General features: G+C 30.2%; 107 protein-coding genes, 4 tRNA genes and 1 other RNA gene (2 of these 112 only partly in view). 19 read left to right on the top strand and 93 right to left on the bottom strand.

Going from position 1 to position 115343, the window contains the following annotated elements; genetic code table 4:
- Positions 1-46, bottom strand: the 5' end (the start) of a protein-coding gene (locus SALLE_RS03370; protein WP_115558217.1) for a glucose-6-phosphate isomerase. The gene continues 1232 nt to the left of window position 1, outside the view; the window shows 46 of its 1278 coding nt (coding positions 1-46); its start codon is at positions 44-46; the stop codon falls past the left edge of the window.
- Positions 47-73: 27 nt separating this feature from the next.
- Positions 74-418 carry a S1 RNA-binding domain-containing protein gene (locus SALLE_RS03375; RefSeq protein ID WP_115558218.1) on the bottom strand — a complete coding sequence of 115 codons (345 nt, stop codon included), beginning with the start codon at positions 416-418 and terminating at the stop codon, positions 74-76.
- Between the two features lie 98 nt (positions 419-516).
- On the opposite strand from SALLE_RS03375, the gene SALLE_RS03380 reads away from it, so the two are divergent.
- The gene (locus SALLE_RS03380) at positions 517-750 is read left to right on the top strand and encodes a NifU family protein (protein ID WP_115558219.1); all 234 of its coding nucleotides are present in this window, start codon (positions 517-519) and stop codon (positions 748-750) included.
- On the opposite strand, the gene SALLE_RS03385 is transcribed toward SALLE_RS03380, so the two are convergent.
- From SALLE_RS03385 to sufC, 6 genes are read right to left on the bottom strand one after another with little or no spacing between them, the layout of a single operon-like run.
- Entirely contained in the window at positions 740-1300 is a 561-nt protein-coding gene (locus SALLE_RS03385) for a 5-formyltetrahydrofolate cyclo-ligase (RefSeq protein WP_115558220.1), read from the bottom strand. The two genes, SALLE_RS03380 and SALLE_RS03385, sit on opposite strands and share 11 nt — an antisense overlap.
- Positions 1300-2712, bottom strand: a complete 1413-nt coding sequence (sufB, locus tag SALLE_RS03390) for a Fe-S cluster assembly protein SufB (protein WP_115558221.1) — start codon at positions 2710-2712, stop codon at positions 1300-1302. Before sufB ends, SALLE_RS03385 begins: the two co-directional genes overlap by 1 nt.
- Positions 2690-3154 (bottom strand): iron-sulfur cluster assembly scaffold protein, encoded by a 465-nt coding sequence (locus SALLE_RS03395; protein ID WP_115558222.1) that lies wholly within the window; start codon positions 3152-3154, stop codon positions 2690-2692. The genes sufB and SALLE_RS03395 overlap by 23 nt, the downstream gene beginning before the upstream one ends.
- 14 nt (positions 3155-3168) lie before the next feature.
- Positions 3169-4392 (bottom strand): aminotransferase class V-fold PLP-dependent enzyme, encoded by a 1224-nt coding sequence (locus SALLE_RS03400; RefSeq protein ID WP_115558223.1) that lies wholly within the window; start codon positions 4390-4392, stop codon positions 3169-3171.
- Complete coding sequence (locus SALLE_RS03405) at positions 4392-5195, bottom strand: SufB/SufD family protein (RefSeq protein ID WP_115558224.1); 804 nt, start codon at positions 5193-5195, stop codon at positions 4392-4394. Before SALLE_RS03405 ends, SALLE_RS03400 begins: the two co-directional genes overlap by 1 nt.
- Entirely contained in the window at positions 5168-5917 is a 750-nt protein-coding gene (sufC, locus tag SALLE_RS03410; protein WP_115558225.1) for a Fe-S cluster assembly ATPase SufC, read from the bottom strand. Before sufC ends, SALLE_RS03405 begins: the two co-directional genes overlap by 28 nt.
- 152 nt (positions 5918-6069) lie before the next feature.
- On the opposite strand from sufC, the gene SALLE_RS03415 reads away from it, so the two are divergent.
- From SALLE_RS03415 to SALLE_RS03425, 3 genes are all read left to right on the top strand, one after another.
- The gene (locus SALLE_RS03415) at positions 6070-8253 is read left to right on the top strand and encodes a hypothetical protein (protein ID WP_115558226.1); all 2184 of its coding nucleotides are present in this window, start codon (positions 6070-6072) and stop codon (positions 8251-8253) included.
- Positions 8253-9878, top strand: a complete 1626-nt coding sequence (locus SALLE_RS03420; RefSeq protein WP_115558227.1) for a lipoprotein — start codon at positions 8253-8255, stop codon at positions 9876-9878. The genes SALLE_RS03415 and SALLE_RS03420 overlap by 1 nt, the downstream gene beginning before the upstream one ends.
- A 95-nt stretch (positions 9879-9973) precedes the next feature.
- Complete coding sequence (locus SALLE_RS03425) at positions 9974-10381, top strand: HIT family protein (protein ID WP_115558228.1); 408 nt, start codon at positions 9974-9976, stop codon at positions 10379-10381.
- A 31-nt stretch (positions 10382-10412) separates the two neighbouring features.
- Here SALLE_RS03425 and SALLE_RS03430 read toward each other — a convergent pair whose 3' ends face one another.
- The 19 genes from SALLE_RS03430 to SALLE_RS03520 all read right to left on the bottom strand — a co-directional run bounded on the left by SALLE_RS03430 (position 10413) and on the right by SALLE_RS03520 (position 33323).
- Positions 10413-11405, bottom strand: coding sequence for a 3'-5' exoribonuclease YhaM family protein (locus SALLE_RS03430; protein ID WP_245886010.1), 993 nt, complete (start codon positions 11403-11405; stop codon positions 10413-10415).
- A 14-nt stretch (positions 11406-11419) separates the two neighbouring features.
- The gene (locus tag SALLE_RS03435; protein WP_115558229.1) at positions 11420-13402 is read right to left on the bottom strand and encodes a 2-oxo acid dehydrogenase subunit E2; all 1983 of its coding nucleotides are present in this window, start codon (positions 13400-13402) and stop codon (positions 11420-11422) included.
- 113 nt (positions 13403-13515) lie between these two features.
- The gene (gene trmFO / locus SALLE_RS03440; protein WP_218936923.1) at positions 13516-14820 is read right to left on the bottom strand and encodes a methylenetetrahydrofolate--tRNA-(uracil(54)-C(5))-methyltransferase (FADH(2)-oxidizing) TrmFO; all 1305 of its coding nucleotides are present in this window, start codon (positions 14818-14820) and stop codon (positions 13516-13518) included.
- 2 nt (positions 14821-14822) lie between these two features.
- Positions 14823-15491: a copper homeostasis protein CutC gene (locus SALLE_RS03445; protein ID WP_115558231.1), complete on the bottom strand. Its 669-nt coding sequence runs from the start codon at positions 15489-15491 to the stop codon at positions 14823-14825.
- 10 nt (positions 15492-15501) lie between these two features.
- Positions 15502-16647 (bottom strand): methionine adenosyltransferase, encoded by a 1146-nt coding sequence (gene metK, locus SALLE_RS03450; protein WP_115558232.1) that lies wholly within the window; start codon positions 16645-16647, stop codon positions 15502-15504.
- A 61-nt stretch (positions 16648-16708) separates the two neighbouring features.
- Entirely contained in the window at positions 16709-18094 is a 1386-nt protein-coding gene (locus SALLE_RS03455) for a hypothetical protein (protein ID WP_115558233.1), read from the bottom strand.
- A 13-nt stretch (positions 18095-18107) separates the two neighbouring features.
- Positions 18108-19040 carry a serine aminopeptidase domain-containing protein gene (locus tag SALLE_RS03460; RefSeq protein WP_115558234.1) on the bottom strand — a complete coding sequence of 311 codons (933 nt, stop codon included), beginning with the start codon at positions 19038-19040 and terminating at the stop codon, positions 18108-18110.
- A gap of 147 nt (positions 19041-19187) precedes the next feature.
- Positions 19188-19958 carry a TIGR00282 family metallophosphoesterase gene (locus tag SALLE_RS03465; protein WP_115558235.1) on the bottom strand — a complete coding sequence of 257 codons (771 nt, stop codon included), beginning with the start codon at positions 19956-19958 and terminating at the stop codon, positions 19188-19190.
- 1 nt (position 19959) lies between these two features.
- Positions 19960-20283 carry a YlxM family DNA-binding protein gene (ylxM, locus tag SALLE_RS03470; RefSeq protein WP_115558236.1) on the bottom strand — a complete coding sequence of 108 codons (324 nt, stop codon included), beginning with the start codon at positions 20281-20283 and terminating at the stop codon, positions 19960-19962.
- Positions 20276-21259 carry a signal recognition particle-docking protein FtsY gene (gene ftsY, locus SALLE_RS03475; protein WP_162807946.1) on the bottom strand — a complete coding sequence of 328 codons (984 nt, stop codon included), beginning with the start codon at positions 21257-21259 and terminating at the stop codon, positions 20276-20278. Before ftsY ends, ylxM begins: the two co-directional genes overlap by 8 nt.
- An 87-nt stretch (positions 21260-21346) precedes the next feature.
- Positions 21347-22030 carry a phosphate signaling complex protein PhoU gene (gene phoU / locus SALLE_RS03480; protein ID WP_162807947.1) on the bottom strand — a complete coding sequence of 228 codons (684 nt, stop codon included), beginning with the start codon at positions 22028-22030 and terminating at the stop codon, positions 21347-21349.
- Between the two features lie 7 nt (positions 22031-22037).
- Positions 22038-22754, bottom strand: a complete 717-nt coding sequence (gene pstB / locus SALLE_RS03485; protein WP_245886028.1) for a phosphate ABC transporter ATP-binding protein PstB — start codon at positions 22752-22754, stop codon at positions 22038-22040.
- A 262-nt stretch (positions 22755-23016) separates the two neighbouring features.
- A complete protein-coding gene (gene pstA / locus SALLE_RS03490; RefSeq protein ID WP_115558240.1) occupies positions 23017-25173 on the bottom strand; it encodes a phosphate ABC transporter permease PstA in 2157 nt (718 codons plus the stop codon).
- Positions 25174-25213: 40 nt separating this feature from the next.
- Positions 25214-26344 (bottom strand): phosphate ABC transporter substrate-binding protein, encoded by a 1131-nt coding sequence (ptsS, locus tag SALLE_RS03495; RefSeq protein WP_115558241.1) that lies wholly within the window; start codon positions 26342-26344, stop codon positions 25214-25216.
- Positions 26345-26375: 31 nt separating this feature from the next.
- Entirely contained in the window at positions 26376-29330 is a 2955-nt protein-coding gene (locus SALLE_RS03500; RefSeq protein ID WP_162807948.1) for an AAA family ATPase, read from the bottom strand.
- A gap of 154 nt (positions 29331-29484) precedes the next feature.
- On the bottom strand, positions 29485-30168 hold the full coding sequence (rnc, locus tag SALLE_RS03505; RefSeq protein ID WP_115558243.1) for a ribonuclease III: 684 nt from the start codon (positions 30166-30168) through the stop codon (positions 29485-29487).
- Between the two features lie 3 nt (positions 30169-30171).
- Complete coding sequence (gene plsX / locus SALLE_RS03510; protein ID WP_115558244.1) at positions 30172-31191, bottom strand: phosphate acyltransferase PlsX; 1020 nt, start codon at positions 31189-31191, stop codon at positions 30172-30174.
- A gap of 108 nt (positions 31192-31299) precedes the next feature.
- A complete protein-coding gene (locus tag SALLE_RS03515; RefSeq protein ID WP_115558245.1) occupies positions 31300-32940 on the bottom strand; it encodes a DAK2 domain-containing protein in 1641 nt (546 codons plus the stop codon).
- Between the two features lie 65 nt (positions 32941-33005).
- On the bottom strand, positions 33006-33323 hold the full coding sequence (locus SALLE_RS03520) for an Asp23/Gls24 family envelope stress response protein (RefSeq protein WP_115558246.1): 318 nt from the start codon (positions 33321-33323) through the stop codon (positions 33006-33008).
- Between the two features lie 161 nt (positions 33324-33484).
- Between SALLE_RS03520 and rpmB the strand changes: the two genes are divergently transcribed.
- A complete protein-coding gene (gene rpmB / locus SALLE_RS03525) occupies positions 33485-33682 on the top strand; it encodes a 50S ribosomal protein L28 (protein ID WP_115558247.1) in 198 nt (65 codons plus the stop codon).
- Positions 33683-33755: 73 nt separating this feature from the next.
- A tRNA-Leu gene (locus tag SALLE_RS03530) sits at positions 33756-33840 on the top strand.
- Between the two features lie 37 nt (positions 33841-33877).
- Here SALLE_RS03530 and SALLE_RS03535 read toward each other — a convergent pair.
- From SALLE_RS03535 to rsmD, 11 genes are all read right to left on the bottom strand, one after another.
- Entirely contained in the window at positions 33878-34495 is a 618-nt protein-coding gene (locus tag SALLE_RS03535) for a thiamine diphosphokinase (RefSeq protein WP_115558248.1), read from the bottom strand.
- Entirely contained in the window at positions 34488-35162 is a 675-nt protein-coding gene (rpe, locus tag SALLE_RS03540; RefSeq protein ID WP_115558249.1) for a ribulose-phosphate 3-epimerase, read from the bottom strand. The genes SALLE_RS03535 and rpe overlap by 8 nt, the downstream gene beginning before the upstream one ends.
- Positions 35162-36058, bottom strand: coding sequence for a ribosome small subunit-dependent GTPase A (gene rsgA, locus SALLE_RS03545; RefSeq protein ID WP_115558250.1), 897 nt, complete (start codon positions 36056-36058; stop codon positions 35162-35164). Before rsgA ends, rpe begins: the two co-directional genes overlap by 1 nt.
- Positions 36059-36139: 81 nt before the next feature.
- A complete protein-coding gene (locus SALLE_RS03550; RefSeq protein ID WP_115558251.1) occupies positions 36140-37165 on the bottom strand; it encodes a serine/threonine-protein kinase in 1026 nt (341 codons plus the stop codon).
- Between the two features lie 35 nt (positions 37166-37200).
- Entirely contained in the window at positions 37201-37959 is a 759-nt protein-coding gene (locus SALLE_RS03555; protein ID WP_115558252.1) for a PP2C family protein-serine/threonine phosphatase, read from the bottom strand.
- Positions 37959-39014 (bottom strand): dual-specificity RNA methyltransferase RlmN, encoded by a 1056-nt coding sequence (gene rlmN, locus SALLE_RS03560; RefSeq protein ID WP_115558253.1) that lies wholly within the window; start codon positions 39012-39014, stop codon positions 37959-37961. The genes SALLE_RS03555 and rlmN overlap by 1 nt, the downstream gene beginning before the upstream one ends.
- 104 nt (positions 39015-39118) lie before the next feature.
- On the bottom strand, positions 39119-40795 hold the full coding sequence (locus SALLE_RS03565; RefSeq protein WP_115558254.1) for a hypothetical protein: 1677 nt from the start codon (positions 40793-40795) through the stop codon (positions 39119-39121).
- Between the two features lie 76 nt (positions 40796-40871).
- A complete protein-coding gene (locus tag SALLE_RS03570; protein WP_115558255.1) occupies positions 40872-42818 on the bottom strand; it encodes a hypothetical protein in 1947 nt (648 codons plus the stop codon).
- Between the two features lie 61 nt (positions 42819-42879).
- Positions 42880-44148 carry a 16S rRNA (cytosine(967)-C(5))-methyltransferase RsmB gene (gene rsmB / locus SALLE_RS03575; RefSeq protein ID WP_115558256.1) on the bottom strand — a complete coding sequence of 423 codons (1269 nt, stop codon included), beginning with the start codon at positions 44146-44148 and terminating at the stop codon, positions 42880-42882.
- Between the two features lie 9 nt (positions 44149-44157).
- The gene (gene gmk / locus SALLE_RS03580) at positions 44158-45051 is read right to left on the bottom strand and encodes a guanylate kinase (RefSeq protein WP_115558257.1); all 894 of its coding nucleotides are present in this window, start codon (positions 45049-45051) and stop codon (positions 44158-44160) included.
- Entirely contained in the window at positions 45052-45612 is a 561-nt protein-coding gene (rsmD, locus tag SALLE_RS03585; protein ID WP_115558258.1) for a 16S rRNA (guanine(966)-N(2))-methyltransferase RsmD, read from the bottom strand.
- Positions 45613-45720: 108 nt separating this feature from the next.
- Between rsmD and SALLE_RS03590 the strand changes: the two genes are divergently transcribed.
- On the top strand, positions 45721-46323 hold the full coding sequence (locus SALLE_RS03590) for a peptide deformylase (RefSeq protein WP_115558259.1): 603 nt from the start codon (positions 45721-45723) through the stop codon (positions 46321-46323).
- On the opposite strand, the gene SALLE_RS03595 is transcribed toward SALLE_RS03590, so the two are convergent.
- A complete protein-coding gene (locus tag SALLE_RS03595) occupies positions 46318-46854 on the bottom strand; it encodes a hypothetical protein (protein ID WP_115558260.1) in 537 nt (178 codons plus the stop codon). The two genes, SALLE_RS03590 and SALLE_RS03595, sit on opposite strands and share 6 nt — an antisense overlap.
- Positions 46855-46860: 6 nt before the next feature.
- A complete protein-coding gene (locus tag SALLE_RS03600; protein ID WP_115558261.1) occupies positions 46861-47199 on the bottom strand; it encodes a hypothetical protein in 339 nt (112 codons plus the stop codon).
- Between the two features lie 193 nt (positions 47200-47392).
- Here SALLE_RS03600 and SALLE_RS03605 point away from each other — a divergent pair, with 193 nt between their 5' ends.
- From SALLE_RS03605 to SALLE_RS03615, 3 genes are all read left to right on the top strand, one after another.
- Positions 47393-49162 carry a ribonuclease J gene (locus tag SALLE_RS03605; protein ID WP_115558262.1) on the top strand — a complete coding sequence of 590 codons (1770 nt, stop codon included), beginning with the start codon at positions 47393-47395 and terminating at the stop codon, positions 49160-49162.
- 73 nt (positions 49163-49235) lie between these two features.
- Positions 49236-50900 (top strand): APC family permease, encoded by a 1665-nt coding sequence (locus SALLE_RS03610; RefSeq protein ID WP_115558263.1) that lies wholly within the window; start codon positions 49236-49238, stop codon positions 50898-50900.
- A gap of 200 nt (positions 50901-51100) precedes the next feature.
- A complete protein-coding gene (locus SALLE_RS03615) occupies positions 51101-52015 on the top strand; it encodes a hypothetical protein (RefSeq protein WP_115558264.1) in 915 nt (304 codons plus the stop codon).
- Positions 52016-52065: 50 nt separating this feature from the next.
- On the opposite strand, the gene SALLE_RS03620 is transcribed toward SALLE_RS03615, so the two are convergent.
- The 5 genes from SALLE_RS03620 to SALLE_RS03640 all read right to left on the bottom strand — a co-directional run bounded on the left by SALLE_RS03620 (position 52066) and on the right by SALLE_RS03640 (position 57585).
- Complete coding sequence (locus SALLE_RS03620) at positions 52066-52779, bottom strand: hypothetical protein (protein ID WP_115558265.1); 714 nt, start codon at positions 52777-52779, stop codon at positions 52066-52068.
- Positions 52780-52799: 20 nt separating this feature from the next.
- The gene (locus SALLE_RS03625) at positions 52800-53675 is read right to left on the bottom strand and encodes a hypothetical protein (RefSeq protein WP_115558266.1); all 876 of its coding nucleotides are present in this window, start codon (positions 53673-53675) and stop codon (positions 52800-52802) included.
- Positions 53676-53801: 126 nt separating this feature from the next.
- Entirely contained in the window at positions 53802-55934 is a 2133-nt protein-coding gene (locus SALLE_RS03630) for a PTS fructose transporter subunit IIABC (protein ID WP_115558267.1), read from the bottom strand.
- Between the two features lie 13 nt (positions 55935-55947).
- The gene (pfkB, locus tag SALLE_RS03635; protein ID WP_115558268.1) at positions 55948-56880 is read right to left on the bottom strand and encodes a 1-phosphofructokinase; all 933 of its coding nucleotides are present in this window, start codon (positions 56878-56880) and stop codon (positions 55948-55950) included.
- 3 nt (positions 56881-56883) lie between these two features.
- Entirely contained in the window at positions 56884-57585 is a 702-nt protein-coding gene (locus tag SALLE_RS03640) for a DeoR/GlpR family DNA-binding transcription regulator (protein WP_162807949.1), read from the bottom strand.
- Positions 57586-58458: 873 nt separating this feature from the next.
- On the opposite strand from SALLE_RS03640, the gene SALLE_RS03650 reads away from it, so the two are divergent.
- Entirely contained in the window at positions 58459-59118 is a 660-nt protein-coding gene (locus tag SALLE_RS03650) for a hypothetical protein (protein WP_115558271.1), read from the top strand.
- A 47-nt stretch (positions 59119-59165) separates the two neighbouring features.
- Here the strand turns inward: SALLE_RS03650 and SALLE_RS03655 are convergent, their stop codons facing one another.
- Positions 59166-60518, bottom strand: coding sequence for a Sapep family Mn(2+)-dependent dipeptidase (locus tag SALLE_RS03655; protein ID WP_115558272.1), 1353 nt, complete (start codon positions 60516-60518; stop codon positions 59166-59168).
- A gap of 106 nt (positions 60519-60624) precedes the next feature.
- On the opposite strand from SALLE_RS03655, the gene SALLE_RS03660 reads away from it, so the two are divergent.
- The 3 genes from SALLE_RS03660 (at position 60625) to SALLE_RS03670 (ending at position 63142) form a co-directional block, all read left to right on the top strand.
- Positions 60625-61563, top strand: a complete 939-nt coding sequence (locus tag SALLE_RS03660; RefSeq protein ID WP_115558273.1) for an SPE_1075/MLC_0560 family membrane protein — start codon at positions 60625-60627, stop codon at positions 61561-61563.
- A gap of 93 nt (positions 61564-61656) precedes the next feature.
- Entirely contained in the window at positions 61657-62343 is a 687-nt protein-coding gene (gene pgsA / locus SALLE_RS03665) for a CDP-diacylglycerol--glycerol-3-phosphate 3-phosphatidyltransferase (protein ID WP_115558274.1), read from the top strand.
- On the top strand, positions 62330-63142 hold the full coding sequence (locus tag SALLE_RS03670; RefSeq protein WP_115558275.1) for an SDR family NAD(P)-dependent oxidoreductase: 813 nt from the start codon (positions 62330-62332) through the stop codon (positions 63140-63142). The genes pgsA and SALLE_RS03670 overlap by 14 nt, the downstream gene beginning before the upstream one ends.
- Positions 63143-63180: 38 nt before the next feature.
- On the opposite strand, the gene SALLE_RS03675 is transcribed toward SALLE_RS03670, so the two are convergent.
- From SALLE_RS03675 to SALLE_RS03720, 10 genes are all read right to left on the bottom strand, one after another.
- Entirely contained in the window at positions 63181-64380 is a 1200-nt protein-coding gene (locus SALLE_RS03675; protein WP_115558276.1) for a phosphoglycerate kinase, read from the bottom strand.
- A gap of 189 nt (positions 64381-64569) precedes the next feature.
- Complete coding sequence (gap, locus tag SALLE_RS03680; RefSeq protein ID WP_115558277.1) at positions 64570-65586, bottom strand: type I glyceraldehyde-3-phosphate dehydrogenase; 1017 nt, start codon at positions 65584-65586, stop codon at positions 64570-64572.
- Positions 65587-65710: 124 nt separating this feature from the next.
- Positions 65711-66610, bottom strand: coding sequence for a DnaA ATPase domain-containing protein (locus tag SALLE_RS03685; protein WP_115558278.1), 900 nt, complete (start codon positions 66608-66610; stop codon positions 65711-65713).
- Between the two features lie 11 nt (positions 66611-66621).
- Positions 66622-67839 carry a DnaD domain protein gene (locus SALLE_RS03690; protein ID WP_115558279.1) on the bottom strand — a complete coding sequence of 406 codons (1218 nt, stop codon included), beginning with the start codon at positions 67837-67839 and terminating at the stop codon, positions 66622-66624.
- A gap of 153 nt (positions 67840-67992) precedes the next feature.
- A complete protein-coding gene (gene mutM / locus SALLE_RS03695) occupies positions 67993-68826 on the bottom strand; it encodes a DNA-formamidopyrimidine glycosylase (protein ID WP_115558280.1) in 834 nt (277 codons plus the stop codon).
- A gap of 9 nt (positions 68827-68835) precedes the next feature.
- On the bottom strand, positions 68836-71550 hold the full coding sequence (gene polA / locus SALLE_RS03700; RefSeq protein WP_115558726.1) for a DNA polymerase I: 2715 nt from the start codon (positions 71548-71550) through the stop codon (positions 68836-68838).
- A gap of 56 nt (positions 71551-71606) precedes the next feature.
- The gene (locus tag SALLE_RS03705) at positions 71607-74639 is read right to left on the bottom strand and encodes a DNA polymerase III subunit alpha (protein ID WP_115558281.1); all 3033 of its coding nucleotides are present in this window, start codon (positions 74637-74639) and stop codon (positions 71607-71609) included.
- Between the two features lie 18 nt (positions 74640-74657).
- On the bottom strand, positions 74658-74963 hold the full coding sequence (locus SALLE_RS03710; RefSeq protein ID WP_115558282.1) for a hypothetical protein: 306 nt from the start codon (positions 74961-74963) through the stop codon (positions 74658-74660).
- On the bottom strand, positions 74929-76161 hold the full coding sequence (gene thiI, locus SALLE_RS03715) for a tRNA uracil 4-sulfurtransferase ThiI (RefSeq protein ID WP_115558283.1): 1233 nt from the start codon (positions 76159-76161) through the stop codon (positions 74929-74931). The genes SALLE_RS03710 and thiI overlap by 35 nt, the downstream gene beginning before the upstream one ends.
- Before the next feature lie 15 nt (positions 76162-76176).
- On the bottom strand, positions 76177-77931 hold the full coding sequence (locus SALLE_RS03720) for a septation ring formation regulator EzrA (RefSeq protein ID WP_115558284.1): 1755 nt from the start codon (positions 77929-77931) through the stop codon (positions 76177-76179).
- A 286-nt stretch (positions 77932-78217) separates the two neighbouring features.
- Between SALLE_RS03720 and rpsD the strand changes: the two genes are divergently transcribed.
- Entirely contained in the window at positions 78218-78835 is a 618-nt protein-coding gene (gene rpsD, locus SALLE_RS03725) for a 30S ribosomal protein S4 (protein ID WP_115558285.1), read from the top strand.
- Positions 78836-78892: 57 nt separating this feature from the next.
- On the opposite strand, the gene SALLE_RS03730 is transcribed toward rpsD, so the two are convergent.
- From SALLE_RS03730 to ytpR, 7 genes are all read right to left on the bottom strand, one after another.
- The gene (locus tag SALLE_RS03730) at positions 78893-79630 is read right to left on the bottom strand and encodes a hypothetical protein (RefSeq protein WP_115558286.1); all 738 of its coding nucleotides are present in this window, start codon (positions 79628-79630) and stop codon (positions 78893-78895) included.
- Between the two features lie 17 nt (positions 79631-79647).
- Entirely contained in the window at positions 79648-80895 is a 1248-nt protein-coding gene (gene tyrS, locus SALLE_RS03735; protein ID WP_115558287.1) for a tyrosine--tRNA ligase, read from the bottom strand.
- Between the two features lie 12 nt (positions 80896-80907).
- Positions 80908-81453, bottom strand: coding sequence for a hypothetical protein (locus tag SALLE_RS03740; protein ID WP_115558288.1), 546 nt, complete (start codon positions 81451-81453; stop codon positions 80908-80910).
- A gap of 16 nt (positions 81454-81469) precedes the next feature.
- On the bottom strand, positions 81470-81820 hold the full coding sequence (locus SALLE_RS03745) for a hypothetical protein (protein ID WP_115558289.1): 351 nt from the start codon (positions 81818-81820) through the stop codon (positions 81470-81472).
- Positions 81821-81907: 87 nt separating this feature from the next.
- Positions 81908-83692, bottom strand: a complete 1785-nt coding sequence (locus tag SALLE_RS03750) for a coiled-coil domain-containing protein (protein WP_115558290.1) — start codon at positions 83690-83692, stop codon at positions 81908-81910.
- Between the two features lie 52 nt (positions 83693-83744).
- On the bottom strand, positions 83745-84803 hold the full coding sequence (locus SALLE_RS03755) for a nicotinate phosphoribosyltransferase (RefSeq protein ID WP_115558291.1): 1059 nt from the start codon (positions 84801-84803) through the stop codon (positions 83745-83747).
- Positions 84787-85410, bottom strand: coding sequence for a YtpR family tRNA-binding protein (ytpR, locus tag SALLE_RS03760; protein WP_115558292.1), 624 nt, complete (start codon positions 85408-85410; stop codon positions 84787-84789). Before ytpR ends, SALLE_RS03755 begins: the two co-directional genes overlap by 17 nt.
- 92 nt (positions 85411-85502) lie before the next feature.
- Between ytpR and SALLE_RS03765 the strand changes: the two genes are divergently transcribed.
- Together SALLE_RS03765 and SALLE_RS03770 are read left to right on the top strand one after the other, a co-directional pair.
- Positions 85503-86333, top strand: coding sequence for a DegV family protein (locus SALLE_RS03765; RefSeq protein WP_115558293.1), 831 nt, complete (start codon positions 85503-85505; stop codon positions 86331-86333).
- Positions 86334-86348: 15 nt separating this feature from the next.
- A complete protein-coding gene (locus SALLE_RS03770; RefSeq protein WP_115558294.1) occupies positions 86349-87206 on the top strand; it encodes a DegV family protein in 858 nt (285 codons plus the stop codon).
- Positions 87207-87370: 164 nt separating this feature from the next.
- On the opposite strand, the gene SALLE_RS03775 is transcribed toward SALLE_RS03770, so the two are convergent.
- The 16 genes from SALLE_RS03775 to coaD form a co-directional block, all read right to left on the bottom strand.
- A tRNA-Trp gene (locus SALLE_RS03775) sits at positions 87371-87446 on the bottom strand.
- Positions 87447-87483: 37 nt separating this feature from the next.
- Positions 87484-87559: transfer RNA gene (locus SALLE_RS03780), tRNA-Trp, on the bottom strand.
- Between the two features lie 120 nt (positions 87560-87679).
- On the bottom strand, positions 87680-88165 hold the full coding sequence (locus tag SALLE_RS03785; RefSeq protein WP_115558295.1) for a Fur family transcriptional regulator: 486 nt from the start codon (positions 88163-88165) through the stop codon (positions 87680-87682).
- 12 nt (positions 88166-88177) lie between these two features.
- Positions 88178-88402 (bottom strand): acyl carrier protein, encoded by a 225-nt coding sequence (locus SALLE_RS03790; RefSeq protein ID WP_115558296.1) that lies wholly within the window; start codon positions 88400-88402, stop codon positions 88178-88180.
- A 17-nt stretch (positions 88403-88419) separates the two neighbouring features.
- A complete protein-coding gene (locus SALLE_RS03795) occupies positions 88420-88896 on the bottom strand; it encodes a hypothetical protein (RefSeq protein WP_115558297.1) in 477 nt (158 codons plus the stop codon).
- Positions 88889-90262 (bottom strand): hypothetical protein, encoded by a 1374-nt coding sequence (locus SALLE_RS03800; protein WP_115558298.1) that lies wholly within the window; start codon positions 90260-90262, stop codon positions 88889-88891. The genes SALLE_RS03795 and SALLE_RS03800 overlap by 8 nt, the downstream gene beginning before the upstream one ends.
- Positions 90263-90345: 83 nt before the next feature.
- A tRNA-His gene (locus tag SALLE_RS03805) sits at positions 90346-90421 on the bottom strand.
- A gap of 69 nt (positions 90422-90490) precedes the next feature.
- A complete protein-coding gene (locus SALLE_RS03810) occupies positions 90491-91294 on the bottom strand; it encodes a MurR/RpiR family transcriptional regulator (protein WP_115558299.1) in 804 nt (267 codons plus the stop codon).
- A gap of 19 nt (positions 91295-91313) precedes the next feature.
- Entirely contained in the window at positions 91314-94271 is a 2958-nt protein-coding gene (locus tag SALLE_RS03815) for a 2-oxo acid dehydrogenase subunit E2 (RefSeq protein ID WP_162807950.1), read from the bottom strand.
- 394 nt (positions 94272-94665) lie between these two features.
- The gene (locus tag SALLE_RS05960) at positions 94666-95298 is read right to left on the bottom strand and encodes a hypothetical protein (protein ID WP_162807907.1); all 633 of its coding nucleotides are present in this window, start codon (positions 95296-95298) and stop codon (positions 94666-94668) included.
- A gap of 62 nt (positions 95299-95360) precedes the next feature.
- Positions 95361-95726, bottom strand: coding sequence for a hypothetical protein (locus SALLE_RS03820; protein WP_115558301.1), 366 nt, complete (start codon positions 95724-95726; stop codon positions 95361-95363).
- A gap of 18 nt (positions 95727-95744) precedes the next feature.
- Positions 95745-96650 carry an ATP-binding cassette domain-containing protein gene (locus tag SALLE_RS03825; protein ID WP_115558302.1) on the bottom strand — a complete coding sequence of 302 codons (906 nt, stop codon included), beginning with the start codon at positions 96648-96650 and terminating at the stop codon, positions 95745-95747.
- A 14-nt stretch (positions 96651-96664) separates the two neighbouring features.
- Entirely contained in the window at positions 96665-98632 is a 1968-nt protein-coding gene (locus tag SALLE_RS03830; protein ID WP_115558303.1) for an ABC transporter permease, read from the bottom strand.
- 157 nt (positions 98633-98789) lie between these two features.
- Positions 98790-99986: an acetate kinase gene (locus SALLE_RS03835; protein WP_115558304.1), complete on the bottom strand. Its 1197-nt coding sequence runs from the start codon at positions 99984-99986 to the stop codon at positions 98790-98792.
- Between the two features lie 13 nt (positions 99987-99999).
- Positions 100000-100965 carry a phosphate acetyltransferase gene (pta, locus tag SALLE_RS03840; RefSeq protein ID WP_115558305.1) on the bottom strand — a complete coding sequence of 322 codons (966 nt, stop codon included), beginning with the start codon at positions 100963-100965 and terminating at the stop codon, positions 100000-100002.
- Positions 100966-100977: 12 nt separating this feature from the next.
- Positions 100978-101403: a pantetheine-phosphate adenylyltransferase gene (coaD, locus tag SALLE_RS03845; protein ID WP_218936926.1), complete on the bottom strand. Its 426-nt coding sequence runs from the start codon at positions 101401-101403 to the stop codon at positions 100978-100980.
- Between the two features lie 118 nt (positions 101404-101521).
- Here coaD and SALLE_RS03850 point away from each other — a divergent pair, with 118 nt between their 5' ends.
- Complete coding sequence (locus tag SALLE_RS03850) at positions 101522-102280, top strand: type III pantothenate kinase (protein ID WP_115558307.1); 759 nt, start codon at positions 101522-101524, stop codon at positions 102278-102280.
- 32 nt (positions 102281-102312) lie between these two features.
- Here the strand turns inward: SALLE_RS03850 and SALLE_RS03855 are convergent, their stop codons facing one another.
- The 8 genes from SALLE_RS03855 to SALLE_RS03890 all read right to left on the bottom strand — a co-directional run bounded on the left by SALLE_RS03855 (position 102313) and on the right by SALLE_RS03890 (position 110324).
- Positions 102313-104190, bottom strand: coding sequence for an ABC transporter permease (locus SALLE_RS03855; protein ID WP_115558308.1), 1878 nt, complete (start codon positions 104188-104190; stop codon positions 102313-102315).
- A gap of 49 nt (positions 104191-104239) precedes the next feature.
- A complete protein-coding gene (gene ffh, locus SALLE_RS03860; protein ID WP_115558309.1) occupies positions 104240-105604 on the bottom strand; it encodes a signal recognition particle protein in 1365 nt (454 codons plus the stop codon).
- Between the two features lie 72 nt (positions 105605-105676).
- On the bottom strand, positions 105677-107197 hold the full coding sequence (gene rny, locus SALLE_RS03865; protein WP_115558310.1) for a ribonuclease Y: 1521 nt from the start codon (positions 107195-107197) through the stop codon (positions 105677-105679).
- A gap of 129 nt (positions 107198-107326) precedes the next feature.
- On the bottom strand, positions 107327-107977 hold the full coding sequence (locus SALLE_RS03870) for a nitroreductase family protein (RefSeq protein ID WP_115558311.1): 651 nt from the start codon (positions 107975-107977) through the stop codon (positions 107327-107329).
- 12 nt (positions 107978-107989) lie between these two features.
- Positions 107990-109009: a recombinase RecA gene (gene recA, locus SALLE_RS03875; protein ID WP_115558727.1), complete on the bottom strand. Its 1020-nt coding sequence runs from the start codon at positions 109007-109009 to the stop codon at positions 107990-107992.
- Between the two features lie 56 nt (positions 109010-109065).
- The gene (locus SALLE_RS03880) at positions 109066-109551 is read right to left on the bottom strand and encodes a CinA family protein (RefSeq protein ID WP_115558312.1); all 486 of its coding nucleotides are present in this window, start codon (positions 109549-109551) and stop codon (positions 109066-109068) included.
- Positions 109552-109628: 77 nt separating this feature from the next.
- An RNA gene (gene rnpB, locus SALLE_RS03885) (RNase P RNA component class B) lies at positions 109629-109972 on the bottom strand.
- 22 nt (positions 109973-109994) lie between these two features.
- On the bottom strand, positions 109995-110324 hold the full coding sequence (locus SALLE_RS03890) for a DivIVA domain-containing protein (RefSeq protein WP_115558313.1): 330 nt from the start codon (positions 110322-110324) through the stop codon (positions 109995-109997).
- A 91-nt stretch (positions 110325-110415) separates the two neighbouring features.
- On the opposite strand from SALLE_RS03890, the gene SALLE_RS03895 reads away from it, so the two are divergent.
- A complete protein-coding gene (locus SALLE_RS03895) occupies positions 110416-110919 on the top strand; it encodes a Holliday junction resolvase RecU (RefSeq protein WP_162807952.1) in 504 nt (167 codons plus the stop codon).
- On the opposite strand, the gene SALLE_RS03900 is transcribed toward SALLE_RS03895, so the two are convergent.
- The 6 genes from SALLE_RS03900 to SALLE_RS03925 form a co-directional block, all read right to left on the bottom strand.
- On the bottom strand, positions 110894-111451 hold the full coding sequence (locus SALLE_RS03900; protein WP_115558315.1) for a DnaD family protein: 558 nt from the start codon (positions 111449-111451) through the stop codon (positions 110894-110896). The two genes, SALLE_RS03895 and SALLE_RS03900, sit on opposite strands and share 26 nt — an antisense overlap.
- Before the next feature lie 63 nt (positions 111452-111514).
- Positions 111515-111793, bottom strand: coding sequence for an HU family DNA-binding protein (locus SALLE_RS03905; RefSeq protein ID WP_115558316.1), 279 nt, complete (start codon positions 111791-111793; stop codon positions 111515-111517).
- A gap of 19 nt (positions 111794-111812) precedes the next feature.
- A complete protein-coding gene (locus tag SALLE_RS03910; protein ID WP_115558317.1) occupies positions 111813-112811 on the bottom strand; it encodes an NAD(P)H-dependent glycerol-3-phosphate dehydrogenase in 999 nt (332 codons plus the stop codon).
- Positions 112812-112818: 7 nt separating this feature from the next.
- Positions 112819-114132 (bottom strand): ribosome biogenesis GTPase Der, encoded by a 1314-nt coding sequence (gene der / locus SALLE_RS03915; RefSeq protein ID WP_115558318.1) that lies wholly within the window; start codon positions 114130-114132, stop codon positions 112819-112821.
- Between the two features lie 17 nt (positions 114133-114149).
- Positions 114150-114812 (bottom strand): (d)CMP kinase, encoded by a 663-nt coding sequence (gene cmk, locus SALLE_RS03920; RefSeq protein ID WP_162807953.1) that lies wholly within the window; start codon positions 114810-114812, stop codon positions 114150-114152.
- Between the two features lie 11 nt (positions 114813-114823).
- Positions 114824-115343: the 3' portion of a hypothetical protein gene (locus SALLE_RS03925; RefSeq protein ID WP_115558320.1), read on the bottom strand. It continues 173 nt past the right edge of the window; the window shows 520 of its 693 coding nt (coding positions 174-693); its start codon lies off the right edge, out of view — the gene reads right to left on this strand; it ends in the stop codon at positions 114824-114826.

A 115343-nucleotide genomic window follows, 5' to 3' on the forward strand; every position in this document is an offset into this window, starting at 1 on the left:
TTTCAATATTTTCTAATTTTGAATTATCTAAATTTACTTTTATCATTTTATTTCTCCAAAAATTGCCAATCGATTAATCGTTGTTCATTGAATCGTCAATACTGTCTTCTAGTTTTGAAAAACCATTTCCAGTTTCTTGAATTTTGTTTTCAGAACTTTTTAATAGTTCTGGGTGTAATGCTTTATAACTTAATTTTACTTGCTTTTTAGCTCCATCGTATTCAAGTACTTGTACTTCAATAACATCACCAATTGCAAAAAAACTATTTATATCTCTTACGAAAAAATCCGAAAGTTCACTAATGTGAATTAATCCTTTTGCGATTAATTCACCATCTTCTGAATGAACTTCTGAAAAAACTCCATAGTTTACAATACTAGTAACTTTAGCATTAATAATTTGTCCTTTGTTTAACATATTAATTTCCTCCATTTCTATTATAAACCTAATTACCGAAAAAACTCTAATTTTCGGTAAAATAAATTATAATTATTTATATAAATGGAGATTTAAAAATGAATGAAATTGCTAAGAAAATAGAAGATAAAATCAACGAACTAAAATTTTTTGTTCAACAAGATGGCGGTGATATGGAGTTTGTAGCCTATAAAAACCGAATTGTTTACCTGAGGTTAATGGGTAATTGTGTCGGTTGTGGTCTGGTTGATGTCACTTTTCGCGAAGGAATTGAGATGATTATGCTTGAAGAATTTCCAAATGACGTTGATGGAATTGACATTATAATGTAAATTTACCAGTAACAATAAAATCTAACGGAACATCATTTTCTTCAATTGGTAGAACTTCTTGATGTTTTTGACAGCTAAATGCCAAACCAATTTTAATAGTATTGCTCAACTTAACTAAAGTTCGATCATAATATCCCTTACCGCGACCCAGGCGGTTTTTTTTATCATCAAAACCAAGTATAGGCACTATTATAATTTGTAAATCATTTAAATCTACTTTACTGGTTAATTCTTTTGGCTCTTTAATATTATAAGGATTGTTTTGTTCCCAATTACTATTTTCAAAAATTTGATAAAATTCTAAAGAATAATATGGACACATTTTTGGAACAAAAACTTCAATTGCATTATTTAAGCAAAAATCCACTATTTTAATAGTGGAAACCTCATTTGGCATGGAATTATAAATTCCAATTTTTGTTAAATTATTTTTTTTAAGGTAATTAATCACTCAATCAGTAATAACTTGATTTTCATTATTTTTTTGTGATTCACTAAACTCTGATACTAAAACTTTAAATTTTTGTCTTAATTTAGCTTTTAAACTCATTACCCCACCGAGCCTTCCATGTCCATTCTAATTAATTGATTTAATTCAACTGCATATTCTAGTGGCAATTCTTTGGTAAAGGGCTCAATAAATCCCATGACAATTATTTCTAAAGCCTCTAGTTCAGTTAAACCACGACTCATTAGATAAAATAATTGTTCTTCACTGACTTTTGAAACTGTTGCTTCGTGTTCAATTTGACTACGATTATTTTCAACTTTATTTTTAGGGATTGTATCTGAATGAGATTGATTATCTAAAATCAACGTATCACATTCAACTCTTGCCTTAGAATCAACAGCATTTGGACCAATGTAAACCAAACCCCGATAGTTAGCAGTTCCTCCTTGGAAAGTAATGGATTTAGAGATAATTTTTGATTTAGTTTCTTTTCCTAAATGAATCATCTTTCCTCCGGCATCTTGATAAACTCCGGTTTTAGCAACTGCTATTGAAATCGTATCTCCTTGGGCACGATCACCTTTTAAAATACATGAAGGATATTTCATATTTACTTTTGAACCGATATTACCATCAACTCATTCCATACGACCATCTTCTTCGACTAAACTTCTTTTGGTAACTAAATTTAAAACATTATCACTTCAATTTTGTACTGTGGTATATCTTAAATTACTTCTCTTACCAACAAATAACTCCACATTAGCTGCATGTAAATTATTTTTTGAATAGATTGGTGCTGTACAACCCTCAATATAGTGCAAACTGGCATCATCATCAACAATAATTAATGTACGTTCAAATTGACCAGCAGCTTGATAATTTATTCGAAAATAAGCTTGTAAAGGTCGCTCGAGTTTAACCCCTTTTGGAATATAGATAAAAGTTCCTGCTGATCAAACCGCTCCATTTAAAGCTGCATATTTATTATCATTATTTGGAATAAGGGTTCCAAAGTATTTCTTGAACAATTCTGGATGTTCTCTTAGGGCTGTATCACAATCTGTAAAAATAACACCTTGATCTTTAACTTCATCCAACATTTTAGAATAAATTGGAGTTGCATCTCATTGAGCGTTAATTCCCATTAAAAAATCCTTTTCAGCCTTTGGTATTCCTAAACGATCAAAGGTATTTTTGATATTATCAGGAATTTCATCTCAACTGGTTGCTGTTTTTTCAGTTGCTTGATTAAAATAACAATACTCTTGAAAGTCAATAAAATTTAAGTCCGGTCCAAAACCAGGTTGAGGCATTTTGGCAAAATTACGATAACTTTCTAAGCGATAGTCCAACATTCATTGAGGTTCATTTTTATGCTTAGAAATTTGCGTGACAATTTCTTCGTTTATCCCCATTTTAGTTTGATAGACTGAGCTTTCACCTTCGTTAAAACCGTACTTATATTTACTAATTTCATTAATAGTTTTAGTTTGTTTTAGTGGTTTCATTATTTTCCTCCATTTTCTTAACTATCATATTTTTAAAACCATTGGCTCCCAGAAGCGCACAAGGAATTCGATTACCTTGTTGAGCAACATTTATAAAGGCAATTAGTTCACCTAATTGTTCTTCATCATATTTTTCGTTTTTAATTAAGTTATGAAAATTTGTTAAGATTTCTAAACCTTCTTGATAGGTTTTATTTTCTAGTTGATCTGCTAATATATCGGTTGAAGCTGAAGAAATTGCACAACTAGAACCATCTCATTTGGCAAATTTGATTCTGTCATTTTCAAAATACATCTCAATAGTAATCTCATCACTACAACTTTGACTTTTTTGTAGCTCTCTAATTGAATTAAGGTTATCTGATAAACCCTTGTTATTTGCTTCCACAAAATGTTGCATAATAATTTGTCTCAACATGAATTTATCATTTTTATCTAGCATAAATTTACTCCTTTTTATAAAATTGCTTCAAGGAAATTATCACTATTTTTAATAGCCTCAAATAATTTATCAATTTCTTCTTTTGTATTAAAAAAAGAAAAACTTGCTCTGACTGTAATTGGGGGAATGTTTTGATTTTTAACAATTCTGGCACAGTGACTTCCTGAACGAACTTGAATTCCATATTTTACTCAAAAAAATGTGGCAATATCTTGAGGATTATAATCTCTGATATTGAAAGTTAAGATCGGACTATTGTTATCTAAATTATAGAAAGTTGCCAAATCGTGAGGTATTTGCTTAGCTTTTTGGATTGCATATTCTTTTAATTCGTTTTCTTTAGCAACAATGTTTTCAAAACCAATCGCTTCAATAAAATCTAAAGCCTTTGAAAAACCATAGATACCACTAATATTTGGAGTTCCCCCTTCCAGACGAGCTGGTAATTCTTGTAATTCAAAACTTGATAAGTCGCCCTCTACTTGGCCACTCATTCCTCCACCATAAAATATTGGTACTAATTTTTCTAGAATTTTGGTTTTGCCTCATAAAACTCCGACTCCAAATGGACCAAAAACTTTATGAGCTGAGAATGCCACTAAATCAGCATCTCATTTTTTTAAATCAGTTACTTCATGAGCAATCGATTGGGCTGCATCAATAACTACAATTATCTCTGGGTTAACTTTTCTAATGGCTTTAACTATTTTTTCAACGTCGTTAAACCCACCTAAAACATTAGTTGAACTAGCAAATGCAACTAATTTAGTTTTTTTTGTAATCTGGTTTGCGATTTCATCCATTTGAATCCTACCATCATTTTGTAATGGCAACAGTTTTATTAAAGCTTTATTTCTTCGCGAAACTTCTAAAAAAGGCAACAAAGTTGAGGAATGTTCTAATGTTGTTGTCAGAATTTCATCCCCAGGTTCAATCATATTTTGTAATCCAAAAGCTACTTGATTTAAGCTATGAGTAGTTCCAGAAGTAAAAATAACCTGACTATTATCAGGGGATTTCAAAAACTGTAAAGCTTTATTTCTAGTAATATCTAAGACTTCTCATGCCCTGAAAGCATTTCCATAATCTAGAGTATGAGGATTTGCGGCAATTTTTTCTAAGTACTCTTTTTCTGCATCAATAACAATTTGTGGTTTTAAGCTTGTGGCTGCATTATCAAAGTAAACCACATTAGGATTCTCCCTTAAATAGGGAAATGAACTTGTAAATTCTTTCATTATTTAATCTTCTCCTTTAGTAATTCAATTAAATATTCCATTAACGGCTCATTGTGCTGAGCAATTGTTTCAAGAACCGGTTTAAAGTAACCCAAAATTAGTACTTCTTGAGCCTGAGAATTATTTAAACCTCGAGAATTTAAATAAAATATTTGTTCTTGATCTAACATTCCAATTGCATTTGCATGGCTAGCAACAATATCGTTTTCATCAATTAATAAAATCGGATCGGAATGAGCTCGCGCTGTTGTATCCAAAATTAGTAATCTTAACTCTTGATGTGCCTCTGAGCTAGTTGATCCGTTACGTATATCACTTGCACACTTCACAAAACCTAAAGCCGAGTCTTTTATAACCGTATAGCTACAAATTTCACTAGCAGTATTTCTTGCTAAGTGAATTGGATTTATAAATGAACGTTTTTCCAGATTTTCAAACGCCATTGTGGCGCTATAGTAATCCGCCTTAGCTCCTGGTTCTTTTAAATTAATAATTATTTCTTCGTTAATGCTTTGGTTTGAAAGATTTGCCAACTTAATATTTAGTGAGCTGTTTTCGCTTAAATTAAAAGTTACTTTCAAATCAATGCCTTTTTTCATGACATCTTCACAGTAATTAAGCATTATAAGTTCTAATTCTGTGTTTGGTTGGACATTAATTGTTAAGTCTGTTGATTTTGCTCCAATAATAATAAAACTAGTTTGTGACTTTGAGTAAGATATTTCTTTTAATGGATTATTTGTTAAATCATATTGATTTAACAAATTTAAATCTTTTAAGAATTTTGTTTTGTTTTGGCTCATGAGTATCCCTCTTTATTAATTCTTTCAACAATTTTAGAATCCCCAGAAACAACTATTTTACCATCAATAATCACGTGAGCATGAGTTGGAGGAACTTTATTAAAAAAGCGATCGTAGTGAGAGACAATAATCATTCCCAATTCTGCTTTATTATAAGAATTTAGGTTTTGTGACACAATTTCTAAAGCATCAACATCTAATCCAGAATCAATTTCATCAATCAAAGCAAACTTTGGTTTTAAAAGCTTCATTTGCAAAATTTCGTTTTTCTTTTTCTCTCCCCCAGAAAATCCGTCATTAACTGAGCGTTTCAACATATTAACGTCAAAATTCAATTCCTTAGCAGCTTCTTTAATATCTGCAAAAATCTTTGGTAATTTTTGCTTAGTTTCACTATGCGCATTAACAATATATTTTAGAAATTCTAAATTACTTACTCCAGGAATAGTTTGAGGATTTTGTAAGGCTAAAAAAATTCCCATACGACTTCTCTCGTCAACTGGACTTTCTAAAATTGATTTTCCATCAAATAAAATATCACCTTTAGTAATTTCATACTTTGGATGTCCCATAATAGCCATTAATAAAGTTGATTTCCCGTTTCCATTTGGACCCATTAAGGCATGAGTTTCTCCTGTCTTAACTATTAAATCAATTCCTTTCAAAATTTCTTTATCTTCAATCGCAACATGAAGGTTTTTAATTTCTAATTTATGACTCATTATCTTTCCCCTTTTCTTATTATTTTTTTCGTTATCTATTTAATAATTATGTACTAAATTTCGCATTTTTTTGTGAAAAAAAGATATTTAAAAGCAATTTTTAATTTATAATTAACCTTATATAGTTATTTTTAGAGAAAGAAGGAGAAAAAATGAAGAGATTATTAAGCATTCTAAGTTCAGTAGCTTTATTGAGTGGGGCCGCTGGAACAGTGGTTGCTTGTACTAGCAAATTTGACAAAAAGAAGGATGGTAACTCGATTTTAGCGTACTTAACAATTGATGGAAATAAGGTCTCAATTGATTCAAGTAACGTTTTACTAGAAATGATTAACGAATCAGGTCCAAGTAATCGAAATAAATTTATTTTGGATATTTTAAAAATCCTAAATACATCGTTTTTTGTAAACGCTGATGCATTTGGAGAAGAAGTAGAGAAAGCCGGTAATTCAACTGAATACCAAAATCACGACTTAGTTAACCAATTAAAAGAATCTTATAAAGATATTCAATCAGAGGCAGAACGCCAAATTGCTGAGGAAAGAAAAAAATATAAAGATGATTACGGGAAAAAGGCAACTCAAAAATGATATGAAATGTTGGAATCAAAATTTAAAGGGATTAAAGATCGCGATGAATTAGATGCTAAATACTTACAAAGCATTATAATTGGTGGTAACAAAAATACTACTTCTGAGATGTTAAACATTTTGCTAAATAACAACCAATTATCATATACATTCAAAAACCGTATCGATATTATTAATCAAGAATTATTGGACTTAAGAGTTTACACAAAGGACAATAAAACTGTGGAAGACTACTACAAAGATACTGCAAAAAAAGATAAAGTTTTAATTCTTTGAAATGCTAGTGGTCAAACAAAAGATAAGTTTGCTTCAAGTCTAGCTGATTTTAGTGCCGAAGACTTTGCTTCTCATTTTGATTTAAAAAAATCAGATAGTGAATTAGTAAAACAGAATGCTCCAATAAGCACTACTAGTTATGCTAAAAACACTACAGCGCGTGGGATGATTTCCAATTCACAAAGATTTTTCCTTGATAAATACTTTAATTACCAAAAACCAGTTGCTTTAACTGAGATTTCTTTCCCTTTCGAAACTAATCAAAAAATGGATGACGGGATTACCGCCGCTGATTTTGGATTAGAAACTGGTAAGGAAACCGAGTTAGGTCGTAATATTGAAACTTTTATTACAAAAGATACTAATGCCAGCTTAAAATACTGAGATGATGCCTTAGATGCTCAAATCCCAAGTGGAACAGCTAAAAGATTTGAAAGTCTTTTAACTCTTGATGGAGATACAACCACCTTCTCAAATACTTTAAGAAGTTCAGTTTATGATTATCTACAAACTGCTTCTACTGGTAATGCTCCTGCTTCAGGTAGTGCGTTAGTTGATTCAATCAACCGTACTACAAATGGTAAAGTTTACTCAGTTGTTGGTGATGGAGTAATTGCTTTTGTTGAATCAGATGGACTTCACTTTGTTAGAATTGAAGGTTTTAAAGAATTTAAGGCTGCAAACGGATCATGAAGTTCAACTGATGGAGATAAAGGACCCGGAACTAGTGATAAAGAATTAGCTCTATTTGATGACTTTTGAAATAATAAAAATGATAGTGAAAGAATTGCTGCAATGCAAAATACTGAAAGCGAAACTTATAAGGGTTTAAACTCAAAAATTAACAATCAATATTTAAAATACTTAATTAACACTTCTCTAACAAAAGGAATTACAGGTTCAAAAACAGCTTATGACTTTATGTCTCAAGTTAAAAACTTTATTAAAGTTGAAGAACCTTCATCTGGGGAAGGAACTTATGTATGATGAACTGCTATTTTAGAATACTATGAATACATGCTTGGTGCCCCTTCAACTAACTCACCAGAAGAATACAATGAAAAATTCTTAAGTAAATTTATTACTTTTGGAGAAGAAGGATCAGAAACAGCTCAAAATGAGATTGCCTTAAAAATGCAAAGCTGATTTATTAGTCATATTGGTTCAGCTAAGTCAACTGCTGCTGGTACCCCTCTTACAACTCATGCTGAAAATCACAAAGCTTGAGTTAAATCAATTAAAGCTGGAAAAGCTTCAAACACTGGTTATCCTGAAGGATATATCGAAGAAAATATTCAAAAAATAATTGATATCAAACAATTTGGATTACCTTCAAATATGACAGGTTCAAATGTAGTTGATTCAAGTACGAAAACTATGAGTGCCGCTGAAGGTTTCTCAAAAGCAAAAGATTTTGATATCTTTTATAACAATAATAGTTATGCAGTAGTATTAGGAGGTAAGAGATAATGAAGAAATTATTAGGAATACTTGGTTCTGTAAGTCTCTTAGTTTCAACTAGTGCAACTGTAGTTGCCTGTGATACTAATAAAAGAATTACAGAAGCGACTCTAAACGATGAAATCCTAAGATCACTTTTAGCTTCAGTGTTTGGAGACAGACATGCTGCAGCAATGGATTTTGGAGATATCTTCAATAGTGGTGACATTCAAACATCATTGATTAATATTATTAACCGAATGATTGCTCAAAATAACTACTTTAGAGCGACAAATAACTTATATGATAGTTTAGGTTTAGGTAAGAACAGCGAAGAAGTTGCTTTTAAAAAATACCAAGATTTAAACAACTCAATTGCAACTGATAAATTATATACTGATTACACAAAAAGTATTTCAGGAGCAGCCACTACTCAAGCTTTAGATTATAGTATTCGTCGTCAAAGTTATTCACTTAACGCCCAAGATTTAAAATTAGAGGTTGATGGTAAAGAAGAAACTTTCCAAAACGTTGGGGTAAAACTTCCTGATGGGAAACTATGATCAATTCGTAATGAATTATCAACAACTGATTATAGCGAATCAATCCCCACTGCTAAAGTTTTAAGTGGTAGCGGATTTTCACTAGTAGATATTTCAGCTGGAACATCTTCACCAAAAGCGATTGCTGGTTATGATAACCTAACTGGAAAAGAAGCTTTAAAATATCGTTTCAAAGACTGATTTGAAAACGAAATTCAAAGTAAAATTATTGAAAACTTATTATCAATTTCACGTCAAATACCTGAAGCCTTCCGTGTTGCTGCAGGAGCAGATAATAAAAAAACTGCTTACTTTAATAGATATTCAGCAATTGGTAAGTATTCACAAACTTGAAACAACTCAAGTACTCCTTGAACAAGTAATATTAAAATGGTTTGAGAATTCACTTACAAAAACACAAACTTTGGAACAGTTAAAACTGCTTTAGATAAATTAAAAGTAGACCAAAATTCAGGAGTATTAGCCCCTGGAGAAAGTATTGCCAAAGAAATTGCAGCCTTCCATTCTGGAGAATTAGAAAGTGCTAATTTATCTGAGGACGGAAATGATCCCTACTTTAGCCAACCTGGTTTCAAAGGATTTATCAGTATTAAAGATGGTGAAATTTATGGAACAAATAACTTAGCAACAGACTTTACTTATAAAACAAGTTTAGTTAATGCTAGTGAACCTGGAGTATTAAGTGAGAATGGTCACCTTTACTTCCAAGGTACTAAAAGTGATGAAATTTCAGTAGTATTCGTTTTACCTGTATACTTAATTCAATTATTAGAGGATTATGAAATTAAACGCGAAGATGATGGAGAAGCAGTTAAATTAAATCTTGGTCCAAGTATCGCAGATCCAAATCAATACGAAGACGTTTGAAATCAAGAACAAAACTTGAAAAAACATAGTAAAGATATTGAAGATTTAAATGAAAGTTTAAAACAAGATATGATTAATCAATTTCACTACATTGTTTCTCAAAACGAAGATGTATTGAAAGAATCAAAAACCTCACTTTATTCAATTTACTTAGATGCTGATGATATCCTTTATTCAGGACTTTGAGAATCAATTAGTAAATACATCAAAGATGAAGAAGATTAGAAAATTTTAAAACACCATTGGTGTTTTTTTTATTTATCACTAAATTTTTAAAAGCAATTATTTGCTATAATTATTTAAGAAACCGAGGAGAAAATATGGAAAATTGCCTTTTTTGTCAAATTATTGACGGGAAAATCCCTAGTAGAAAAGTTTTTGAAAATAACGATGTTTATGCCTTTTTAGACATTATGCCCAATTCTGATGGTCATACCCTGATAATACCAAAGAAACATTCAAATGACCTTCAGAGCACCGATTTGGAGGTTTTAAGGGCTATTGGTAGCGCACGTAAGGAAGTTGTTGATTTACTGACTGCTAAATTAACTAAACCAATCGTTGGTTTTAACTATGTTTCCAATCAGGGTGCTGAAGCATTTCAAATGGTGTTTCATTACCACGAACATGTTATTCCAAAGTATAAAAAAGATGAAGGTTTTCTTATTAAGAAAAATGTTCAAAATCTAAGTGATTTGGACGAGGTTCATCAACTTATAATAAAATAAAAAATAGACTTTAAATTTTATAATTTAAAGTCTATTTTTTTGTTGTTTTGGAATTGTAGTGATTTAAGAACATTTTTCCGTCCTCACTTAAAATTCGACCACTTCATTCGTTATGTCCAACCTTATTTATCTCATCATTTATTTTATAAATTCTGGCATCTAAGCTATCAAAGGTTGATAAAATAACCGCTTCTAATAATACCGGCTCCACTGGAGATCCAAACTCATTTTTACCATGACTTGCTAGAACCATATGTTGTAACTTTGTTACCTCACCATTGATTTGCCCATCTTCATTAGTTAATAAGTTCAGTTCGATTGCAACATTATTTATAAAGGCATTCCCTATTGAAATGTGTCCTAATAGTTTTCCTTCTAAACTGTAATCTGTTCCTGTAATATCCGCAATTTCCACAACTTTACCAATATCGTGTAAAATTGATCCACATATTACTAAGTCTCAATCAATATTGGCATAGCCATAATTACCCATAATAGCTTTTGCATTACGAACCAAGGTATAACTATGTCAAAACAAACCACCAACCACATTATGATGAATCGACATAGCTGCAGGATAGCTAAGAAAATCCTCTTTAAGACGACTTAAGATAGTTTCAGTAATCTTTTTATAAATTGGATTTTTTACTTCTCCCAATATCTTTGTAAAGGTATTTCAATTTTCTTCGATATTTATTGGGGCACTCATATTAAAATCTTGTAAATTTACTCCCAATTTATCAAAATCGGATGGTTGAATAATTTTATAGCTATTTATTTTTAGTTGAATTTGATTACGATATAAGTTTGCAACTCCCTCCACACTAATTATTTGATTTAATGCAATGCTTTCTTTATCCTCATTTGTGGAATTTCATAAACGAGCCTCAACTCTTCCGGTTTTATCAACTAAGTGAATTATTAAATAATTCATTCCGTTGCTACCTGTAGAAGAAATGATTTTTTCAATTCTGGCAATAATATTAATATTTTTATCAGAACTTTTTATGTCAAAAATTTTCAATGTGACCCTCCTTCTTAAATTAATAATCCTGGGTTAATTATTAGTTTTGCAAACTCTTGCAATATTTGATTTGCCTCTACTAAATTTATAGTTTTATTATTAAAAGTCATTGTAATATTAACCATATTTTTAACAAAGATTGAATTGTTTTCTGAAATCGGTTTTTGGATTATGTTACCCACTCCAATTGCGAATAGTTCACCAGGCTTTAACTGTCAATTTCCTCGATTTAAATTTAAACTTCCAAAATCAATAATTGAAATTTGGCAATTACGATTTTCTGGATAGTCATTTCCAAATTGAAATTCTTGTTTCTGTTCAGTTAACATTTTGGCAATTTCATTAATTTCCTCATTTAAACTTACATTTATTGTTGGAAGAACCATTTCTTTTTTACTAAAGAGCGAGTATTTAATAACTTTTTCTTCTTCTTTTAAATGCAAACCATTTTTTTGTAAAACTTTATTTCAAGCTTTCATAACCGCTTTTATAAAAAAGGTCATTAAAGACAACTCTAATCCCTTTTCCATAAAAGGATGAGACATTAAGTCGTATAAATTACTCAAAGAAGTTAAATCAACCTCTAAATCAATTGTAGAATTTGACAAGTAATTTTGTTGACCAAATGAGGTGTTTGCCTTTGTTTTTTTAATAGGATAACCTTTTTTTGAAGCATTTGCTGGCACCACTTTTTTAGGAGAATCTTTTGTTAAGAAATTGAATTCTCTAATAGTTAGGTCAATGTTTGATTTTAAATCTTTTTCCTCTTGTTTTATCTCAACATTTGGAGTTTCGGTTTCAGCTAATTCTTTTGCTAATTCTTTTTTTATCTCAGAAATATTTTTAATTTTTTTTGGATTTAATTCAAGGTTTGATGAAGTATCTTCTTGCAATAATTCAATTTCTTTTTGATTTTCTGGTTCAATAAAATCTAGTTCTTCTGTTAGAGTCTTGTTCAAACTTTCTTCTAATAAGTTTTCCTTAAGTTCATCCCATGTTAGAAAATTAATTCCATCTTGGGCGTATAAATTAGTTTCTTGCGTTTCAAAATTTTTATTGTTCAAATCATTTTTATCTAATTTTTTATCTATAACTGTTTGCCCTTCGTCTTCAAGTATATCTATCTCAATTAGTTCTGCTGATTCGGCATTTTCCAAAATTTGGGTTTTCTCATAAAGTAAATCAAAGTCTTGTGTTTCTTCAGCTAGATTTTTTAAATCAGTTTCAATTGAAGAGTCCAAAATCTCATCAGAATTAATCAAAATTTTATCAGTTTTATCAAGTGTGGAAATAAAGCTTGACGCAGGAACGTTAAAATTTTCCCCATCAAAAACAGTTGAAGTAGATTCGCCAATTGAGGTATTATCGAAGTCTTCAAGTCGCTTATCAATTACATTTCCGATTATATCTAATTCTTGAGTTAAATTATCAAAACCAGTTGTAACTTGATCAAATCTAGTACGATCAAGAACATTTTCTTCGCTTTTAGAAATTTCATCAGTTCAATTATTTGATAATTGTTCTTCTAAAATAATTTCTCTAACTGTTGTTTTTAACGGTGTTGATGGTTTTGTTTGCATGTTTACAGTTTCCACAATAATTGATTGTCCACTTTCTTCCGCAATTTCCATAGTCATTGTCTGAGCGTTTTCGTAAATATCATGGTCTCGCGAATCATATTTAGGTTGATTGTAGCGTGGATTTTCGGTGATGACATCCTTTAGTGAACGACCAACGCTTTTAACACTATGGATATTTTTGACTTCTTGTTCGTTAAAAATATCAAAAATAATATCACCGTTACTTACAATTAAAGATTCTAAGATATTTATGTTTTTTATCACACCATTAACGTGAGCAATAACATCAAAAGTTTCTAATTGAGTGGAAATTTTAGATATTACTTGACCCTTTTTTACAATATCTCCATCAAGAACGTATACTTTTTCAACAATCCCTTTTAAGTTACTACTAGTTTTAAATTTTATTCTATTCATTTTAAAGCCCTTCTTTAAACATCAAATTAATTTTACTACATTTATAGTATTTTTTGTAATAATAAGAATTAGAAATAATTAAAAAGTTATTAAGATTACTTAATAACTTTTGATTAATTGTTTGCTAAATATAATTTTAGCTGTTCAATAGCCCGATGAAAAAAAGCTAAATTTTTTTCACTTCTATTCTCAAATACTTTATCCAAAGCTGGCAAAATTCCCAAGTTCGCTTTCATAGGCTTAAGTTTTTTGTGTTGAGAATTTGTAATATAGTCAATGAGAGAACCAAGAACAGTTTCTTTAGGTAATGGTTTAAATTTTGACTTATTAATAAACTTGTTTACCGCCATTGCCACAACTACTCCAGAAGCCGCTGACTCTAAATAGCCCTCAACCCCTGTAATCTGACCGGCAAAAAAGATATTTTTATTACGCATTACCTGGAGTCCTGAATTTAATATTTTAGGTGAATTTATGTAATTATTTTTGTGCATTACACCATATCTAACTATTTCAGCATTTTCCAATCCCGGAAGCATTTGGATAATTCGTTTTTGTTCGGGTCATTTTAAATTGGTTTGAAAGCCGACAATATTATAAAGCGAGTCAATTGCATTATCTTGACGTAATTGCAAGACACTAAAGGGGGTATTATTTGTGCGAGGATTTATTAGTTTGTTAGGACTCATCGGTCCATTCAATAAATTCTTTCGACCTTTTTTTCCTAAAACTTCAATCGGTTGGCAACCTTGAAAGAAAATTTCTTTTTCAAAATCATGAATATCAGTTGTCGAGGCAGTGATTAATTCTTGATATCATTTTTCAAATTGATCTTCTTCCAAGGGGACACAAATATACTCACCATTATTTTCTCCATGTCTTGAAGCCCAATAAACCTTTTCAAAGTTAATGGAATCTTTTGTTATTATTGGCGCTGAAGCATCTAGGAAAAATAATTTATTTTTGCCAGTAATCTTAGCAATTTGTTCTTGCAAATTCGGAGTTGTCAACGGTCCTGAGGCAATTATTGTGATTTCGTCTTCTTTAATTTCAACAAACTCTTGGTTGATGATTTTAATGTTTGGGTGATTTGTAATTATATTTGTAATTTTTTTTGAAAAATCATCACGATCAACTGCCAGGGCATCATCACTGGGAATTTCAGTTTCAAAAGCAACTTTAAGAATTAGTGAGTTCATTAATTTTAATTCTTCTTTTAATATTCCTACAGCATTTTTTGTTGATTTACTTCTAAATGTATTGCTACAAACTAATTCAGCAAAATTATTAGTTTTTTGAATTGGATTGGGTTTTAAAGTCTTGACCTCATAGATTTCAACCAAATGGCCCAGGCTGGCTAATTGAAAAGCGGCCTCACAACCCGCAAGACCAGCTCCCACTATTTTAATTAATCCCATAATTAAGCAGGTTTCTTTTGCTTAAATGCATTAATCTTATTGATATCAATGTCACTATCTCATGTGTTTGAAATTCTAGCCGCCGTACCAATATGAATTTGATCAGTTGCATTCAAGATAGCTTCAACATTGTTGATTGTTACTCCTCCACCAGCTAAGACCTTTAAAGTTGTATTGAAATTTACTTCTTGAAGGATATCAATATTTTCATCTATGGGGTTATTACCCCCAGACGTCAAAATGTTAGTTACATGAATTGAATCTAAAAATATAGCCGCTTCAATAAAACTCGGAACAAAGTCAAATGCTTTATGAAATGTTACTGTTTTATTTTTAACAGTATTCATTATTTTTATCATTCGCTGATAATCCACTTCACCATTTTTATCTAGTACCCCAACAACTATTCCTTTTGCTTTTGTCTTATTAACAAATCTGATATCTTCAATTATTTGATCAAATTCTTTTTCTGTATAAACAAAGTCTCTCGCTGTTGGACGAATAATAACATTAATTGGCAACTTAGACGTCTCAGTTGCTGCTGTGATTAATTCTCGATCCGGAGTTAACCCACCAACTTCCAAATCTTTGCAAAGTTCAATTCTGTTTGCTTGCGAATTATTAATACGCTTAATATCTTCTAAATTTTTGGCAATTACTTCTAAAACCATTTTGTCCTCCTTATTTTAAATACCTACTTAATTGGTTCACCTTATCAAGTTTTTCTCATGAACAATCTTGAATACCGAAGTGACCATATCGACTTGTGTTAAAGAAAACTGGCTTTCTCAATTCTAACTCTTTGATGATTCCTGAAACAGAAAAATCAAAGTTATCTTCAACGGCTTTATAAATTTTATCTAAACTTATTTTTTCAGTGCCAAATGTTTCAATAAATATTGAAACGGGTTTTGGAATTCCAATAGCATAACTAAGTTGAATTTCTAGCTTCTCGGCTAGACCTGCAGCAACCAAATTTTTTGCTGCATAACGAGCCATATAGGCAGCACTTCTGTCAACTTTAGTGCCGTCTTTTCCTGAAAATGCTCCTCCACCATGACGAGCATACCCACCATATGTGTCTGCAATTATTTTTCTTCCTGTAAGTCCTGTATCTCCTTGAGGACCTCCTATTACAAATCTTCCTGTTGGATTAATTAAAACATTAAAATCTGAATTCAGACCATATTTATTAACAACTATTTTATCCATAATCTCTGATTTCACAAATTTCTTAAATTCTTTTTCATTAAATTCTGGGTTATGTTGAATTGACATTAAAATTGTTTCAACACGAGGATTTTTTTCATCAGTGTAATCAATTGTAACTTGTGACTTCATGTCTGGACGAGCATTAGCAAAATCTCCGCTTTTACGTAATTTTGTTGCCAAATAAACCAAATCGTGAGCAATTGTAATTGCTAATGGCATAAAATTTGGCGCTTCGTTTGTTGCATACCCAAACATAATCCCTTGGTCTCCAGCTCCAATTACATCGTTTGCTTGATCGATCCCCATTGCGATATCAATCGATTGTTCTTCAATTTTATTTATGATTTCACATGATTTTGAATCAATTCCTCAACTGGCATCATTATAACCAATTTTCCATAATACCTCTCTTGCAACACCCACGTAGTCCACTTTTGCCTTAGTTGATATTTCTCCACCTATGACAATAAAGTTTGTTGTTGCGAAGCACTCACATGCGACCTTTGAATTAGGGTCTTGGCGTAAGACCTCATCTAGAATAGCATCAGATATTTGATCGCAAATTTTATCTGGATGTCCTTCTGATACAGATTCACTTGTAAATAATTTTTTCATAATTTTCCCCTTTAAACTACTATCAATTTTAAACAAATTCTAAATTATCTGCAAGTTTTTTTTAAATTCAAGTCCCCTTTTTCTTCATTTTTGAAATTAAAATACTTGCATAAATATTAATGATTAAACCAAAGAAATTTAAGAAAATTAAGTCTATTATGTAGTTCTTTCTTAAGTAAATTGCATAATCTAAATAGTTTGATATTTTTCTGATATTTAAAAATATTCAACAGAAACTTAAAATGAATATTGCTAGAATAATAAAACTTCATACCGGACCAATTAAGGTGAAATCTGAATAATCTATTCAACCAATTGCTCAAAAAATAAATATTAACTCAAAAAAAGTAAATAATAAGAAAATATTTAACATAATTAAAAAAACTGATATTCGATTTATTCTATACTTGAATGTTTCTAATGGTGATTCCTTCACAAAATTAATTTTAAAAATATAAATTGAGCTCGCGAAAAAATAAGGAATATTGAATGTAATTGCATCAAAAATACAGTTTCCTAATGGTACTGGGATTAGATTTTCTAAATAATATTTTTTTCTAATAACCGAAAATAAAGTAGACAAATTAATTCATAAAAATACTCATAAGTAGCCGTATTTTAATTCCTCTCCAATAACTAGCGTGAATCTTAAATAAAATAGAATAATATTAGTAGCTAATGCAAAAATTGTAAATCAAAAAAAAGACCATAAAATTAAACTGACCGCTTTGTTGAAGCCAGTTTTAACGTTAATTCCTGAATTTTTATTATACTGCATTTTTCATACATCATACATTGGATTTTTAAAAATTGAACGTAGCTGTAAAATCGAAAAAATTGGATTAAGACAGAATACCGATAGTATTCCAATTGAAACTTTTTTACGCGCCTCAAAATCACTCAAGTAAACTTTTTTTGAATTATTCATTACATATATGATTAAAGGCATTAGAAACGGAGTTAAAATAATAGATAAACAACCGCTAATCATTAGGAAAATATGTCACAATAAATTGGATTTATTGCGATAATTTTCATCAGTGATTATAACGCTAGCTATCGTTTCGCTCTCGTTTTCCAAACTAGTAATCTTCATCAATTGAGGAATAATGAAAAAATTAATTGAGAAAATTGCCACCAAAATAAGTGCGTCTCGGTTTTTCTTGAGCATTTCAGTTGAGGAAAAAGCGATTATCAATCACGAACTAGCTCAAAAACCAGATAAAAAAACCATCGGTAGAGTTAGTTTTATGAAAACAAAGTTTCTATGACGTAAATTTTCAATTTCATAATTAGCAAATCACTTTGCAAAAGATGTAATTAGGACAACAAAGCAAGTCAAAGAAATCATGAGCATTAACAGACCAATCATAGTAAAAACCTTATCAGAATAAGTGTTTTTAAATATCATGGATTCTCTTTTTTTCAAAAAATCGTTTCTGACCATTTTTTGACCTCCTCTAAATACTTTCAAATATTGATTCAGCTTGTTTTTCACTTAAAATTAAGTGTCTTGTATTTTGTAAAATTTTAAAATTTTCTTTATTAAAACCCAAAATTTTTTTAGCAAATATCTTGGGATTAACAAGTTTATCATTATCTCCTTGAATTATTGTTATTTTATCTTGATTTTCCATAATTGACTTTCAAAACTTATTAGATAAAACCCTAAATTGAAAAAGTTCGCGAACTGAAATAGCCCCAGCAACCTCAAGACAAGCTTGATAATTTTTAATTTCTGATTTATTATCTGTTAAATCTGCAGGATTGTAATTTAGATTAATTAATTTTTGAGAACTAAAAATGGTTCCCAAAAATATCTTAAAACGCATCGACAAAGTGTAACTATAGATTAATTGTGTACAAATTGCTAGTAATATTATTTTTTCAACTCTTTCATGCTTGATAATACTTTGAATAGTTAGAGTTCCAAATCCTGATGCCAAGATAATAATTTTTTGACTAGGATACTTATTTGAAATATAATCAACCACTTCTTTAACATCACTTAAATATGCCCCTAAGTTACGTTGATCATCGTTTTTGTTTTTGCCATAGTTTCTAAGGTCAAAACCAATTACTGAGTTCAAAGGTTTGTTTTTTAGCATATACAGCTCTAAATTATCAAATTGCTTTGATGAATAGCCCAAATCATGGAGGCACAATATTATTTTTTCACCTTTTGGGTTAATCTCCCCCATCCAGTTAAGCTCGTATTGATCTGAATTAATAAAGCACTTTTTTTTAACAAGTTCTGGAATTTGTTTCTTAGAACTTTTGTTTTTTAAACTATTAAAAGTGATTAACTTTATTACTATTGCTAATAATGCTACAAAAGCAAAAAAACCAAGAGCGGCGTATAAGAAAATATAAATTGCTTCAATAAATGTCAACTTTAAAACTCCATCCTATTTTGATTATTTTTGTTTTAAATTCCTTTTAAAGGATTAAAGACTTTTTGTTAATAAATTTAATATTACCATTTTTTTAAATTGTTTAAAGTGTGTTATTGTAAATTTTTAGTAAAGTAATTTTTTAAATTACTCTCTAACAAATACTCTATTTAAAGATGTTACTTGATTTTCATCGTTAATATTTATTATTATTCCACAAAATTGTCCCAGGCCATTTGCTGGATTAAATCTAGTTGGTAGACCCGTTTTTTCTTTATGAATCACAGCTTCAGGTTCGACCCCAATTATTGAGTTCACCGGACCAGTCATTCCTAAATCAGTAATGTATCCTGTTCCTTTTGGCAAAATAGTTTCATCCGCGGTTTGAACGTGAGTATGAGTCCCCACTAAGGCTGTTATAATACCATCATAGTTTCAAGCAAACGCCATTTTTTCAGCGCTAGCTTCACCATGAAAGTCAACTAAATGAATGTCACATTTTTCTTGATTTTTTAGTAATTCATCAAAAGACATGTAAGGATTTTCTGCTGGCTCCATAAAACTACGTCCAATTAAATTAGTGATACGAACTTTTTTACCTAAACACTCAAGAACTATACTTCCAGAACCTGGTGTGTAAGGATTTATGTTAAGTGGTTTTAAAAGTCTTGGAGTATGTTCTATATAATCTAGAACCTCGCTATTTTTAAAGATATGATTTCCAGAAGTAATAACATCAATTCCGTTATTTATTAATTCATTGAAATGTTTTTCAGAGATCGATTTTCCGTGTGTAACATTTTCACCATTTCCAATTACTAGGTCAATATTGTTGCTTTGTTTAAATTTAAATAAATACTTTGCAATCATTTCACGACCTTTAGAAGCGTAAATATCACCAATCATTAAAATTTTCATTTTATATCTCCTTTTCGATCTTGTTTATAAGTTCTTTAATCTTATTGTCTGCATCGTCTTTGTATTCTTCTAAAATATTACGAATACTTTGGGTGATTTTTAACAATTTCACCTTCTCTTCGCACTCTTCTAAAAGTTTAATGGCATTTTTGATACTATCTGAAACTGCCGCTCTTGAAATTTGGTGCTCTTCTGCAATTTCTTGTAAAGAAAAATCTTCAAAAAAATAAAACTCAAAATATTGTTTTTGCTTTGTAGTAAGAAAGTTTTTATAAATATCGAACAATTCAATGACATGATCATTTTTCTCAAAATTACTAGTCATTGTTGTTATCCATAAAATCAGCTGCTAAGTAATAGACATAGTCGTCAACATCAAAAGGCTCAATATCATCAATTTGCTCACCAATACCAATCATTTTTACTGGAATATTCAATAAATCTTTAATTGCTAAAGCGATTCCACCTTTGCTGGTTCCATCCATTTTGGTCAAGATTATCCCTGTAACATTAGTTGTTTCTGAAAAGGCTTTTGCCTGAGAAACTCCATTTTGTCCAGTAGTAGCATCAATTACTAATAAACGCTCGTGAGGAGTATTTTTGTACTTTCTTTCAATAATATTTTGCATTTTTTCCAATTCACGCATTAAATGTTCTTTGTTTTGTAATCTTCCTGCTGTATCAATTAATAATAAGTCATATTTACCTAATTCAGCTTTTTCTAAAGCATCAAAAACAACACTAGCGGGGTCTTGGTTAACTTTTTGTCCTCGAACTAAATCTACTCCTGTTAGTCTTTTTTCAACCCACTCTTGGAGTTGTTCAACAGCTCCCGCTCTAAAAGTATCAGCCGCTGCAATTAAAACTTTATTCCCTTGTTTTGCAAAGTAATTAGCAATTTTAGCTAAACTGGTTGTTTTACCCGTACCATTAACACCGACCATCATAAAAATATTCAATCGACCCTTTACAAAATTTAGATCAGATTTGAACTTTCCTGAATCAACATAGGCATCGTATAATTCTTCAATTAAAATCTCTTTGATTTCATCAAATGTATTTTTGCGTTTTACTTTTTTTTGAACGGCATTAGAAATTTTTACAACCATACCCATGCCCATATCTGTGGAAATTAGAATATTCTCTAATTCCTCAAAAAATTCACTATCAGCTTCCTTGTATTTTTTTGAAAGTTTTTTAATATCCTTAGAAAAACTTAAGCTCTTTTTTATTTCGCGATGTTTAATTTTTTCTTGTTTTTTTGCATCGCGCTTATCCTTTAAATTTTGTCAAAAACCCATATATAATAATACTCCCTTATCCATTTAATTGTATATTATTTTTCTCTTAGTTAAAATACCATAAAAAAAACTTTAGCGAACTAAAGTTTATTGAAAATCAACATCATCGACAAAAACTTCGTCGAATTTACCAGTTCTAATAAAGTTTAAAATTTCTTCAATATTAACCAGGTGGTCTCCGGCACGTTCCAGGTTTCGTAATTCACGAATTGCGTTGATAAAAATTATTGATTGTTTTGAAGCTTTCTTTTTTGAACTTTCAATTTCTGAAACTAACAAATCGTTTAATTCTGATAGATTTGTATCCAACATTTTACGTAAATCTAAAACTTTTTTTCTTTGATCATTTTCATAGTTTTCAAATAAAGTTGAAATAAAATTTAGCATCTGATTTACTAAATCAAATATTTTTGAAATATAACCAATTTCAATTTCCCCGGGTTGATAGTTAATATAGAACATGCAAACTAATTTGGCATAATCTGCAATTCTCTCAATTTCTCTACTAATAAGAATAGACCCAACCGCTAATCGTAAATCTCCTGCAACCATTTGCTGCTTGGCAATTTTTCACAAGGCCATATTGGTAAATTTATTTTGTTGCTGGTCTATTAATTTATCCCCAACAATAACTTTATTAGCTAACTCAATATCGCGTTTCTCCATTGCTTCAAAAGCACGAGCATATTGTGACTTTGTTGACTCAACAAGATTGCTAATATCTTTTTTGATGACGTTAACATCATTATCTAGTATTTTATTGTATGACATCTGACTTTTATCCAAATCTACCTGAAATATAATCTTCAGTTTTCTTATTTTTTGGGTTAGTAAATATTTTTTTAGTGCGATCGTATTCTACCAATTCTCCCGAAAGGAAAAAGGCTGTATAATCACTAACACGAGTAGCTTGCGCCATTGAGTGTGTTACTATTACTATTGTATATTCTTTTTTTAATTTTAGAATTAATTCTTCAACTTTTAGTGTTGCAATTGGATCTAAAGCACTAGTTGGTTCATCCATTAGTAAAATTTTGGGGCGCATTGCAATAGCGCGAGCGATGCAAAGACGTTGTTGTTGTCCTCCTGATAGTCCTAAAGCTGAATCTTTTAAATAATCTTTAACGTCTTCTCATAAAGCAGCCTTGCGTAATGAATCTTCAACTAACTGATTTATAACTTGTTTATCACGAATCCCTTGACTGCGAGGACCAAAAGCAACGTTATCAAAAATTGAAATTGGGAAAGGGTTGGCCTTTTGGAAAACCATTCCAACCTCAGTTCTTAAACGAGCGACGTTAATTCCTGGTTCATAAATATTGACACCATTAACCTTAATAGAACCATTTATAACAATATTTTCAACCAAGTCATTCATTCGGTTAATTGACCTTAATAGGGTTGATTTACCACAACCACTAGGACCAATAAATGCTGTAACTGTATTCTTTTTAATTTTCATGTTAATTTTTGAAAGCGCTTGTTTATTACCCATTGAATAGTAGAAATCCAAATCTTCAACCTCTATTACATTTTCACGATCTTTTAAGGCAACTTTTTTAGGAGCATTAAATAGCTCTTCTTCATTTATTTGCTTGACCTCAATGTTATTTTTAAACGAATTTTTTTTAGCTTCACTTTCAGCTGCCTTTGCTTGACGGCGCAAATGTTTATTCTCTTTAGCATTTAATTCTTTAGTTGTTAAAACTTCATCATAAACATTTGTTGTGTCTGATGTTACTGTGAGATCTTTTTCTTTATTTAATATCATTTTTCGACTTCCCCTCCTTCAAAATGTTTTTGATGATTTTTTTGTTTTGCTTATGGTTTGCTATTATTATTTTATTCCTTTTTATGTTAAAAATTAATAGCATTCTTTTAAATCTAACTGAAACTGAGTGTCAGAAATTTTTAAAGTCATTTTTATAATTATGTTTAAATATTCTTGCAAACATCATTGATCAATAAAGTTTAAATTTAATTGGACGATAACGCGGATCTAGTTTAACTGAAATTACCTTACTAATATAATTTAAGAATAAAACTAAGAATAAAGTCACCATTGCTAACTGGTAGGCAACTCCCATAGTTTTGCCTCCCCCACCTTCAGCGGCCATCATATAGATTTGTGTTGTCATTGTAGCCCCTGATGATAAAAATCCTTCAGTTGGATAACGAACTGCAGTTCCTAAAGTTAGATAAACTGGAGCTGACTCACCGATTATTCTTGAAATTGCTAAAATTGAACCAGTTAAAATTCCTTTTAAAGCATTAGGAATAACCACTTTAATTAAAGTCATAGTTTTACTTAATCCCATTCCAATGGCAGCTTCTCGATAAGATGCTGGAACAGCAATGATAGCATCCTTAAACGAAGAAATAAGTGTTGGTAGAATTACTAATGTCATAGTTAAACTGGAAGCAAAAATTGACATCGGCAATCCCATTGTGACAATAAATATCGTTAATCCAAAAACCCCAAAAACAATACTTGGAGTTGAGGCTAAAACATTAATTGAGAAATCAATAATTTTAGTAAAACGGCTTTGTGGGCGAGCATATTCTGCTAAATAAATTGCTACAATTAATGCTAATGGGAAAGCAAATAACATAGTTGATAATACTAAGAATATTGTCACCAGCATAGTTGCAAATATTCCAGCTTTTTGACCTTCAAATTCTAAGAAGTAACTAAACCCAAAACCAATAAACCCCTTAACAATTACCGTTAAAATAATTCACAAAGTAAAGGAAACTACAATGGCTGTTGCCAAAATCATTAACATTTTTTTTCAAAAACTATAAAAGTTTTTGTATCCTGTTCTCATAGCTGAAGATCTTACCAAGATTCCTAATTTTAAATCCTCATATTGATAATTACTTGAACCTAAGTTTTTCTCTTTGATTTTATTGTTCATGTGGGCGTTGCTGCGATTATTACGTTTCTTTGTATTAAAATTAGTAATTACAATAATCGAAAGATTAATAATGATTACTAAAATAAACAAAATTAAACCAATAGCATAAAGTGCTGACTCATGAATTGAACCATGGTTTTCTAGCATTTCTAAACCGATTGTTCCTGCAAGTGTTCGAACTGATGAGAAAATGAATCCCAAAAACCCATCACTTGTATTTAGACCGATTGTTGAATTTCCAGCAATCAGGATTACAGCCATTGTTTCTCCAATGATTCTAGCCATCCCGGTAATAATAGCTCCGATAATTCGTGGACGAGCAGAACGCCTAACAACTTTAAAAGTTGTATATTCTTTTGAAAGTCCAAGACCTAAGGATGCAAAGCGGTAACCATCAGGAACAGAATCAATTGCATTAATTGATAAAGTTATCATTGTTGGCAATGCCATAAAAGCTAAAGTAAAACCTGCAGTCATTAAGTTTCCCGGAGAAGCTGCCCCCATTTTAACAAAAATACTTCCAATTTGATCTAAAGCGAATAAACCAAAAACTACTGAGGGAATTCCCGCCAGCAATTGAATGATTGAAATAACTGTTCTTTTCGACTTACCAGAAAGGTATTCGCAAATAAAGAGCGAAGTATAAATTGTTAAAGGAACTGCAAATAATAATGCAATTCCTAGTATAGCTAAAGTTGATAAAATAATACTAAATATACCATAACTTGCATCTAAATCGTTATCCGCCCCAGGTCTTCACTTACTTGTAAAAATAAATTTAAAGAATCCAAACTCTCTAAGGCTAGGAACTGATTTATAAATAATAAAGCTTACCAAAATGATTAAAACTAAAATAACAAGTGATGTTATTGTAATAATCGAAAACTTAGAAGCCACATCCAGCTTAGAAGTTTTGACCTTCGGTAGTCCAGATTTTTGTTTTTTTGGTTTAGGATTTAACTCTACATTCGTATCGTTAATCTTTGTTGTCGTCATTTAAGTACCTACCTTTAATAAATTAGCTTTCAGTAGCTAACTATTTATTTTGTGGATTAAGAACCACTTTTCTGATTAAACCTTCTTGTTTAAAGATTTCTTCTAATAGTCCGCTTGTTCGTGACTCCTCAATAATTCAAATTAAAAAATCAGTGATATCATTTATCTTTTTATGGAAGCTATTGAAAATAGCAATAAATGGTCTTTGAAATTTATAAATTTGGTCGTGAATTGCTTCTTCGTTAGTTGGCAAGTCTTCACTACCTGGGTTGTTTAAATCAATAATTGGAGCATTCTCTCAATCGTCACCTGAGTCAACAGGATTAGCTAAACGAACGCCATCAACAGCACTTAATCTGATTCCTGTATCTTTTGTTATCGAAGGAATAAAGGCATAAGAAATGTATCCAAATCCTCCCGAAGCAACCATTTGAAGCATCATTCCATTTGAGTTAACAACATTGGCTGAGGGCATTTCTTTGACACCAGTTAGGGTTGAGAAAGCATCTCTAGTTCCTGAACCATCTTCTCTTGTGATTGGTAAGATTCGTGAATTCGGTACCTTATCAACTACGCTTTGATCAATTGGTTGGGAACTATTTTGTTTAACAAAATCCGCCAACTCTCTTCATGTACATTTATTATCATAAATTTTTTGTAGCATTGCTTGAGAATTTGATTGATCTTTTTTGGCGAAAATAAAATTCAAGTTTTGGGAAAGAATTTCATCTCATCCAGCTGGTGGATTATAAATAATAGCAATTGCATCAACTGCAAATTCTAAACTTAAAGTTTTATCTAATTCGTCAGTTTTGCTTAAAGCTTGAGCAACACTTGATTGCCCACTTTCATTGATTTCATCAAAAATAGCCGGCGCCTCTGTTCACTCACCTGTGGTTAAAGTTGATTGAGTAACATCTTTGGAAATAAACCCTATTTCATAACTACCATTTTGAACTCCTACAACCCCAGCTTGGCTTCCAGTAGAGTTATAGACAAAATCTTTTTTAGTGTCCTTGTAGTATGAGTTTGTTAATTTTTGCATTAAGGGGTTTACACTTGTACTACCCCCTAAAATATGAGAATTTTTCGGAATAACAAGAGTTCAAATTCATAAAGCTGCTAGCAATACAAAAATTGTCGATAGTCAGATTGCGATTTTTTTTGTCATATTACCTCCGAAAATTTAATTTTATATTTTATTATTCTTGATTAGAAATTAAGTTTTTTGCCTCAACCAGTTTTATTTGAACAATTTTAGTAATTCCTTTTGCCTCCATTGTCGCTCCAAATAGAACTTCACAATTTTCCATTGTTCCAGTTCTATGAGTTACAACAATAAATTGAGTATTAGCTGTGAATGATTTTAAGTATTTAGCAAATCTTTCAACATTAGCTTGATCTAATGGGGCTTCAACCTCATCTAAAATTACCATCGGGATTGGTCTTACTTTCAAAATTGAAAATAGCACCGATAAAGCAACCATTGATTTTTCTCCTCCTGATAACAAATTAATATTATTAATTTTTTTACCTGGGGGGTTAATTTTAATATCAATTCCTGAATTTAGCAAGTCTTCTGGATCTGTATAAATTAATTTAGCAGTTCCTCCACCAAATAATGTTGCAAAGGTTTCGGGTAGCGCTAAGTTTACCTCACTAATCACTTTCTTAAATTGAATTACCATTTGATTATCCATGTTTAAAATAGCTTCTTCCAAGTTCTTAATACTTGTCTGAACATCATTGGTTTCTTTTAAGTAGAATTCATAGCGATCATTTTCTTCTTCAAAAGAATCAATTGCATCTAAGTTTACATGACCTAAATTTTTGATTTCATTTGAAAGATCCATAACTTCTCTTCTAGTGTCTTCTTCATTTGTTATTTCAACTTGAATATTTTCGCTTGCTGTATCAAAAGTAATTCCGTAATTTTGCACTAAACGATTTGAAGCTGAATTTAATTTCTCACTAATTAGAGCTGCATCACGTTTCGATTCAAATTCTTTTTCTTTTAAAGCTGCTAATAATTTTCGTTTTTCATTTGCTGACTCATTTAGTGAATTTTGGCGCTCAAGTGATTTGTCTTTTAAAGAACGTGAGACATTTAATTTTTGTTGCATTTCTTCTTTAAGATTATCTGCATCAATAATTTCTTGAGTAATTTCTAGAATCTCTTCTTCTAGTGTAGACATTACACTATTTTGGTTTTCAATATCCTTACCAGTTATAATGCGATATTCTCTTTTAGCATCTTCAATATCTTGATTTATAATTTCAATATTTTTTCTTGAAGCTCCAATGTAAGACAACTTCTGAGAAATTTCCTCGCGTAATTTATCAGAACTAGTTTTTAAAACCTTGATTAATTCATTTGTAGTTTTTTGTTCTTCATTAAGAGTAAATAACTTTTCTTCAACCTCTTTAATCATTGAGGCATTATTAAGTGAAGTAATTTTTATTCTTCTAGAACCCCCAACAATTGCACCATTTGGCAGAATTCTTTCTCCATCTAATGTAGAAATGTGCAAACGATAATTGACCAATTTAGCCATTTCACGAGCACAATCAAAATTTGAAACAACGATACTTGTTCCTAAAATATAGTCAATCGCCTTTTTGAATTTTGCATCAATTTTAACTAAATCACTAGCAAAACCAACAAATCCATTAGCCTTTTGAATAATAAATTTTTGGTCGTCGGCAATAAAATTTGGTTTTATAGTATCAATTGGTAGGAAAGTTGCGTAACCTGCTTTATTAACTTTAAGGAATCTGATGATTTCTTTTGCAGATTCTCCTGAATCAATAATAATATTTTGTAATGAAGCTTGAATTAGCGAACCTATAGCTTGTTCGTGAATTTTTTCAACTGAAATTAAATCCTGAACAGTTCCATAAACCCCTGGTAAATTGTTTTTATTATTTAAAACACTTTTAACCCCATCAAACAAATCTTCGTTTGAGGCTTGTTTTTGTCTAATTGTTTCAAGTGAAGACTCTAACTTTGCAATTCCTCGATTGATTTGTCCTAGACTCTCATTCTTAGAATCAAGTTCTTGATTTGTCTTTAATAATTCTTGGTTTAATTGATCATTATCCAATGTAAGTTTAGATAGCTTTTGGTTTTCAGAATCAAGATTCAATTTTAGTTTTTTATTTTCACTCAATAATTGATCAGCCTTGAATTCGTCATTGCCAGTTGAAATGCTTTTTTGTTGATTTTCTAAAGCCAATTTTTGAACTTTTAAATTTCCGATTTTTTCAATAATACTTGTGAACTCGTCGTTTAGTTTGATAATTTCGCGTTCACTTTTATAGTTCTGCTTTGAGATTTGATTAAACTCTTCTTCTTCAGCTTGTGTAACTCTTGATAAATCAATAATGTTATTTTTTAACTCTAATTTTTGTTGATTCAGAGAAACTAATTTTTGTTGATAAATTTCAATATCTTTTACCAAAATTGCAATTTCAATATTTTTTAACTTTTCAAATTTTTCTTTATAAATTTTGGCTTTTTCTGACTGATTTTTTAAGCTAGGTAATTTTCTTTCAATTTCATTCATGATGTCATTTAGACGATCCAAATTTTCTTGTGTTCGTGCTAATTTACGAATTGATTCTAATTTACGTTTTTTGTACTTAGCTATCCCTGCGGCCTCATCAAACAATTCTCTTCGCTCATCGGGTTTTGATTCAACAAATTTATTAACAGTCCCTTGAGAAATAATTGCTAAACTTGATTTTGTAAGTCCAGTTTCTAGAGCTATATCTTGAACATCTTTTAAACGGACACGGTTTTTATTGATAAAGAATTCGCTCTCTTTTGAAATTCTAAAGTAACGACGAGTTATCTCGATCTCATTTACATCTAAGCTTGAAAATTTTCTATCAGAATTATTAAAAGTTAAAGTAACTTCAGCCATATTTAGTGAAGAACGATTTGCACTTCCAGAAAATACAATATCTTCCATGTTATCACTACGCAGAGATTTTGAAGATTGTTCTCCTAAACATCAACGGATAGCATCGTTTATATTTGATTTCCCTGAACCATTTGGACCAACTACTCCTGTCATTTCGTATTCGAAATTTAGTGTTGTCGGCTCAGCAAACGATTTGAAACCGAAAGCTTCAATTCTTTTTAAAAATAACATATTCATCATTCCTTTTGGTAATACCCGTTAATTAACTTTGATAATTATATATTATTTTTTAGCGCTATTAAAAAAATAATATATAATAATTTTTATTTAATATATAAAGTAAAAACTATTTAAGAAACAGAAATTTTCTTAAATAGTTTTTTTGTTATTTTTTTAATTTTAACAAGCAATCTTTAGCAGACATTTGCTCTGCTTCTTGTTTTGAAAAACCTTCCCCAACACCGTACTTAACATCTTCTAAATAAAGCGCTACTTTATAAATTGTACGATTTTGTGAAGTTTGTTTTGAATCTATCACTTTGTAAACTAAATCATGACGATTTTCCGCTTGTAAAAGTTCTTGTAGTTCAGATTTAAAATCAATATTTTTTTCCATAAAACCTGGTTCAGAAATAAATTTTAACATTGTCTGATTTAATCAGTTATTAAGCACTTTTTCACCTTGATCTAGATAAATCGCTGCTGTAAATGACTCAAAAACATCAGCCAATATACTATTCTTTTCATAACCTTTAGAGTTAATTTCTCCAATTCCAAGGCGAATTATTTTTCCTAAATTAATACCTCTAGAAATTTCAGCTAGAGTTTCTTCTCGAACTGAATTACTACGGTATTTGGTTAGAACTCCCTCTTTTTCCCTTGGAAAGTTTTTAAAAAAATGTAAGCTTACGTACATTTGCAAAATAGCATCCCCAAGAAACTCGAGTCTCTGGTAAGTGTAACCCGCTCTTTTTTCATTTGCATATGAATTATGAGTGATTGCTTCTTCATATATTTTTATATTGATAGGAATTATGTTAAATTTTTTTAAAAATTCTTTAATTTCCATTGTCTAACTTCCTTTGAATTCTTTTAAAGATTTTCTTAATTTGTTATCGACGTCATTTTCAATTGCCTCATAAGTCATTCTTAGGGTAGCATGAAACGAACGTAGATCACTTGATCCATGCGATTTAAAAGCTATCTTGTTAATACCTAAAAGAATAGCTCCAGCGTGATTTTTATAGTCAAACTTGGATGCAACTTCTTTAAATGCTGGCTTCAAACTTAAAGCTGCGATTTTACGAAATGGTCCTTTAGTTACAGCTTTTTTAATTTCAGTCAGCAGTTTTTTACCCATACCTTCGATTGCCTTTAAAGTAATGTTTCCAGTAAAACCATCTGTAACAATAATATCAACATCTCCTGAAATAATTTCTCGGGGTTCAATATTACCATAAAAATTGATTTTTGGGTTTTCTGATAGTAGTTTGTATGTTTCGATTTGCAATTCTTTTCCCTTAGATTTTTCTTCACCAATATTTAGTAAACCCACTAAAGGTTTTGCAATACCTTTTGTTGATTGAGAATAGGCTGTTGCCATTATTGCAAAATCAAGCAGATCTTCTGGATCATTTTCGATGTTTGCCCCCACATCAAGTAATAACACGACTTTATCTTCTATGACAGTTGGAATTGTTGGCATAAATCCTGGACGTTTTACTCCCTCAAATTCCTTCAAAATAAAATGACAACCAGCGATAAAACTTGCAGTACTTCCTCCGGTCACAATTGCGTTTGCATTTCCTTGTTCAACGATTTGAATAGCTTTTGCCATTGATGAGTCCTTTTTACGGCGGATTTCCAAAATTCCATCAGTCATTTTAATTACCTCAGTTGTTGGGAATATTTCATAACGATCAACTAATTTACTAGCCAATTTTTGTTTTTTCAGTTCCTCTTCAATTTCAGTTTTGTTCCCCACTAATGTAATTTTTAAATCCTTTTTTTCATTTAAAATTTTTAAGGCTGCCCCAATTGCTGGAGATAGCCCTAAATCTGAACCCATTACGTCGAATGCTATTGTTTTCATTTTAATTTTCCCTCTCGTAAATTTCTAAATTGTTATTTAATAATTTTACTATTAAACTTTCAAAAATGATATTAAAAAATCAAAAACAAGATTTGATCTTGTTTTTGATTATTCGATACCTATTATGAAGTCGTAAATTTCTTGTCCACCTTCGACAATTTCGTATTCAACATCAAAGTTCTCATCTAAGAATTTTCTTAAGTCATTGATATCATTTGCCGAAGCATCTGTTCCTGAAAAAATAGTTAATATTTCAGTTTTATTACTAATATTTTTTGCTAAAACTTTATCAAAAACTGATTTAATTGTTGGTCCAGAATAAACGATTTTACCATCTATCATACCCATTTTTTGACCGGCTTTAATATTGATATTATCGACCAGAGAATCTCGGGCTGCAGTTGAAACCGAGAAACTAATAACTTCTTTGATTACTCGATTCAAGTTAGATTCATTCTTTCTTGGAGTTTCTCCAGGATCATAATTTAAGAATGACACCATTCCTTGCGGAATTGTTTTGGTTGGTATCACAAAGACTTTTGATTTTTTTTCAAGTTCTTTAGCTTGCTTAGCTGCCATAATAACGTTTGAGTTATTTGGAAGGATAAATACTGTTTTTGCATCAACTGCTTCAATCGCCTTCATAAAGTCGGTTGTTGAAGGGTTCATTTTCGAACCACCATTAATTACGTAATCAACATTTAACTCATTTTTAAAATACTTATAGATTCCCTCTGATGGTACAACAGCGATTGTTGCAAAATCATTAACAAGATTTCTAGCATTTTTAATTTGTGAATGCCCTGTTTCCTTAGTACCTTTAACCTGACGGTCTGCTTGAAGACTCATATTTTCAACCTTAATTGAATTAAAGTCTCCAAATTGTTGTAAAAATGTCAATACTTGTCCTGGGTTTAGGGCATGCGTATGAATTTTTAAAATATCTTCATCCTTAACAGCCACAATTGAATTGTTACCATATTCTGAAAGTTGTTGACGGACGCTGTCCACTTTCATTTTGCTAATTCATTCACTTGTTAACATTACAACCGCTTCAGTACAATAACCAAATTCAGAGTCTTCAATATCTAATGATAGATTTCCACCATCATTTGTTTCTAATTTTTTCTTACGTGCGATTACTTTTTCTTTTGTAACTACATTTTGCATACCTTCGAAAAATTTGACAAGACCATAACCACCACTATCCACAACCCCAACATCTTTTAAAGCTTGTAAAAGATTTGGTGTATTGTTTAAAGAAATTGTGGCAGCTTCAACTACTGTATTTCAAAAATCTTTTTCCGATACATTATTATCTAATTTTTGGACTGCATCACTTGTTTCTCTAATTACTGTTAAAATTGTTCCTTCAACAGGCTTCATAACAGCTGAATAAGCGACTTCTTTTGCAGAAGCAAAACTTTTCTTTCATGTTTCAACATTAAGTTCTTCTGCATCTTCCATCCCCTTATAGAAACCTTTCATAATTTGAGAAAAGATAACTCCTGAGTTACCTCTAGCCCCCATTATTAGCCCTCTTGAGAATTTCTGCATTAGTTCTTTAAAACTACTAAATTCTGCCTTATTTATTTCTGAATAAGCGTTTGACACAGTTAAATTCATGTTTGTTCCTGTATCTCCATCTGGAACTGGAAAAACATTCAATTTATCAATGTACGGGTAGTTATTATACAAATTGTTTGCTCCACTATTTATCATAGTTTTAAGCAGTTTTACATTTTTCATTCTATTCACCTTATTGTTTCTTTAAATTAAAAAATAAATTTCTTCAAACTGAAAATTAAAAGTTGTTATTTTGCAAGCGCATCAACAACAACATCAACATAATAACTATTAGTAAAATTAGATAGTTTTTCCAATTCGTACTTAACTCGAATTTGTACTTCAGTAGCAACATCTTTAATGTTTACTCCATTCAATAGTATTATGTGAATTTTTAATCTATGTATTTTTTCGGTGATCGATACTTCAATAGCTTTATCAATTTCCTTAGTGGCCAAGACCAGTCCGCTTTCTTTGTTAACTTCTGCGAAAGACATTAAACCTGGAATTGTAATTACCGCTTCATTGATAACTTTCAAAGTACCCTCATTCATCAAATTACTCATAAACTCACCACCAATTATATCAAAAAAAATCGAAAATGTAATTAATTCAAATTTATTTTGATTTATAAATATATATTACTACATTTTTTCAATAAATTATTAAAAAATATTGTAATTATTTCGCATATCTTGTATTATATATTAGTCGTGAGGTGAAAAGAATGGCTAGAAAAGATAGTTTGACAGGAAAAGGTCCACTTTCAGGTAATAAAAGATCGCATGCTTTAAATGCAACAAGAAGAAAGTGAAATCTAAACCTTCAAAAAGTTAAGGTTATGGACGAAAATGGAACTATGATTACATTAAAAGTTTCTGCTAGAACCTTGAGAACTTTAAAGAAAAACGAAAAATTAGTTTAAAATTAATTAACCAACAAAAAGTTGGTTTTTTTTAACTTTAATTTAAAAAACTTGTTATAATAATTTAGGAATTGCCCTCTTGGCGGAATTGGTAGACGCAGCAGACTCAAAATCTGCCGAGGTAACTTGTATCGGTTCGACTCCGATAGAGGGCACCATTTAAAAAATAAAATCTTCTTTTAAAGAAGATTTTTTTTATTTTGTCATAATCATTGCAATATCTTCATTACATTCTATCATTCCATCTTGGTAAGGAATAAAGCAATTAGAAATAGCTTGTAAACTATAAGGATCTATTTGTAAATTTGATGCTTCGTATTTTAAACCTTTAATTGTCAAACTAGATGTTTTATTTGCCACAAAAGAAATATAAGTATAATCTTGGTATTTATCAAAAGCAACATTATTCTTACCTTGTTTTAAAATCGTAATTAAACTTTTATCCGATAGTACGTCAACATCATACTTAAAGGCAAAAAATAGATTCGCTAGGTTCATATCGTGTCTAATATTGGGTTTGGATACATAAATGATTTTCTTAATTCCTAATTTTAAAGCTTCTTGAATTGCAATTTCCCCATCAATATAGTCTTTTTCAGGGTCTAAAACTGTTGTTTTTAAAGCATTTTGCTTAATCAAAGCCAGTTCAGATTCATCAACATGGTCAAAATCTGATATTGCCAAATCAATTTTAACCTTCTTTTTAATTAAATCTAAGCAACCCCTTTCAACTCCAATAAAGTAAGCATTTGGAAATTTTTCAAAATTAATATCACTTTCGTAGGTCACAACTATTCCAACTTGATTATTCATTTGCTTGTAAAAGCTCCAGTCTTTTTTTAATATCACTTTGACCAAAAAGATAACTTCCAGCAACCATAATATCAATTCCAGCTTTTTTTACTAAAGAAGCAGTTTCCTCGTTAATTCCACCATCAACTTCAATTGTTAAATTGAGTTTTTGACCGTCGATTATGGTTCTTAGTTGTGAGATATTTTCTATCGCTCTTGAATCAAATTTTTGACCACCAAAACCAGGAAAAACACTCATAACTAAAACATTATCTAGCTTTGATAAATATCTTTCAATTTGATTGATTTTTTTATCCGGGTTTATTGCCAAACTAGCCTTAATATTATTTTTGTGACATATTTGAATAAATTCATTGATTTGAGGCTCAGACAAGGATTCAAAATGCATTGTCATCATTTGTGGTTGACACTTGATAAATGGATTTAAAAAATCAATTAACTGCTTTTGCTTATTTTTTATCATAAAGTGAATATCAACATTCAAATCAATGTTTGCTTTGATATCTTCTAATATTTTGGGTCCAAAAGTTAGATTTGGAACAAAGTCAAAATCCATAACATCATAATGAATTCATGAGACTCCCAACTCTTTTATCTGGGTTAAATCTTTTTTTAAATCCCAGAAATTTGCGCTTAAAACGCTAGGTGCAATAATATATTTTTTCATTAAAATTTTCTACCGCCTTCTATTAACTTGATTTCTTCAAGCATTTTTAAGTAATCTGTATAAATAAATTCGGGGAATTGTTTTTTTTCAACAGCATCTTTAATGAAACATCCCGGAGCTGATTTTAAATGTAGGCAATCTCTAAATTTGCACTTTCCTAAATTTATCTTAAAAAAACTATAACTTTGAGCAAGCTCACTACAATTAACTTCGCTTAATTCAAAAGATGAAAAACCAGGTGTATCTGCAATATAGCCTCCATCAACTGGAAATAATTCATTTTTTGTTGTTGTATGTTTACCTCGGTTTAAAGCCTTTGAAATTTCTTGGGTTTTCTCCATTAGACCCGGAATTAGATGATTTAGGGTCGTTGATTTACCAGCTCCTGTTTGTCCTGTAAATACTGAAATTTTATCTTTGAAGATGGTCTTAAACCGCTTTCAATCGCTGTCGCTAGTAATTTTATTATTAATTAAAAATATTTCATAACCAATATTTTTATAGCTGTTTATTTCTTTAATTACTGGGTCATTTGAATCTATTAAATCGGTTTTGGTAAACGCTAATACTGGTTTAATTCCAATAATTTCAACAAAAGCCAAATATTTATTGAGGATGTAGCTGGCAAACTTGGGATTGGCAACAGAGGTAATGATGATAACTTGATCTATATTGGCAATTCTTGGTCGGTGCAACAGATTTTTTCTTGACTCAAAACCAGAAATAGAACCTTTAAGATTTATTTCATCTAGAATTTCAAACTCAGCTTTATCACCAACAGTTAATTTCAACTTTTGATGTCTCAAAATTCCGACAGCTTTGCATTCATAAATTTTTTCATCACTTAAAACATAGCAATATTCACTAACAATTTTTATAACCAAACCTTGTGACATTCTTACCTCTATTTCCTTATATTATTATTTTAACTTGATTTCCTTCAATATTAAAAATAAAAAAAACTAATTTAAAATAAATTAAATTAGCGCATAAACTATAATAAGTCCAACAACCAAAAATAAGGCAACTAAAACATAGAAAGTTAAAAATTGTGGTTTTAAAAACTTAGGCAATTTATCGTAGTTATTACCAATTTTAATCACTTTTTTTGGCGATTTATTGGTCTTGATAATGACATTTTTATTAGATTTTCAAGGTTTAGCTTTAATATCATTTTCAGTTCCAATCAACATCAATCTGTTTCTAAATTCTGTAACATTTGCTAAGCGGTCTTCAGGATTTTTTTCAATAGATTGAAGAATCAAATTGTTTAAAGAAACCGGAATATTACTATTAATATTAATTGGAGGTGTTGGAATCTCTTTTACATGCTTTGCTGCAATTATTTCTGGGGTTTTACCTAAGAATGGGGCTTGTCCAGTTGTAAGCTCATAAAGCATAATTCCTAGCGAATACATATCACTTAGCGGAGTTGGTTTTTGATGAGCAATTATTTCTGGGGGCATATATTTTGGAGTTCCAATTGCTTTTGAACTTTCTTGACTTTCTTCATCCATCATAATAGAAATACCAAAATCTCCAAGTTTTACTTGACCTGACTTAGTTAATAAAACATTATCTGGTTTAATATCTCGATGAATTATCCCTATTTCGTGTGCCTCAATTAAGGCATTACAAATCTGAGAAAAATTATGTTTTAATTCTGGCAAAGTCATTGGGCCAAAATCCAAAAGACGGTCCTTTAAAGTCCCTCCGTTGATAAGTTCTAAAACTATAAATCAATCAGCTCCATTTTGAATAACATCATAAAGTTTCACAACATTAGGGTTTTGGCCAAGTTTTGCAAAAGCTTCTTTTTCAATATCAAAACGCATTTGAGCCGTATCTTTAACAACCATTGCCTCAGCAATGGCTTTTACAGCCACTCTTTCTTTGGTAAAAACATCTTCTGCTTCAAAAACCGATGCCATTCCACCTTTACCAATTGGTTTGACAACATTATATCGTCCAGCAATTAAGTCACCTTTTTTATACTCCTTCATAATGCCCTCCTTAAAATGACAAAAAGTAGATTAAATTACTCTACTTCAATTATTAAAATCGACAGATTATCTGTTGACATGTTATCTTTTGCATCCTCGATTATTAAATGAGCTTTTTCCTTCATTTTTTGCTTTGGATTTAATAGCGTACTTACAACAATATCCTCATCCATATAATCATGAACTCCATCAGTTGTTAAAATATAAATACCTTTAGGATCTTCGATGAAATAAGTATCTATTCTTAATGTTTTAGCAGGTCCTAAAGCACTTGTAAGAACTTTTCAAAACGTAACTTCAGTCGCTTTATCATACATTCCACTCATTTGAATATCTTTTCTTTCAGCTTCTGGAGTTGAATTTCACAGGTTTTGATCTTGAGAAACTTGAAATAAACGATTATCAACAACTTTGTATGTTCTTGAATCACCAACATTAATAACATAAGCGCAGTTATTGGCGAAAAGAATTGCTGTCAAAGTGGTACCCATATCTTTTGTAGTTAAATCTTGATCCGCATAATCAATCATATCATTTAAAATATCTGTAACAGAGTTTCTCAATCAACGGTTAATTTGATTATTATCTAGACCATCAAAATTTTGTGATTCAAATATTTTAGCAAATTTATCAACAGCCATTTTACTGGCAACTTCACCATGGGCATGGCCACCCATTCCGTCACATACGATTCCAAATGCTTCTCCTCTTGAATTCTCAAAAAAGTCTAAGTTATCTTGATTCATTTTACGATAATTACCAATATCTGTAAGTTTTGCATGTTTGTATTTCATTATTTTAATATCCCTTCTCTAATTGCTCGCAACTGACCACATGCCGCATCTATATCTGCGCCAAACTCTTTTCTTACTATGCAATTTATTTTTTTTGATTTTAATGCTTTGAAAAAATTATCTATATTTGTTGATTTTCTAAAAGGATTTTCGTGAACCTCATTATAAGGAATCAAGTTGACATAAGCATTTTTACCCTTAATTAAGGCGGCTAATTGATGCGCACTCTCCACCGAGTCATTTACTTTATCAATTAAAATGTATTCAAAAGTAATTCTTCGATTAGTCTTGGCAATATAATAATCAACTGCTTCCATTAACTTAACCAGCGGAAAGGCCTTGTTAATTGGCATTATTTGATTTCTAATTTCATCATTTGGAGCGTGTAGCGAGATTGCTAGATTTGCTTGTAATTGTAAATCTGCAAAAGCCTTTATTTTCGGAACTAATCCACAAGTTGATACTGTGATATGTCGAGCACCAATTCCAAAACCCTTAGGTGAATTTAAAATATTAATAAAATTTAAGGTATTTTCATAATTATCTAAGGGTTCACCAATACCCATAACAACAATATGGCTAACTCGGTTTTTACCTGTAGTATCATTTGGGTATTTGTTTTTCAAATATCGATTTACGTAGTAAACTTGAGCTACAATTTCATCCACATCTAAATTACGAATTTTTTTGATAATTCCTGAAGCACAGAAAGTACAACCCATATTGCACCCAACTTGTGTAGTTACACAAACTGATTGACCATAAGATTGAGGCATTAGAACCGTCTCAATTGATCTGTTATCACAAAGTTTGAATAAAAATTTAACCGTTCCGTCATTTGATTCTTGACAAACAAGCTCTTCTAACAATTGTGAATTAAAATTTTCATTTAGAAATTTTCTTAATTCTAAACTTAGGTTAGTCATTTTTTGAAAATCAAGCTCATTTTTTAAATAAATTCATTCAAAAATTTGATCAGCATTAAACTTCTTAAAATTATTTTCAGCAAGTAAATCTTGCAATTGTTTATTAGTGTATTTTAAAATATTATTCATTGCAAAAAATCTCCTTTTTAATTATATCATAGTTGTTAGCTTAAAAAGTTTAAAACAAGGAGTATCTAAATAATAAAAAATCCCCAAAGGGACTTCTAATATATTTAATTTAATCGGTCTCTGGTTACTTCTTTATTATTATGATTTGCTTTTATCATTTTTTTGATGTATAGAATTGCAGCTCCAAGTACTATTGATCCCAATGTTGAAGAACCGACAATTATCATAATTTCTTTTATTTTTTTTGAATTGCTATCAACTACGCTAGTTTTAGCATTTAATAAAATATCTATTTTACTCTCCCCCTTTAACAAATTTGAAATTGGTTTTATTAAAATACTACCTCTATTTACTGGTGAATTACTTCTTGACTTTTCAAAAACCCTTTCTAATTTAAAATCTTTATTAATTGTTAGAAACTCAATTTTAGATTCATCTCTTATTAATTTGGTTATTTGTTCAGTAATAAAATCCCTATTTAAATCTTGCTGCTCTAATTTAATTTCTTTTTGACTAATTAAGCTCAAGTCAAAAGGCTCATTTGTAACTAACGGCTTTGGTAAAATTACTGATTCAGGTAGCTTAAGTTCATTAGCTACGGGTCTAACACTTGGTTCTATCAAAGGTTTTGTCACAGCCAAGCTTGTTGGTTTGGTCTCGGCAACTAAATTAGGTTTTATTAGAGGTTTGTTTGTGAAATTATCAATTGTGGTATCTCCTGAAATTTCATTAGTTACGTTGGAATTTTCTGTCTTTTCATTTGCATTTTCTTTTAAATGTTTATCGTAATTAATATTTAATTCAACAATAATTTGAGTTTTATTTATTATTTTATTTAAATCTGAGGAAGAAACCTCAATGGTAAATTTTAAGACTTTTTGATTGTTTTTTATAGCAGTTTCAATCAAATCATATGGTAAAGTACTTATCAAAAATTCAGTATCTAAGTTAAGCTCTCTATTTAAATTTTTATTAACTAGATCTTGAATTTTTCTATTAAGATTTTTTTTATTTTCGATCGAATTCAAATACGATTGAATTTCCAAGGTAATTGTTTGTTTTTTAACTTTGCTTAAATCAATAAACTCATGTTTCATTTTAGATGCAGCAACATTTATGTATTCAATTCTAAGATCTGAAGCTTCAAAGTCGGCCCTTCCTTGTTTAAATAAAGTATTTCTTCAGGGATCTTTTCTCATGCTTATACTGTGCTTTAGGTTCACTCTTATTTTTCCTAAATCTAAAAAGTTTTTGTAATTTATTTCAGCTTTATAAGTAATATTGCTATAAGGGGTACCTTTTATAGCGTGAACAAGATTGTAATACCTTTCTTCCATATCAAAATCAACACTGATGTCATTGTGATAACTGTTACTTTCGTATTCTCCATATATATTTATTCTTGAAAAATTTATTAAATAATTAAATCTAAATCTCGCTCTTGAAACATTTTCCATATCTCACTTCAAATCTGAGTACTTAATATCAAAGTTATAGTCATCTGAATCTTCTGGATATGCTTTTTCAAAAAAACCAGGAACAGAGTCAACTTTTATAGGTCTGGCTCAAATAGAACTTTTTAAATTAATTTTTTTTCAATCCATAACAGATTTTCTTGAGGATATAAAATTTTTATTTATAGGCTTCGGTCTGCCAATCGGTTGTTCTTGCAGGAATTCTTTTGCTCCTTTGTCAATATAATGAAAGTTTGTCATAAATAAAGGGCTTAATAAAAAAAATAGGGTGATAAATTTATACAATAGTAAATAACTGGTTCTCATTTTTTAAAATCTCCTATAAATAATTCGCAAAAAAAGCAAGAAATCTCAATATTTCTTGCTTTAATTTTTAATTCAACTAATCTTCTAAATTTTCTTTTTTGATCGGCTTGGATTTAATCATTCTTGTAATGTACCAAACGGCTGTACCCAAAACTATTAAACCCAAAATTGAAGCTCCTGCCAGAATCATTATTTGGTTTATTTTTTTCGAATTTGTCTCACTATTATTAGTTTTATCATTTATTAAGATATCTATTTTATTTTCTCCTTTTAGCATTTTTGAAACTGGAGTTATTAAAATACTGAGATTATTTTCAGATGAACCGCTTTTCAACTGTTCTGTTAATTTTTCCAATTTAAAATCTTTATTAATTGTTAAGGACTCTATTTTAGATTCATCTTTTATTAATTTGGTTATTTGTTCAATTACAAAATCTTTGTTTAAATCTTTTTGATCTAATTTAATTTCCTTTTGAATAAGCAAATTTAAGTCAAAAGAAATATTTTCACCAACTGGTATGTCTTCATCAGTTTCATTAATGACAGGTTTAGGAATCTGAACTAATGAAGTTGGTATTTTATTTGGTTTGGTTGCCGGTATTGGATTTGAATTAGTAGGATTTGGTGGAATTGTTACCAAATTATTTGAAGCATTCAAAATTTCCATTGAAGGTTCTGAAGTTTCTATTTTTATGTTATTAAGTACTTCTGGTTTCTGAACTTGTGAATTTTCTGGTTTTTTAATTGGTTTTTCAAATTCAAAAGTATCTTTAATTTCATTTTCCTGAACAGTTTCAATTTCTGGCTCAGGAATCGGAAAGAAAATCGATTCTAAAAGTGCATGAACATAAGGTTTTGTAGGTCCATTTTTTATAGGTTCAGGCTTAGTTATCAGGATTGGAGAAGGAATTCCAACTGGTTTTTTCTCAGGTTCTTGTTTTGACATAGACTGTTCTACATCTTTTTCTGGTTCTTTGGTTAAAGATTCGCTATCTAATAAACCTTTTTCTTTCAAATACTGATCATATTTAAATTCCAAATTAACTTTTATCTTGGATTTGTTTTTGATTTTTACTGAATCAGCTCCCGAAACTTCAATATCAAAGACAATATTTTTTTCTTGATTGTTAATTGCGTTCAAAATTAAATCAACTGGTATTTCGCTTATTGAAAATTTTAAATTTATTTTTAATTGCTTATTTATAATTTCATTTATCGCACTTTCAATAACTTCCTTGATTTTTTTTCTATTTTCGATTGCTGTAAAATGAGCTTGAAAATCGATTGAAATTTTTTCAAAATTTATTTTACTTAAATCTAACGTTTCTTGCTCAATTACTTTTTGTTTTTTTGGAACATACTCGATTACAAAATTAGAAATACTAAAACTCGCTTCTGATTCAATATATAAAGTTTCTCTTCAAGGATTTTTTACCATTTCAGTACTGTGTTTCATTTCTAAACTCACGTATTCAGAAGTAAAATTATTATCAATACACATTGATGCAAAATACTTAACCTTACTATTAGGATTTCCTTTGGAAGTGTCCGCGACTACCGTCGGATATTCAGCAGAGTTTTTAACAATCGGGATTGAAAATATTTTATTAAAAAACTTACTTTCTAATTTTCCGTAAGCATTTCTAACAAATCACTTTGCTGAATAGTCCATTTTAAAATTGGCAGCAAGATAGTTATTTTTGCTAAATTCTGTATTTTTATAACTAAATGTGAATTTATCAGATTTTTCATCTCTTGGATATGCTTTTTGAAAAAACCCGGGATTTGCTTTTATGCTCACTCTTGGAACATTCATAGTTTTATTTCTGTTCAATTCAATCGTTTTATATTCGCTTTTTTTAAATTTACGAGTCGTATTCAAATTTAAAGACCTACTCATATTCGGTTCGATAAAATCTTTTCTGTTATCTTTAATTATTAAATTATTGCTAATACCCAATAAGGGACTTGATATTAAAAAAGGTGTTAATATTTTATAACCTAATAAATAGTTGGCTTTCATTTTTTAAAATCTCCTATAAATAATTCGCAAAAAAAAACAAAAAATACCAAAATTTCTTGTTTTAATTATTTTTAGTTAACTTACAAATATAAAAGCCGTCAGTATTTTTTTCAAATCCAAAAATTTGAATTTCCTCAAGAACAACCGCTTTTTCATTATTTTCTTGTAATAGTTTTATCTGGTTTTGATTCTCATCAAGATTGATAGTGCAAGTAGAGTAGACCATTTCCCCTCCAGGTTTTAATAATTCAAAAGCTCTTTGTAGTAATTTTTTTTGAGTTTGATAAATATTTTGTAAATGCTCAGTGGTAAATGATTGAAGTTTAATTTCTGGCTTACGCTTTAAGACACCAAATCCCGAACAAGGGGCATCCAAAACAATGTAGTCAAATTGGTTTTCACCAACTATTTGGGATGCATCTTGATTAATAATTTTGACATTTTCAACTCCAAGTCGAGCAATGTTTTGATTGATTAACTTTATTTTTTTTTCACTAATTTCACAACCAGTAATTTGAGCTTGATTATTTGTTAAAGCTGCTAAGTGAGTTAATTTACCTCCCGGAGCTGAACACATATCCAAAATTTTACTATTTGGTTGAGGATTTAAAACTTGACAAACCAAAGCTGAAGCCTCATCTTGAATAGTAATTTCCCCATCCTTGAATAAATCTGAGTCAATTACACTACGTTCTGAAATCAATGAATCATGACAGACCTCAGAATATTTAAAGTTATATTCTTCATGATAGCGTTTAAAAATATCATCAATATTCCCTTTTAAAGAGTTAACTCGAACAGCAATTTTAGCCTTCTGTAAAGAATTTTCTGCCACCTTTAAGGCAACATCTAAACTATAATCACGAGATATTTTTTTAAATAATCAGAAAGGAAAACTTAAACTTAGTGGTTTAATATTTTGTTTATTTTTTATATCAACTTTTAGCAGTTCTTTTTGCTCTGTTAAAAATCTTTTTAACACTCCATTAACCAAACCGGCAAATTTCGGTGTTACTTGCTTGGTTAATTCAACCGCTTCATTAACAATTGCATAATCAGGAATATTTTTTAAATGAATCATTTGAAAAACACTCATTCATAAAATAACTTGAATTTTTTTTGGAGTCTTATCGGGATTAATTAATTTATTAACAACATACTCAATAAAAATTTTGTGTTTTATTGTTCCATAAACTAGTGTGTAAATGAACTGCTTATCAACTGAGGAAATTTGTTTAGCACTAGAAATTTTACTCAACAAAACATTAGAATATTGTTTGTTTAAAAAAACTTCAAAAAGAATTTCTAATGCTTGCTTACGACTATTCATAATGCTCTCCTAATCTAATTTAGTTTGTTTCAAACTGAAAAAATCAACTTCTAACATTAATTTTTCAACTTTTTTACTAATAAAATCTTTATCAACCAAACTGTTAACAAACCCGTGGGCTAAAACATCCTCATAAATACGATCACTTAAAATTACAGTTAAATGGTTCATGAAATCAAAATCTTCACTTTTAACACGATGATTATCTTCAACTAATTCTAAAACATTTAATTTTCAATTCTCTACAAAGTATAAGTAACGCATTGTAATAACCTCTTTAACAACACCAAATAAGTATCAATAGCGACTTTGACGAGCGTCACTACATAGAGCATCTTCTTTTTGCAAAACATCTTTGATTTTATCAACGGCATTAATTAAGTTATCATTTTCAATTACATACTGATAGTTTCATTTCAACGGGATTTCTAATAAAGCCTTGTCCATACGTTGTTTGATTATTTCCGAACTTTCAGTTCCTCTTTTTTTAATACGATTTTTTAACTCAGTTAAACTTGGGGGCATTAAGAAAATTGATAGAATTTCTTTCTTAGTATCTTGAGCTAAAACTTGCATCGCCCCTTTTACTTCAATTTCTAAAATAACATTTTTACCAGCTTGAATTTGTTCGTAAACATAAGATTTTGGAGTCCCATAGTAATTACCAATAAATTCTGCACATTCAATAAAGGCATCTTTTTTAATCTGTTCTTCAAAATATTCTCTGGTAACAAAGAAGTAATTAACCCCGTCAACTTCACCTTCTCGTGGTGCTCTTGTGGTCATTGAAACTGAATAAGTTAAATTCAGATTTTTATCTTTAAACAATTCATTATTAACACTTCCTTTACCCACGCCACTTGGTCCAGAGAGAATGATAATCCTACCAGGTTTTTGTTTCATTTAATTTTCCTCCAATCGAAATAAGTAAAAATGTTTATTTTTAAAATCTTTATATTTTAACAAGTTAAGGTTTTTAATTTTATCTAAGTCTAGTTTTTCTGGAGCCTCAGTTAAAATTACACCATTAACTGCTAAAATATTTTGCTGACTAATCTTTTCAAAAAATTCATAATAATAATTAATTTGTGGAAATGGTGGATCTAAATAAATCAAATCAACTTGCTTTTTAGTTTCTCCCAAGTAATCCAAAACTCGTTTGAAATCTCAGTTAAAAATTTTGTAATCCTGTTCAGAAATTGTTCGTAAATTTTTCTTAACTACTTGTAAGGCGGGGGCATGTCAATCGTTTATATAAGCAAATTTGATTCCGCGACTTAAACCTTCAATTGATAAAGCTCCGCTCCCGGCAAATAAATCCAATGAAACTTTATTTTCGTAAATGAATCAATTTGATAAGATATTAAACATATCCTCTTTTACTCGCGCACTTGTTGGACGAGTGTTTTGACCCTCAAGTGCAATTAATTGACGACCACGATATTTTCCGCTAATAACCTTCATTTCACACCTACTATTAAATAATTATACTAAAATTCCACCTGTAAGACTATTTTTTATGTGATTAAAATAAAATAATTGCTATAATTATCAAAGTAAGAGGTTAAAACTATGGATATGACTTATAAAGATTTACTACAAAGCGAACGCCCCACTAACAAATGATTAGTTAAGGACACAAATCCACAAATCATTCGTGCCACTAGTGAGGATGTTTTAGTTCCCTTGAATGAGGAAAATAATTTGGTAATGCAAAAACTAATTGATTTTGTGAGATTGAGTCAGTGTAAAACTTTAAATCAAAAAAATAATGGTGACTATTTACGTCCAGCCGTTGGTTTAGCAGCTCCTCAAATTGGTAGCAATACCAATATGTTTTTTGCCCGTTTTGAATGAGGTGAAGGTGAGGAACCCGAAGAATTTGCCATTATTAATGGTAAAATAACTGCTTCAAGTCCACAAATTGTGGCTCTTGATGGTGGTGAAGGATGCTTAAGTGTGGATAGTGATCACGAAGGCATTGTTCCTCGTAGTTATAAAATTAGTGTCACTGGTATTGATTATTTTACTGGTCAACTAGTAGAATATAACCTTAGAGGTTATAAAGCTGTGGTATTTCAACACGAACTTCAACATAATCAAGGACGTTTATACTATGATTTAATCAATGAAAAAGACCCCAGTTTTGTTGGGGACGATTGAATCTTATTATAGTACTTGCTTAGCAAATAATGCTCAAGCACTGATTTCTAGCATTTTCTTTTGAATTTGTAACAAATTAGAATCAGAAGTATGAGTTTCACTTTCAAACTGTTCATTATTAATATTTAATTGGTCAAACACGAGTTTTACGGTTTGGCTTTTTTTATTATCTTCAATCAAGACCTTGCAAGCTAAGTTAATCAAAATCCCGTCAAAAACTTTTATTAAATCAAGGTTTTGTAAATCTAATCTTTTTTCTTGAACTTTTTGATCAAATTCAGTTAAAAACACATCAAACTCGTCTTGATTTTTTCTAATAAAAATTGGAGTCAGTGAAGACTTGCTGTTTATAATACTTGTATAACTAAAATTCATTTGATCATCTAAAGCAATAATTAAAATTTCAATAATTACTGCTAACTGGTTGTCATAGATTTGTTCAATTTTGCGGGTTTTTAAATCTAAATACTCATTAATCAAAATAATGAGTTTTTCGTTTAATAAGCTATTAACTTGTTTAAATAAATCGTTTTTTCAAGACATCTTAACCTACTCCATTCATTTTGAATTTTCACCACGACAAAATTTATCAAGTTCTTGAGCTTGGTTAAAAAGTTTTTCATCAATAATGTCATTACCTAATTGAGATTTAATGAAGTGGATTTTAGCATAATGTGGATTTTTTAAAGATAATGTTTTTTTTCTTTGATTTCTTTGAGCTTGAAGTTTACGGTCAACATTTTTTGTATGCTTGACACGAGCCAAAAATCTGGAAGTCAAAAATCACAATATTAAACTTGTAAAAAGACCGCCTAAAAGTCCAGATAGAGTATCTAATCCGAACTGTTGTCATTGCTCTTGGGTTACTAAAAGTACTAAAAAATCCATGTTAAATTCTCCTTGATTAATTATAAACACTTTTACTAACGCAAAGCAATTATTAATAAATAAAAATAATAATTATCAAATTAATATTATTATTTTATGATAATATCTTAATAAGTTATGCATACTAACAAACAAAGAGTTTAAATAATAAAAAAGCTTGTAAATTACAATTAAAAACGGAAGGAAAATAAAAATGAAAGATATTAAAAATAACGAAAAGCCTGTTGAAGGTACTGAAATATCAGATTCTTCAATTGGGGTTATTAAGACAAATACTAGTAAAATGCATTTACGTAATAACAAAATCCCCACTAAAGTTTTTGCTTTAGGAGGACTTGAAGAAATTGGTAAAAATACTTATGTAATTGAACACGATGAAGAAATCATTATGATTGATGCTGGAGTTAAATTTCCCGATCCAGGTATGCTTGGTGTAAGTGCGGTAATCCCAGATTATTCTTACTTAAAAGAAAATAATAACAAAGTAAAAGCCCTATTTATAACTCACGGTCACGAAGACCACATCGGAGGAATTCCCTACTTGGTCAAACAAGTTAATATTCCAATTATTTATGCTCCAGAATTAGCAGCCGCTTTAATTAGAGACCGTCTAAAAGAGCACAAACTCTTAAATAAAACCATTATCAAAGAATATACCGAAGATGATGTTTGAAAATCAGCAAGTTTTACAGTTTCTTATGCAGCTTTAAATCACTCAATTCCTGATGCTTTTGGAATTTTTGTTGAAACACCAAATGGAAACATCTTTTCAACTGGGGACTACAAATTTGACTGAACTCCATTAGGGCATAGCGCCAACGTTAGTCGTTTAGCTGAAATGGGAAATAAAGGTGTTGAAATGCTTTTAGCAGATTCAACCAATGCTGAAGTTGAGGGTTATACTCTTGGTGAGAAAAAAGTTATTGAAAACATTGATGGGATTTTCTTAAAATCAAAACAAAGAATTATTATTGCCAGTTTTGCTAGTAATGTTCACAGGATTCAACATATTGTTGAAACTGCTAACAAATATGGTCGCAAAATCGCAGTTATTGGTCGTAGCTTAGAACGAATTATTAAAATTATTCGTCAAATGGGACACTTAAAAATTAGTGAAAAAGCTTTTATTAAAACTCAAGATATTAATAACCATCCAGCAAATCGAGTTATGATTATTTGTACTGGTAGTCAAGGTGAGCCAATGGCTGCTTTATCAAGAATGTCTCGTGGAGAGCACCAATCAGTTAATATAATTCCTGGTGATACTGTAATTTTATCTTCTTCACCAATTCCTGGTAATCGTGCAGATGTTGAAAATGTTGTTAATAAATTAACTCGTTTAGGGGCTTTGGTAATTGAAAACTCACCAGAGAACCGCATCCATACTTCAGGACATGCAAGTCAAGAAGAACAAAAACTACTATTTACTCTACTAAAACCCCACTACTTCATGCCAATGCACGGAGATTATCGAATGCTTAAGGTTCACGGCCAAACCGCTGTGTCTGTTAACGTGGCAGAAGATAATGTCTTTGTTGTAGCAAACGGTGATCAAATTGAAATGCTCAACGGAAAAGCCCAAATCGGGAAACGCGTCGCTGCTGAAGCCATTTATGTAGATGGTAAAGATATGACAGGACAGGCAAGCAATATAATCCGTGAACGTGATATTTTAAGTAAAGATGGTTTAATGGCAGTTGTAGTTTCAATTGATTCTCAACAAAATAAACTATTGTATCAACCAAAAATTATTTCTCGTGGTAGTTTCTATGTAAGGGAAAGCGGAAATTTAATTAATGAATCAATTAATATTGTTACAAATGCAGTTATGGAGGTCTTGAACTCACCAAAACCAACATTTGGAGCAATTAAGTCAGCAATTAAACAATCACTTTCACCATATATTTTTAAATTTAAACGAAGAAATCCATTAATTATTCCAGTTATTTTAAATAAAAAATAAACTTAATCTGGAAAACTAGCATTTATTATTTTTAAAATAATAATGCTTTTTTATTAAAAAAATAGGAGGAAATATGAAAAAAGATACAAGAATGGGTTTACCAACTCTAATTTGATTAGGTTTTAGTTTCATTGCTGGTATCACTTTTACAGCCAGTTTTGCTTCTATTGTTGGAAGCAGCGATAATGAGGCTGCTAAAGGTGTTGGAATTCATATTTTATGAATTTTTGCCATCGAGGGACTTGTTGCCTTTATCTGTGCTTGAGCGTTTGCTCGTTTAATAAAGGTTCACCCAACCGCAAACGGAGGGGCTAGCCAATATGTTCGAACTGCATTTGGTGATTTTTGAGGTCTATTTATGGGTCTAATTAACTATGCAGTTATCCCCTTGGTTGCTATGGGTTTATTAGTAACAATGGTGAGAAATAACTTTGGATCAGGTTCTGTGATAGAGTTATTTGGTAAAAACGGAATTTGAGGTTCATGAGGTAAGTTATACCTGGACTTAATTTCATTAGCAATCTACTCAGTTGCTGCAGCTATTTTATTTTTTGGAATTCGTAAATATAAAATTGTTGCAAATGTAATTGGATATATGACTTGATCTATTACTATATTAATTATGATTGTGGGGATTGTTGTTTTCTCTGGCAACGGTTTTAGTGGACTAGAACACTACTCAAATCCTGAAAACATTGATTTAACATTCTTTAATTTTAATAACGCCTTTGTTTCTTGTTTTTTCGCCTTTTGTGGACTTGAAAGCTTTATAACAGTAGGAAATAATATTAAAAATCGTGGTAAAAATATGCCTATTGCTATGACAATTATTATGATTGCAACAACAATCTTCTATATTGTCTTCACTTTAATTTTAATGGGAGCTGTAACTTCAGGATTTGATGAAAATCCAAATATTCAAGTATTTGGTCAGTCAAGTCCCTTCTTAAAGGCATTTGGAGGATGAATTGTAATTTTATGTACAGTTTTAATGAGATTTAACTCAAATCTGCAAGTTACCCTATTTGGAGGAAGCGCCTTAGAACCAATGGCTTCACAAGGTTTTTTACCAGAAAAAGTATCAATTAAAAATAAAGAAAACGTTCCTGTTGCTGGAGTAATTACTTCAATCGGAATTGTTGCTATTACATTTATATTATTTATGTTAATTCCTGATATTATCGAAGGTGCCACAGGTAATGCTTCACCATTTGATTACGCAACAATAGCTGCCGCTACCTCAATTATGTTGATTTCGGTTTACTTGATGGTTTTAGGAACCGTTTTAATTCAAGGAATGCGTAAAAATATTAAAACAACTTGGTATGAAAATACCGGTTGAATTATAGCCTTGGCATTCTTAGTCCTTCAATTCTTTATGTACTTCTTCGATCGTATAAGACAATTAATCAAGGGAATTGAATCAATGAACGGAATTGGTTCGGGTAATGGTATTTCAGACGTTTTAGGGGCTATTATTCCTATTATTTATTTCTTGGGAGTAATTGCAGCCATCTTTGGAATTTACTACTTATACTACAAACCAAAAAGAGCTAAATGACTTGCAAACCCAGATGGAGTTTCTAAAATGGAAGAAATTAATCTTAACTTTAGAATTCTTAACGAAACTGAAATCCAAACAATAATGGAAGAAGAAAAGAAAATTGATGAATACTGACTAGAGATTAAAAATAATCATTTACAGGCAAAAAAAGCTAAAAAATTACAAAATTCTTAATTAAAAATCCTGAACATTTAGTTCAGGATTTTTATTTGAAAAAACTCGCTATTTTTCAAATATATGATATATTTAATTAAACAATTTTAACTATTTTTTTGTTTTAAAATAGATTGATTGTAATAATAATTAATATTAATTTAATTGTAATATTTGTTATTAATGTAGTAAAATATCTTTATGAAAAGGAGGAAATTATTATGCAAGCTGTTAGATCAAGGATTATAATATATAACTATATTGGTATGTTCTTCTCAGTATTTTTTCTAGGACTTTACATCACAGCACTTTTTGGTAATGTAGAAGGTTTTAGTTTAGCAATGAATGATTTTACACCAGTGGAACAGACTTTATTAGTTATGGTGTTAGCTTTTTTATTTTATTCATTATGAAAAACAATCTATTTTGGAATGACAATAATAAAATTTGTTAAAACAAAAAGCGATGAAGATATTATTGCCAATCGTTTTATGTTAGCAGTTTATAGCTTAACTTTAGGAGGTTTTTTAACTCCATGAATGTTAACAAAAATTCCTAATGTAGATTCAAATTCAACTTTGAATCCAAGAAACGAAATTGCTAAAGTTTACACAAAAAACTATGTTATTGGTGGTTCAATCTTTATTGCAAGTTACTTTGCAATTGCTGCAGCTTTAAAGGTTAATGTATTCGCAACTCAAGATGCTCAATTAGCAAGTTACATTTTCTTAGGAATTACAGGAGCTGCTATTGCACTAGGATTAGTTGGGGGTATCTTCTTCTGAAAGAAAAATTCAGCAGAAGCTTATGAAAAAAGTGGATTCATGAAATTTATTGCAGGAATCTTTATCTTTATCGTAACATTAGAATTAATTCTAAAAATTATTTCAGCAATTTTAACTATAATCGATGCAATTGCTGACATTGCAAGATCAAATGACAGAAATTTCTTAATGAAATTCTTAATTTGAATGAACAGCTTAATTACAATTATGTACTCAATTTTCCTAATTAAAATTTGTTGAGCAACAATTAAAGGAATTTGAAGCAAAAATGGTGTAACAATGAAAGAATTTGCCGGATTAACCAACGCGGAAGAAAAACAAGGAAGAACTCCAAGTTGAAAAACTAGCTAATAATAAAAATCTTTATAAAAAGTAAAAACATCGTTTTAAACGATGTTTTTTTATAGCCTAGTAATTAAATATGGATTTTTCATTAAGGGGAAAAACGCGTAAAGATTAACAATCAACTTCAATTTTTTATATTCTTTATCTGGTAAATAATGAATTGCCATTTCTGTCATTTGTTTTCCCAAAGATTCAAATATAAATGATAATGATATTCAAGAAATTAAAATAAGTCCTAAAGCACAATAATTAACTACCTGTAGTCAAAAATCAATTCAACCAAGTGTTACATCATCTAATCCATAAGGAGTTGCTGTTACCATTATTATGCTTGTTAAACCTAAAAGTAAAGCCAGGATGTGAAAACCAGTCATTCATCACAGGCTACGACGGAATTTAGAGTTTCCCTCCCTTGTTTCAATTATTAAAGTATAGTTAAAAAACAAGTTTATTGTTGCTGATAAATTTTGCTTTTCTAATTCCCACGGTTTAACATAGTATTCTTTTATAACTGGGCGATAATTTCTAAACGGCATTCTTAAGCCTTTTTTTAATTTAACCATTTTAATATCACTATATCCGTTATCAGAATTCAGTTCATCAAAAAGTTCTTGATAGGTTTTTTCCGACTTGCCTCTTCAAGCAACAAAATAATTAACTATCAGACCAATGAATAAGACAAATAGAGAGAATGACAAGAAAAATCAGGTTACAAAAGTTACCCCGACATTTAATTCTGACATTCACTCATATCTTTCGTTATTAAACATTTTATTTTACCTCTATTCTATTAATATATAAATCACGGAGCTTGGTAATAGTTTATTTCACCAAAGCGATTAATAAGTGGTTTTCCAATAATTAACTCTCGATCAAAAGACTCTAATCGATAAAAGTATTTTCCAACGATTTCCTTGCGCGACTTGGATTCATTTAGAAAACAGCAGTAAGTTTTGCCATTTTCATTATCTGACATTAAAAAGGCTTCTTCGCTAAAAACGCTAATTTGTTTTTCAAAGATACTATCATCATAAATTTTTCAATTTTCCAATTGCTTATCAGTAGTAAAAACCTCAAATTCATCTGTTAAGACGACTAAACCGTCCTTTGATTCTACTATTTTTTTAATTTTATAATTTAATTCTTCACTGGTATTGTTGATAAAATTATATCTTTTAGTAATTCTGGTTTGATTATCTTTTAAATAAATTATTTCCTTATTTATTAATGTCGAGATGGCAATATGATTTTCAAAACCAACCATCTGATACATTAATTCAAATTTACCATTATAACGATTTGTATGGGTAGTTGTTATATCTTTATCTTTGTGAACAAATGTCACAAAGTAACTAAAATCAAACATGAAAATGTTTTGAACGAAATCAGGACTAGCTAAGCAAATTCTTAAATCGGTTTGACTTGCTGAAATAGCATTTAATCTTTTTGGTCTGGGATGAGCTAAAAAGTAGCGATTTCATGGTTTTTTTATTTTAACTTCTTCTAACAAAACCTTTTTATCAATTTCACATAATAAATTAATTTCATTATCAAAGTTGCTATCACTGACGTAGACTTGACCATTTAGTGGAAAAAAATTAGTAATTCAATCGAAGTCATCAAAAACAGCTTTTGACAAATTTTTCATTATCTTTTCATTGCTCATAATGTACCCCCATTAAATATTATTTTATCTTAAAAATAATCTTTTTTTAAGCGATATTAGTGCTAAAAATAAAAATACAACCCAAATGGTTAAAACCGAAATGAGTTGTATTTTGTATTTAAGTAATTAAGCTGCTACTTTACTAGCTTCTTTAATTTCTTTTACTTTTTTAGTTTTTTTAGTTGCAATTTCTTCAATTGCTTTGCTTTCTGATTTAGCTTTGTTTTCATCAGCTAGTTTTCAGAATCCTAAGATTAAAGCCATTGTGAATGTTCCGATTGCAATTGCTAAGATGTACAATGCTACTCCCATTCCTACCGCTAATCCTTTATTTCCGCTAAACATTGCTGCTTTTGATTCTAATAATGGGAAAACAAATACCCCTCCGTGAGGAGCTGCTAAGGTTATTGTAAAGGCTCCTACAATTAATCCAGTTACAAATCCCCCAGCCATCGCTGAAAGTGCCACACGTTTGGGATCTTTAACCATAAATGGAATTGCTCCTTCAGAAATGAAACAAGCTCCCATTAATCAGTTAGCTTTAGCAGCATCACGATCCTCCACAGATCAAACTTTTTTAAATAATAAAGTACATACTGCAATTCCTAATGGAGGAATCATTCCCCCAGCCATTGCAGCTGCCATAATAACAGTTTCAGTCCCTAATCCATTAACTAGAGTCCCTCCAACTGTCATAGTACCTAGAGTATAGGCAATTTTGTTGATTGGTCCACCCATATCAACACACATCATAAATCCGATAAGCGCACCTACCAGAATTAGTAAGTTAACTCCCCCAGTTTTACTTGGAGTTGATAGTAAAGTTAATCCTTCTTGGATTCCATACATTACATATCCTAATGGAATATTAATCGCAAACATTGCTGTCCCGATTCCTAAAAGTGATAAAACAGGAACAAAAACAATATCTCTTACTCCCATTCAACCTTTTGATACTTTACTAAACGCCTTACTTCATCCAAAGACAATTAAGGCTGCTAAATAAGCACCAACCATGGCTCCGATGAATCCTGAAGAGAATGGCAATCCTTCTGGAAGTACTCTACCTCACAAATTACCTCAACCAGTTTTTTGAGAACCATAAACCATACCATCTCCGTTAGCCAGAACTCCGGCAACAAAACCAGGCATTAGTCCTTGAGGGCCAATAATCGAATAAGCAATATAGGCTGCTAGAATTGGTACCATGGCTCCCATGGCAACTTTTCCTAACCCAGAGAATCAACCCGCAACTCAGTTAACAGTTCCGTAGTCTCCTCCTGCATCTGCATTTCCTGCAGCAAAGTCAATTAAAAATCCTATTCCTAGAATAATTCCCCCAGCTACAACAAATGGTAACATTTTTGAAACTCCTCCAAGAAGATTTCCTTTAATATCGGCAAATTGTTTTAGAGAAAAGTTTCCTCCACTCTCAGATCCACCATTGGCTTCACCTTGAATTTTTGTAACTTTTTCACCCTTTTTGAATCCTTCAATTAAGGTTTCAGCATTGTAAATAACATCTTTTGTATTTGTTTTAATAACATCAAAACCATTAAAACGTCCCATTCCATCAATTTGTTTATCAATTGCAATGATTCGTACTTTAGCATTTTCAATGTCTTCTGCTGTTAATTGGTTTTCAGTTCCACGGCGTCCTTGGGTTTCAACTTTAACAGTTAATCCCATTTTTCCCGCCACTTCAACTAATTTTTCTGCTGACATATATGTGTGAGCAATTCCAGTTGGACAAGCAGTAATCCCAACAACATCATAGTGTTGTCCGGCTTTTAATTTTTTTTCTTCTTTTTTTGGTGCACCAAAAACTTTTTCTAAATCAGTAATTTTTTTAGCTTTCATTAAGACTTTTTGGTTTTCTTCTTTCATTAGGTAAGTTGATAAATCACCTAAGACTGATAAATGTTCTTCTCCATTTTTACCATTAGTCATAATCATAAATACTAATTTAGTTGGTTTTCCATCCAAACTATCTCAATCAACTGGATTTTTTAGACTTGCAAATGCTACACAAGTTTGGTTAACAGATTTATCCAAAGCATGTGGAATCGCAATTCCATCTCCAATTCCAGTAGAACCTTGAGCTTCACGTTTTTTGATGGCAGTTACAAACGCTTTTTGGTTATTAATAATATTTTCTTCAGCTAACTTAGCTGCTAAAAAATCAATAACCTCTTCACGAGTTTGTAAATCAACATCAAAGAAACTAGTTTGGGCACTAAATAAATTTTTTAGTTCCATAAATATCTCCTTTTTAGATTTTTTTAACTTTGATTTCATTAATCAATTTTATAATTTCTGCTTTAGTTGCTAGCCACTCTTTAAAAGCAGTGGCCGCTCCTGAAGCTGCTGCCAATTTTAGACATTCTTGGATATCTAGGTTTTGGCTGACCCCGTGAGTAAATCCAGCTAACATACTGTCTCCAGCTCCAACTGAATTTACCAATTTTCCTTGGGCAATTCCAGTTTGATAAATATCTTGATTGCTAGTGAAATAATAACTACCATCACTACCCATACTTAATAAAATATTTTGAGCGCCAAGCTTTTGTAGTTGTAAAATCATTGATTTTATTTCTTCAAAAGTATATTCCTTGATTGGTAAGTTTAAAATTCCACAAATTTCATCAATATTGGGTTTTATTAAAAATGGTTTTGAACTTAATGCTTTTAACATCACAGTTCCTGTAGCATCTAAGATAAACTTAGCTCCTACATTATTGGCAATAACCCCAATTTGAGCGTAAATATCATTAGGAATCCCTTTGGCAATTGAACCCGCGGCGACAATAATATCGTCTTTGGTAATTTTTGATTTTAAATAATCCAATAAATCTTTTCAAGTTTTGGCTTGAGTGGTAAATCCCAAACCATTTAACTCAGTTTCTTCTTTAAGACTTAAATTTTTAATTTTGTAATTTGTTCGGGTTTTTCCCGGATTGAAAAAGAAGTGGTTGGGCACTTTAACTTCATCAAACTTATCTAAAAAGATTGACTTGTTATCTGCCCCCATCACCCCAGTGGCTTGCACTTGGTTTTCTAGATTATTTAGAATAATCGCCACATTAATTCCTTTACCCCCAACAACTTGATATTCGTTTTGGTAATAATTGGTTTGTTTAATGGTAAAGTTATCAGACTCGATTATATGATCGATTGCGGGATTCAAAGTAATTGAATATATCATTTCTTAATCCTCGCTTATTACGGTAACTTGACTTTTAGTTGCAAATTTAATAAATGATTTTGAATTAAATTTAGAACGATCCGCTAATGCAAAAGCAAAGCGAGATTGCTTGATCGCTTGTTCTTTAACCTGAGCCTCATCATCATCGGTTGTATAGAGATTAAACTCATTATCAACAGCATTGGCACCAATAAAGGCTAAATCAAATGAATACTGTTGAATTGACTTAATAGCCTCATATCCAATAATGGCTCCTGTTTTAGGTTTAAAACGACCCCCAAGAATGTGAACAAAGTTGTTACCGTTTTTAGTCAATTCTTGGGCATTAATAATTGAATTGGTTAAGATTCTTAGCTCCAACTCGGGTTTAATAATTTGAGATAAATAATAAGTATTTGAACCAGCATCCAAAAATATGGTTTCCCCTTTTTTGATGCAATCCAAAGCTTTAGCAGCGATTTGTTTTTTAGCAATAATATTTTCACTTAGTTTTTGATCTAACATCTCTTCGGCCACGTTTTTGTCTCTTAATGGCTTCGCTCCCCCATGAACACGGATAATTAGGCCTTGTTCCTCTAGTTCTAGCAAATCCCGTCGAATCGTGGTAAAAGCGACATTTAAATCTTGAACCATATCTTCTACTATTGATAATTCTTTACCATTAATATAATTAAGTATTAATGACTGTCGCTCCGCTTTTATCATTACTTCACCCCTAATAATTATAACAACAAAACAAGAAAAAAACCAAAAAAAACCAAAAAAAACCATTTTATTTAAATGGTTTTATCTCTAAATTTCCTTCATTTCTAAAGGTTTTTTGAAAGGTAAAATAATAGACTCACCCAAACAAAGGGATCAATAAACAAACATGTCGCATTGAATTATAGTAATCCCCGATTCCCTTAACATAAATTATAATTGCCAGAATTAGAGCGATTATATATAAAATGAAAAATAAAAAATTTGCTAAAAGTATGAATGAAAGAATTTCTAAAATTGCAAAGATACCACTTATGATTGACGCAAATAAAATTGGAGTCCAGAAAATATTGCTCAATGTTAATAATATTCCAGAAGCAACAATAACACTAATTAGGAAGTACCTTTGGTTAAGTCGAAAATTTCCCACATTTATAAAAAATATTTGGTATAGTCATTCAATTCACTTAGGAACCGAAATTAGAAAATTTCTCAAAAAATAAAGAACGACTAAAAAGAAAATAACTACAATTGTAACTCCCAGAGAAATGAATGAGGTTTCATTTTGATCATCATTAAATGGCCAAGTAATAAAAATTAAAGTTCAGATTAATAACGTAAATAATAATAGCGATATGATAACGCTAGGAATACACTTATTTTTCACAAAAACCTCTTCTTGAACCTTTCTTCTAATCTTGGTGTAAATAAATTATATTATCATATTTCAAATAGTCAAACTTTTTTAATTTATAATTTAATTTTTTCTTGACTTTGTATAATTTGGTAGTATTCTTTTAGTAGAAAGAAGTTGCAGTCAAGATTTAATAATTGGCTATAATAGTTAAAATCTATTAGCCTAGAAAAGAGGTACTTATGAAAGTATTGCTCCCAATTTTATTAAGTTCAGGTCTTGTAGTTCAACCTGTCGCCAATATTAATTTATCTCAAGAAAAAGTTGACAATAGATCAACTGATGCAGAGATATTTAGAAATAATATCGACCAATTAAATGCAATATCCAAAGAGGAATTAAAAGAGACTCTTTATTCCTTAGGAGATAAAACATTGTTTAATACTTCAAAACTAGAAGCCCTTATGAAAAATAAAGAGGTAACAGGGATTACTGAAATTATTAGTTATTTTAAAGATTTCAGCTTTGAAACTAAAATACTTGATAGTTCTTTAAATAAGATGTTCGATAAAGATATCAATGGTAAATCTATGCAATTTTGAAAATTTAAAGCAATATCATTTTGGTACACTTGAATCTCTGGATATTGAATTGCAAATTTTAATGACGAATTTTCAAAAGATATTGCTGGGGGTTCATCAATTACATCAGATAATACAGGAATATTTTCAGATGCGACCGGAGGTATACCAATATTATCAGGAGTGGCATCCGGACTTTCTGCAGTCCTATATGGTATTTCAGAAATATTTGAAAAAAATAACCAGGGTAACGGAGTATATATTAATTTTCTAACATTGGTACCTGTAGGTTGAGGCCCTTCAACTGAAAATTGAAACTAATTAAAAATAATCTTTCAAGAATTTAGATTCTTTGAAAGATTATTTTTTTAATGATGGCTACAAATTTCACTTAAAGCTTGAGTGTAAATAAATAGTTGCTTTTTGAATTCTTCTTCATAAACCCACTCGTTGACTCCGTGAAGTGTGAGGTTTTTAAGATTTAAAGCTCCTCCAAAAGCAATTGCATTGTCAATTTCCTTAGCATAAGTTCCTCCCCCAATTGCGCAAGGCGGGGTTTGAGAATCTTTGGTAATATCTAAAAATGCCTTATGCATAATTTTAAGCATTCAATGTTCTTTGTCAAATAAAAATCCTTGATTGTAATGATGAGTTTGAACTTTTAAATTAAAGGGTTTTAATGCCACAGATAACTTGTCAATAATGTCTTTTTCATAATCTATTGTTGCGGGAATATCCAATTGTAAGGCAATTCTTTGTTGGGTATTATTAATTTCAACAATTGATAATCCAAAAGTTAAAGTCCCTGAATCATCTTCAATTGGACCAAAAATCGCTTTTAGGTCATAATTATTTTGTAAATATTGATTTATAAAACTAACCATATCACCTGAGATTTTTATATCTTTCAGTGACTCACACAATAATAGTACAGGACTAATTCCCCAATCAGGCAGTCCTGCATGAGTTTGCTTACCATAAATTTCTAAACTTTCACTTGTATCTTTATTCACAATTCCACGTTTATTTAAATTTTCTTTTACCAAAGCTTTTTTAATTCCTTGATATTCAGCTTTACCATCAACAATATTATAAGTATCTCCCGATTTAATTTGATATTCCAAATTTTCTTCTCCGGTGATATTTATTCATGCTAGCGATTTTTCCCCAAAAACATAAGGAAAGCAAGCATCAGGAACGTATCCCAAATCTGGTTGGCCAAAATCTTGTAAGTATTTTTTAACACAACGGTTTTCATTTTCTTCATCTAGTCCAAAAAATAAACGAATTTTATATTGGCCTTCAAAATTATGATCTTTTAAATATTTTACAGCCATTATATTATTAGCTGTTGGTCCTTTATCATCAAAGGTCCCTCGACCATAAAGTTTATCCCCAACTTGATTTAGTTCAAAAGGATTATAGGTTCACTCACTTAAGTTTCCAGGACTAACAACATCTAAATGGCAGAAAATTACAAACAATTTATCTCCCCTACCAAAATCAGCGTAACCATAATTTTTATCAACATCTTTGTAACACTCTAGGCCCATATCTTTACAAAATTGTAAAGTAAAGTCTAGGACTTTATTATTTTCTTCCCCATAAGGAAAATTCTTGTTACTTTCATCCATCACTGAAGGATACGATATTAGTTGGCTTAATAGTTTTTTGCTATCGGGAAAATAAGTTTCCTCTAATAAATTGAAATCTATTTTCATTTCTACCACCTTTCAAGTTAATCAAATCACAATTTAAAAAAAAGTCCAGTTTATTGTTGACTAATTTGAAAACAATAATATGATTAGGGCGAAAGGAGTAATAAAAATGTTTTATGTAAAAAATTTATGAAGCTTAACCAAGATAAACTGGAAGCTTTTACTAATTCGTACTAGTCTAGCTTTTAGCGGGCTTTTCATAGCAAGTTTAGGAACTAAAATTTATCTACCGTTAACTGTTGGATCAGGAAATGTTGACTTTGCAATTTTTTCGATGTTGACAATGTTCATCCCCGGGGCAATTCAAAGTCATAGTTCAGATTCTACAACAATAGGAAAAGTTGACCCAACTGTAAACGAAAATTACTACTACTTATATTTAATGTTATTTTATTTTATACTACTTTTATTTGTAATTCTTTTTACTGTTTTAAGATGTCTAAGAGAATATCGAAAAACTAAAGACCGCGAAATTATTTCAAGAGCAATTGTTTTAGTAATCGGGGATATAATCTTAATGTTTGTAGGGCCTTTATTCCTACAAATTCACCAGGGTTACTTTCAATATTCAGGCTTTCAAGATTGACTAGTTAGTCTTTCACAAAATAATACCCCTTCTGGCCATTTAGCAATGGTTTGAGTTTTCTTTGGAGCATTTTTATTATATTGCTTTGGAGTAGCTGTGCTAGTTTGGTCAAAAGTTTTTAATGGACCTTATAATTCTGTGGCAACCGAATTTATGGGTTTAACTAAATGAAGTTATCTGCAAAGTCGAATTCTATGAGATGTTATCATTTTCTTATTTGCCCTAACGATGTTCTTATCAGCCCCGGGATATTCTTGAGATGTTAAAGTAGCTTTCTTCTCAAATTATTTAGTATTTGGTATGATAATATTTACTTTTGGAACCGGATTAGCGATAAACTTTTTCTTACCAATTTTAAAAAAAATCTGAAATCACGAGAAACTTTATCTAAGTGTTAATGAATATGAAAAACGTCTTAAAATGATTGAAAAAATTAACAAAAATAATAGCACAACCGCTTAAAACATTGCCCTCTAAAGTAATAATATAATTTTTTTAAATTGCATTATTAATGTAATATAATTATTTTATATTTATTTAAGAAAAGAGGTATTTATGAATTGAGCTAATCGTATCACAATGGTCAGATTATTGTTAATTCCAGTCATTATAATAATGATGATAATTTATCAATTTCCTAATTCGCCATTATTTGATGCTTGAAATCAGACTATTGAGATTGGAGAAAATTATAAACTTCCAATAGCATACTTAGTGGCAGGAATACTATTTATTACTGCTGCTTTAACTGACTTTTTAGACGGTTATGTTGCTAGAAAATTTAATCAAGTTACAACTTTTGGTAAGTTTTTTGATTCAATCGCTGATAAAATTCTAACTAACACAGTTCTAATTGTGTTTGCTTGTGCTGGAATTATTCCAGTTTGAATGGCTGTTATATTAATTGGAAGAGATTTTCTAATTGACGTAGTTCGTCAAATTTTAGCAACAAAAAAAGTTGTAATGGCTGCCAATCAGCTTGGACGCGTTAAAGCGGCAGTCGAGATGGTTGGAATGAGCTTGCTGTTCTTTGCTGGTTTTAGAATGTTTAATGGTTCGGTTCACGGGACCGGAACTTTTGATGAATTTGGTTGAATAAATCAATTATTAATGATTCCGATGTATGTGGCAACAGTTTTGTCAATTACTTCTGCTGGGGTTTACATTTACTTTAATCGCAAAGAATTATTTGATACTAGCGTAATCGAAAGAAAGACCAAACCTAAAAATGAGAAAAAATAAAGCTCAAATTAATCAAGAAAAATGAGCCATTGTTACTGGAGCTAGCAAAGGTATTGGTTATGGATATTGCAAAAAATTATTAGATTTAGGTTGGAATGTTGTTGCTGTTGCCAGAAATACAGATTCTTTAGATAAGCTTTCTAAGGAATATACACAACAAATTGTCTTGAAAATTAATTTAGATTTAAGTGATCCAAAAAACAGTTATAAATTGTTTGAGGATACCAAAAATATGCCAATTTCATTAATAATCAATAATGCTGGTCGAGGTGTTTTAGGTGATTTTGACAAAGCTGATTTAGAACAAGAGTTAAATATGATTGATTTGAATATTAAATCTTTACACATTTTGACAAAATTATTCACTCAAAGGTTTTCAGAAAATGAAATCGGTCGCATTATTAACATCGCAAGCGTAGTGGCCTTCCTTCCAGGCCCAGGTTTTGCAAGCTATTATGCTTCAAAGGCCTATGTTCAAAGTTTGGGTTCAGCAATTAATCATGAATTAAAAACTAAGAAATCAAAAAGCAGAGTTATAACAATTTGTCCAGGACCATTAAAAACGGGTTTTACCCAAAGAAGCAGAAATGAATTAGAAAATAAAACTGAATTCACTTCCCAAAGTAAAGACGTTACCAATTTTGTCAATATTAGTTTAAAAAAAGCTTTGAAGGCGAAAAGAAGAAACTACTTTATAATTGGTTTTAGAAACAGATTTTTAAACAAGCTAATGATGTTTATTCCAAAATCATGATCCATGAACGCCGTTTATCGTTACAATCGTAAAAATAACAAATAAAAAATTATCCTCGCGGATAATTTTTTTGTTTAATTTTATTATTTGTTTTGAATAGCTTCAACACCGGGTAAAACTTTACCTTCCATGTATTCTAATGAAGCTCCTCCACCAGTTGAGATATGAGTGAATTTTTCTTTAAATCCTAATTGGATTGCTGCTGCAGCAGAGTCTCCACCTCCAATTAAAGTGAAAGCTCCTTTTAAGTTTGCGATTGCTTCACAAACAGCAACTGTTCCCTTTTTAAAGTTTTCCATTTCAAATACTCCCATTGGTCCATTTCAAGCAACAGTCTTAGCTCCTGCTAATTCTTTTTGGAATAATTCAATTGATTTAGGTCCAATGTCTAGTCCCATTACATCATCGGGTAAATCAACACCTGAGAAAGTTGGAGTTACATCTTTGAATTCAGCAGCATTAGCTGAATCGATTGGTAAAATAATTTTACCATTTGATTTTTTTAAGTATTCTTTTGCAAGATCAATTTTATCAGCCTCTAAAAGAGATTTACCGATTTTGTGCCCTTGAGCAGCGAAGAATGTATAAGCCATTCCTCCCCCAATAATAATTTTGTCAGCTTTAGTTAACAAGTTATCGATAACACCGATTTTGTCAGAAACTTTAGCTCCCCCAATAATAGCTACAAATGGGTGCTCAGGTTTATCAACCCCTTGAGCAAGCATTTCTAATTCTTTTTGAACTAAAAAACCTACGCATGATTCTTTTATATTTTTTGAGATTCCTACGTTTGACGCATGTGCTCTGTGGGCTGTTCCAAAAGCATCGTTAACAAAAATATCTCCAAGTCCTGCTCAGTATTTACCTAAGTCAGCGTCGTTTTTACTTTCCGCTTTCACAACTTCATTGTTTTTAACATCTTCAAAACGAGTATTTTCTAATAATAGAATTTCCCCTTCTTTTAGACCGTCAATAGCAGCTTCTAATTCAGCTCCGCGAGTATTTGGTACAAAAACCACTTTTTGACCAATTGCTTTTTCTAATGCAATAGCGATTGGTGCTAATGATTTTTTAGCCTTATCTTCCTCGGTTTTAATTCGGCTTAAGTGTGATAATAAAACGATTTTAGCTTTATTTTTAACCAAATGTTTAATTGTTGGTAAAGCAGCTTGAATACGATTATCGTCTGTAATAGCTCCGTCTTTTAATGGTACGTTGAAGTCAACACGAACTAGGACTTTTTTTCCTGTCACATCAACTTCGTTTAAAGTTTTTTTGTTCATTTCTTTTCTCCTTTTACTTAACATTTATATTTTAATTGAAAATAGCTGCTTTGATTGAAAATAATAAAAAATCTATCTAAAAAAATTTCCCTGGAATTTTTTTTAAATAACCAATATTAAAAGATATTTAAAAAATGACCGAAAGGTCATTTTTTAAATATCTAAATAAAATTAGTTTTTTTCTTTTAATTATAATGAAACAACATGTTCAATTACTCTTACAAATTGTGAAGTAAATGAAGCTTCATTGTCATATCATGAAAAGATTTTGTACATTTTTTTACCATCAACTTCAATTAATCTAGTCATAGTTGCGTCAAAAATTGAACCGTAGTTTGATCCGATAATATCTGATGAAACGATTGAATCATCTCTGTATTCTAGAGCCATTCCTAATCCTTTTTTGTCAGAATCGATTGCTTTTTTAATTGCTGCGTTGATTTCTTCAACTTTTGGTGATTTAGTCAACTCAATTGATAAGTCAACGATTGAACCTGTAATTACTGGAACACGTAGTGCTAATCCATCTAATTTACCATTCAATGTTGGTAGTACTTTACCGATAGCTGCTGCAGCTCCAGTACTTGTTGGAATAATATTTCATGATGCTGCACGCCCACGACGTAAGTCACTGTGAGGTAAGTCTAATAATTTTTGGTCATTAGTTACAGCGTGAACTGTAGTCATTAAACCTTTAACAACTCCGAATTCTTTATCAAGAATTTGTAGTACAGGTGCTAAACAGTTTGTTGTACATGAACCTGCTGATGCAATTACATCATCTTTTGTTAAGTCAGTGTGGTTTACACCAAATACAACTGTTTTCAAATCACCAGTTGCTGGTGCTGAAATCATAACTTTTTTTGCTCCAGCTTTAATATGTGCTGATGCTTTTTCTTTGTCTGTGTAAAAACCTGTTGCTTCAACAACTAAGTCAATTCCCATTTTTCCTCAAGGTAATGCTGCTGCATCTCTTTCAGCTAAAACTTTAATACTTTTTCCGTCAACTGTAATTGAATCATTTGTAAATGAAACTTTACCTTTTTGGAAATATCCATGAGCTGAGTCATGTTCTAATAAGTATGCTAAAGTTTTTGGATCTGTTAAGTCGTTAATTGCAACGATTTCAACATTTTTTGACTCTCATAATTTTCTGAAAGCAAGTCTTCCGATTCTTCCGAATCCGTTTATAGCGATTTTTTTCATTCTAATCTCCCTTTTGTTCTACAATAGTTATTTTATACTTATTTGATTTATTAAAGGGAATTATGAGTCAATATTTTTTTGTTTTTTTTATCGTTTTTGATTTTTTTGATAGAAATTTTTCCAATTAACTATGACGTTTATTTTCTCCGTTAATCATTAAATCCTCAATTACCAAGCCTTTAATTCTTTCGGTAAATCTTTTAGTCTTCATTTTGATAATTTCACGATCATTGTTATTAATATCTGCAACCCCATAAATTGCATCTAGTTTATTTAACCTAAAATTAGCTGAAAAGAAGGTGGGTTTTTTGTTTTCCATACGGTAATTTAGTAAAGTAAATAGGATTTCATCTCTTGAGTAAGCTGTAACAACCTCTCCTCCAATATCATCAAGAAATAAATAGTCAACTCTCATCAAACTTCTTAAAAGATTTTCTTTTTGCAGTTCGTTATTTGAAAAACCATCTTTAACGGTTTTTATAAGATTTGAAACTGTTATAAAAGCTACCTTATTTTTTTGAGCAAATTGATTAGCAGTTATTTGTAATAAAAAAGTTTTCCCAACCCCAGGTAGTCCAGATAAAAAGACCCCTTTTTTATAGTTATTTTTAATGATTGTATTAATTAATTTTACGTACCTTACTCGAGATTCATCAACCACTTCACCGGCTTTTAGCTTTTTATCATAACTTGAAATTGTTTCAAAATTATCATCAACATTATAGTCACAGTATACAAAATTCTTCTTAATTTCATAGTTTTTATTAGTCTTCATTCAGTGTAAACAATGTCTGCTTCCTGAATAAAACATTTTATGGTTTCATTCCAAAAATGGTTGATATCCTTTAGGAACTTGTTGGCACTCTTCTATATATCCTTGTGAACATTCTTGATAGTTTTCCAAGAAAATTTCGAGAAATTCTTGATTTGCCTCCATATCAGATTTAGTGATTTTGTGCTCTTTCATAAAATCTTTTAAGGAATTAAATTCATTAATTTTAGCAATTAAATCTGATGTCTTCATTTTTTCAGCTCCTATCAGATTAGTTTAGATTGATACGCTTCAGGTTCGCTATTTGAATCCCAATCAATTGATGCCACAATATCTTTAAACTTCTCAACTACCTTTGTTTTTGAAGTTGATTTTTTGGCTTGATTATTTTTTAGTGATTCCTTGTGAGCTTGTTTTAAATAGTTCATTAAATCAATGGTTTTAGTTATTTTTAAATCTTGAACTGATTGGGCAATTTTTATTAAATAATTACCAACAATTTCATGAGAGTTTTTGTAATAAGAAAACTCTAACAAACAGTTTATGATACCATTATTAAATTTAAAATCATTTTGTAAAGTTTTGATAATATTTTTTGAAGCAGAGGTTAAAGTTTTACCATCTCTTAAAAGTTCTAAATAATTAATGGGATCAATTTCTTCCATTTCACGGCATTTTTTTACAGCAACTAAATCACAATTGTTTTCTGTCATTTCAACGTTTTTAACAGTAATAAAATCAAATAAAACCTCAGGACTTAAAATATCGTTTTCATAATCATAGCAAATTAAAATTGCTTCTAAAACTTGAGCAGTATTTAACTGATATAGACTTGCAATCTTTTTGAAAGTACTTTTATAAATCACTGTATTTAAATTGATAGTTATATTTTTTTCCTTTAATTTATCCATTATTTCTGCTACTGAAATCTTGTTTTGGATTTGCTCAGCATGGCGTTTTTTTAATTTCATTACTGATGGATTTAAATCTAATAAACTAATAGCATCTTCTTGGAAGACTTTTGAAAAAGTAGCTTTTTCTTCAATATACTCATCTGATGAAACACAATCATCACGAAAAATATATGTTACAACTTCAAATTCCTCTTTACCAATTTTTTTTAAAAGAGCTTTTGAGTAAATTTCGTCACTTAAAAATTCGCTTGGTTCTAATGGGGCATATACATTAAATAGTTTTTTACTATTATCTTTTTTAGTCATTATCTTTAATAAACCCATTGCCGAAAGTTTTTCAATATCTTTTTTTAGATTTACCAAGGTTAAAGAACTAATTTTGGCCAAACGCGAAATGTCAAATTCTTTTTTCTTGAATTCTTTTTGCAATCCCGCTTCATTAACAAGGCAATTAAACACAGAAAAAGCACCACTTCCAATGATTGGTAAATATAAATATTGTAGTGTTTTTAAGTCGTAATTGCTAGAATTATTTTTAAGATTAATTTTATAACTATAATTTTCCATGACTTTTTTGCTACCAACCTTTTAATTATTTTAAAATAAGTCCTGATGATTTAGACAAAAACAATTTTATTGGTATAAGTTGTAAATAAAAAACCTCTTTAAAAAACCATAAACAAACGGTTTCTAGAGGTTTTCCACATTTTAACATTGAATCTATTCCAAAACTTGACAAGTTTGACAGTAATAAGTACCTCTTCCATTTACCTTAATTTTAGTGATTGTATCACCACAAATTAAGCATGGCAATCCCACTCTTGTGTGGGCTTTCAAGTAATTTTGAAATTTACCATCAATTCCGTGAGCAGACTGATAACTGTCAATAGTTGTACCACCCAGTTCTACGGCTTTATTAAGGATTTTTCTAGACGAGGTGATTATCTGTTCAAAGTCGTCTAATTTAAGCTCATTTCCGCTTTTTAAGGGGTTAATTTTGGCATCAAACAATATTTCATCAGCATAAATATTGCCAATTCCTGAAATAATAGTTTGATCTAAAAGAATTGTCTTTATATGTTTACGCGATTTGTTAATTCTATTAAATAGATAGTTTGGTGTCACCAACTCGCTAAAGGGTTCGGGTCCAACAGTAGAAATTGGTTTTGAGTTTCTGAAATTATCCACATCCTGTCAATGTAGGGTTCCAAATTTTCTAGTATCGTAGTAAGATAATTGCATTTTATCATCAATAATAAAGGCAGCTTCTTGATGTTTTATATTTACTTGACTACCAATTTCTTCATAAAATCACTTACCTTCCATTCTTAAATGTGATATCAAAACCTTGTTATCAAAATGAAAAATAATATGTTTAGCAATTCTTTCAATTGAATTTATAGTTTGTCCGGTAATTTCAGTTTCAAACTGATTAATATTTGTAGGTTGTTTTAACAAATTTGGATAAATAATTTTAGCGGAGGTAATCTTTTTACCCACCACTAATTTCCTTAATGTTCTAACAACTGTTTCGACTTCTGGTAATTCTGGCATAATTCTCCTTTATTTTAATTCAAATCAATCATTTCCTTGACTTGAACTTACTTCTAATTCAACCAAAACCTTGTTATCAAAATTCATTATTTCAAATAGTTTTGATAAGGCTGATTGCATTTCTTCTTTAACAATTTTTTTAACAATTTCAGATTCTTCGCTTGGAACGTAAAATATTATCTCATCATGAATTTGAGCAATCATTTGGCTTTTTAAATTATTTTTAATAATACATTCATTAATATTTATCATAGCTAGTTTCAAAATATCAGCTGCGCTTCCTTGGATGGGAGCATTTAGAGCTGCTCTCTCCCCAAATTGTCTTACTTGGTAATTTGAACTCATTAGTTCATAAATAAAACGACGACGTTTAGTTATTGTCTCTACATAGCCATTAACCTTACCTTGATTAACTAATTTTTCTTTGTATATTAATATATCAGGGAAAGATTTAAAGTAAGCTTCAATAAACTTCTTCGCTTGTGGAATTGAGATATTTAAGTCATTTGATAAACCAAAGTCACTTAGTCCATAGATAATACCAAAGTTAAATATTTTAGCTGTACGTCGCATTTCATAACTTACAGTTTCGTTGGCCCCAATATTATAGATTAGTCTTGCAGCTTCGGTATGAATATCTCTTTTTTGACTAAAAATTTCCAACATATTTTTTTCTGGGGCAATCTGAGCCAAAACCCTTAATTCAATTTGTGAATAATCATAACTTTGATATTCCCAACCAGGTTCACTTGAGAATATTTTACGAACCGCCTTTTGATCTTCATCACGAATCGAAATATTTTGTAAATTAGGTTCAATTGAACTCAACCTTCCAGTTGTTGTCAAAGTCTGATTATATATTGTATGTACTTTGTTATCTGAAAAAATGTATTTCTCAAATCCTTTTAAATAAGTTGAGTAAAGTTTTGAAAATTTACGATGTTGCATTATTTTTTCAATAACCGGATTTAAATGACTTAACTTTTCTAATGCTTCTTTGTCCGTGCTTCCTTTGTGATAATCTGGTAACTTTAAATTTATGTATAATAATTCTTTTAGTTGCTTTGGCGAAGCAATATTGAAATCTTCGGTTACATGTCCTGAAACTAAATCTTTTATTTCGTTTTCTAATTGCTCAATCTTTAGTTTGATTTGATTTGTCTGCAATGCTAGTTCTTCACGATTCACATAAACACCGGCTTGCTCCATTTTAAATAACAACTTCGCAAATTTCAAATCGATGTTTTCATAAAGATTCATTAGATTTTCTGAATTTAAAAAGTCATAAGCAGGTTGCTTTGACTTAAGTAAGGCATTTGATTTTTTTGCTAAGTAACCAAATTTAACCTCAGGATCAATATTTGCAGTTTTCTTAACTCCTTTACCAAAAACATCTTCTGGCTCGACCACTTCAATTTCTGGTAAAATGGATCTCAAATAGTTTGAGAAAGTTGATTTCAAAGAACTATCCTTAATATAACCAACAAGCATTAAGTCATAAGTGATTGATTCTAAGTTAACTAAATAACCTAGATTTTTCAGTGCAGTAGTTCCTGATTTTAAATCATAGAAGTACTTTATTTTTTTTGGATCACTTAAAAATTTTTGAAGTTTTTCATCAATTTCTTTTTTTTCATTTCAATTAAATAAATTCAAGTCCCCTTGTTCGAATAAATTTAGAACAAAATTACCATTTTGATTACTGATCGAAATCCCGATTACATCTGACTTATGATAATTATTGTCTAGTAATTCAATAATTACAGCATTTTCTTCACACTCAAGTTTATCATCTCAATTTTTTAAAACTTGGTATTCGATTTTTTCCTCTTGATTAATATTATTCACTCGGTTTGACAGACGTTTAACTAGAGAAAACATTTCATATTTGTTCAAAAATTCAATTATCGCATCAATGTTTAAATTTATTTTTTCACATTTAAAGTTTTGAATTACAACATCAGTCTTAATGGTAGCAATTTCTTTGGAAAGTAAGGCAATTTCTTTGGAATCTATTAATTTTTTTTGGGTTGCTCCAGTAATTTCATCAATATTATTGTATATTTCCTCAAGACTGAAATATTTCTGTAATAAATTAATAGCACCCTTTTCTCCAATTCCACTAACACCCTTGATATTGTCACTTGGGTCTCCCATAATCCCTTTTAAATCTGGGATTTGCTCTGGTTTAATTGATCACTTTTCAAGTAATTCTTCCTCCCCAAAAACCAGTAAATCACTGACACCGGTTTTGGGAATTAGTATTTTTGTATTTGAATTAATTAATTGGAACATATCCTTATCACTAGTCAGGATTTCAACGAGATATTCTTCATTATCTTTAAACAGAATTTGAGAAATGCTACCAATGATATCATCGGCTTCAATATTTTCTATTTCAAAATAAGCAATATTAGCTGATTGAAGAAACTCGCGAACAATCGGGAATTGTGTTACTAGTTCATCTGGGGTTTTACTTCTTCCTGCTTTATAATCAGGCATTTTGTCGTGGCGAAAAGTTTTTTTCCCTTTATCAAAAGCAACAACAACATCATAGTAATCATTTTCATTGAGTAAACTTGAAAGCATATTCACAAAGGAATAAACCGCATTAGTTGGAATACCTGATTTTGTTCTTAAAATATTACCTGTGTAGGCAGAGGCAAAATAAGCTCTAAAAATTAGCGAATTTCCATCTACTAATAGTATTTTTTTATTTTTCATAATTATCATCCATTCCTTTTTAGTTTAACAAAAAAATAGCGATAATATCGCTATTTTTAGGTTGTAGCAAAACTTTTTAATACCTGGTTAAGCACTCCTGAAATTTTACCGTTATAAAGTTGTGTCTTAATTTCTCCAATTAAAATATCACCTTGATTCAATTGGTCTTTAAATTTGTTATAAACCGAAGAAAAAATAGTTATATCAATATGTCCGGTTTCATCTGAAACATCCAAAAAGACCATTTCATTATTATTTTTATCTAAATGAATTCTAAAATCATTAATTACAAATAAAATCGGGCTTTTCATTTCTGGTTTTGTTAAATCCTTAATAAAACTTAATCGATCAGAGTTTGCCAACTGATTTCTAATAATTTGTAATGGGTGTGAAGTAAAATAAAATCCTAACGAGTCTAATTCATAAAAAGACTTTTTAATTTCTGAATCAGGTTTAATTTCCAGCTGCGGGAAAGTAAAAGGATTAATTTTTTCGATATTTTGATTTAAATCAGCAAATAAAAGAATTTTATCCTGATTTTCAAGCAAGGTTTCGCGTGTAAATCCAAAGATATCCATTGCCCCAGATTTTACAAGATTTGAAAAGGTAGTTTTGTTTAAACCTCTTTTAAATGTTTTAGAACAAAAATTAAATAAATCAAGGAATGCTGTTTTGTCTATTTCCTTCAATTCCGCCAAATTTTTAATGAATTCTATTCCAACTTGTTTTACTAAAATTAACGGCAAGTATATTCCCACTTCATTTCCAAAATAATTTAAATTAACATTTTTAACATTTGGAGGGATAACCTTTATCCCCAATGCCCTAGCTTCTTCTAAATACTTGGCAGTTTTAGCATCGTTTCCAACAGCTGAGTTCAATAATTCACAATAAAACTCTGCTGTATAATTTTGTTTTAAATATGCCAGCCAGTAACCAATGTAAGAGTACGCGATTGCATGAGACTTATTGAATCCATAATTTGCGAATTTTAAAATTCACATTCAAATTTGCTTGGCTTTTTCAATAGTATAGCCTTTGCTAATTGCGCCCTCAACAAAATCTTCTTGCTCTTTTTTCATTAACTGAAGATCTTTTTTACCCATTGCCCTTCTTACAATATCTGCTTTTGCTAAACTAAATCCTGCTACTGTTTGTAGGATTTGAATAACTTGTTCTTGATAAACAATTATTCCAAATGTTGGTTCAAGAATAGTTTTTAAACTCTCATCTAGAATTTCAAATTTTCCCCCAGAATTTTTCCTTTTAATATATTCAGGAATATTTTCTTGAGGACCAGGTCGAAAAAGAGCTGAAGCAGCAGCAATATCATTAATTGATGACACTTTCATTTTAATAATTGTGTCCGTCATTCCCCCCGATTCTAGTTGGAATATACCTGTGGTTTTACCTTCTTGAAGACTTGTAAATGTAGGATAATCATTTACGGGGATTCTAGATAAACTAGTATTTATCTTACGGTTTCTTGAAACGGCTTTCAAAATATTATTTAAAGTTGTTAAATTTCTTAATCCTAATAAATCAATTTTAATTAAACCTAGGTCTTCTAAATAATTCATCGAAAATTGAGTCTGATTAATTCCGTTATAGCCAACTTTTAGTGGTACCACATCACGTAAATCAATATCACAAAAAACTAATCCCGCCGCATGAGTACCCGTTTGACGTGGAAGTCCTATAATTTTTTTGGCAACCGTATAAATTTGTTGATTATTTTTTAAAAATATTTTTAACTTAGGAAACTTTTCAATCGCGCCATCCAAGTCCCTTAAAAACTCATTACCAATTGGTTTGGTAATTTCGTTAATTTCATCTGGTGTTATACCAAAAACTCTGGCACAATCTCTTAAGGCATTTTTGGTACCAATTGTTTGATAAGTTGTAATTGTTGCGACATTAAAACGTCCATATTTTTCAAAAATGTATTCAATAACTTCATCACGGCGGTCATCTTGGAAATCAATATCGATATCAGGAAGCGAAATTCTCTCTGGATTTAAAAATCTTTCAAAAATTAAACCGTATTCAAGTGGATCAACTGTAGTAATTTGTAATAAAAATGAAACTAAAGAACCCACAGCACTACCTCTCCCTGGTCCTACTAAAATTTCTAATTCCTTAGCTTTTCTTACAAAGTCATAAACAACTAAAAAGTAGTCAGAAAATCCCATTTTAAAAATGGTATTCAACTCCGCTTCAAGACGTTCCAAATATATTTGTGGAATTCCAGGCATTTTCTTAAAATTTTTAAAGTAGCCTGTTAAACTTTGTTCACAAATTAATCTCAAATAATTATCTGATGGGATATTTTTGGTATTTGGGTATTTAATCAAATGTCTTTGTGGGTTATCGAATAAATTAAAATTACAATTTTCAAAAATATAATTTATGTTCTTTTTATGGACATCAAGTTCCAAAAATACATCCAATTCTTCATCACTATAATAAAAATAATTATTTTGGATTTCACTTTGTTCATTAATCCTAATATTTTCTTTAATTGCTTTTAAAATTTTAAAAGAAGCAAAATCTCTTTTGTCTAAATATTTTATTTCTTGGTTAAAAATAACTCTGGATTTAAATTGATAATCAATTTCGTTTGAATTCACATTCACACCAATAAATATTTTTTCTGATTCAAACTTTGATTCTAATTTTTTAAAAATTTCATGATTAAATAAGTTATTAAAACTTATTACTGCAATTAAATTTTTATTTATGTTTTCTAAGATAAAATCTCACTTTTCTATGTCATTTTTAAATTCGTGACACATTATCATTGAACTGAATTTTGAAATAGTTTGATATCCTTGTAAATTTTTTGCATAAAAGTTAATTGAGAAACTATTATTATCAATTAAAAAATTTATTGTTATTCCAACAATAGGTTTTAAGTTTCTTTTTTCTGCGGCTTTAACAAAATCAGCAAGACCATAAAGAGTTTCAATATCGTTGTAGATAGCGAATTGGAATCCCTCTTTTTTAGCAAAATCCAAGTATTCATCAATTGTTATTAAAGAGTCTTGGAAATTAAAACAACTTCTGACATTTAGTAACGGTGAGTACATAAACGATCACTTCGCTTTCTACCCTAAAATAATAAATAAAAGTACAGTAACAATTATTAAAGCAATTATCAAATAGATTGTAAGTCTGAAAATAATTGGGCCCTTTATTTTTACCTTCTTGCGAGTTATTTCCCCACTACTTAATTCAATGTAGTCATTATTATTTTGATTATTTTTACCAATTTTAGTAATTGTTAAATCTTCTTCATTGTAATCTTCTGTAAGGAGTGTGTCATTAACTTTTTCTTGACCAGAATTTCTTACTAATGAACCTTGAAAAATGCCATATTTACCCTTTTGGATCGATTTCGGTGCCTTCTTCACTTTCTTCTCATCTGCTTTCAATGATTTCACCTTCCCTTACTATATAATGTTTAATTGAATTTTTGATTGTAAATTCCAACAGTTCTTGTCACATAATCTGTTCTTCTTGTTGCTCTGCGCGATAACTTCTTGGTTTTGTAACTGGATTTTTAGGCACATACATACTACAAACATCATCAAATGGTAATATTGAAGTTTCGTATGTATCAATTTGTTTTGATATTTTTATTATTTCCTCTTTATCGAAAGTAACTACTGGACGAATGATTGGGATATTTGTTACTTCATCAATTACTCCAATACTTTCGATTGTTTGACTAGCAACTTGTCCTAATGCTTCTCCTGTAATTATTGCTTTAGCATTTATTGTTGCTGCTAACTTATTCCCAATTCTGATAAACATACGTCTCATTAAAGTTATGCGATAAGATTCATCTTTAATATGCATTAATTCTTGTAATAATAACCCAAAGTCACAAATATATAATGAAAAAGTGTTTTGGTTAAAACGAGATATTTTTTTAGTTAAACTAAAAACTTTATCTAAGGCTTCAGGAGTAGTATGAGGGGGGGTCATAAAATGCAAGAAATCAACTTGCATTCCTCGCTTCATTGCAAGAAAAGCAGCAACTGGAGAATCAATTCCTCCCGAAAGCATACAAATTCCTTTTCCGCTAACTCCAACCGGTAGACCCTTTAGGGCATTAATTCTTGAAGTAAAAATATAGGTTTTGTCATTTTTTACGATAACTTCCATCTTAGTATCGGGATTATGAACATCAACTTTTAAATTATCGGTATTCATTAGAATTTCTTTAGCTAAAATTTGTTTTATTTCTTGGGAAGTCATTGGAAAAGTTTTGTCTTTTCTTTCGACCTCCAACTTAAAAGTTCCCGTTTTTGCTTCTTTGGCAATTTTTAAGGCTAACTGAGCAATTTTTTCAATATCATTTTCAACTTCATCTACAACAGATAAAGAATAAATCCCAAAAACATCGGTAAGATTATCTAAAACGGGTTTCAGTAATTTATCATCATTTAAGTCAATTTTTAAGCTGTTGTGACTTTTAATAAACACAATTTCTTCGCGATATGGTTTTAATTTAAACTTAATATTCTGCATAAGTTTGTTGATAAAGAAATTTCTATTAGAACCCTTAAGCGTTAATTCTCCATACCTAACTAAAATGTGTTTCATATTATGTCCCCTTTTCTATTTTCTTTGGTTTTTACTTTTTAAATTATTAATTTGTTTAAATGAATAACCAATTAATTGATCTAAATGGCGATTGTGATAATATTGTTCTGCAGTAGCAATTACTTGTTCAGCTCCTGGGTGTGTATCCACAAATCTTTCCATATAGAGAATGATCTCTTGAGAAATAAAATCTAAGAAAATAGTGTCATTAATTTGGCTAGATAATTTTCATGCTCGTTTTGCTAGATCATTGATTTTTTCTGAAATATATTTTTTTTCTTCTTCACTATCAGCATGAATAATTTTCTTTTCTTCAAATTCATTAATAGCTTGATTTAATTCATTTATAGGCATTAAGTATTTTTTTAACTCTGGCACACTTCGATGTTGGTTGATTTTAACTTCACATTGGCTCAATATTGATTGCACAAAAATAACATCATTTAGTAGATGTTCCATACTTGAAGTTTTACCCTCGATTTCTAAAACTGAATTTTCTAAGTTTTCAACATTTTGAAGTGCTCTTTGAATTACAATTTTTGAATTATTTTTTAGAGTTTTTAAATCTAAGTCCGCTAAATTTGAACTAGTATCAATTATAGCAAAAATTTTGTACGCTAACTCTTTTGTTTTCAAAAATTCATAGCGAGTTTTTTCAAAGTTATTTCATTCAGGGCTTGGAGCTTTGTTAATCGCTTTAATTGAGCGATGAGCTTTTTCTATATTAGCACAAGCGGTATCAATCTCTTTAATGAAATAGCGCATTTTTTCATCATTACTTTCAAAAAAGTTCTTTAGACTGTCGTCGTATTCTACCTCATTGGTAAATTTGTTAATCAAATCAAAAATTTCAGCAAGTAGTTTGTTTGCTTTTTTATACTGTAGTCGCTTTAATTCATTATTAATTTTAATTCTTAAAGTATCAACATTATGTTCTAATATTGAATATTGTTCTGCAGTTTTAGTAATTCGCTCATTTACTTTACCAAATGTAACATATTTATTTTTTAACTCAATTAATTTATTAGGAACTGTTGTTAATATAGTTGAAATTATGGTTGGGATATTATCTAGAAGTTCAATTAAGAAAATTAAGCTGTTGTCAATTTTGTATAAAACATCCCAAGACTTACGATAATTACCTTCTTCTAGTTCAATGTAAAACTCCTCAAAAAATCCCTCAATTTGTTGAATTGTATTTGCTAGTTTTAATTCATCGATTTCAATTTTACCAAAAGTCAACATAGTTGCTTCTTCTTTTAACTCTTGAAAAACCTCTCTTACCAAAATTGAGTTACTTCTTTGAATTAATTCTATTTCTATTGCATCTTCAATTTCTTCGTTAATTTCTTGAACTTTTCTTTGAATTTCTTTTAAGGTTAAATAAATTTCATTAACTTTTTTATAATTGGAAATTAATGGTAAAGTTGCCTTACGGTTATTTATGATTCCACTTAAAGAATCAAAGATTTTTTTTAATTCCTTTTCAAATAGTAGTTCGTATTTAGTTCTTCAAACCATTAATTCTTGTTCAAAAACCTTATTTACATTGTTAATATTTGATATTCTTTGCAAATGAATCTTTAAAGGTGTTCGCTTTAATATATCAATTAAATCTACTGATTGGGCAATTTTTGAAATAATAGCTCGATAAATACAAAAAATACTTATTAAAATAAAGAATATTACTAGTAAAGCAAAAAAAATGCTTCAACCGATCAAGTTGGCAGTACTTATATTTGAACTTAATAAAAACGAAATTTTTGCCATAAATACCTCTTAAGAATGATTATAGCATAATAAAAATCATTGAAATAGTTGCATTACCTATTATTAGCGGTTAAAAAATAGTAATTAGCGAGGCTTTTCAATTGACTATTTTTGAGATTTGTATATAATTATTTTGTTATATAAGATATCTGCGAATAAGTATGTCAGAACAATTGTTTATTAACAATTTACAGTAACCTTTAGCAGTAAAGGCGAATTTATAAACTTTATCTGATAGGGCTTATTTTTATCTCATGTTAACAAAGAAAAACTTTAGGAGGCTTAAATGTCAAGATACACAGGATCGACATTCAAAAAGGCTCGTAGATATGGTTTCTCTATTTTAGAAAATGGGAAAGAATTTAGTAAAGGTAAAAAACGTACAACAGCACCAGGTCAACACGGTTCAAAACGTGTTAAATTATCTGGTTATGGTTTACAAATGCAAGAAAAACAAAAAGTTAAATTCATGTATGGTTTAACTGAACGTCAATTTAGAAATACTTATGCAAGAGCAAAAGGTATGCAAGGAATTACAGGTACAAACTTCTTACAACAATTAGAATCTCGTTTAGATAACATAGTTTATCGTATGGGACTTGCTATGACAAGACAAGGTGCAAGACAACTTGTAAACCACGGTCACGTTTTAGTAAATGATAAAAAAGTTGATATTCCATCATACAACGTTAAAGTTGGAGATAAAATCAAAATTAAAGAAAATATGGCCAAAAATTCAAAAATTGTTGAAGCATTAACTAATAACCAAGCTACTGTAGCTTTTGTTAAATTTGATAAAACAAAACTTACAGGAGAATATGTTCGTTTCCCAGAACGTTCTGAATTAAACCAAGAAATCAACGAAGCACTTATAGTTGAATGATACAACCGTTTAATTAAGTAATCAAACTACTAAATAAATATTTGTAAAATAAAACCTTCAGATTAATCTGAAGGTTTTTTAATTGATTTGTTTTAAAATGTCTTGAACAATGCTTGTTGTCATTATAAAAGAAGAAGACTCTGAAATAACTTTTGCTGTACTGATTGTAAAGAAAGCTAAGTTATCAAAATCATTTGCTCCACCTGTCATTTTTGAAGAAATTTCTTGGTTAGCCGCTTTTAAGAATTCATCATTTGCAGATAAAAGTTTTTTTGTCTGACTAACAATTTTATTAAAATCATCAGCTTTGAAGACATCGCTTAAATTATTTTCAAAAAACTTAAAATTACTTGAATTTTCATTTTTTTTAATAAATGCATCAAAAGCTCTCATAACGTTTGAAATTTGATTTTTTAACAGTTGAATTGCAAAGCTGTTGTTAACTGTTGAATTATTTAAATTCTCAACTTCAGCATTATTTCCCAAGTACTTAATTTTTGAAATACAAGTTACTGCAGATTCTAAATTGCTTTTAACTATTTTTGAAAAAACTACGGACTTCATAAAGTCTTTCATTTCTTGTTCATTTTTAATGTCAATATTGTTTGTAATAGATTCTACTTTGTCAATACTATCTGATATTAAGATTATTAAATCCTCAAGTTTTTCATTAGAGTTTTCTTTTTCAATTTTTGAAGAGAGATTAGCTAACTCTGCTTTTAATAAAGATTCATTCGGAAAGATGTCTTTCAACTCTGAACAATAGTACTCAACTAACGATTTTAAATTACTTATTCCTATATCGCTTAATAACATTTTTAAACCCCCACTTTTTACTTAATTATAATAACATAATACTTTCTTTTTCCTCTTTTGATAACGTAGAAAATTTTATCAATTGCTTGTATATTTTCAATAAAAATATTTTCATCTTTTAGTATTTCATTATTAATAGTAATAGCCTTTTGAGCAATAAATTCACGAAGCTCTCTTTTTGAAGTTCCTACCCCAACCTTAATTAAGGAATCTAGGATATTAGTTTTTTTATCAATTTCACAACTTGGTAAACTTGAGATTGCACTTTTTAGAACATCAGTTTGTAAACTTAAAATTTCACCATTAAAGAATGCTTTTGAAATTTCTTGAGCCTTTTTTAATCCTGCTTCACCGTGAACAAATTTGGTAGTTCACTCTGCTAAATTTATTTGCATAATTCTTTTGCTTGGTTCTTTTTTATGATCATCAATAATTTGGTTAATTTTTTTCTCATCAAAGTCTGTTAAGAATTTTAAAAGCATTTCACAATCATTATCATCTTGATTAAAGAAGAACTGGTAGAAATCGTATTCACTTGTTTTGCTTGCATCAAGTCATACAGCCCCTGATTCGGTTTTACCAAACTTGGTACCATCCTTTTTGGTAAGCAAATTCATTGTGATTCCAGCTGCGTGAGAATTCTCTTTACCCAGTTTTGAAGAAATATAATCAATTCCACTTGTTATATTTCCTCACTGATCACTACCCCCAATTTGTAAATAGCAATCATTGTTTTTATACAAATGATAGAAGTCATAAGCTTGCAACATTGTGTATGAAAACTCTGTTACACTAAGTCCAGTTTCAACTCGAGTTGCAATACTTTCCTTTGCCAATAAATAACTTAAGTTAAATGATTTACCAACATCTCTTAAAAACTCAATTAAAGTCATTGGTTTTAATCAATTAGCATTATTTTCAAATTCAACTTTTGAAATCATTTTTTTTAATTGAGCGTTTATTCCTTTAACATTAATTTCTAGTTGTTCATTTGTTAAAAAAGCTCTTTCATCTTTTTTAAAACTAGGATCGCCGATCATTCCAGTGGCTCCCCCAACAACAGCAATGGGTTTAAATCCTGCTTTTTGAAATCTTAGTAGGTTTATGATTTGAATTAAATGTCCAACATGTAACGAATCAGCTGTTGGGTCAAAACCACAGTAAACTCCCTTACCGTTTTTTTGAGCAAATTCTATTTTTGCTTCATTTGTGAATTGTTTAAGTAATCCTCTTCATTCCAATTCCTTTAAAATATTCATCTTGATCTTCCTTTTTAATTATTCTGCAACTGTTTTTTTTGTTTTAATTTTTCGAATCGAAGTTTTAGTTTCTGAACTATTTAACTTTTCCTCAATTTGTTGGTCACTTGGTTGGTGAGTTTTTTTCGAAACCTCAATTAATGGTCCATTTGATTTTTCATAAATATCTGTTGCTCCATCAATTGCACTGACAGTCATTCCAGCAACATCTTTTGTGATAGCAATTACATTGGGTGACATAGCAATTGATTTACCAATTTTTAAAGCACCGACTCCAATTTTCTCTAAGGCTTTATAAGCAATTTCCTTTGTTTTAGCTAAATCTAATTCTTCACTAGCCAAACGCACAGAATCAAGTTGCATTTCAATATTAGCAACTACTTCATCTGATTCTTGTCCTTGAGATTTTTCTCAAACCTCTTCTAAAGTGATTATTAATTTTTTAATTTGTGGTCGATACTTCTTCAAACTTTTCATAAAGTCCGCTCTTAACTCAACACCTTTTTTTGGTGCTAACATCATTCCTAAAGTTACTCAGCCAGCTATTTTTATCAATTTAAACATTTAAAAATCCACCTAACTAATCCGCTGAATTTGCAAATTCACGTAATTTATCAACTAATTTATAAGCGATGTCACGATTTTTGGTTGCAACTTTTACTCATGATTTAACATTTCTTTTAGCGAAAGCATCAAAAATATCAATATAATTTGAAGCTTTGGCAATTGTTTCCACTGAAGCGTTCAGCATTTCTGATTTATAAGCTAAATCTTCAAAGAAATAGTCAACTTTTTTAGCTGCAACTCCGATTTTTCTTAAAGTAGCCATTGAGTAGAGAACCAGGATAATTGTAAGTACAAGTAAAATAAAAATCAAAACAATCTGAGTTGTTTGAACTGAAGTATTTGCTAATAATAAACTATTTTTCATATCTAATCTGTCCTTTTACTACTACAATTATACATTATAAAAAAGATTATGATTTTTTTTTGTCAAAAATCATAATCTTCTTGTGTATTAATTTTTAAAATAGTCTTTTCATCTTTTAGAATCAGAACTGGTGATAACTTCTTTAAATTCAATTGTGTCAGCTTTATTATCCAATTCACGAGCCTTGGCCATTACCATTGTGTTATTTCAACCCTTTTGATTGGCCTTAGCAACCGGAATCTCCATAGTTAAAGTCAAATTAGCTTTTTCATTCATTTTCATCATTCGTTCAAAAATAGGATTTCTATCGCGCATATATTGTAAGTTACCATGATTTTGAAGTTGCTTATGATAATTGGACTGCCAAGAATCTTTTGGTTGAGCAACTCTCTCAAATCCCCCTTTTGCAACCTGGGAATTGATTACCTTTAATTTATTTGCTCGACCTGCAGAAGCAATGCTGGCATTTTCATAAATTTGCTTACGACGATCTTTTAAACTAAGGTTTTGAAAATCAGATTTAATCTTGGGCATTTCTTTATTAATCTTACGCATCGCCTTAACAAAGTTACTTTTAGTTTCAATTGTTTTTGAAATTAATTCTGGAGTTTGTAGGTCGTTATTTTCTAGCAATTCAATGCTCATTTCCATCTCACTGGTTTTTTCAATTAAACGATCAATTTTCTTTTCCAATTTTGCAAAGTTTTTAGAAATTGATTTGAAACTTTTTTCTTGTTGATTTTCTGGTAACTTTTTAATTGATTCTAGACTCTCTAAAAACACCTTTTCTCTTGGCAAAATTAAAGTTGGATCTAAAAAACGATCATTACCACGACTATTAATTTTATCTTCACTAATTTGATTTCTTTTACGAGGAATTATTAGGTTAGGTTCTTTTTTTGTTGGAGTGGTTAAAGGACTTGGGTTTTGAATTGAACTATTACTTGCCTTTTTGTTTAACAGTTCTAGTGACTTTTTTAGAGCCTTTTTCTCCTCTTCATTTTTTTGTAAATATTTTTGGGTTTCTTTGATCAATTCTTCTGAATGCGGTTTTTTACCATACATTTTTTGAAACTTATCAATCTTTTTACTTAACTCTTCTAATTCTTTTTGTTTTTCATTTAAAAGAATTTCTTTTTCAGATAAAATTTTAAGTTTTTGTTCGATATTATCTTGAATCATAATTAACTCGTTAGTTCTTTCAATATCAAAATCATCTTGACCAAGTTCTAATGTATGTGATTTATGGAAACGATCTGCTTTTTGAGAATTTTTCTCAGCTACTCTAAAATTAAATGATTTTGTGCTTGCTAAAGTATTATCCAAATTATTTTCGCGTTTTTTGGCTTGTTCAGCTTCTAAACGACGAGCTCTTTGTAAATCAGTTTCATAACCTTTTTGACTATTTTGTTCTAAATAATCACGAGCACGATTTGAGTAACTATTTAATTCTGATTTTGTTAAATCAGTATATAAGTCATCGGAATGAATTCCTGATTTTCTCGCTTCTTCAATTCTTCTTAATTTTGAAATTACAGGATTGCTTTCCTCTAATTCACTAATTAGATTTTCGCTGTTTTTTTGAGCATTGGCAATCACTTGACCAAGTTGGCCCGAAAGAGCCGGCTTTTTGGCACGCAAGGTTTCTAAGTGTTCCTTAACCAAAGCTTGGTTTTCTTGTTCTGAAATACCAACTTGTTGACCCACAGGATTGACATTTTCATCAGAATTTTTATCAGAAAAAACTGGATCCAAGTTTAAAATTGGATCATCATCAAAAGCTCAGTGATTTGGTTGTCTTTCTTTAACTCCGTCCTCAACTGAACTAGTTTTGTCATTTTTATTTTCATTTTTTTTCTTAAATAATCCCATAAATATTCCTCTTACTCTTATTTTACTATTTTTTAATATTAATTAAAGTCTTTTAGTTAATTCTTACCAAACGGCTTGATTCAATATATTCACGACCAAATTTTGCCTGTTTAACACCATTTAGCAGAACACTGTCCCCAGTAAAACTAGATACTGATTTTGTAATAGCTTCTCCAACCCCATAAATATCAACAGGAGCATTTTGTCTTTCAAATTGACTAATTTTTTGAGAATCAAAACCTGAAGAAACAATGATTTTTACATGACCATATCCTTCTTGGTCCAAACTGCTTCTTAGTCTTTTTACTAATTCAACATTAACACCATTTAATTCCTGTCCCTTTTCAGGTTTAATACTTTGTAAACTCTTATCAACTAGATTTTTAGCAGTATCAATTCTGACAAATTTCAAGCGCTCTTTAAACTCCTTACAACATTTCAACGCATCAGTAATACAGTCGTTGTTATAGTCAATTAAAGCCACCAAAGGAACTTGCGGATAGGTTTTCTCAAAATCTTTAAGAGCAGCAATTAAATCTCCATTATAGGCTTGAATTAAAGCGTGAGGCATTGTTCCTGATGGCTTTTTAACTCTTAAATCATCGATAAATTCAATGGCAGCTAAGGAAACAAAATTGGTCATGCCTCCGTGATAAGAAGCCAATCCGTCAAATGCTTGATTAAAGTAAATATCGGCGCGGTCATTCATATTTAAAACTGTTTTTGAACCTGCAGCTTGCATAATTCTAGCCGAGTTGGTAGCCACACTTGTCATACGAGATAAAATCCCATCAATCATCCCTTCAAGAAAACCAAAGTCTTGATAGTGACCAGTTATTCTCAAAACTGGCTCTAAAGGGTTGATTATGCTGGTTTCGGGTAATGCTCAAATTTCTAATTCTTCAAATTTTTTGCAAGAAAATTTTAATAATTCAATAACTACATCAATCCCTGAAAGAATTGCATTTTCAGTTCTTTGAAAAAATTGCATAGTAATTTTTGCTTCTGGATTATTTTTTTCTAAAATTGTTTTAGTTTTAATAAAGTAGTCTGCTAAGTATTCGTTATTTAAAACTCTTTCGTCAAAGTGGTACTTATTTGCTTTCAAAATTTTCTTCTCTCACTTTCATGAAGTCCTGTCCTATATATTTTTCTCAATTCTTATCTAAAATGATGATTCCATCGCTAAAATTATGATTTTTTAGTTTTAGTTCGTTAGCCGAGCACAACATTCCAAAAGATTCAAATCCTTTTAGTTTTGAAGGCTTAATTTGTTGTCCGTTTGGCATTCAAGTCCCAATCGTAGCTAAAACAACCAAGCTATTAACAACTACATTTTTAGCACCACAAATAATTTGCAACTCATTTTCTCCATCATAAACTCGACAAAGATTTAGATGAGTTTCAGGGATTGGCTCAGCTTTTACTATTTTAGCAACGGTTAGTTGAGGTGAGTGAGTGATTGGATTTATTTTTAACTCTTTTAATGATTTATTGACAATTTTAATAGCTTCAGGACTATGACTAACAAGTCCGGGATTTAAACCTGTTTCCTTGCTGATTTTTAAAATATTCAGACTTACTAAGTCATTATCATCAAAAATGGCTATCATATCCTCTTTTTTAACTACTATAGGTTTAATTAAACTTGAATCGCTTCAAGTTACTAATAATGATTCAAATTGTTCATTATAATACATTCCTACTTTTGAATTCATTTGATTATCTCCAAACTATTTAAATATTTCTATTGAATATTATTATATCAATTATATAATATTATAGTCTCAAAAAGATGGAGGAAATTAAAATGAAAATTGCAATATTAACAGATTCATCATTTGATGGTAATATGAATGAATTTAAAGATTTATTCAAAGTACCACTAATGATAACAAGAGATAACGGTCAGCAGATAAAAGATGACGAAAATCTAAGTTATGATGATTTTTATAAAATGCTTGAAGTTGAAAAACTCAAGACATCACAAACAATTCCCGAAGAAATGTTAAACAAATGAGATGCCTTATTAAAAGATTATGATCAAGTGATTGTAGCCTTACTTTCAAAGGGTTTATCAGGTCAGTATAACACAGCAGTAATGCTTGCAAACGATGAGCCATACAAAGGTAAAATTATTGTTATTGATACCAATGGTGTAAGTGTTGTTTTAAGTAGGATTATTGAGAAAATTACAGAAATGATAAATGATGGCAAAGATGGTTATGAAATAAAAGAAGTAATCGAAAGTAAAACTAACAAAGATTTCAGAGGATTTATCATTCCTAAAAATTTAGAAGTTTTAAAGCGAGGTGGTAGAATTAAACCAGCTGCAGCTGCATTAGCTAAGCTTTTAAAAATAACACCAATTTTAAGATATGATGGAGAAATTGATAAATTCGATACAACTAGAACCTTTAAAAAGGCAATTAAGGAGTCTATCGAGCAAATTAAAAAAGAGTGTCCTGAAGCAGATACAATTGATATCAGTTATTCAAAATCTGAGCAGTCATTGATGGATCAGGTGAAAGAACTTGTCTTAGAATCAGGAATGAAAATCGGAAAATTCGATCAATTATCAAACGTGATAGCAACCCACACTGGAACAGAAACGTTCGCGTTAATGTGCTGGTTGAGTTAAAGGAGTAAAAGAAGAATGAAAATAGGTGTTTTATTAGATAGTTCTAGTGGAACTACGAACGAAGAACTAAAAGGAACCAACATCGAGGTAATCCCTTTGCACATTATTTTAGAAGATGAAAGCGATTTAAGCGATACAAGAGAAAATATCGAAAAATATGATGTCTATAAAAGAGTTAACGACAAAGAAAACGTTAAAACTAGCCAAGCATCACCAGGAGAACTTGAGATCAAGTATACTGAAATGCTTAAAAAATACGATCATATCATTCATATTACTATAACTAAAAATATTTCAAGTATGCAAGATACTGCAGTTATGGTTTCCAACCAAGAAGAGTTCAAGGGTAAAATTACAGTTCCAGAACATAATCTGGCAGCAACAGCAATTAAGGACTGTGCTTTATATCTGAACAAACTAATTAAAGAAGATGAGAAAGATGTAAATACTTTAGTTAAGAAAATTACGGAATTTGAAAATAAATTTATAGCAATAATCGTGCCAGGTGATTTATCAAAACTAGCAAAAGGTGGCCGAGCAGTTAAAATTTTTGCTTCAATCCTGAATGCTTTTAAAACTAAAGCAGTTATTCACTGGGCGGCAAAACCCAAAAAAATTGCCATGGCAAGAAAGTTAAGTATTATTATCGAAAAAGTTTCAGGAATGCTTGATAAAACTTACGGTAAAAACGGTTATAACTTAAAATTATTGACAACATGAGACATCCCTAAGAGACTTCTAGAGAACACTCGCTCAGAATTAGAGGCAGAAGGAATTAAATTTGAAGAAGCTTACCTTCCATCAATTTATGCAGTTCATGCAGGAATTGATACTTTAGGTTTTGTAGCATATAGCAAAGAATTTGATTACTAATTAAAAATTTAAAAAACACCTTTAAAAGGTGTTTTTTTAGGCTCAAATGAGGTTATTTGATATCTTGTTAGACATTTTTACATCTTATTTACAAATTGCATTAAATCACCCATTTTATTACCATAAATAAAAAAGCCACTAAGTGGCTTTAAAAAAGTTAAATTTGGCAGGGGTGACAGGACTTGAACCCGCGACACTCGGATTTGGAGTCCGATGTTCTACCAACTGAACTACACCCCTATAAAAAAAGACCACTTTGTGGTCGTTTGTTTTTAAATGGCAGGGGTGACAGGACTTGAACCCGCGACACTCGGATTTGAAGTCCGATGTTCTACCAACTGAACTACACCCCTATTTTTCAACAAAATAATTATACTTCATTTTTGCAAAAATTTCATTAAAAAAATCAAAAGTGGGTCATTTTAACCCACTTTTATTTTTATAAATTAAATTCTAAAACTAAATTTTATTTATTAAAATTTCTCAACAATTTTGTTTTCGTGAGTCATATCAACTTGTTGTTTTCCTTCAATTCGACATGTATCACATATACCGTGAGCCTCGATTTTTAAATGATTACTTGTAAGATTATTTTCTTTACAAATCTTCTTAATTTCCTCAAGAACACTATTTTGTTCTTCTGATTCTTCCACATGCAATACTTTTGCACATAAATCACATTTTAAGTGAATTGAGCTATCTCCTAGAACTTCATAAATAATATGTTTACCGTTGAATGTATTGGCAAAAATTAAATGTTCATTTAGAAGCATGTCTAAAGTATTATATACTGACATTACATTTACTGAACCAAATTCTTTTTCAACCTCTTTAATGATCGCGCTTGCTGACACGTGTTGTTTTCTAGTGATTACCTTGATTATTGATAATCTTGCTCCAGTTAGTCTTACACCTTTTCTTTTTAAGGATTGAACCATTTTCTCGTACGTTAAAGTCATCTTTCTCCACCTTTATTTTTTTAATTCTGCAATTATTTTTTCGAGTTGCCCTATTGTTTGAATACCCGGCAATTCATCATCTGGTATTGTAAATCCCAGATTTTCTTCTAATTCAACTACTAAATCCATCAAATCTAAAGAGTCAAGACCAAGATTTTTGAATAAAGTGTCTTTGTTTATTTCACCTTTTGCGCCTTTTTGTTTAAGAGCTTTTTTAATTTCTTCAAAATATTTCATTTAATAAACACCTCTTTCTATTTGAAGTTTTTAACCTTATAAAATCAATGATAAATAAATTGTTCATTTGTCCCGTAAATTACTTCTATTTCTGTTGGTGTCTTTTTATCATTCACCTTAAAGAATAATCTTGAATTTATCGGAACTGGTATCAAGTACAATCATTTTTTAATAAAACTATACTTAAAAAATTCTAAGTTAAAGTAGTAGTAATATAAATTTCGATCCTGTTTAATGCTGGTAAAATTTAAAACCTCGTTAACACTAAATTTTAAATTTTCAGCGGGTAGTCCAAGAATTCTGGTTTCATTAGTTTTGGCTGGCGTTATATCATTGGTTTGCTGTGGATTTAGATCCTTAATCACTTCAGATTTAAAATCTATTTTATTGTAAAAATATTGTTTTACAATTCCATAAGCTAATGATGATAGCGAAACTGTTGTTAGTGAAAAAATAAGTAAAAAAATTAAATTTTTTTTATTTTGCCTAAACATCTTTTTCGGCCAGGCTCTCTAATTCTTGAAATTCAGCAAAATTAAGATCATTGATATTTACAAAACGGCTGATTATGTCGGGAGTAAACAAAAAACAAATTTTAAATTGTTCTATTGAGTCTCCATTAATAATATTATCATATTTATTTAGAAAAAACATATTATAATTGGAAATTGACTCACTAAATAAAGGAATTTCTAGACTTATATCCATTCCTGATATTTTGATATTCATGTCTAAAAGAATCGGATCTAAGAAATTAGGATTTTTAACTAGACCCCTGGCTCCCTCCCCATAAAAAGCTGGCCTAACAGTGTTTAAAAAGGGGTCAAATACAGTTCTATTGGCGATACTCACGTCGTAATTAACCGTGTTTTTATTATACCCTTTCAAAAAAGAATTATCTTGAATTATTTTCGGTTCTAAATTAACTGCATATGCTTTATCGATTTTTCGACCCGTAAGAGATCTTAAATTAAATTTTATAAATGGTAGTTGATTAATAATTAGTCCATTTTGGATAGAATTAAAAAAGTTTTCACTAAGGCCAAAATTCTCTAATTCTTCTTTTTCAAAGTCTTTATTTAAAGTGATTTTGGTATCAATGTTTATTAAACTGTCAGCAACCGGGATAGGCAATTTTCATGGTCTTTCAAAGTCTATCAAAATTTTTCTATTAAAAATTGAGCGGTAGTACCTAATTTCTTTAACATTGGGGTTGTATTGTAAATACGCAAAGGCCAGTGAATCATCTTTAAAAACATGTAAATCTATATTTTTTTCAAAATTACTTTTTTGGTTTTTATGATTATTAATTGTGATTAAGCCCTGACTTACATTTTTTGATTTTTTATAATTATTATTCTGTTCATCAATTCCTCCTTCATAATTTAATTCATATTGGATTAAATTACTTCCATTTAGATTTATTTTATTAACTGGGATTTCAAATTTTTGAAAACCTTGATAGCCTTTGTAGTCCTTTATATTTCACTTTAAGTTTCCGAAACTAAAAGCTTCATTTTTACTTTTAACTATTTCGCTTGTAATATCACCATTTTTTGCAAATAGTCTTAAATTGACATTTCTTATATCAATTTTCATATCTCAACCGTTTTGAATATATCTTTCCAAAGTTTTGCCACTTTTTCCTATAGCGGAAATATTTGGGCGTAAGTAAATATCATAATGGGCATTTTTCTCTGAACCCATTTGTTGATTAACAAAAACCGCATCCAATCCTATTCAAACATCTTCTTCTTCTGGACCTGTTATTGCATTCACTTTAAGCATTTGGCTATCGATAAATTCAGATGTTATTACTTCATCGTTGTTAAATCTTGTTTTATTGATTATTTCGTTCATTTTTACCTCCAAATTTGATTCGTAAAAAGAGTAAATCTGAACAAAAAAACCTAGCAATAATGCTAGGCGTTAGTATCTTATAATGGGGCGTATAAAGGGAATTGAACCCTCGAATGCTGGAACCACAACCCAGTGCGTTAACCACTTCGCCATATACGCCATTTCTGTTGAAATACAACAAAAATATTATACAAAAAATAATAATTATTTACAAATAAAATTTAAAAATTATTCAAAAAATTTCATGAATCTTTTTTTGTCACTTGATACGATATTTGTGAAAATATTTTGAAAAATAAATAATAACGAAAATAGCGAACTACATTTATTGAACCAAAGTGGATGATCCTTATCCTTAATGTTAATAACACAATCAAAATTATCTCGATAATTGATTGAAGAATTAATTGAGATAAAAATAACCTTGCCACCCTGACTCTTAACCTTGTTTGCATTATCAAGTATAAATTCATTTGTTCCATAACAAACAAAGAAGAAGACGAACTTTTCATCGCTATGTCTCACAAAATATTCCAACTGTTGTTGGTTATCGATAAATACTGGGGGTATTCCAATTGAAGTCATTTTTTGACTAAACTCTTTGGCCATATTTTGGGTATCATCCATACTTACTAAAACAACAGTTTTAGTATCAAAAATTAATTGCGAAATCGCAGAATAATAATCAGTACTAATTAGATTATCATTTTGATCCAAAACATCCTTTATTTCTTTTAAAAGTTTTTTTGAGAAATTATCATCATTATTAAAAATAACTTTACGGTTTTGTTCTTTTTCTGATAAATAAATTTCACAAACTACCCTTAAACCACCAAAGCCATCTAGATCCAATTCTTTGCAAAATCTTGTAACCGAAGATGGAGAGGTTAGAGCTAGTTCAGCTAATTTATTCAATGAAAATGAAGAAATTTGATTCATGTTTTGCATAACAGTCAGAGCAATGTAATTTTTTTTGTCATTTTTGTTCTGCGATATTTCTTTTATTTTCGAAATAATATTATAAACATTCATTGTTATTCATCTCCTTAAATTAATTCATCATTAAAAGCTCAGGTTTTTCAAGAATTTCTTTTAATGAAGATAAAAATCTCCCTGATTCACTAGCATCAATTATTCTCTGATCAACAGTTAGACTTATGCTCATAATAGCTTTGATTGCAAGTTTTTCTTTTTCAACAACAATTGGTTTTTTGATAACTTTTCCGATTCCGATTACTGCTGCGTTCGGATAGAAAATTGTTGGAGTGGCGTGAATAGCTCCAACATTACCATAATTTGCTAATGTTATTGTGCTCCCTGTTGTTTCATAATTAAATAATTCACCTCGTCTTAGGCGATTGGTCATTTCCCTTATATCTATTGCCACTTGCTTTACTGTCAGTTTTTCAACAAATTTTAAAACAGGCACAACGATTCCTTCGCTTGTTTCAGTTGCCAGACCAATATTGTGATAATTTTTTACAATCTGTTGATTTGTTGTAGGATCATAAGTTGAATTAATTTTTGGATATTGTTCTAATGCCAGAGAAACTGCTTTAGCAATAAAGGCAATTGTTGAAAAAGCCAATCCTGTTGGATCTGTCTTTTTCAAAACGTGTTTCAGTTTTAATATTGCTGTCATATCTATTTCTGTTGATATTGATAATGGTGGTATATAGTTTTGACTCAATAGCATCGATTTAACTGCTGGGTACCTTGTAAGAGAAATATCCTCTCGATTCTCACTTAAATTTTTTGTATAATCTTGATTTAAGTAATCAAGATTTTGCTTTGGGTTTAAATTTATAAAATTAGCTTGTTGATTCTTAAACATTTCTTGTTCCATTTGAACGTCTTGTAAACTTTGGTTTTGATACATTTTTTGGTTAGTTAATGGGTTTATAAATTCCTTAAATTCTGGTTCTGGTTTCAAATTAAAATCAGAGTTATGACCATTGGTGTTTGATGATTTAACACTATCAAAGGTATTATAAAATTCTTTCATATTTTTTTGAATCGCGTCTCTAATTTGAGCGTCCATATCAAAATCTTGATTTTTTTTCGCTCCGCCAATAGATTGCATCATATTTTGCATCATGATATATTGCATCATTTTATTGAAAAATTCGTCATTATTTTTTTCTGGGATTTTAGTGTTGTTTTGGCGCATTGACTCAACAACATTTTCAAGTTTATCAACTGATTTTAACTGATTTTTAAGATTATCAATTTCGCCCTCTAAATACTTGCTTGTTTTTTTATTTAGATTTAATTGTTCTTCTAACTTAGCGTTTTCATTTTTTAGTTGCGACAGTTCAAAATTAGCTTTTTCTTGTTGAATTTTTTCTTCTTGTCTTTTAAGCTCTTCAGCTTTTAATAGAGATTTTTGCGCCTTGGCAATCGCTTCATCAATGACTCTTTGAGTTTCTTTTTCTTGATTTTCTTTATCTAAAGCAATTTTGTTTTCTTTTTCTTTTCTAAAGACTTCTGGATCTGTTTCTAAAAGTTTCTCTATATCTTCTAAATCTTTATCGACATGTTTTGATAAATTTTCATTTTCCATCCATTGTTCAAAATCATGTTGACCTTCTTTGGTGTCTGTGTAATTTCTCAAGATTTTTTTGCCTGTTTTAGAATCGAAAGACTCCACTTTTTTTAAAAATCTTTCTGGAACATCATCAATTAAAATCGGTAGAGAGTTTATTAATTCTAAATTATCTGCATCAAATTCATCATGATTATTGTTGAATACTGGGTTTTTATCATCCATAATTGCTTTCATTCGATTTTTGATATCATCTTTTTGAGTTCTTGAAGAAATTATCGACTCACGACGTTGATCGTCGTAAAGACTAGCCATTTTCTTGTAATTATAAGAACCATCATCTCCTGATTTTTTTTTCTCTTCTAAAAGTTGTGATGGGCTTTTCTTTGGTAATTGGACTTGACCGTGTGTATCTAAATCGTGTGAGTCAATTAAGAAATCTTCGTCTTCTAAATCGTTATGAGATTGAGGTTTTTTTGATGTTCACATACTTTCTCCTTCTAAATCTTCTACTACCTTTGCTTTTGGCTCTGGATTGTTTCGAATTACTTTAGGCGCAACAAAATTAGGCTCTTCCAAAGCGTGTGGGTCTCCACCTGATTCATTTAAACGTTTCATTCTATCATTTATAATGTTTCTCATTATCATTGGACGACCATTTGAATCGAGACGATCCATAGCACTTTTTATTTTCTCCTCTTCAGGAATCTCTTTAAAGTCATTTTCCTTTAGTAACTTAGCTTTTCTAGCTTCAATGATTTTTCTAAACTTTGATGATCCTGTCGAATTATCAATTTGAAACATCTTAGAATCATTGAAAACTTCTTCGTTTTTTAATTTTACCAAGTTCGGATCATCATTTTGAGTTTTATTATTAGCAGCGGCTGGTGAGTTTTTAATTGAATCTGCAATATTTTTTCTCATTTGAGCAAACTTATCAAGTCCTTTAGCATCTTCTAATTTATTAAGTTTTTCCTCTGAATCTACTATATCATCTCTTGTTGAAGAAAATGGAGTAACTGCCATATAGTTTTTATCATACAAAACGGCTCCAGAAAAATCATCGCGATAATCTTCGGCATCTTGAAACTTTGAAGTCTCAGAAATCGGGATATTCATTGGTATTTCAATATCAAATTTTTCTTCAATTTCTGGTTCTTCAATCGATTCTTTAGTTGAACTATTTTTAAAATTATTCTTAGATGGTTGTTCAATAATCTCTTGATCTTCATCGACAGTAATATTTGCTATTATACTACCATTTTTAACTGTTGAACCTAACTTTATCGTTTTAACAATGACTCCGCTATAATTAGATTTTATTGTAAATTCCCCTTTGCTTGTTTCTACAAGGGCAAAGTCTTGACCAATTTTTATTTTATTTTCGCTAAAAAGTCATTCTTTTAAAACGCCTTTTGAAGGCAAATTACGCGCCCTTAAATGAACCATAGTGTGCCCCCTCATTAAATACCTCTTTATTATAACATATATTAGGCTCTCTGAGACACCTAAAATGCTTGTCACAACATTTTACTTAACAAAATTTAAAAAGAACCCATAAGGGTTCTTTTTAAATTTTGTTATGAAACAAATTACATTGTTGATTAACCACAGTTATCAAAAGTGGTTAAAATCGAGTTAAAAGTTTTGCATAAAGAAGAAACATTGCTTTTTTACCATTTAGATAATTAATGGAACTCGTAGTTGTAAGAATAGTTTTATCTATCATACAACTACACTTATTGTATGATAAATGTATAAAAAGTCAATATACTTTTGAAAAAAAATAATAAAATTTACAGTATAAAATATTAATTATAAATAGAAAAACTAAGTTCTTATAAACTTAGTTTTTCTATTATGCTGCCGCAGCTGCTGATGCTGGTGCAGATTTTTTGTCTTTTTTACCTGACTTCAAACTCTCTTCAATTAGTTTTTCAAATTCCGCAAACATTTCAGTTGGTGGTTCGGGATCTAGCATTGGTGCTGGTTCTGGAGCCATTACTGGAGCTGGAGCTGGTTGAACCACTACTGGTTCGGGAGCTGGAGCTGGTTGAACCACTACTGGTTCGGGAGCTGGAGCTGGAGCTGGTTCGGGTTTAACTACTGGAGCTGGAGCTGGTTTAACAAATACTGGAGCTGGTTCGGATTTAACTACTGGAGCTGGTTGAGCAACTGGAGCTGGTTGAATTTCCCCTGAACAACTTCTGTTATGACAGCAATTACAATTATTAGTTTTGCTATTAAACAAATCCTCAACACTCTTTGGTAAACTAGTATTCATAATTACTTTATCTAAATTGTAAAAGTAACCATTGTTATTTAGGTAACCATAAGTTGGACTCGAAATTGGACCAACAAAGTAATTTTCTGGATAAGTATAAACTCCCATGTTATAAGTATAAAATCAACGTCCATTAGCAAAGAAGAATTGACCATTTTGACTATAAGTATTTGAGTACATATTATAATTTAAATTTTGTCCGTACATAAGATGACCTCTTTCTTAATCTATATTAATTATACCATATTTTTTAGCTTTTTTCACACTAATTATCAAGTCTGGTTATTTTTTGTAAAAACCAAGTACTCTTCTTCTTGCTTGTTGGCATTTTCTAAATCTCCTTGATAAGAGATATTCATTTTAACCACTCTGCTTTGAGTTGGATTAATCATTGGAGCATTTCTTTTTAAAGTTTGATCTTTATTCGTAATCAATGAGCTTTTAAAGAATTTAATTCATTTCGGAATTAAAGCGAAGACCTCTTCAACTTTACCCACTAGTTGGGCTGAATCTCAAGTTACAACATCAATTCCGTTTGTGGCATAAAGCGCATCGTTTGCAAGAAAAACAAAGTATCCCTTTTCTTGGATAACTTGTGTAATACTTTCAAACTGTATTATTCTATTTTGTTCCATATTTAAACCGCCTTAAAATTAGAAGTTTTCAATAATCTCTTCCATATTAATTGCAATTTTTTCAAAAACATCTAATGGTAAATTATTTCTAACTAAATACAAGAATAAGTAGTTAACCTCAAATTGTTTATTGAAGATAACTATTAAACCGTTTGGAGTAGTTTCGTCTTCAACACAAGAAATATTTTTTGATCTCAGGAATTCAGCTACTTTTAAAGCATCTCCATCAACTACTACTCGATATTTCAAGTCTAAATCGATTGACTTAATTTCTCCTGAATAAAGCAATTTCCCCTCTTCAACAACTGTTAAGGCATCAAATAGTCCATAAAATTCATCGATGTTGTGGGTTGTCAGGATAATTGTTTTTCCTTCTTCTTTAAGACGTTCAAAAATAGCGTAGATTTTTTTTCTTCAAATTGAGTCCAAGTTGGCACCTGGCTCATCAAGAACGATAACGTCAGGATTTTTTAGTAAGGCGATAATTAAACTAACCCTATTTTTCATCCCATAAGAAAAGGCTTTAATTGACTTAGTTCTATGTTCTCAAAGTTCAAATAATTTTACTAAATATCTAATGCGATCCATTCGATATTTTTTTGAAGTAATTCCTGAAATTTTAGCAACTGTGATTAAGTATTTTCATAGCGAATCATCTACTAAAGAAAAGTCTGTTGGTTGGTAGTAACCTAAATTAGCATTTTGTCTTCAACTACTTCTTCTTGATTTTCCTTCAAAAGTAACTTGACCACTATACTTATAAATAGATCCAATAATTGTATTCAAGATAACACTTTTACCAGATCCTGAAGAACCAAGAACAGCATGAAAGTCTCCTCTTTTAATATTGAAATTAATGGGACCAATTTTGAATTTTTTAAAAGTTTTTACAAAACCATTAAATGAAATTATATTGTCGCTCATATTATCGCTCCTTTCTAGTTAATATCCATACGTTTAAATACTACCGATGAAATAATTAGCAGCATTAAACATAGAACTGAATCTGTTGCTACAAACATTCAGCTATTTGATTTATAATTTTTTCATTTATCAAATTTAACATTTAATGCATTTGTGTTTCCATCAACTTCTTTGGCAAAAATCCTTGGATCATCATATGACAGGAACAAGTTTTTTTGATCTTCAAAAGAAATGCTTGAGTTTGATTCAGGATTAAATCAGAAATCCCCGTAAGCAAAACCTCTATTTGATGTATAGAATTGTAAGAATTTTTCTAAAAAGTTAAAATTTGAAACTAATCTATTAAAGTCTGTTTTTTTATTGTAATTTTCTCATGAAGAGTCATTTACAATTGTTAAATTTGTGATATATGTGAAGTCTGAAGTTTGACTAATAAAGTAGTACTCCAAAATTCTGGCTGCTAAATAAGTTGGTTCATAAGCTTTTAGCATGAAGTTAGCCATTGCAGTAGTTGTGGTTGATTCTGTGGCACTTGGTCTTAAAGTTTGACTTGACTCAACATAAGATCTCACAATTCCGTTGAAGTGATCTTGGGTAACTGGTAGGTGTTCTCCATCAGTTCCAGCCTGTACTCAACTATCTGCTGCATTAAAGTCTAATAATGGTCCAAATTTACTTGAGTTTGCATAGAACATTCTGTATTCACCAAGTTCTAATTTTAGTCCTTGAGGAATTGGAGTGTCTTTTGCGTTAACTTGTGCAGTGAAAAATGCAATTAAATCATCGTAGTAATTTGCAAAATCCTTAACAACATCTAATTTTACTTTGTCTGCTTCAGAACCTGAATTTTCATATTTAGTAATCAAAGAATCGATTTCATTTCTTGAAATAAAGTTTTTGAAAACAAAGTGGAAACTTGCACGCGAACCTTTAGTTGGGTAAGTTTTATCTCAAACTGGATCGGAGGTTGGGGCATTTTGTAGTAAAACGTTGTTTAAATCAGCGCTACTTTCTGTTGTTTTTAAAAGTCCCAAATCTCTTCAAAGTGCCTGTCTTTCGTTTAAAGCACAATTTTGTTTTCCAGGTTTATTAATGTCAACAACACAATCAGAACTTCCTCTTTCTCATGATCCTTGAATGTATTCTCCAGAAACAAAATAGTCATTAATTCATTTTGACAAATGAGGATATTTGATTTGACCAGCTTCTACATAAGTTTGGAAGTTCAGACGGTTTTCAACCTCTTTGGCTTTTCAAACAGTATCTGGTTGATATTGTCATTTACCGGTTGTATCAGTAAATCTAATTGAAATTCCATCAAGTGACTGACGATAGAATTGGTAAGGTAGAGAACAAATGAATGTTGCTGCTAAAATAAATGTAAATAAAATCAAAGTGAAAGCTTGTGAAAATATTAGGTTAATAAATGTACAAAACGACACCAAACAAAATGCAGCAATCAATGAATAAATTAATAATGTAACTCAAAATCTTAGGAAAACTACATTTAATTTAAAGTGGAATGCCATAAAAATTATTAACATTGTTGCAAGATTGATAAGGATAATAATAATTATTAAATATAAACTTGATAAAAACATTGCGAAGAATAATTTTGTTCGCGAGATTGATTGTGCTTGGTAAATAACAATACTTTTATCTTCAAATTGAGTTTTCCATAGTGTTTGAGTGATTTTCATAATTGATACGAAAATAATAAAACTCATAAATACTACGAAAAAGTAATCGAAGTAACTTAAAATTTGTGCATTATTTTTTGCTGTCAAAAAAAGAATTGAAAATGCAACTGAAATTGCAACAGAAACTATCAATAATACAAAAGTTGACTTTTGTTTAAACAGTTTTGCAAAAATAATATTTGTAAAAGCTCAACCACTAATCTTTATCTTTGGTTTAGTGAGGTTTGTTTCAGCCTCGACTTTAGTTGGTCTTTCCTTTTCTAATTGTGTTTGGACTGCCATTATACTTCCTCTTTCCATTAAAAATAATAAAAAGTGAATCATAGACTCAACTTTTAATCTTTAATTATTATACACAAATTTGACGAAAAAACAATAAGCTATCGCTTATTCTTATAATTAAATTAATAATATCACGAATAATTATAAAAAAAACTATTTATTTATTTTTTTTTAGTTTTTTAATATCATTTAAAATCATTTGTTCTTCATTTGTTCGAAAGGCATAAATTTTAATTTCGCTTTTTGTACTACTTATTTCTTTAAAGTCATCATACTTTTCTAGATTTTTTTTATTGTCAATTTCTAGATTAACTATGTTAATCTTATCAATAATTGCTTGTCTAACAATATTTGAGTTTTCTCCAATTCCGGCAGTAAAAACAATTCCATCAATTTTTTCTCTATCTAAATTATTTAAATACTGAACAATTGTTTGTGCAACTCTTTGGGTATACATTTCAAAAGCTTTTTGGGCTTTAGAATTATTTTGAGATGCTGCAGCTGTAATATCACGCATGTCACTTGAAACTTCACTAACCCCCAATAGTCCTGATTCTTTATTTAGGATTTGAGTAATTTTGAAGACGTCACTGTTAGTTTCTTTAACCATGTATTCAATTACAGATGAATCAATATCTCCGCTTCTAGTTCCCATCATTAAGCCAGCCAGAGGAGTGAAACCCATTGTTGTATCAAATGATACTCCATTTTTAACACAGCAAACACTTGACCCATTCCCCAAATGACAAATTACTAAGTTTAATTTTTTAACATCTTTTTTAAAAACTTTCCCAAAGTGTTCACAAATATATTTATAACTGATTCCATGAAAGCCATATTTTCTCACTTCATACTTGTCATATCAAGAATTGGGTACCGGATATAAATACTGCTCTGGAGCTAAACTTTGATGAAATGAAGTATCAAAAGCAGCCACTTGTAAAACGTTAGGAATAATTTTTTCAAAAGCTTCAATTGCAACTAAAGCTCCTGGATTGTGAAGTGGTGCTAGTTTGATACATTTTTTAATAATTTCTTTTGTTTCAGGTGTAATAACAACGCTTTCTTTTATTTGCTCGCCTCCATGAACTACCCTAGAACCAACAGTTTCAATTTGGTTATAGTTTTCAATTATTTTCAAACTTAGTAGTTTTTTTAAAATCATCTCAACCGCAATATTATGATCGTTCATTTTATCTTCGAATTTATGTTCCTCGTTTTGATAGTTAATTACAAGGCGACCATCAATTCCGATTCTTTCAGCAATTCCCTCAGTTATTATTTTTTCGTCTTTATCGGTACTAAAAAGCTTAAATTTTATTGAACTGCTTCCCGAGTTTATTATCATATACATATTTATTTTCTCCTTATTTTTTTAATGCTTGGTATAAAGTTATTATTGATGTGTTATAAATATCTAACAAAGTGGCTCCTCGTGATAAATCATTAACCGGGGCGTTTAAACCTAAAATAAAAGGTCCAGCAGCTTCATAACCACCCATTCTTTGAGCAATTTTATAACCAATATTACCAGAATTTAAATCTGGAAAAACAAATATATCAGGTCTTTTTGTAATCGCAATGTTGGGAGCCTTTTTATTTCTAACTTCTGAATCAAAGGCTGTATCGAATTGAATTTCCCCAGCATAAACAAAGTTTTGCTTATTTTGATTTAAAATTTCTGATGCTTTAGCAACCTTTTCAACTGATTCTCCATGCCCTGAACCAAGAGTTGAATAACTAAGTAGTGCTAGTTGTGGCTTTTCAACCTCTAAACTGATAGCAAATTCGGCATTCATTTTGGCAATTTCAGCTAATTGTTGGGCATCAGGATTTAAATTTAAAGAACAATCAGCAAATAAGTAGCTTTCTTCCCCTTTTGTCATAATAATTGAAGAACAAGCAATTTTAAATTCTGGTTTGGTTTTAATAATTTGCAAGGCTGGCTTCAATGTGTCTGCTGTTGAGTATTTTAAACCACAAACCATACAATCAACCTCGTTGTTTTTTATTAACATTGTTGAAAAGTAATTTGGTTCCTTAACTAAAGGTCGAGCATCTTCAATAGTTAATTTATTTTTTCTTAGCTCAACTAATTGATTTGCCATTTTTTCTAAGTCATAACTTTCGATTATTATAACTTGGATTTCTGGATTAATTTTCGCAGGAACTTCACTTGCTTTTTTGTAGATCAAAACCGGTTGAGCCATTTTTTCTTCAACTAACTTTTGCGCAACTAGGACGATATTTTCTTGATCACCTTCTGGAAAAACAATTTTTAATTTTTTATTACCATTTTTTAATTTATCTTTAATTTCATTTATTTTTAACATAAAATTTCACCTCTATTTTTTTGTTTTATAAGCGTTGATTTCTCTAATAATTGATGAAGATAATTGCCGCACTGGTAAATCAGAAATAAAAAACACTGTTTCAATTTCTGGATAAACCGACTTATTACCATCAGCAAGCATAATTTCGTACTTCAAATCGTCAGAATTGCGTAATCCTCTAATTAAGAAATTTATATTATTTTCCCTTGCAAAATCAGCAGTTAATTTATCCTCATTTTTCATGACCTTAATATTTTTAAAATTAATTAGTTGTTTTTCAATCATTTTCACTCTATCATCCAAACTAGTTTGACAATCTTTGTTAATATTTTTGCTAACAACAACTCAAACTTCGTTAAAAACTTTTAAAGCTTTATTGATAATTTCGATATGACCTTCATGAATCGGATCAAAACTGCCTGAATAAATTCCTATCATTATTTAAACCTTTTTATATCTTTCTACTATTATTAAAGCACTTTTTTATAATATGTTTGAGGTTTATTAAAAATAATTAAATAAATTTATTTGATATAATACTTGTGAGGAACCTGATATGAAAAATGTTTTATTAATCGATGTGGGCAATACAACTGTTGACTTTAGATATACATCAACTATTAGCTCACAAATTATTAAATTAGAAAGAATTTGAACAAAGGATGAAGAGAAACAAAATTTAGATTTTATTATTAGTATTTTTGATAAAATTGAAAACTTAAGTAAAGTCGTCTTTTCATCAGTGGTGCCAATTTGGACAAATTTAATAAATCAAGGAGCTGAAAAAAAACGAATCCCTGTTTTCGCAATTAAGGAACACTTTGAACATGATTTAAATATTTTTCAAGAAGTTAATATTAATAAATTAGGTTCAGATTTTATCGCCAACTATTATGGGGTCGTTGATGGTCTAAAATTACAAGATTGTATTGTTGTTAGTATGGGTACAGCAACCACTTTATTTGTTATTGAAAATATGAAATTCAAAGGCGCTATTATCGCTCCAGGAATTAAGATTGCCTTAAATAGTTTAATTCAGAATGCCGCTATGCTGAGTCAATATGAGTTTAATTACACGGAAATGACTTTAGGAACTAACACTAAAACCGCAATTGAAATTGGAGCAATTAATGGTCACTTTAAAATGATAAAGGCTTTGATTGAAGATTTGCAAAAAACTAAAAAGCATCAAGTTGTTATTACCGGGGGGAATGCTGAAATTATAACCCACCAATTTGAGCAAGAAGATTATTTAATTAAAGAAGAGCTAATTTTTATTGGCTTACAATCAAAAGCCTTCAACAAAAAATCCTAAGACTTTTTAAAGTCTTAGGATTTTTTAGTTTACTATTCATCATCGCTTGGAGAAGCTTGTGAAGGATTTTTAATTTCAGAATTATTTAAAGATTGTTGATCTCTTCAGTTTTCATAACTTTTAAAGAATTTTTCTTCAGGATATTTTGCCGCCACATTTTTGCAAATTAATTGACGGTCTTGAAGTTCTAACTCTTTTCAGTTAGCTTTGTTTTTGTTAGTAATAAAATCAGTTAAATTCATTTCGGTTAATATATCAACTAATTTTTTATTACTCGAAGTTGAGAACATCATTTCACGGTGACGTTGACGAGCTGAATAGATTCCTAAAAGGGCAAATATGACTCCAAAAATCAATAAATAGCCAAAGTTAGCTAAAATAATTAAGTTATCAGCCAGGTTTTGACCCCCTGCTGCTAGTCCATAAATTATTGCTCCTTGTCCGTGAATTGAGTAAGTATAGGGAGCAATATAACTTAGGACTTCGAAGAATTTTGCTTGCATAAATGTGGGAAAAGTTCCTCAACCAGATGATAGGTTGATTACTAAAAATACCACACATAAGAATTTACCCACAGTTTGATCTCTGAAACTAAATCATAGAGCATTAATAATAATTGTAAATATAAAGGTTGTAAATATCATTCATAAGAATAATAATCAGAACTCTGCTCCAATTACATGGAATCCTAATCCAAAGACCGCTAGCATTAGGATGGTGATTTGAATTAGAGCTGTTGCTAACATTAAGGTTAGTTTACCAAAATAAAACGATAATGTTGAAGCAGACTGAACTCTTTTTTTACGATCATAAATGAATGTTTGCATTAGCACTCCCACTCATGCTCCAATACACAAGAAGAATTGCCCTAATCCAAGACCATAAAGGTTGTAATCAATTCCATCAATTCCACTAGTTATACCTTTTGAGAAATCTGGTAAAATGTTGTTTGCTGAATTAATTATCCCAATTCCAAGTTTGGCAATTGTTTCAATTAATTGAATTGCTTGGTCATCCATGGCTGGTGCTAATTCTAGCATTTTTTGTAAGGTTGCTATTGCCACTTGGGGACCCGATTCTATTAAAGCCCCAGCTTTAAAATGGTCAAATAAATAAATAAATTGACCAAAGATAAAGTTATTGCGATAAGTTGATCATAAATTAATTGGTGATTTAGCAAAGTCTGCTAAAATATCTTTTAAACTTTCACTATCTTCTGGATTTGAGATATTTAGTTTTTGACTAAAGTGGTCAAAAACATTAACCACATTAAGAGAAAAGTCTTGTGGCAGTTGTACTTGAACTCAATATTTTTTTGAGTCCAAAACTTTTCAACTTCCATCAGAATTTTGCGTAGCTATTTTTCTAGCTTCTGCACCATTTTTATATTCCACATTAGATAGGGAAATATTTTCACTAGCTTCAAAAGTATACTTTTGTTTTTTAGCATTAAAACTAATTCCTGGAACACTATTTGTTTTTCAAGTTTCCATTACCAAATCAATTAGAGAAACATAATAAGAATTAAAATCTTCTCCTGGTTTAATTTCTGTGCCGTTTGTTGTAATAATACTTTCAAATTTTTCCGCACTATTACTAAAGTCAAATTTTTCTTGACCGATTTGGTGGGTTTGCCCGTTTTTATCAACGTAGGCTTTAGCAACTCCAATTCCTTGAATCGGTGTGGCTCCATTAGTTTTTCCCGAAACTAAATTTACTTGATTATCATTACTGATAATTCCCATTGGTGCTAAACCAATGTTTGAAATAGGGTCTCAAAAAGCTCAAATACAGATAAAAGCATATAAAAAAGGTACAAAACAAATTGCAACAAATTTTATTACTCTCTTTTTACTGCTAAAGACGCGTTCTCGAAACTCTGATTGAACTACTTTCCAATAGTTTTTCATTGTTGCATCTTCTTTCTTTTATGAAAAATAAGAACAGGTATAGAAACGATTAAAACATTCCTCCACCAAAGCCTTTTTTACCTAACCCACCAAGGTTTGGCATACGCCCTGATTTTAATTGTTTAGTCATTTCCATAACTTGTTTCTTACCTTTATCAAATTGTTGCAATAAGTCGTTATATTCTTTTTCAGTTCTCCCTGAACCTTTAATTATACGTTGTTTACGATTTATTGCTTTTAATACACGAGGCTCACGACGCTCTTTCAACGTCATTGAATTCATTAGAATGTTAGCAACAAAAAGTTTTTTTTGCGCCCCTTCTAATTGACTTTCAGTTAATTTCTGAGCCCCGGGAATCATTTTCATAATTCCTCCAAGGTTTCCCATTTTGGCAACTTGTGCCAATTGGTTACGTAGATCCTCTAGGTCAAATTGTCCCATGAACATTCTTTTCATGGTTTTTTCCATAGTTCTTTGGTCCACAACTTCAGTTGCTTTTTCAAATAAACTATCAACGTCACCCATCCCCAAAATACGGTCAGCCATACGTTTGGGGTGGAATTCAGCTAGAGCACCAATTCCCTCACCTTCACCAATGAATTTAACTGGTAAATTAGTCATACTGGTGATTGAAAGTGTTGCTCCTCCTCGAGCATCTCCATCCAGTTTTGTTACAACAACCCCGCTTAATTTCAAGAGACTATCGAATTCTTTTGTTACGTTAATAATATCTTGACCAGTCATACCATCAACTACAATTAAGATTTCTTGAGGTGAAACAGCTTTTCGAATATTATTTAATTCTGTCATTAAATTTTTATCAATTTGCAGACGACCCGCAGTATCCAAAATTACAACATCAAAATTTTCTTTTTCAGCATAATCCATAGCTTCTTTGGCAGTTTTAACTGGGTCCTGTTTACCTTTTTCAAAAGTAGCAAAATTATTCTTTGCTCCAATTTCAACCAACTGATCAATCGCACCAGGACGGTAAATATCCAATCCAACAGCTAAAGGTTTTTTATTGTGTTTTTTGGCAATTAAATGAGCCACTTTACCAACTGTTGTGGTTTTACCAGCTCCTTGCAATCCAACCATCATAATCACTGATGGGCGTTTAGAAATTTCTAAAGGTTTATTGGTTTTACCTAAAATATCAACCAATTCTTCATGAACTAGTTTTACCATTTGTTGGTCAGCACGAACACCTTCTGAAATATATTGTCCAGTAGCTTTTGTTTCAATTTTTTTAATGAATTCTTTTACTACTTCCAAGTTAACGTCAGCTTCGATTAAAGTTAATCTAATTTCTCTTAGAGTTTCTTTAATGTTGTCTTCTGTTAGTGTGGTTTTTTTCATATTTTTTTCAATAGACTTTTTCATTCTATTGGCTAAAAAATCTCCAAATCCCATAATTTCACCTCAACTATCATCTAATAAATTGTATATCAAAAAAACCGTTTATAAACGGTTTTTTTGATTATTTTAACGAATTATTTTAATTTCTCGTTTTTCTCTAATAATTGTCATAGTTATCTCACCTGGAATTATAACTTCCTTAGTAATTAATTCTTGTAAATCATTTAAGATTCCTACTAATTGCCAATCTTCAACTAAATCAGGATCAACTATAATTCTAATTTGTCTTCCTGATTGAATTGCATAAGCATTTTGGACTCCCTCAACTGATTTAGCAATTTTTTCAATGTCGCTCATACGGTTTAAGAAATCTTCTGCTGAATTATTTCTCGCCCCAGGTCGAGCAGCAGACATCGAATCTGCAATCGAAACAATTGCAGCAATCAAATCTTCTCTTGGGAAATCCCCGTGGTGTGAGGCGATTGAATTAATTACAACTTTATCTTCACGATACTTTTGCGCAATATTAATACCTAGTACTACATGACTACCTTCTTCTTCAAAATCCACCGCTTTACCGATGTCATGCAATAATCCCGATCTAATTGCTAATTTGGTATTTAGTCCTAATTCAGCAGCAATTGTTCCAGCTAATTTAGCCACCTCAATTGAGTGAAATAAAACGTTTTGACCATAACTTGTGCGGTACTTTAATTTTCCAATTAATTTAATAAGTTCTATGTCCATATTAAAAATACCTAATTCTTCAATGACCTGAGTACCAGCTTCCAAAGTAATTTGTTCAATTTCCTTTTGCTGCTTCAAAATTTCTTCTTCAATTTTTACAGGCTGTATTCTTCCATCTGCGATTAGATTGTTTAAAGCTCTGGTGGCAACTTCTCTTCTAATTGGGTTAAAACTTGAAATTGTAATTATATTCGGGGTGTCATCAATAATTACATCAACACCACCAAAATTTTCAAGTGCCTTAATATTTCGGCCTTCTTTTCCAATTATTCGACCTTTGATATCATTAGTCGGAAGTTTGATAAAACTTGTTGTTTTTTCTGCAACAACATCCACAACATATTTTTCCATTGCTGTTACAATTAGTTCTGTAGCATTTGCCTTGGCACTATTATGAGCTTCTAGTTGTTTGGTTTTAATTAGGGAATTTAGTTCCTTTGTAAATTTATGTTCAACGCTTTTAAAAAGAACCTCTTTAGCTTCTTCTTGCGATATATTGGACACAATTTCTAATGCTGAAATTACATCTTCCAATTTTTTTTCATATTCTTTATATTTGTTACTAGCAATTGTCTCTTTACTAAAAAGAGACTCTAACTTTAACTCTAGATTCTTTTCTTGAATACTAATTTCGTTAACTTTTTTTTCTAAATCTGTTTCTAGTTTAGAAATTTCGTATTTTTTTTCCATTATCTTTTTTTCTGCTTGAAAAATTAATTCATCTGAATGAATTTTCGCATCAGCAGTTGCTGATATTAGGATTTTTTTGGCTTCGTCTTGAGCTTTTTTTATTAGTCGTTGTCGACGTTGGCTAAAGCAAAGAACTAAAATTGCTATAATCGATATGGAAAATAGCACAGTTAGTGCAATGATAACCTCAACGGCTGTTCTTGAATTCATTTAAATCTTACCTTTCCCTTGAAAAGCAAGCGGATTTGTGTTTTAACACAAATTAATTTTACTATTTTTTTGAATTAAAGTCCAATATATAAAAATAAAAAGTTCTGCTGCAGAACTTTTTATTTATTTTTATTCAATAAAGTTTGCGTACTCTTCAATACCAACTCTTATTTTTTGACGTTTGTTACCTGGGTATTCATTATCAGGTTCTCCAATCGCAAAACCAAAAACAGGACGACGGCCTTCTTTTAACATTCCCATTTCTTTTAATTGAATTGTTAATTTATCAACAAAAAATCCCGTCATAATTGTTGAACCTAAATTTAATTCAGTTGCTTTTAAAGCCATATATCCAACATGAATTCCAGCGTTAATCATGTCATATTCAGATTTAAACTCAATATTAGGATAAATATTCAATAAGTGTTTTTTAAGTTCCTCTTTTTTAGCAATATCCATTTCTGAAGGATCGAACAGTTTTTCATCCATCAATTTACCATTATCTAAAATATAGGTATCTGTTGAAATTCCTAAAACGATGATTAAAGCACTAGCAGACTTAATGTTTTCACAATTATAACCTTGAAAAGTTTCTGCTAATAAATCTTTTTTTTGTTTATTAGAGACAACTAGTATCTCAACTTGTTGAAGTCCAAAACCACTTGGAGCCATTCTGCCAGCATTAGATATTTCTATCAGTTGTTCTTTTGAAACTTTTCCTTTCGGATTATATTTTTTTATTGTTTTTCTATCTAATAATAGTTCATCCAAATTTTTCATACTTACTCATTTCTATTTATTTGTTTTTAAAACTGATTCCAATTCTTCACAAATTTTATTGTATTCTTCGGTATTAGCTAGAAGTCAATTTTTGACAACTTCTTTACCTTGGCCTATTTTTATTTCTTTATAAGAATATCATACACCCGATTTAGTTAGAATATTATACAAAGATGCTAACTCAATAATTTCTGACAACTTATCAATACCTTTGTTGTAGTTGATAGTAATCTGCGCAACTTTAAATGGAGAAGCCACCTTGTTTTTAACAACTTTAATTTTGACTTTATTCGCGATTGGATTACCATTATCTAAAATAGTTTCACCTTTTCTAACGTCAAGTCTTAATGATGAGTAGAAACGTAAAGCTCTTCCTCCCGGTGTAACTTCAGGACTTCCGAAAATAACTCCAACTTTTTCTCTTAATTGATTTATAAAAATAACTACTGTGTTTGTTTTAGAAATAATCCCATTTAATTTTCTTAAAGCCTTAGACATTAAACGAGCTTGCAGACCAATTGATTGATCTGACATTTCACCTTCTAACTCTGCTTTGGGCACAAGTGCTGCCACAGAATCTAGAATTACAATATCAATAATATTTGATTTAACTAGCATTTCTAAAATATCCAAAGCCTGCTCCCCTGAGTCTGGCTGAGAAACTAGCAAGTTACCAGTATCAACACCGATATTTTTGGCATACATCGGGTCTAAGGCGTGTTCTGCATCAATAAAAGCAGCTCTCCCACCTTTTTTCTGCGCTTCTGCAATCGCATGCAACCCCAAGGTTGTCTTACCACTAGATTCAGGACCATATATTTCTATAATACGTCCTTTAGGGTAACCTCCAATACCGATAATATCATCTATTAGAAAAGATCCAGTTGAGATAGCATCGATTTTTTGTTTCTCAATATCACCCAATCTCATGATTGAACCCTTACCAAAGTTCTTTTCAATATTGCTTAATACATTTTTAAGAATTTCTTCTTGCGAATCTTCTTTTTTATCTTTTTCATCGACTAAACTCATAAAAACCTCTTTTGTTGTTTCTTTTAACTTATTGTACATTTTTTACCTCCTAAAAATTAATCGTGTTTTTTATCGGCAAAATCACTTTTAATATAATTAATTAAATTATTTTTACATATTTTAAGAGCTAATTTTTTAAACTGTTTTCTACTTTTATTTTTGATACTGATTTCAATTACTTTTTGAAAATTATTTGAAACGATACCAATAAAAGCTAATCCCACATCTTTATTATCGCTTGCATTTGGGCCTGCATTGCCAGTAAAACTTATTGCAATATCACTATTAAAAATTTTTCTACAAGAAATAGCCATTTCTATAGCCACTTCATTTGACACAGTTGTAAATTTATTTATTAGATCTGAAGTAATACCCAAAATCTGCTTTTTGGACTCCACAGAATAAGCCACTATTCCACCAAGAAAAACCTCGCTGGCTCCAGAAATGTCTGTTAGCTTATTTCCAAATAATCCTCCAGTAAATGACTCACACGAGGATAATGTTAAGTTTTTAAATTTCAGTAGTTTTAATAATTTTCTCATTATAACTCCTTTGAAGAAAATTTCTTACAAATTATTAAATAACTAATTTACTAATTTGTAAGAAATTGAGATTCTATTATCATAACCCACGTTTTGTTCCTATTGCTAGGTATCAATCATCTATCTACCTTTCGGTTCAAACATCAGTTCATTTCCTTTTGTTTAATTCCTCTACCAAAATTTGAGTTTCTTGCTTGTGGAGTTTACCCGTTCCATTTCCTGGTTTCCCATTATTCGTCTCTGTGGCACTTTATTAGTTTTTCCATGTGATAGTAAAATCATTTAGGAAAAATACTAGTCGTCACCTCACGGTGCCTAGGGTTATTTTTTCCCCTAGCACAATCACTACTTCCATCTCAGGATGTGCAAGCGTGGAGTTTCCTCTACAATAATTTTTCAATTGCAGCGATTGATTCAAATAAAACCTCAACTTTGATTTTACACTATTTTTGACCTAAATTTTGTTTTTCCAAGTTAGCAATTCTTTTTAAAATCGAACTACTATTTACACCACTACGTGCCAATTTTTCCAATTGTTGTTGTGATAGTTGAAGACTGGCAATGATCTTATCATTTTCTTCCATTAAATTTTTGTTCTCTACTTCTAGTGCCATGATTTTATCTTTTAAGTTTTGCTTCTCAAATTCAGAAACTTCATAATCTCTAGTGATTTCATCTAAAAATAAATCAACTTCCTCAACTTTATAACCCTTAAATTCTACTGTAAAATCTTTTTTGGCGATATCTTCTTTTTTGTATTTAACGTAGTTCATTTTAATACCTCTTTTATAAACTAATTTTATCAAATTAAAATTAGTTTAAGTAAAAAAATATTTTTTTATCGTAATAATAATGGAGGTAAAAATGAATTTAATACTAAATAAAGGGATGTTTTTAGAAACAATTATTAATCATGCAAATGAATATTATAACGATAATAACTTAGCTTTAATTTCCAAAATTAATGTCAATATCAATCTTATCAAAGTGGAAAATAAACAAATTACTAAAGCTAATTTTACAAAAAATTTTAATTGCGATTATATCGGGGTTTATAAAGGGGTATACTTGGAATTTGAGGCAAAAGAGACGTATAAGGATTATTTTTCAATCGTTAATTTGAAGCCTGAGCAACGCAAAAAATTAGCTAGAGTTCGTGAGCACCTTGGGGTAGCTTTTTTAATAATTTATTTTCACAATTTTAATAAATACTTTATTGTTGATATTGAGAAAATAATAAATTTAGATAGTAAGGATAAAAAAATACCCGTTTCTTGGTTAGAAGAAAATGGGTATGAATTATTTATGAATAAAAATATTGTTCTTGATTATCTTAATGGTGTTAATCAGCTAATCAATTGTATTTAGTTAATTCTTTTGGTTTTGATTTAATATTGTTTTTAATTAATTTTTCAAGCGCTTCATAATCCTTAACATCATTGGCAATTATTAAATCAGTTAGACCCTGAATCGAAATGTCTTTTTCTAAAAATGACTTGATTGAATTTTTTTGTTCCTCATTCATCGGAATATCAAATTGATCTTGAATTATTTTAACCAGATTTGACTCACTATTTTTATTAGCTAAAGAATTTTCACAAATTATTGCCAATTGACTAAATAGTGGTGATAAATTTATTACTGACTTACCACTTTTATTTTCAATTTTAATAAATTTGGATTTAACCAAATTAGAAATTTCTAAATCAATCTCTTCAATTTTTAGAGTCATATAATCGCTCAATTCTCGAGCAGTTACAAACTTTCTATCATCACTTGATAATTGCATAATTAATAAAATAATTAAAACTTGATTCTCATTTAATCCGATTGTTTTGTAATAACAAAGTAGCAAAGATTTTTTTTGAATAATTCTGTTTTTAATTAAGTCAACAAGCATTACTTTTCTCCTTTAAGATTAAAATGTTGCCTTCGCAACATTTTTTACATTCAAAATTTTTAATTAGCTTTTAGCTACTGAATCTTTAAGTTGTTTTGCAACTTTGAATTTTGCAACTTTAGTTGCAGCAATTTGAATTTTTTCTCCACTTGATGGATTAATTCCTTCACGAGCAGCTCTGTCAGCTACTGAAAATTTACCAAATCCAGCAATTGATACTTCATCCCCTGCAACTAGTGCGTTTGTTAATTCATCAAAAACGAATGAAACCATTTTATCTGCTTCAGATTTTTGAACATCAAAAGTTGATGCCATTTTTTCAGATAGTTCTTTTTTAGTCATTTTTTATTACCTAATCTTTCTATACCAAAATAATATCACTAAAAATATTATTAATAGTAGCGCTTGGCACACTATTATTATAGAGTATTTGATACATGATTTCAAACAAAGGTAAGTGAATTTTGGCCTTTAATGCCATTTGATGAGCTATTTTACAAGCAGTTACCCCTTCAACTGTAAAGCCGTAATTACTTAAAACTTTTTGAGCATCATTGGCTTTTGCTATTTCCATCCCCAATGAAAAATTTCTAGATTTGTGGCTTGTCGCTGTTAGTATTAAATCTCCCAAACAGGCAAAATTTGTAAAAGTCTCGATTCTAGCTCCATAAGCCATTCCAAGTTTCATAATTTCATTATTACCAATTGTAATAAGACTTGCTTTAGAATTGTCTGAACCTTCAAAACCAAATAATATACCACTAGCAATCGCGACTGTGTTTTTTAAAGCCGCGCTAATTTCACAACCCTTTAAATCTGTTGTTGGTAAAACTCTAAAATATTCGTTATTGAATACTTCAGCTATCTCTTGAGCTACTTTAATATCTTCACTACAACTCATAATACAAGTTGGTTTGCGTTGAATTACCTCAATTGCCACAGAAGGTCCAAATAAAGCTCCATATGCTTTTAAAATGTTGGTTCCCTCAAATAGTTTAATAACTTTTTTACTTAAAACATCAAGATTATTTTCGTCCAATCCTTTAGCAACATTGATGATTATCATTGATTTTTTAGCATATTTCTTAATTTCACTAATTACTTTTTCGATTGCTAGAGTTGGTACTCCCAAAACTAGAATCTCGGTTTTTTCTAGTGCAGCAGATAAATCTGTAGTTGCCTTAATTTCCTTATTTAATAATAAGTCCTTAAAAAAGACTGAATTTTTTTTGTTATCATTAATGTCATTAACTTGATCTTCATCAATTCCATACATTACTACTTTGTGGTCATTATCAGCTAAGACATTCGCCAAAACTGTTCCATAAGCTCCGGTTCCTATTATTGTAATATTTTTCATAAAATACCTACTTTCTCTCTCTAAAAATTAGATTCATTGGTACCCCATCAAAGTCAAATTGTTGACGGATTTGATTTTCTAAGAAACGCTTGTAAGAAAAGTGCACATAAGCAGGATTGTTAACAAACATAACAAAGGTAGGCAGGTAAGCTTCTACTTGCGATCCATAATAAATTTTTAAACGCCCACCATTGTGGTTGGGAGCTGGATTTAGAAGTTGCGCCTTGTTTAAAACTTCATTTAAAACACTTGTTTTTATACGTTTTTTTAAGTTTTCATTTACATGTTCAACTGCTGCAAAAATCTTGTTTATTCGCAAATTCTCCTTAGCAGAAATAAAAACCATATGAGCATATTGCAGGTATTTAAAGTAGGCTTTAAATTCCTCTTCTTTTTTGATCATTGAGTTAGTATTTTTATTAGGTATAATATCTCATTTGTTACCAACCAAAATAATTGGTTTATGTTCCTCAAAGGCCAGACCACCAATATTGGTGTCTTGATCTGAAATTGGAATTGAAGCGTCAATTACCAACAAAACAATATCAGCTTTATTAATACTTGTAAGCGATCTTAAATAACTGTACTTTTCCAAGTTCTCATAAATTCTTCCGCGTTTTCTAATACCAGCCGTGTCGATTAAAACATATTTTTTTGAATTGACAGTAATTTTACTATCAACTGCATCGGTTGTGGTTCCAGAAATTTCACTAACAATCATTCTTTCTTCCCCAATTATAGCATTGACTAAAGATGACTTACCAACGTTTGGCTTACCAATAATCGCAATATTAGTCGCTTCATTTTCAAGGTTTTCGGGTTGCTTTGGCATTGATTCTACAACTTTATCAAGTAAATCCCCGACCCCAATTCCGTGGGTTGAAGATACCAAAGTTGGCTCCCCAAAACCTAAAGTCATAAATTGAAACGCTTCTTCATCAGTCTCTTTTTTATCATATTTGTTAACAACTAAGATAACCGGCTTCTTAGATTTATAAAGAATTTTAGCAACTACTTCATCTTCTGCAGTAATTCCTTCACGATAATTGATAACAAAAATAATAACATCTGCTTCATCAATAGCAATTTCAGCTTGCATTTTAATTTCCTTGGCAAAAGGAGCATCTTGAAGGGTAATACCTCCAGTATCAATAACTATAAAAGGTAAAGTAAGTCATTCTGCTGTTCCATACATACGATCACGAGTAACACCGGGAACATCTTCAACAATCGCTTTTTTTTCGCGAATAATTCGGTTAAAGAGAGTTGATTTACCAACATTAGGTCGACCAACAATTGCAACAAGACCCTTCTTTTTCATAACTATTCAACTCTTTTCTAATTTATTTTTTTACTAACTTCTTTTAGGATTAATTCTACCGCTTCATTAATTGTTAAATCACTATTATCTATTAAAATTGCATCATCTGTCTTAATTAACGGTCCTTCACTTCTTTGCATATCGCTTTTATCACGATTTTCAATCGCTTGTCTGATATCCTCTAAAATATTAGGAGTAATTTTTTGTTCTTCGTTTTGTTTAAAACGACGCATAGCTCTAGATTCCACTGAGCAATCTAAGTAAATCTTTAGCTCTGCATCCTTTAAAACAACAGAGCCAATATCTCGACCAACAACAACAAAACCTTTTCCTTGAGATAAATTGCGTTGTTCTTGAACCATTCAACGTCTTATTTCAGGATTTACAGTAATCTTATTAATATTTTTAATTATATCATTTGATGAAAGTTCTTTGCTAACATCAACACCATTTACTAAAACTTGATCTTGATTGATTTTAAAATCAAAATCTTTTAGAGAATTAACTAATAATTTATCGTTATTAAAATCAAGCTTTTTCTGGTTACAAAATCAAGTATAGGCACGATACATCAAACCTGTATCAAAAAAATGATAATTCAATTTTTCAGCAACTATTTTCATTGTAGCTGATTTACCACTTCCAGCTGGACCATCAACAGCAATATTTATTTTTTTCATAAAATTCTCCCTTAAATAACTAATGGTAGCACAATTGCTAAAATCATTAATAAAATTAAAACTGGCAGTAAGTAGACAATTCATCCAAAACGATGCTTATACATTTTAGTTTCTTTCATTAACAAATTATAGCCACGTTCATTTTTATCACTAACCTCTTTTAACATTGCTGGAGTTGTTCGGTTATCAGCATTTCTAACTTTAGTAACTGTGGCAAAATTAATGTCTGAATGAACATCGGTTTTTTTATCACTTTTACGACGCAATTCTTGAACTTGATTTTGAAAATTTTGTTCATTAACAGCAATTTTTTGGTAGTAATCAATGAATTTTTGACTTGTTAAATTAATCGATTTGTTGTCCTCCATTTTTGAAGAAATATCATCTTTTTTGTTTGATAAAGGTCTCATCAATTCTTCACTTGATAACAGTTCATTATAAAAACGACGTAAATCATATTTTAATTCATCTTTTATTAATGATTTAGATTTATCTTTATCTAAATAAGGTTTTTCAATAGTGTTTTTTTTA

Origin of the sequence: Spiroplasma alleghenense (genome assembly GCF_003363775.1) — a bacterium.
GTDB lineage: Bacteria > Bacillota_I > Bacilli_A > Mycoplasmatales > Mycoplasmataceae > Spiroplasma_B > Spiroplasma_B alleghenense.